Below are 113,459 nucleotides of genomic sequence, written 5' to 3'. Positions count from 1 at the left end.
GATGTTTTCCACATCCTCGCCCACATAACCGGCTTCAGTCAGCGTGGTGGCATCCGCCATGGTGAAAGGCACATCCAGCAGGCGCGCCAGCGTTTCCGCCAGCAGGGTCTTACCGCTACCGGTTGGACCGATCAGCAGAATGTTACTTTTGCCCAGTTCAATCCCGTTGCTGGTGTCACCGTTACGCAGACGTTTGTAGTGGTTGTACACCGCCACCGCCAGCACTTTTTTCGCCTTCTCCTGACCGATAACATAATCGTCAAGGTGATGGCGAATCTCATGCGGCGTCGGGAGCGCGCTGCGCTCGCGGTGCGGGGCCACTTCTTTAATCTCTTCGCGAATGATGTCGTTACACAGATCGACACACTCGTCGCAAATATACACTGACGGCCCGGCAATCAGCTTACGGACTTCATGCTGGCTTTTGCCGCAGAAAGAGCAGTACAGCAACTTACCTGAACCGTCTTTGCGCTTATCTGTCATCAGCTAACCTCTTTTCGTTCTCAGACCTAATTGGTGTACGGCAATGGCCGTACAGCAACGGCCGATATGCATGCAACTCACCTGTCTGCACCCGTTAACTATAGCGTAAGGGGCAGACAGATGTGTCTTATTGGCGATGCGTCAGGATGGAGTCGACCAGGCCATACTCTACCGCTTCACTGGCAGAGAGGAAACGATCGCGCTCGGTGTCGCGTTCAATCTGCTCCAGCGATTTGCCGGTATGTTCCGCCATCAGCTCATTCATACGCTGCTTCACTTTCAGGATTTCACGCGCGTGGATCTCAATGTCCGTCGCCTGGCCCTGATAGCCGCCCAGCGGCTGGTGAATCATCACGCGTGAGTTTGGCAGACAGAAGCGCTTGCCTTTGGTCCCCGCCGTCAGCAGGAATGCGCCCATCGAACAGGCCTGGCCCATACAGATGGTGCTCACGTCCGGCTTGATGAACTTCATTGTGTCATAAATCGACATACCGGCGGTAATCACACCACCTGGCGAGTTAATGTAGAGGTAAATGTCTTTTTCAGGATTCTCAGCTTCCAGAAACAGCATCTGCGCCACAATCAGGTTCGCCATGTGATCCTCAACCTGACCGGTCAGGAAGATCACGCGCTCTTTAAGCAGGCGGGAGTAGATGTCGTAAGAACGCTCGCCGCGCGAGGTTTGTTCGACCACCATTGGCACCAGCGCATTGGTTGGTGCAGTAAATTCACGATCGCCACTGTATGACATTACCGTCTCCTGATAAATTTCATTGGCAACATTCTGTACCGATTTTACGCGAGGCGCGCGGCGAAAACTATGCGCAGCGGTCTCGTTCCGACATAACAGGACGGTTAATCAGCCAGTCTTACTGTTTTCACGCATTCTCCCTGTATCTGGGGATGCAGCCCAGTTGTTTCAAGCATAACAACCTTTTCCCCATTCGCTAACACGGAAAAACAGCTTAGCGAAGAATTTGCCGATTAATTAGTCAAATAGCGCACAAATGTAGTTGGTTTCCGCCAGAAACGAAAAAGCCCGCGACACAGCGGTCGCGGGCTTTAGCACTCAGGGTTAACTCACGAATCAGGCCGCAGAGGTCTGGTTCATCAGCTCCTGGAAGTTAGTGGCTTTGTCAGTCACTTTGGCTTTCGCCAGTACCGCTTCAACCGCCTGCTCTTCCAGCGCAACGTTGCGCATGTTGTTCATCAGCTCGCTGTTTTTGCTGTAGAACTCGATCACTTCCTGCGGATCTTCGTACGCAGAAGCCATCTCTTCAATCAGCGCTTTAACGCGATCTTCATCGGCTTTCAGCTCGTTGATGCGAATTACTTCGCCCAGCAGCAGACCGACCACAACGCGACGTTTTGCCTGCTCTTCGAACAGTTCACGAGGCAGTTCCAGCGCCTGCTTCTCGTTGCCGCCGAAACGCTGTGCAGCCTGACGACGCAGAACGTCGATTTCGCTGTCGATCAGTGCCACTGGCACGTCGATTTCGTTCGCGTTAACCAGACCGTCAATCGCCTGCGTCTTCACGCGGTTACGGATAGCGCCTTTCAGCTCGCGCTCCATGTTCTTACGCACTTCAGCGCGCAGACCTTCGATGGAGCCATCTTCCACGCCGAAACGCTTGATGAATTCAGCGGTCAGCTCCGGCAGTTCGCGGGTTTCCACTTTCTTCAGCACGATGTCGAACTTCGCATCTTTGCCTTTCAGGTTTTCCGCGTGGTAGTCATCCGGGAATTTCACGTCGATGGTGAAGGTGTCGCCGGCTTTCTTGCCAGTGATGCCTTCTTCGAAGCCTGGGATCATACGACCCTGACCCATCGCCAGCACGAAGTCAGACGCTTTGCCGCCTTCGAACTCTTCGCCATCTACAGAGCCGGTGAAATCGATGGTCGCGCGATCTTCTGCTGATGCCGCTGCATCGGTCTCTTTCCAGGTCGCCTGCTGCTTCTGCAGGGTTTCCAGCATGGTGTCGACGTCAGCGTCGGTCACTTCAACCACCGGTTTTTCGACTTCGATTGCATCCAGGCCTTTCAGCTCAACTTCCGGATACACTTCGAACTCAACCGCGTAGGTGAAATCTTCACCTTCTTTATACTCACCCGGCACGTAGTTCGGTGCGCCAGCTGGGTTGATCTTCTCTTTGATGATGGCGTCAACGAAGTTACGCGTCATCAGCTCGCTCAGGACGTCCTGACGAACAGAGGCACCGTAGCGCTGATTAATGATGGTAGCCGGCACTTTGCCTTTACGGAAACCGTCGATACGGACTTTCTTAGCCACTTCCACCAGTTCTTTCTTCACTGCGCTTTCGATGCTGTCCTTAGGAACAGTAATCGAAATGCGACGGCCCAGACCCTGAGTGGTTTCTACTGAAACTGTCATCTTGTTACCTCAAAAAATCACGTGCTCGGTCAACTTCAGACACCACACAATTAATGCGCCGTATCCAACAACCGGGACGGCCTCTGCAGGCAGAACCTAATCCCTGTCACCAGAAGCGTCCCGAAGACATTCCGGAAAAATAGACGCCGCATTATAGCGGCATCCCCGGAATGAGTCGAGGCTGCAAACTCACCACTTTTTAACGGTTTTGCTGCTTTTTTGCGCCGCAGATCGCGTTTGCGCATCATTGAGGTAAGAAAAAACGGCCCGCAGGCCGTTTTGCAGGAAGCTGGAGAGGAAAACTCAGGCCAGCGTACCGGCACCGCGACAGTTCGGTGAGGCGAGTACGGTATCCTGCAGCCCATCCCACTCTTTACGCGTGTAGGTATGCAGCGCCAGCGCATGGACGCTGCCTGCCAGCTCGGTCGCCAGCTCGCCATAAATGGCGCGGTGACGCTGCAGGAAGCGCTGTCCGGTGAAAAGGTCGCTGACGATCACCACTTTGAAGTGACTTTCAGAACCGGCAGGCACGTTATGACGATAGCTTTCGTCATGCACTTCGAGATGTGCAGGCTCAAAAGCGTTACGCAGCTTTTCTTCTATTTGTTCGCGAATCATTGTTAACACTCCTCTACGGCGAGCGCTGTGCCCCATCTGTTTAAATATTAGTAGGTTTTTTACCTTTCCCGCAGTCCGGCAGGAAATAAATCCTGCTGCGCTGCGCATCTTAGCCTGCTCAGACTGCCGGTCAATCGGTTACCGCGTCCGGATGTCCGAAAAAATCCTTTACAATCAATTTCCCCTGGTGCGGGGCTTTTTTCGCCGTGCCGCAATGCTATGATGACCGCAGTTTTGCAAACCAACCCATATGCTAACGAGAATGAGTATGTTGAAAAAACTGTTATTCCCTCTGCTGGCTGCCTTTATTTTGGCCGGCTGCGCCAGCAATAACACCACGCTGAACATCCAGCCAAAAATCCAGCTGCCACAGCAGGATCCGAGCCTGATGGGCGTTACCGTCAGCGTTAACGGTGCCGATCAGCGCAGCGATCAGGCGCTGGCCAAAGTGAACCGCGACGGCCAGCTGATCACCCTGACCCCATCACGTGACCTGCGTTTCCTGCTGCAGGAAGTGCTGGAGAAGCAGATGACCTCGCGCGGCTACATGATTGGCCCGAACGGCGCGGTGGATCTGCAGATCGTGGTTAATGGTCTGTATGCCGATGTCACGCAGGGCAACGTGCGTTACAGCATCACCACCAAAGCGGATATTTCTATTATCGCTACCGCGAAAAACGGCAACAAGCAGGTGAAAAACTACCGTCAGACTTACAGCGTAGAGGGTGCCTTCAGCGCCACTAACGATAAGATCACCAACGCGGTTAACTCGACCCTGAGCGACGTGATTGCCGATATGGCGCAGGACACCAGCGTCAATAACTTCATCAAGCAAAACGCGCGTTAATTTTCCGCAGTAACCTGCCCGGTCCCCGCTGACCGGGCTTCATTTCAGGCTGGCTATGACATCTCACTATCTGCGTATTTTTACCCAACGTAACGCTGCGGTCCTGCTGCTGCTCGGTTTCGCTTCCGGTCTGCCGCTGGCGCTGACCGCCGGTACGCTCCAGGCGTGGATGACGGTAGAGAATGTCGACCTGAAAACCATTGGTTTCTTCTCCCTCGTCGGTCAGGCTTACGTGTTTAAGTTCCTGTGGTCGCCGATGATGGATCGCTATACCCCGCCCTTTCTTGGCCGGCGGCGCGGCTGGTTGCTGGTCACGCAATTAGCGCTGATTGCCGGTATTGTGGCGATGGGCTTTATGCAGCCATCACGTGACCTTACCCTGCTGGCGGCGCTGGCGGTGCTGGTGGCGTTCTGCTCAGCCTCGCAGGATATTGTGTTTGATGCGTGGAAAACCGATGTGCTGCCGCCGGAAGAGCGCGGCAGCGGCGCGGCGATTACCGTGCTCGGTTACCGGCTGGCGATGCTGATTTCCGGCGGCCTGGCGTTGTGGCTGGCGGATCGCTATCTCGGCTGGCAGGCCACCTACTGGCTGATGGCGCTGCTGATGGTGCCCGGACTGATCGCCACGCTGCTGGCGCGTGAACCTGAGGCGCCGGTGCGCGAGCCGCACTCGCTGCGTCAGGCCGTCGCGTTTCCGCTGAAGGATTTCTTTCAGCGCAACAACGCCTGGCTGCTGATCACCTTAATCATTCTCTACAAGCTGGGCGACGCGTTCGCCGCTTCGCTCACCACCACCTTTCTGATTCGCGGCGTGGGCTTCAGCGCCGGTGATGTCGGTCTGGTGAATAAAACGCTTGGCCTGCTGGCGACCATTATTGGTGCGCTGTACGGCGGCGTGCTGATGCAACGCCTGAGCCTGTTCCGCGCGCTGATGATCTTCGGCGTGCTGCAGGCAGTATCTAATTTCGCTTACTGGCTGCTGGCGGTAACGCCACCGCATCTGTGGAGCATGGCCAGCGCGGTATTTATCGAAAACCTGTGCGGCGGCATGGGCACCGCCGCCTTTGTGGCGTTGCTGATGACGTTGTGCAACAAATCGTTCTCGGCCACGCAGTTCGCGCTGCTGTCAGCGCTGTCAGCGGTTGGACGCGTGTATGTCGGTCCGGCGGCTGGCTGGCTGGTCGAACTATGGGGCTGGCCGGTATTTTATGCCTTTACCGTGGTGGCCGCCGTACCGGGCCTGCTGCTGCTGTGGGCGTGTCGCGGCACGCTACAGGCAATGCAGCACAGCGGTGAATTCATGAAGCGCAGCCTGTGGCCACAGGGTTATCGCTGGACGGTACGCCTGTTCGCGGCGGGCTGTACGCTGCTGGCGCTCTGGCTGCTGACGCTGGCACTGCGTGCGGCGGATATCTGGCACAGCGCGACGCTGCCGACCCATCTGTTTGAGGCAGGGATGGCGCTGGCGCTGCTGGCGGTGCTGCTCGGCGTGATGCTGGACTGGCTGGCATTAAGAAAAACAGCGTCAAATCGTGCACATTAACGCTGCGCTATTTGCCAGACGGGGATAAATCGCTTAAAAATAGCCCCCGGCGAATTTTAAGCGATAGCATTTTTTTCAACGCGAAATAGAAACATTAAATTAACAAACCCGCGTAATATTTAAATCCGGTGAGCAATTAATTTGTAGAAATTTCATCGCCAAAATGATGCAGAATTGTTAAATAAATGAGTATTAAAACTCCGGTTTATGCTTTCCCTGTTTTCTCTGCGGTTAATGTCATTGGTTTTTGTTATATTGCCGCCAACTGCTTGTCGCAGTTAATAATTTGTCACCCCGCGCAACATCTGTGACACCCTTAGCAAAAGGTGTCAACAGCCTTCTGACACATCCTTAAGCTGGTTTACACTGCATAAACCTTCCCGTAAAATGCGCGCACACTTAAACGACAATAGAGCCCTTTGTCATTGAGGTCGTTAAATGAGACTCAGGAAATACAATAAAAGTTTGGGGATTTTGTCATTAATTGCAGGCGCTGTATTACTCAGCGGCTGCGATAGTGCGTTGTTAAATCCCAAGGGACAGATTGCACTGGAGCAACGTTCACTGATTCTGACAGCTTTCGGCTTGATGATGATCGTCGTTATTCCGGCAGTCTTAATGGCTGTTGTGTTCGCCTGGAAATATCGGGCAACCAATACCAACGCGAAGTATAGCCCTAACTGGTCACACTCTAACAAAGTGGAAGCCGTGGTCTGGACCATTCCGATCCTGATCATTCTCTTCCTCGGCGTGCTGACCTGGAAATCAACCCACGCGCTGGAGCCGAGCAAACCGCTGGCCTCTGACGTGAAACCGGTTGAGATCGACGTAGTGGCACTGGACTGGAAATGGCTGTTCATCTACCCGGAACAGGGTATTGCAACCGTCAACCAGATTGCCTTCCCGGCAAATACTCCGGTGAACTTCAAGATCACTTCGAACTCCGTCATGAACTCCTTCTTTATTCCTACGCTCGGCAGCCAGATTTACGCCATGGCGGGTATGCAGACCAAACTGCACCTGATCGCCAACGAGCCAGGTACGTTCGACGGTATCTCTGCTAACTTCAGCGGTCGCGGTTTCTCTGGCATGAAGTTCAAAGCCATTGCCACCAAAGACGATGCGGAATTCCAGCAGTGGGTTGCCAAAGTTAAAGCGGCACCTAACACGCTGACCACCATGGATGATTTCGAAAAACTGGCTGCGCCAAGCGAAAATCACCCGGTGGAATATTTCTCAACTGCGAATCCGGAACTGTTCAAGCAGGTTATTGATAAGTTCATGATGAGCCACGGGAAAATGGACATGTCGCACGAAGGCATGGACATGAATCACGCCGCAGCTGCGGGAGCCGAGGAATAATACGATGTTCGGAAAATTAACACTGGATGCAGTGCCCTACCATGAACCCATTATCATGGTTACGGTCGCCGGTATCATCATTGGTGGTCTGGCGCTGATCGCTGCTATTACCTATTTCGGTAAATGGCAGTATCTGTGGTCTGAATGGTTAACCTCCATCGACCACAAAAAACTGGGTATCATGTACATCATCATGGCCTTTGTCATGCTGCTGCGCGGCTTTGCCGATGCGGTAATGATGCGTACCCAACAGGTTATGGCTTCCGCCGGGGAAGCAGGCATACTGCCACCGCACCACTACGACCAGATCTTCACCGCTCACGGCGTGATCATGATCTTCTTCGTGGCGATGCCTTTCGTGGTGGGTCTGATGAACATCGCGGTTCCGCTGCAAATCGGTGCCCGTGACGTTGCCTTCCCGTTCCTGAACAACCTGAGCTTCTGGTTCACCGCTATCGGTGTGATCCTGGTTAACCTGTCACTGGGTGTGGGCGAATTCGCACAGACCGGCTGGCTGGCTTATCCACCGCTCTCGGGGGCAGAATACAGTCCTGGCGTCGGGGTCGATTACTGGATCTGGAGTCTCCAGCTCTCCGGTATTGGTACCACGCTGACCGGTATCAACTTCTTCGTGACCATTCTGAAGATGCGTGCACCGGGCATGGACCTGTTCAAGATGCCGGTATTCACCTGGGCAGCACTGTGTACTAACGTCCTGATTATCGCTGCGTTCCCGGTTCTGACCGTGACGCTGGCACTGTTGACGCTTGATCGTTACCTCGACTTCCATTTCTTTACCAATGATATGGGCGGTAACATGATGATGTACGTCAACCTGATCTGGGTCTGGGGTCACCCGGAGGTGTACATCCTCGTTCTGCCGGTGTTTGGTGTCTTCTCTGAAGTCACGGCTACCTTCTCGAAAAAGCGTCTGTTTGGTTACACCTCGCTGGTGTGGGCAACCATCGCCATTACCGTTCTGTCGTTCATCGTTTGGCTGCACCACTTCTTCACCATGGGTGCCGGTGCGAACGTTAACGCCTTCTTCGGTATCATGACGATGATCATCGCGATTCCGACCGGGGTGAAAATCTTTAACTGGCTGTTCACCATGTATCAGGGTCGTATCGAGTTCAACTCGGCGATGCTGTGGACCATCGGCTTCCTTGTCACCTTCTCCGTTGGTGGGATGACCGGCGTACTGCTGGCGGTGCCAGGCGCAGACTTCGTGCTGCACAACAGCCTGTTCCTGATTGCACACTTCCACAACGTTATCATCGGTGGTGTAGTGTTCGGTTGTATGGCTGGCGTGACCTACTGGTTCCCGAAAGCCTTCGGCTTCACCCTGAACGAAACCTGGGGCAAACGTGCTTTCTGGTTCTGGATCATCGGCTTCTTCGTTGCCTTTATGCCGCTGTACGCGCTGGGCTTCATGGGGATGACCCGTCGTCTGAGCCAGGACATCGATCCGCAGTTCCATTCTCTGCTGGTGGTTGCAGCAGGCGGTGCAGCGCTGATCGCCTGCGGTATCCTGTGCCAGCTTATCCAGTTCTGGGTATCGGTACGTGACCGTGAGCAGAACCGCGATCTGACCGGTGACCCGTGGGGCGGCCGTACGCTGGAGTGGGCAACCTCTTCACCTCCGCCGTTCTACAACTTTGCTGTGATCCCACATATCCACGAGCGTGATGCGTTCTGGGAAATGAAAGAGAAAGGCGAAGCGTACAAGCAGCCAGAAAAATATGAAGAAATTCATATGCCGAAAAACAGCGGCGCGGCCATTGTTATCGCTGCCTTCATGACAGTCTTCGGTTTTGCCCTGATCTGGCACATCTGGTGGCTGGCAGGTCTTACTTTCCTTGGCACCATCGTGACCTGGATTGTGAAGAGCTTCGATGAAGACGTGGATTACTACGTACCGGTTGCTGAAATCGAGCAGATCGAGAAGAAGCACTTTGATGACATCAGCAAAGCAGGTCTGAAATAATGTCAACTGAAACCGTTAAACACCACCACGACGCCCATGCGGAGCATGGGCATCACGATGCGGGAGCCAATAAAGTCTTTGGCTTCTGGATCTACCTGATGAGTGACTGCATTATCTTCGCAACCCTGTTTGCGACCTATGCGGTCATGGTTAACAACACTGCCGGTGGCCCGGCAGGTAAAGATATCTTCGAACTGCCGTTTGTGCTGGTTGAAACCGCGCTGCTGCTGCTGAGCTCCATCACGTATGGTATGGCAGTGATTGCGATGAACAACCAGAACAAAGGTTCGGTCATCAGCTGGCTGGCGTTGACCTTCCTGTTCGGTGCCGGATTTATCGGGATGGAAATCTATGAATTCCATCACCTGATCAAGGAAGGTTTCGGTCCTGACCGCAGCGGCTTCCTGTCTGGCTTCTTTACTCTGGTCGGTACGCACGGTCTGCACGTGACCTCTGGTCTGATCTGGATGGCCGTGCTGATGTTCCAGATCGCTAAACGCGGTCTGAGCGCCACCAACCGCACCCGTATCATGTGTCTGAGCCTGTTCTGGCACTTCCTGGATGTGGTGTGGATCTGCGTATTCACCGTTGTCTATCTGATGGGGGCCATGTAATGAGTCATTCTGTAAACGAACATGGTGCATCTCACGGTAGCGTGAAGTCTTACATGATCGGCTTCATCCTCTCGATCATCCTGACGGCGATCCCGTTCTGGATGGTGATGGATGGCAGTGCTTCTCACGGCACCATTCTGGGTGTGGTTCTGGTGTGTGCAGTGGTTCAGGTGCTGGTGCACCTGGTCTACTTCCTGCATCTGGACAGCAAATCCGAGGGTGGCTGGAACATGGTGGCCATTGTCTTCTCCGCAGTCATTATCCTGATTGTGGTGATTGGCTCACTGTGGATTATGTGGAACCTCAACTACAACATGATGGCCCACTAAAGAGTCACGCGTAATGATTAAGCAATACCTGCAAGTAACAAAACCAGGAATTATTTTCGGCAATTTAATTTCTGTGATCGGTGGATTCCTGCTGGCTTCAAAAGGCAGCATTGATTACCCCCTGTTTCTCGTCGCTTTGGTGGGCGTTTCGCTGGTGGTCGCATCCGGTTGTGTATTCAACAATGTGATTGACCGCGACATCGACATCAAAATGGAGAGAACGCGGAACCGTGTTCTGGTCAAAGGCCTGATCTCGGCGAAAGTAAGCCTGGTTTATGCAACCGCATTGGGTATTGCTGGCTTTGCGTTGCTGTATTTTGGCGCTAACCCGCTGGCCATGTGGCTGGCGGTGATGGGCTTCGTCGTCTATGTCGGCATTTACAGCCTCTACATGAAGCGTCATTCGGTCTATGGCACGCTGATTGGCAGCCTCTCTGGCGCCGCGCCGCCAGTGATTGGCTACTGCGCGGTGACCAACCAGTTTGATGCTGGCGCGTTAATCTTACTGGCTATCTTTAGCCTGTGGCAGATGCCGCACTCCTACGCGATTGCCATCTTCCGCTTCAAAGATTATCAGGCCGCCAATATTCCGGTTCTGCCGGTGGTGAAAGGCATCTCCGTGGCGAAAAATCATATTACGCTGTACATCCTGGCGTTCATGATTGCCACGCTGATGCTGTCGCTGGGCGGTTATGCTGGCTACAAATATCTGGTGGTGGCTGCCGCCGTCAGCGTGTGGTGGCTGGGTATGGCACTGTCAGGTTATAAAACCTCAAACGACAAAGTTTGGGCGCGTAAACTGTTCGTGTTCTCCATTGTCGCCATCACTGCGCTGAGCGTGATGATGTCGGTGGACTTTATGGCCCCGGCCTCTAAGGACCTGCTGACTTACGTCTGGTAAGTCAGACCGTTACTCCGGACAAGGGCGCGAATTTCGCGCCCTTTCTTTTTGTTACCACTGCTTAAAAACAATTGTTTTACCCGCCCTGCCCTGCTTCCTAAAATAAGCGCTGCATGTCCCGGTGAGTCGGGTCGCAGATAAGGGCGCGCAACCTGTGCCGCTGCAACCTGAAGTCCCAGGGGCATAAACTTACAGAGGTTGGAATGAACGATAATAGAATGACACCAGTTGAGCTTCGGGCAACATGGGGTTTAGGCACAGTTTTTTCCCTGCGCATGCTGGGAATGTTTATGGTCCTGCCGGTACTGACCACTTACGGTATGGCTTTACAGGGCGCCAGCGAAACGTTAATCGGTCTGGCAATTGGTATTTATGGTCTGGCGCAGGCCGTGTTTCAGATCCCCTTTGGTCTGCTGTCCGACCGTATTGGCCGCAAGCCACTGATTGTCGGTGGCCTGCTGCTGTTTGTGCTTGGTAGCCTTATTGCCGCCACCAGCACCTCCATCTGGGGCATTATCCTTGGTCGCGCGCTGCAGGGCTCCGGTGCCATTGCCGCGGCGGTGATGGCGCTGCTGTCAGACCTGACCCGTGAACAGAACCGCACCAAAGCGATGGCGTTTATCGGCATCAGCTTCGGCGTTACCTTTGCGATTGCCATGGTGGTCGGCCCGATTGTCACGCACGCGCTGGGTCTGCACGCGCTGTTCTGGATGATTGCCCTGCTCGCCAGCCTGGGTATCGTGATCACCCTGCTGGTAGTGCCCAATGCGCCGGGCCACGTATTGAACCGCGAATCCGGCATGGTCAAAGGCAGCATTCGCGCAGTGCTGGCCAATCCCAAATTGCTGAAGCTGAATATCGGCATTCTCTGTCTGCACATTTTACTGATGTCGAGCTTCGTCGCGCTGCCGGGCCAGTTTGAACAGGCGGGCTTCCCGGCGGCTGAACACTGGAAAGTGTATCTGGTGACCATGCTGGTGGCGTTTGTCGCCGTGGTGCCGTTTATTATCTATGCCGAGGTAAAACGCCGCATGAAGCGGGTGTTTGTCGGCTGCGTGGCGCTGATCATCATCGCGGAAATTGTGCTGTGGGGCGCCGCAGGCCACTTCTGGACGCTGGTGATTGGCGTGCAGCTGTTTTTCCTTGCCTTTAACCTGATGGAAGCGATTCTGCCGTCGCTGATCAGCAAAGAGTCGCCGGCGGGCTACAAAGGCACGGCCATGGGGATTTATTCCACCAGCCAGTTTATTGGCGTCGCGATTGGCGGCAGCCTGGGCGGCTGGATTTTCGGCCACTTCGATGCGCAAACGGTGTTTCTGGTCGGCGCGATAGTGGCTGCTGCATGGCTGTTTGTCGCCATGTCGATGCAGGAGCCGCCGTACGTCAGCAGCCTGCGCCTGGTGCTGAGTGATGCGGTGCTGGCAGTACCGAATCTGGAGAAGCGGCTGCGCGCGCAGCCCGGCGTAGCGTCGGTGTTTATCGTGCCGGAAGAGAAAAGCGCCTACATTAAAATTGACAGCAAAGTGACGAGCCGCGTGGAGCTGGAGGCGCTGCTCGCCAGCAGTTAATGACTTGCCCACAGCGGACCGCGATGATCTGGCTCCACGCGGTCCGCTCAGCGTCACTACAGCGACATATCCACCACAATACGCCCTTCAATTTTGCCGGCGTGCATGCGCGCAAAGATATCGTTGATGTTAGTCAGCGGCTCAACCGCGACATTCGCTTTCACCTTATGGCGACCGGCAAAATCCAGTGCCTCCTGCAGATCTTTACGCGTGCCGACAATTGAGCCGCGCACCGTAATGCCATCCAGCACCATGTCGAAGATCGAGAGATCGAATTTCCCCGGCGGCAGGCCGTTAAGCACCATGGTGCCGCCGCGACGCAGCGTGCCGATCGCCTGTTCAAACGCTTTTGGCGAGACCGCCGTCACCAGCACGCCGTGCGCACCGCCAAAACTTTCCTGGAACACTTTCGCCGGATCGACCTGCTTCGCATTGGCAACCACGCTGGCACCGAGCCGTTTGGCAAACGCCAGCTTATCGTCGTCGATGTCGACCGCCGCCACGTTGAGCCCCATCGCCACCGCATACTGAATAGCCATGTGCCCCAGACCGCCGATGCCGGAAACCACCACCCAGTCACCCGGTTTGGTATCGGTCATCTTCAGGCCTTTGTAGACCGTCACACCGGCACACAGAATCGGTGCCACTTCATTAAACTCAACGTTATCCGGAATGATGCCGACGTAGTTGGCATCCGCCAGGCAGTACTCGGCAAAGCTGCCGTTGACTGAATAGCCGGCATTCTGCTGCGACAGACACAGCGTCTCCCAGCTGTCGAGGCAGTGCTCGCAGTGGCCACACGCCGAGTAGAGCCACGGTACCCCGACGCGATCACCCAGTTTGAGATGCTTCACCCCATCACCAATGGCCACCACCTGCCCGACGCCTTCATGGCCGGGAATAAACGGCGGATTGGGCTTGATCGGCCAGTCGCCTTCGGCGGCGTGCAGGTCGGTGTGGCACACGCCGGTGGCGGCGATTTTCACCAGAATCTGCCCCGGCCCAACGGACGGCACCGGCACCTGCTCAATCACCAGCGGTTCACCAAACGCCTTCACAATCGCGGCTTTCATGGTGGTTTTGATTTGCATATTCATCTTTCACTCTCCATTTGAACGGATGCGGACTCAGAACAGCCCCAGTGGCGCTGTGCCATAGCTGACCAGCAGATTTTTGGTTTGCTGATAGGCGCTGAGCGCCATTTTGTGGGTTTCACGCCCGACGCCCGACTGCTTGTAGCCACCGAATGCCGCATGGGCGGGATAGATGTGATAGCAGTTGGTCCAGACGCGACCGGCTTTGATGCCGCGGCCCATGCGATACGCCAGATTGGTATCGCGCGTCCACACGCCCGCGCCCAGGCCAAACTGGGTTTCATTGGCGATCGCGAGCGCCTCTGCCTCATCGTGGAACGTGGTGACGCCAATCACTGGCCCAAAAATCTCCTCCTGGAAACAGCGCATCTGGTTGCTGCCCTTGATCAGGGTGGGCTGGATGTAGAATCCGTTATCCAGCTCCGCGGCGATATGCGCACGCTCGCCCCCTGTCAGAATCTGCCCACCTTCTTCACGGGCGATGTTGATATAGGACAGGATTTTGTCGAATTGCTGGCGGGAAGCCTGAGCCCCGATCATGGTGTCGGTATCGAGCGGATCGCCACGGCGAATGGTGGCAACCTTGGCCAGCACCCGCTCCATAAAGGGCTGGTAGATCGATTCATGAATTAACGCACGCGATGGACAGGTACAGACTTCGCCCTGATTAAAGAAGCCCAGCACCAGCCCCTCGACCGCTTTCTCGATGAACGCCTCTTCACCCGACATCACATCCGCGAAGTAGATGTTGGGTGATTTGCCGCCCAGCTCGACGGTGCAGGGAATGATGTTCTCCGCCGCACAGGCCATGATATGCCGCCCGACCGGCGTGGATCCGGTAAAGGCAATTTTAGCGATGCGCTTGCTGGTGGCCAGCGCTTCGCCGGCTTCGCGGCCAAAGCCCTGCACCACATTCAGTACGCCCGGTGGGAACAGATCGCCAATCAGCTCCATCAGCAGCGTAATACCAAGCGGCGTCTGCTCAGCCGGTTTCAGCACCACGCAGTTACCGGCGGCCAGCGCCGGTGCCAGCTTCCACGCCGCCATGAGCAGCGGGAAGTTCCACGGGATGATCTGTCCGACTACGCCGAGCGGCTCGTGGAAGTGATAGGCCACCGTGGTTTCGTCGATCTCAGCGGTGCTGCCCTCCTGCGCGCGCAGGCAGCCGGCAAAGTAGCGAAAATGGTCGACCGCCAGCGGCAGATCGGCGTTGAGCGTCTCGCGAATCGGTTTACCGTTATCCCAGCTCTCCGCTACCGCCAGCTTCTCGAGACTGGCTTCCATGCGATCGGCCACCTGCAGCAGCAGGTTGGCGCGCTGCTGTACGCTGGTTTTGCCCCACGCATCGGCGGCCTGATGCGCGGCATCCAGCGCCAGATCAATGTCGCGCGCGTCGGAGCGCGGGAACTGAGCGATATCGCTGCCGTCTACCGGCGAGGTGTTCATAAAGTACTGGCCGCTCAGCGGCTCGGTGAAGTTGCCGGCGATATAGTTGCCGTAGGTCGCCTGGAAAGAGACCAGCGCGCCGGGCGTGCCGGGATGTGCATAACGCATCGCAAACTCCTTATTATCAGGTCAGAGGGTCTGAACAGGCAGCGCAACTGCCTGTGTTGGTGATTGCAGCACGCGTGCCAGTTTTTTCTCATCAGGCGCAAAAGCAATAAATGCATTATTTATCAATCAAATAAAATCATGCCCCGCCAGCAAACCTGTCAGTCCTCCAGGACAAACGCGGTATCTGTGTTGCGTATCGCAACAGTGCGGAAACCCTAACGCTACAATGTTGCAACACTTACACGCCGTTCTGAGGTCACTCATGCAGGGAAATTCAGCCGCGTCTGCCGTGCACGCTAACCCGCTGTTAAGCGACTCCTGGTTCCGCAGCCAGCTGTATGGATTAGAGCGCAGCGCCGACGATTTCCCGCGCGTGCGTCAGGGCGAGCTGGCCGATGTGCTGGCCAGCAACGCCGGGCTGCAGCAGTTTGCGCAGCCGGTCATCCGCCAGCTGGCGCAGCAGATGGCGGAGACGCAGTCGGTGGTGATCCTGTCCGATGCCAGCGGGCTGGTGCTGAACACCTTTGGCGATATGCAGGCGCTGGAGAAAGCCCAGCGCTTTGCCCTGGCACCCGGTAATCTGTGGAGTGAATGCGGACGCGGCACCAATGCGATTGGCACCGCGCTGGCGATTGATGACGGCTGTGAAATTGATGGCCAGCAGCATTTCCTGACGCGCAATCAGGGTCTGTACTGCGCCGCGATGCCGTTGCAGATGCCCAACGGCCAGATAGCCGGCGTGCTGGATATCTCGGGTCCGGCACACTTTCCGCATCCGCATACCCTGAACCGGGTGAAAGCAGCGGCAAAGCAGATCGAGTACCTGTGGGTGAAGCAGAGCCTGCATCCGCAGCAGTGGCTGCTCAGTCTGCATCCTCAGCCGCAGGGCATCGACACCAGTGATGAACTGCTGCTGGTGTTCTCTGACAATGTGCTGACCGCAGCCAACCGGCTGGCGATGCGCGAACTGGCTCTCAGCGCCGACCGCTTTGCCAGCCTGACGTTTCAGCAGCTGTTTCCACAACTGCAGCAGCAGGCCAACAGCGTTCCCGCCGCGGTCGACATTGGCACGCAGCGCTACTGGTTCCGCCTGCGCGCGCCGCAGCGCAGCCACGTCAGCGTGCCGGACAGTCGCACGCATGACTTGCCGCGCGTGCTGGGAGCTGACGGCGCAAAAATGCTGCGGTTGCTGGATGCCGGCGTTTCGCTGTGCATTTATGGTGAAACCGGCAGCGGCAAGGAGTATGTCAGCCGTGCTCTGCACCAGCAAAGCCACTGGCGCACGGGCAAGTTTGTCGCCATCAACTGTGCCGCCATCCCCGAAGCGCTGATTGAATCTGAACTGTTTGGCTACCAGCCCGGCGCATTTACTGGCGCCAGCAAAAATGGCTACATCGGCAAAATTCGCGAAGCGGATGGCGGCGTGCTGTTTCTGGATGAAATCGGTGACATGCCGCTGACGCTGCAGACCCGTTTGCTGCGCGTGCTGCAGGAAAAAGAGGTGGCGCCACTCGGCTCCAGTCGCAGCTGGCCGGTGAATTTTGCCGTAATTTGCGCCACGCATCGCGATCTGGCCCAGCGCGTGGCCGCAGGCGAATTTCGTGAGGATTTGCTCTATCGTCTGCAGGAGTTTGCGCTGACCCTTCCGCCACTGCGCGCCTGGCCGAACGTCGCCAGGTTTATCCGCGATTTATGGCAGGAACTGGGAGCCGCGCAGCGTGGCGTACAGCTGTCTCCGGCGCTGCTGACGGCGCTGGCGCAGCAGCCATGGCCAGGCAATGTGCGCCAGCTACGCAGTCTGCTGCGCGTGCTGCTGGCGCTCGCCGATGAGGGCGAAACGCTGACGGAAAGTCACTTGCCGGCAGAGTATCGCCGCCCGCCGGCACCGCCGCTGCGCGAACGCCACGATGAACAGCTGATCAGTGAAACGCTGCAGCGCTATGACGGCAATATCAGTAAAGCGGCGCAGGCGCTGGGGGTCGCGCGCAGCACGCTGTATCGTCGTGCGGCGCGCGACAGAGGGGATTAATCGCGGAAGTTTTTGAACTGGAACGGCTGACCCAGGTTGCCACCGCGCACCAGCGCCATCGCACCCTGCAGATCGTCGCGGGATTTACCGGTGACGCGCAGCTCTTCACCCTGAATCTGCGTCTGCACTTTCAGTTTGCTGTCTTTGATCAGCTTAACGATTTTCTTCGCGACATCGCTTTCGATGCCTTTTTTCAGCTTCGCTTCAACACTCCAGCTTTTACCGCTGTGGACAATCTCTTCCGGTACTTCAATCGCTGCGCCTTCAATGCCGCGCTTCAGCAGCTTTTCACGCAGAATATCCACCAGCTGCTTCACCTGAAAATCCGATTCGCTGGTGACTTTGATGGTCTCATTCTTTTCGTTGAGCTCAAAGCTGGCGCTCACGTTGCGGAAATCGAAACGGGTTGAGATCTCACGGTTGGCATTCTCCACCGCATTACGCACTTCCGGCAGTTCGACTTCGGAAACGATATCGAAAGATGGCATCTTTTCTTCTCCTGATACTAAAGTGACATGCATAATACGCGTCTTGTCGCGCTAATAAAACACGCGACGCGGAAAGCTATAATTAAGGGTGTGACACCCATTCACCCACCCGCCAGCGGGAGGCATAATGAAAATTACCGTGTTGGGTTGCGGCGCCCTGGGGCAAATCTGGCTCGCGGCCCTTGCACGCCAGGGACATGACGTTCAGGGCTGGCTGCGCGTACCGCAGCCGTACTGTTCGGTCAACGTGGTCGATCCACAGGGCCACGTCAGCAATCACACCTTCATCGCTAACGATCCGCTGTTTCTGGCTGAAAGCCAGCTGCTACTGGTGACCCTGAAAGCGCCACAGGTTTCACCTGCGGTGAAAAACCTGCAAAGCGTGCTGCCGCGCCACGCGCCGATCCTGCTGCTGCACAACGGCATGGGTACGATCGAAGAGCTCAAAGAAGTGCAGCAGCCGCTGCTGCGCGGCATCACCACGCACGCGGCGATGCGCGACGGCACGGTGATCAAGCATGTCGCGCAGGGCATCACCCACATCGGGCCTGCCAGCCGCGAAAGCGCGGCGCTGAGCGATATCGCCGATATTCTGCATCAGGCGCTGCCGGACGTGGCGTGGCACGATAACATCGCGTCTGCCAGCTGGCGCAAGCTGGCAGTTAACTGCGTGATCAACACGCTGACGGTTGAGCACGACTGCCAGAACGGCGCGCTGCGCGCCTGGCCGGAACAGATTAACCGGCTGTGCGAGGAGCTGGCCTGGGTGATGGAGCGCGAGGGCCAGCACATCGCGCTGGATAACCTGCGCGACATTATTTACGACGTCATCGACAGCACCGCCGCCAACGTCTCCTCAATGCTGCAGGATGTGCGTGCGCAGCGTCAGACTGAAATTGATTACATTACCGGCTACCTGCTGCGCCGCGCCCGTGCGCAGGGGATTGCGCTGCCGGAAAATACCCGCCTGTACGACCTGATTAAACGCAAGGAGTCCCAATATGAGCGCGAACGCATCAGTGCTGGTTTGCCTGGCCCATGGCAGTGAAGAGACCGAAGCGGTCACGACTATCGACCTGCTGGTCCGAGCCGGCCTGAAGGTGACCACCGCCAGCGTGGAGAGCGACGGCACGCGCGAGATTGTCTGCTCACGCGGCGTGCGCCTGCTGGCTGACGCACCGCTGGTGGAAGTGGCGGATAACGATTTTGCCGCCATCGTCCTGCCGGGCGGCCTCAAAGGAGCTGAAACCTTCCGCGACAGCCCACTGCTGGTGGAGACGGTACGCCAGTGTCATCTGTCAGGAAAAATTGTCGCGGCGATCTGTGCCGCGCCGGGCACGGTGCTGGTGCCGCATGACCTGTTTCCGGTGGGCAACATGACCGGTTTTCCCGGCCTGAAGCACACCATTCCGGAAGAAAAATGGATGGAGCGCCGCGTGGTGTGGGATCCGCGCGTTAATCTGCTGACCAGCCAGGGGCCGGGCACGGCGATCGATTTTGCCCTGAAGCTGATTGATCTGCTGGTGGATAAAGAGCAAGCGCGTGAAGTCGCGTCACAGCTGGTGCTGGCGGCAGGGATTTATAATTATCAGGAATTTGAAGAGCGCGCGTAAAAAAGGTCGCCATCAATGGCGACCCCACGAGATCAGCGCACAGTTTTATTCGTTGCGGTGATTACAGGGGGCGCATTCCTGCGCACCGGGTTTTGCCCGTACACCCGAAATCAGGCGCGCCAGGCTTAACTCCCGCCGCGGTTACGGACGGTACACCTTCACGTTCTTAAAGCCCTGCTCATGCAGATACAACGCCTGCAACCGGCTCATCACGCCGCGATCGCAGTACAGCAACCAGGTTCTGCTCTGATCGAGATCGCCGAACTGAGTGCTCAGCTTATAGAATGGCAGCGATTTCACTTCCACGCCGGTCAGCGCCAGCGGCTTGTCGTCCTGTTCATCAATCGAACGGATATCCAGCACCACATCGTTGCCGCTGAATGACGCCACGGTTTCCACTTCCACCACTTCTTCTTCCGTCTGCTCCGCGATTTCACGGATATCGACGTTGCTGGCTTCCTGCACCACGCGCTGCAGAATGTCGAAATCGAAGTTCTGCTCTTCGGCTTCGATCTTCGCCTTCACCGCTTTCACCGTGGGGCTTTTCGAAATCACGCCGCAGTACTCCGGCATGGTGCGGGCAAAGTCTTCGGTGCCGATCTGACGCGCAATATTGATGATGTGCTCTTTATCGTGCGAGATCAGCGGGCGCAGAATCAGCGTGTCGGACGCGTTATCAATCAAACGCAGGTTAGTCAGCGTCTGGCTGGAGACCTGGCCCAGCGCCTCACCGGTCACCAGCGCCTGCACGCCGTAACGCTCAGCCACCATTGACGCCGCACGCACCATCATGCGCTTCAGCACCACGCCCATCTGGCCGTCATCAACTTTTTCCAGAATCTCGCCCACCACCGGCTCAAAATTGATGGCGACAAAACGCACGCGATGTGAACGGCCAAAACGCTGCCACAGATAGTGCGCCACCTGACGCACGCCGATTTCATGCGCCGCGCCGCCGAGGTTAAAGAAGCAGTAGTGCACGCGACAGCCGCGGCGCATCAGCATATAGCTGGAGACGCCGGAGTCAAAGCCGCCGGAAATCAGCGACAGCACATCTTCCTGGGTGCCGATCGGGAAGCCGCCCAGGCCTTCATAGCGGCCGGTAATCAGCAGCAGGCGATCGTCTTCAATCTCCAGATTCACCGTCACATCCGGGTGATTCAGCTGCACGCGCGCGCTTTCAATGTGCTGATTGAGACCGCCGCCGACGTAGCGCTCCACATCCTGCGAGCTAAAGCTGTGCTTGCCGCGACGCTTCACGCGCACGCAGAAGCTCTTGCCTTCCAGCCGCTCGCGGTTGAGCGCCAGCGTCTGCTCGAAGATATCGTGCATGTCGGTATAGGCGCGGTCTTCGACCGCCAGCACATGGTGGATACCGGGAATGCGCGTCAGCTCTTCCGTGACGGTGGCACGCAGCGCTTCCTTCTTCGCGCGCACTTCGATGTGATCCCAGTGGCGCACCACGGCGATCTCTTCGTCGAGGGTGCGCAGGGTATTACGGATGTTACCGGTCAGAATTTTGATAAAGCGCAGGCGCACCGACTGACTTTTGATGGTGATTTCAGGGAAGAGCTTGATGATAAACTTCATGGCGACACAGCTTCGTTGGGCAAATAAGTGCTAAAATCATCAACACTTAGCTGGTAAAATCATATAATTGCGGGTTGGCATCAGCCACCGCATCCGAGGCGCGCAAGTATATCACCTTTGTTAGGTGACTGCTGTAAGCAACCTTCGCCGCATTGATTATTTTGCTAATCAATGCCCGTCGGCTACCATGACCGATTGCAACATAATGTCCCAACCTGTGAGTCGACACTGATTATGCCGAAAAAAGCCGAAGCGCCCGTGAGTTTTGAAAACGCACTGCAGCAGCTGGAACAGATTGTCAGCCGTCTGGAGAGTGGCGAACTGCCGCTGGAAGAGGCGCTGAATGAATTCGAGCGCGGCGTACAGCTGGCACGCAGCGGCCAGCAAACCCTGCAGGCGGCGGAACAGCGCGTGCAGATTCTGCTGAGCGACGACAAAGACGCCCCGCTCACCCCTTTCACGCCGGAAAATGAGTAATGGATTTCGTGCAACTGCAGCGCGCCTACCATGAGCGCGTGAACCAGGCGTTGACGCGCTTAATAGATCCACTTCCTTTTCAGAGTTCTCCTCTGGTGAACGCCATGCAATATGGGGCACTATTAGGCGGTAAGCGCCTGCGCCCGTTTCTGGTGTATGCCACTGGCGAGATGCTGCGCGCCGAGGCGGCCAGCCTGGATGCCCCCGCCGCAGCGGTGGAGTGCATTCACGCTTACTCATTGATTCATGATGACCTGCCGGCGATGGACGACGATGCGTTACGTCGCGGGCAGCCAACCTGCCATATCAAATATGGCGAAGACACGGCGATTCTGGCCGGCGATGCCCTGCAAACCCTGGCGTTTACCATTCTTGCGGACCAGCCGATGCCCGGCGTAAGCCCGCAGGATCGCATTGCCATGATTTCCGAACTGGCGCAGGCCAGCGGCGTGGCCGGCATGTGCGGTGGCCAGGCGCTGGATTTAGCCGCCGAAGGCCAATCCGTGGACCTGAACCAGCTGGAGCAGATCCATCGCCATAAAACCGGCGCGCTGATCCGCGCCGCCGTGCGTCTCGGCGCCCTCACTGCGGGTGCCGCGGGCCGCGATGCGCTGCCGCAGCTGGATATCTACGCCAACGCCATCGGACTGGCGTTTCAGGTGCAGGATGACATCCTTGATGTGGTCGGCGATACCGCCGTTCTGGGCAAAACCCAGGGAGCCGATCAGGCGCTGGGGAAAAGTACTTACCCGGCGCTGCTGGGACTGGATAACGCGCGGGCCAAAGCGCAGGATCTCTATCGCGAAGCACTGGGCGCGCTGGAGGTGCTGGCGGCACAGTCGTATGACACGTCCGCTCTGCAGGCGCTGGCCAGCTTTATAATTGAACGCGATAAATAACTTATATAATGAGTCTCTGATGAGTTTTGATATTGCAAAATACCCGACACTGGCGTTAGCAGGCACGGTTCAGGAATTACGTTTACTGCCTAAAGAAAAACTTCCGGACCTGTGCGACGAGCTGCGTCAGTATCTGCTGGACAGCGTGAGCCGCTCGTCCGGCCACTTTGCTTCGGGTCTGGGCGTCGTCGAGCTGACCGTCGCGTTGCATTATGTGTATAACACCCCGTTTGATCATCTGGTGTGGGACGTCGGCCATCAGGCCTATCCGCACAAGATTCTGACCGGCCGCCGCGACCGTATCGGCACTATCCGTCAGAAAAATGGCCTGCACCCGTTCCCGTGGCGCGGCGAAAGCGAATATGACGTGCTGAGCGTGGGCCACTCGTCGACGTCCATCAGCGCCGGTCTCGGCATGGCCGTGGCCGCCGAACGCGAAGGCAAAGGTCGCCGCACCGCCTGTATTATTGGCGACGGCGCGATTACCGCGGGCATGGCGTTTGAAGCCATGAACCACGCCGGTGATATCAAGCCGGACATGCTGGTGATCCTCAACGACAACGAGATGTCGATCTCTGAGAACGTGGGCGCGTTGAACAATCGCCTGGCGCAGATTCTCTCGGGGAAAACCTATTCACGCCTGCGCGAAGGCGGCAAGCGCGTGCTGGGCGGGCTGCCGCCGATCAAAGAGCTGGTGAAGCGCACCGAAGAGCACCTGAAAGGCATGGTGGTGCCGGGCACGCTGTTTGAGGAGCTGGGCTTTAACTATATCGGTCCGGTCGACGGTCACGATGTGCTGACGCTGGTCAGTACGCTGAAGAATATGCGCGATCTGAAAGGGCCGCAGTTCCTGCACATCATGACCAAAAAGGGCAAGGGCTACGCGCCGGCGGAAGAAGATCCGATTACCTGGCACGCGGTGCCAAAATTCGATCCGGCCAGCGGCTCGCTGCCGAAAAGCGCGCCGGGCCTGCCGAGCTACTCGAAAATCTTTGGTAACTGGCTGAGCGAGATGGCCGCCGACGATGCGCGGCTGATGGCCGTGACGCCGGCCATGCGCGAAGGCTCCGGCATGGTGAGCTACTCGCGTGATTATCCGCAGCAGTATTTTGACGTGGCGATCGCCGAGCAGCATGCGGTGACGTTCGCCGCAGGCATGGCCATCGGCGGTTACAAACCGGTGGTGGCGATTTACTCTACCTTCCTGCAGCGCGCCTACGATCAGGTGATTCACGACGTGGCAATTCAGCAATTGCCGGTACTGTTTGCTATCGATCGCGGCGGTATCGTGGGTGCCGACGGCCAGACGCACCAGGGGGCGTTTGATATCGCCTATCTGCGCTGCGTGCCGGGCATGGTGATCATGACGCCAAGCGATGAAAACGAGTGCCGGCAGATGCTTTACACCGGCTACCACTATCAGGATGGCCCGAGCGCGGTGCGCTATCCGCGCGGCACCGGCACCGGCGCCACGCTGGAACCGCTGGCCAGCCTGCCGCTTGGCAAAGGGGTCATCCGGCGTCGCGGCGAGCAGCTGGCCATCCTCAACTTTGGTACTCTGCTGCCGGAAGCGCAGGCCGCCGCCGACGCGCTCAACGCCACGCTGGTCGACATGCGCTTTGTTAAGCCGCTGGATGAAGCCCTGATTAGCGAACTGGCGGCCAGCCACGACGCGCTGATTACGCTGGAAGAAGGCGCGATCAAAGGCGGTGCCGGCAGCGGCGTCAATGAATACGTGATGGCGAAACGCCTGCGCGTGCCGGTGCTTAACCTCGGCCTGCCGGATGAGTTCATTCCGCAGGGGACGCAGGAAGAAGTGCGTCAGGATTATCAGCTGGACGCCGCAGGCATCCAGCAGCAAATCGCCGCCTGGCTGGCGCAGTAACCGCCCTTCCCCGCTCCTGCTGCTATGCTTGAGGGTAAAACCCCACGCATAAGAGCAGGAGCCCTTCATGAAAACCGTTCGTTTAGGCCAGACCGATCTGCAGGTTTCACGTCTCTGTTTAGGCTGTATGACCTATGGCGATCCGCTGCGCGGTAACCACGCCTGGACGCTGCCGGAAGAGAGCAGCCGACCGCTGATTAAGCAGGCGCTGGACGCGGGCATCAACTTCTTCGACACCGCTAACAGCTACTCCGACGGCAGCAGTGAGGAGATCCTCGGCCGCGCGCTCAAAGATTATGCGCAGCGCGATCGGGTGGTGGTGGCGACCAAAGTCTACTTTCCGCTGAGCAACCTGTCGCAGGGGCTGTCGCGCACCAATATTCTGCAGTCGATTGATGACAGCCTGACGCGGCTTGGCATGGAGTATGTCGATCTGCTGCAGATTCATCGCTGGGATTACGCCACGCCGATTGAAGAGACGCTGGAAGCGCTCGATCAGGTAGTGCGGTCAGGCAAAGCGCGTTACATCGGGGCTTCCTCGATGCATGCCACACAGTTTGCGCAGGCGCTGCAGTTACAGCAGCAGCATGGCTGGGCGCGTTTTGTCAGTATGCAGGATCAGTACAATCTGATTCAGCGCGAAGAAGAGAAGGAGATGCATCCGCTGTGCCAGCGCGAAGGCATCGCGGTGCTGCCGTGGAGCCCGCTGGCGCGCGGTAAGCTGACGCGTCCGTGGGGAGAAACCACTGCGCGTTCAGTGTCGGATAACGTGATGGAAAAACTCTATACCGGCACCGAAGAGAATGACGCGGCCATTGCGCAACGGCTGGCAACGGTGGCTGCGGACAAAGGCGTGACGCGCGCGCAGGTGGCGCTGGCGTGGCTGCTGCATAAGCCGGTGGTTACCGCGCCGATTATTGGTGCCTCGCGCGAGCAGCAGTTTGCCGAGCTGGTGAAAGCCGTCGACGTGGAGCTGAGTTCAACCGATATCGCCGAGCTGGAGAGCGTCTACCAACCGCATCCGGTGGTGGGATTCGAGTAACGGTCCAGTCAGGTCGCCTTCAGGGCGACCTGATGTCACAGGCAGCGCATACATGGCGACCTGCCTGTGGTCTACGCATTCCTGGCGATCTGCCTGCGGCAACGCATTCATGGCAACGCTTTCTGTAGGGTGCGCATTCATGCGCACCTGGCGCATTAAAGCACCAGCCCCAGCCCATACAAAATCGCCGCTGAAATGACCCCGGCGATAATGTCATCGACCATAATGCCCATGCCGCCGTGCACGTTACGGTCGAACCAGCGAATCGGCCACGGCTTCCACATGTCAAAAATACGGAAAATCACAAAGCCGGCCAGCACCCATTGCCAGCTCATCGCCGGTATCGCCATCAGCGTAATCCACATGCCGATGAACTCATCCCACACGATGCTGCCATGGTCGTGCACGCCCATATCACGCGCGGTGCGGTGACACAGGTAGACACCCACGCTGATGCCAATCAGCACCAGCAGCGAATACAGCTGCAGCGGCAGCAGCGTCATCAGCCACCAGAAGGGAATGGCGGCAATTGAACCGGCGGTGCCGGGCATAATCGGGCTCAGGCCGCTGCCAAAACCGGTCGCCAGCAGGTGCCACGGATTGGCCATGCGCAGACGGCCTTTGGCCACATCTTTATTTAGCGTCAAAGTGATCAAATCCCTTGTGATGGAAACTGCGCGGCTTGCCGTTCTCCAGCAGCGTCAGCCCTTCTGCTTCCGGCGCGATCTGGCCGATGCAGGTATACGCCACGCCAAGATGGCCCAGCGCCACATCCAGTGCACCACGATTGACTTCCGGCACGGTAAAGCACAGCTCATAATCTTCACCCCCGCTCAGCGCCCAGCGCAGCACCTGTTCCGGCTCGAAGTGATCGCGCAACGCAGCCGACAGCGGCAGCGCATCCAGATTGATGCGGGCACCGACGCGGCTGGCGGTGAGAATATGGCCGAGATCGGAGATCAGGCCATCGGACAGATCGATGGCTGATGTCGCCAGATTGCGCAGCGCCTGGCCCTGCAGCACGCGCGGCATCGGGCGCAGATGGCGCTTGATCAGCACTTCATGCACCGCCGGATCGTTCAGGCGATGATGGTGCTGCAGCAGCGACAGGCCAGCAGCGCTGTCGCCCAGCGTGCCGGTGACAAAAATCCAGTCACCCGGTTTAGCCCCGGCGCGCTTCAGCGCACGGCCGGCCGGCACCAGGCCATGAATGCCCAGCGTCAGGCTGAGCGGCCCGCGCGTGGTATCGCCGCCGATCAGCTGCATATCGTAATAATCCAGCAGCTCAAACAGGCTGTCGCTGAACGCGGCCAGCCAGGGTTCATCTACCTCAGGCAACGTCAACGCCAGCGTTAACCATGCCGGATCGGCGCCCATCGCCGCCAGGTCGCTCAGGTTAACCGCCAGCGCTTTGTAGCCGAGATCGGCCGGATGGATATCACGTAAGAAATGCACGCCCGCCACCAGCGTATCGGTGCTGATGGCCAGCGTCTGTTTTTCCGGCACGTTAAGTAACGCGCAGTCGTCACCAATTCCCTTCTCCACATCGCGGCGGGAGCTGGTGACGCGGTTAAAATAACGTGCGATCAGTTCGAATTCACCACAGGACATAAGTCAGGTCTCAATGAAAAAAGGCCGGTGAGCCGGCCTTTTGCACTTATTTTTTGTTCGGTCGAATTTGCGGAGCGGCTTTATCCAGCACGCCGTTAACAAATTTATGGCTGTCTTCAGCACCAAACACTTTAGCCAGTTCGATACCTTCGTTGATCGCCACTTTGTACGGCACATCGTCACGCTTGCTCAGTTCATAGAGCGAAATGCGCAGGATGGCTTTTTCTACCTGGCCCAGCTCTTCCAGCTGGCGCGACAGGTAAGGCTTCATCAGGCCGTCCAGGAACGCGCTGTTGGTCGCCACACCGGCCAGCAGTTCGCGGAAATAGCTAATATCGACGTCTTTGACGTCTTGTTCCGCCAGAAACTGGTATTCCACATCGGCAATGTCGTTGTTAGACAACTGCCAGGAGTAAAGCGCCTGGACAGCGCACTCACGGGCGCGACGACGAGCAGCAGGTTTCACAAAATTCCCCTTACAAAAATCAGGCTTTGATGGCTTTCAATACGTTAATCATTTCAAGTGCGGTCAGGGCCGCTTCGGCGCCTTTGTTACCCGCTTTGGTGCCGGCGCGTTCAATCGCCTGCTCGATGTTTTCGGTGGTCAGGACGCCGAAGGTCACCGGAATTTCGCTGTTCATCGCTACGTGAGCGATGCCGGAGCTGGCTTCACCCGCCACGTATTCGAAGTGTGCGGTACCGCCACGGATCACCGTGCCCAGTGCAACGATCGCGTCGTGCTTGCCGGTTTTCGCCAGGGCGCGTGCCGCCAGCGGCAGCTCGTAAGCGCCCGGTACCCAGACCACGGTGATGTTTTCCGCTTTGACCTGGCCAATACGCTTCAGCGCGTCAACCGCACCGTCCAGCAGGCTGTCATTGATGAAATTGTTAAAACGCGCGATTACGATGGCAATATTGGCATCAGGCGTGGCAACAGCAGCTTCGATAACTTTCATACATATCCTTTGGGTGTTTGTTTTATGGCCCCGCAGAAGGGGGCGGATTCTATCATACTCTTCGGCAACGCGCTCAGGCTTTTCCGTGCATGCTCAGCGTGGTGTCAGGGTCAGCCGTAAATCGTCGCCAACCTGACGCACGTCGCTAAAATTCAGCGCTGGCGCATCGGCCAGCGTTTCCAGTCCCGGCAGCGCACACAGGCCGCGCGCGGCATTACCCAGCAGTTTCGGCGCCAGATAAACGATCAGTTCATCCACCAGGCCGGCCTGCAGCAGCGCACCGGCCAGACCGGCACCGGCCTCAACCCACACGCTGTTGATCTGACGCTGACCGAGCAGCATCATCATCGCCACCAGATCGAGCTGCTCACCGCGCGGCGGCACCTCAATCTGACTCACGCCCGGCGGCCAGCTTTGTGCATCAGCCTCCGTGCGCATCAGCCAGGTTTCGCCGGGCTGGGCGATCAAACGATGCTGTGGCGTCACGCGCTGCTGGCTGTCGATCACCACCCGCACCGGCTGACGCAGCTGGCTCTCATTCAGCTGCTGGCGCACGGTCTCGCTCAGTTCATCCCAGCGCACCGTCAGCGACGGATTGTCCGCCAGCACGGTGGCGCTGGTGGTAAGAATAGCTGAACTGCGGGCACGTAAACGTTGCACATCGCGCCTTGCCGCTGCGGAAGTGATCCACTGGCTTTCGCCACTGGCCATGGCGGTACGACCATCCAGCGAGGCGCCCAGTTTGAGCTGAATCCACGGAAAACCGGTACGCATGCGTTTGAGAAAACCGCGATTGAGCGCTTCCGCTTCATTCATCATGAGGCCGTGACTCACGTCGATGCCGGCCTGCTGTAAACGATACAAGCCGCGCCCGGCCACCTGCGGATTAGGATCCTGCATCGCCGCGACCACCCGGCTGACGCCGGCGGCAATCAGCGCATCGCAGCACGGCGGCGTCCGGCCGTGATGGCTGCAGGGTTCCAGCGTGACATACGCGGTCGCACCGCGTGCGTGGTCACCCGCCATGCGCAGCGCGTGCACTTCCGCGTGCGGTTCACCGGCGCGCTGATGCCAGCCTTCGCCCACGATCTCACCATCGCGCACGATAACGCATCCGACGTTAGGATTCGGGGTGGTGGTGTATTGTCCGCGCCGCGCCAGTTCCAGCGCGCGCGCCATGTAGTGCGCATCGGTCATGGATTAATCCTGTAAGCGGGCGATCTCTTCGCCAAAATCACGAATATCTTCAAAACTGCGGTACACCGATGCGAAGCGAATATAAGCAACTTTATCCAGCTTCTTCAGCTCTTCCATCACCAGGTTACCAATCAGCTTGCTGGGAATTTCACGTTCGCCGGTGGCGCGCAGCTGGGTTTTGATGTGATTGACCGCGTTGTCGACGGCATCCGCGCTCACCGGGCGCTTCTCCAGCGCCTTCATCATGCCGCTGGCCAGCTTATCTTCGTTAAAGGGTTCGCGCACGTCGTTGCTTTTCACCACGCGTGGCATTACCAGCTCGGCCACTTCAAAGGTGGTAAAACGCTCATGGCATACCAGGCACTGGCGGCGGCGGCGCACTGAGGAGCCCTCACTAACCAGACGTGAATCAATCACTTTGGTGTCCACAGCGGAGCAGAATGGGCAATGCATGACGTTTCCTGTCGCGAGAATTGGGGGCAGATAGTGTAGCGCGTTCCCGGTTGCAACAAAATACAGGGCGCAGAATCGCCACCTGGCTCACAGCGACGCCTGACGGTTACAGCAAACCGTGAAAAGTTACTAAGCTTAGAGAGCCAATCCGGCTTAATGACAGGAGGATGTATGGGTTTATTCAATTTCGTCAAAGAAGCGGGTGAAAAACTGTGGGATGCGGTGTCAGGCGGCGATGACCAGAGCAAAAAGCTGCAGGAGCACATTAATCAACTCGGCCTGCCCGACAGCGATAAAGTGAAAGTCGATGTCCAGGGCGATACCGTGAAGGTCAGCGGTGACGGTATCTCGCAGGAGTTGAAAGAGAAGATTCTGGTGGCGGCGGGTAACGTGGCCGGCATCACCAAAGTGGAAGATAACGTCACCACCAGTGACAGCGCCACGCAGGCCGAATTCTACACGGTGAAAAAAGGCGATACCCTGAGCGCTATCTCGAAGCAGGTGTACGGCACGCCGAACGAATACAACAAGATCTTTGAGGCGAACAAGCCAATGCTGACGCATCCTGATAAGATCTATCCCGGCCAGGTTTTACGTATCCCTAAATAACCGGAAGGACATTGCATGACGTTCAGGATGATTTGGGTGCCGGCAGCGCTTGCTGCGCTGGTGCTCAGTGGTTGCAGCTCCCCCCCCGCTTCACCTCAGGTCAAAGCGCTGCATCAGGAAGTGAGCCAGCTCAACCAGCAGATGCGCAAACTGACCAGTCAGGCCAGCGCGCTGGAGATTCAGGGGCAGCTTAACAGCCAGTCGACGCAGGGCGCATGGTTACTCCCGCAGGCAAATACGCCGGTAGAGCTGCAGACGCAGCTGGGTAAACTGCGCCTGTCGCTGTCGCACGTTGAGGGGGAAGCCAGCGGCAGCCGCGCTAACCTGAATATCCGTTCAACCGATGATAAGCCGGTGCCGGCGCTCAGCGCCCGCGTGGTATGGGGCGAAATGGATCCCGCCAGCGGCAAGCCGCTGAACGCCGACAGCCTGAGCCAGACCATTACCGTGCCCGCCAGTCTGATGCCGCGCAGTTCGGTCAGCGTACCGCTGCGGCTCAGCGGGCTGGCACCGGGTCAGCCCGGCTACGTGCGCGTGCATGATGTGCAGGCGGTGGCGGACGCCAGCACGGTCGTTGCAGGCCAGTAATTCTGGCGTCAGGCATAAAAAAACGGGCTGCACTCAGGCAGCCCGTTTCATTTCTCCGGCACAATTACGGCAGAATCGAAGGCTGATCGGCGCCCTCTTTCTCCACTTTCTGCACCAGCATGTGTTCACGCTTCATGCCCAGCTTCAGCGCCAGCGCGGACGACACGTAGATCGACGAAATGGTACCGATGGTGACACCGATCAGCATGGTCAGCGAGAAGCCTTTCAGCAGCGCGCCACCAAAGATGAACAGGATCAGGATCATCGCCAGCGTGGTGATCGAGGTGATCAACGTACGGCTCAGCGTCTGGGTCAGCGACACGTTAGTGATGTCGTAAGAAGAACCGCGACGGATTTTGCGGAAGTTCTCACGAATACGGTCGGAAACCACGATCTTATCGTTGAGCGAGTAACCAATCACCGACATCAGCGACGCCACAATCGTCAGATCGATCTCGATGTGGAACAGCGACAGAATGCCGCAGGTGATGATTACGTCGTGCGCCAGCGCCAGCACGGTGCCCAGCGCCAGACGCCACTCAAAGCGAAAGCCGATGTAGATCAGAATCGCAATCAGCGCCGACAGCAGCGCCATCGCCCCGGCCTGCGCCAGATCGCTGCCCACGCTCGGGCCCACGAACTCAATTCGCTTCACGGTCGCGTTCTGCTGCGTCGTCTGATTGATCGAGGCAACCACTTTGTTGCCCAGCTCCTGGCCTGCATTGCCGGTGGTCGGTGGCATACGCACCATCACATCACGGCTGCTGCCAAAGTTCTGTACCAGCGGCTCCTCAAAGCCTGCCTTCACCAGCCCGTCACGCAGCGCATCCAGATCCGCCGGCTTCTCGAGGTTGATCTCAATCACCGTCCCGCCGGTGAAATCGAGCCCCCAGTTAAAGCCGCGCACACCGATAATGGCGATGGACGCCACAATCAGCAGGCCGGAGATGATAAAGGCCAGCGTGTCCCAGCGCATAAAGTCGACGACTTTACGCCCATGGTTCAGCTGTTCAATACTATATTCCTGTGCCACAACGCACTCCTCAGATAGACAGCTTATTGATGCGTTTGCCGCCGTACACCAGGTTAACGATGGCACGGGTGCCGACGATAGCGGTGAACATGGAAGTCGCGATACCGATAGCCGTGGTAATCGCAAACCCTTTGATCGAGCCGGTACCGACCGCATAAAGAATGATGACTTTAATCAGCGTGGTGACGTTGGCGTCGACGATACTGGAGAAGGCGCCTTTATAGCCTTCATGAATCGCCTGCTGTACCGAGCGTCCGTTACGCAGTTCTTCTTTAATACGTTCGTTAATCAACACGTTAGCATCCACCGCCACCGCCAGCGTCAGCACGATACCGGCAATGCCCGGCATGGTGAGCGTGGCGCCCGGTAACAGTGACATGATGCCGACAATCAACACCAGGTTGCACAGCAGTGCGCTGGTCGCAATCAGACCAAACTTCTTGTAGAACACCACCATAAAGATGATGGAGGCGATCAGACCCCACAGACAGGCTTCGAGACCCTGCGTGATGTTCTGCTGGCCCATGGTTGGACCGATGGTCCGCTCTTCCACAATCTGGATTGGCGCAATCAGCGCACCGGCACGCAGCAGCAGCGACAGCTGACGCGCTTCGTTCGGGTTGCTGATACCGGTAATACGGAAGCTGTTGCCGAGGCGCGACTGAATGTTCGCCACGTTAATCACTTCTTCCTGCTTCACCAGAATCGCACGACCGTTCGCATCTTTCTTACCGCTGTCCTTGTACTCCACAAACAGGGTCGCCATCGGCTTGCCGATGTTGTCCTTGGTGAAGTTGGACATGATGTTACCGCCGGCGCCATCAAGCGAGATATTCACCTGCGGCTGGTTGTACTCATCCATACTGGACGTCGAGTCGGTAATGTGGTCACCGGTGAGAATCACGCGCTTGTACAGCACCACCGGCTGACCTTCACGCGTCTTTTTCACTTCCGAGTCACCCGGCACGCGGCCGCTGGCGGCTGCGCTCGGATCCACCGAGGTGTTGACCAGGCGGAACTCCAGCGTTGCGGTAGCACCCAGAATCTCTTTAGCACGCGCGGTATCCTGGATACCCGGCAGCTCAACCACGATGCGGTCAGCGCCCTGACGCTGTACCAGCGGCTCAGCTACACCCAGCTGGTTCACACGGTTACGCAGGATGTTGATGTTCTGCTGCACCGCATATTCGCGCGCTTCACTCAGACGCGCATCGGTCATCACCGCACGCAGCGTGTCGCTGCCAGCGCTGGTGATCACCAGGTCGCGATGGCGCGGCGTCAGATAGCTGATGGCCGCATCACGGCTGGCGCCGTCGCGGAAGCGTATTTCGGTGCCATAGTTAGCGATTTTGCTAACGTTGGTGTAAGGGATATTTTTTTCGCGCAGATCGCTGCGCAGGCCATCAGCATTCTGCTCCTGCAGCTTGCCGAGGGCAGTATCCATGTCGACTTCCATCAGGAAGTGCACGCCGCCGCGCAGATCGAGGCCGAGTTTCATCGGTTCAGCGGCCAGCATGGTCAGCCAGCGCGGTGTGGCAGGGGCCAGGTTGAGCGCCACGACGAAATCTTCGCCCAGCGCATTGGTGATGGCTTCACGCGCGCGCAGCTGAATATCCGTGTTAGCGAAACGGGCCAGAATGGCACCATTTTCCAGCGCGAGGGATTTGCTCTGGATATTGTCTTGTTTTAATACGGTCTGGATCTGATCCAACGTTTGCTCACTGGCGGCGCCACCGCGCGCACCAGTGATCTGAACGGCCGGATCCTCACCATAAAGGTTAGGAAGCGCATACAGCAGGCCGACGAGAATCACGACGACCAGCATGATGTACTTCCACAAAGGATAACGGTTTAACACGGCAGTTCCCTTCGGGAAGAATAAATTACAGCGCCTTCATTGTACCTTTCGGCAGAACGGCGGCCACGAAATCACGTTTAATCACTACTTCAGTGGTGTCGTTCAGGGCGATAGCGATGTAGCCGGTTTCAGCCACTTTCGTTACGCGTCCCACCAGGCCACCGTTGGTCAGCACTTCATCACCTTTGGAGATGGAATCCATCAGCTTTTTGTGATCTTTGGCGCGCTTCTGCTGTGGACGCAGGATCATGAAGTAGAAAATCAGACCAAAAACCACCAGCATGATCACCAGAGAATACGGACTTCCCTGAGACGGAGCGCCAGCTGCGGCCACGGCGTCAGAAATGAAAAAGCTCATTAAATTTCCCTCATTGATAGAATTATCAGACGTTTAACGGTGGAACCGCTTTGCCCGTCCGTTGGTAGAACTCGCTAACAAAGTGCTCTAATTTACCCTCTTCGATGGCCTGGCGTAAACCCGCCATCAGACGCTGGTAATAGCGCAGATTGTGGATGGTGTTCAGACGTGCGCCCAGTATTTCGTTACAGCGATCAAGATGATGCAAGTAGGCACGCGTGTAATTGCGACAGGTGTAACAATCACACTCCGCATCCAGCGGCGCGGTGTCATCTTTGTATTTCGCATTGCGGATTTTCACCACGCCATCGGTGACGAACAGATGGCCATTGCGCGCGTTACGCGTTGGCATAACACAGTCAAACATATCGATACCGCGGCGAACGCCTTCCACCAGATCTTCCGGTTTGCCGACGCCCATCAAATAACGCGGTTTGTCTTGCGGAATTTGCGGACAGACGTGTTCCAGGATGCGGTGCATGTCCTCTTTTGGTTCACCCACCGCCAGGCCGCCCACAGCGTACCCATCAAAGCCAATCTCTACCAGACCTTTAACCGAGACATCACGTAAATCTTCGTAAACCCCGCCCTGAATAATGCCAAACAGCGCATTTTTGTTACCGAGCGCGTCAAAGCGGTCGCGGCTGCGCTGCGCCCAGCGCAGTGACATCTCCATCGAGCGTTTAGCGTAATCCCAGTCCGCCGGATACGGCGTACATTCGTCGAAAATCATCACAATATCGGAGCCGAGATCGTACTGAATCTCCATCGATTTTTCCGGGTCGAGGAAAATCGGGTCGCCGTTGATGGGGTTGCGGAAATGCACGCCGGCTTCAGTGATCTTACGGATATCACCGAGGCTGAACACCTGGAAGCCGCCGGAGTCGGTCAGGATCGGTCCCTGCCAGTGCATGAAATCGTGCAGGTCGCCGTGCAGTTTCATGATCTCCTGCCCCGGGCGTAGCCACAGGTGGAAAGTGTTGCCCAGCAGGATCTGCGCGCCGGTCTCTTTCACTTCTTCCGGCGTCATGCCTTTGACCGTGCCGTAGGTGCCGACCGGCATAAACGCCGGGGTTTCCACGACGCCGCGATCAAAGACCAGACGGCCACGGCGCGCGCGCCCGTCGGTGGTATCTAATTCAAATTTCACATTGACCTCTTTCGATAATCAGAGAAACAGTCTGATTACTCAGCCACCAACGATTTCGTCGGGAGCCTGTGGATTACGGGTGATGTACATCGCATCCCCGTAGCTAAAGAAACGGTACTGCTCCGCCACCGCGCTTTGATAAGCCGCCATGGTGTGTTGATAACCGGCAAACGCCGAAACCAGCATAATCAGCGTCGATTCCGGCAGGTGGAAGTTGGTGATTAGCGCATCAATCACCTGATAGTGATAGCCCGGATAGATAAAGATCTGCGTGTCATCGAAAAACGGCGCGATCAGCCCATCCTGGCAGGCCTGCGCTGCGCTCTCCAGCGATCGCACCGAGGTGGTGCCCACCGCCACCACTTTGTTACCGCGCGCTTTGCACGCCAGCACCGCGTCCACCACGTCCTGCGGCACTTCGGCATATTCAGAGTGCATGATGTGATCGTTGATGTTCTCTACGCGCACCGGCTGGAAGGTGCCAGCGCCGACGTGCAGCGTCACAAACGCCATCTCCACGCCTTTCGCCTTCAGCGCCGCCAGTAGTGGCTCATCGAAGTGCAGACCGGCGGTCGGCGCTGCCACCGCGCCGGGGCGCGCGCTGTAGACCGTCTGGTACAGCTCGCGGTCAGCTTCCTCATCCGGACGATCGATATACGGCGGCAGCGGCATATGGCCGACGCTGTTCAGGATATCCAGCACCGCGCGATCGTCCGCAAACTCAATTTCGAACAGCGCATCGTGGCGCGCCAGCATGGTGGCTTTGACGCTTTCGTCGTCGCCCAGCAGTAATTCGGCACCTGGCTTCGGCGCTTTGGAGGCGCGCACGTGCGCCAGCACGCGTTTGTCATCCAGCATGCGCTCAACCAGCATCTCAATTTTGCCGCCGCTGGCTTTACGGCCATAGACGCGCGCCGGAATCACCCGGGTATTATTGAACACCAGCAGATCGCCCGGATTGAGCTTATCCAGCACATCAGTAAACACGCCATGGTTCAGCGCCCCGCTCGGGCCATCCAGCGACAGCAGGCGACATCCGCTGCGCTGCGCCTGCGGATAGTGGGCGATCAAAGATTCCGGTAATTCAAAGGCAAAATCGGCTACACGCATGCATCACTTCTTCAGGACTCAAAAAACAGGCGGCATAGTTTAGCGGAAAAGTGGGCAATTCTGAACAACTGGCTGCGCCGGTGTGATTCTGCCTATAATGCGCCATGAACTTTCTTGCTCACCTTCACCTCGCAACCCTGGCCGACAGCTCACTGCTGGGTAATCTGCTGGCCGACTTCGTGCGCGGCAACGTTGAGGCGCAGTGGCCGCAGCCGGTGGTGGCCGGTATTGCCCTGCACCGGCGCATTGATGTGCTGACCGATAACCTGCCGGAAGTGCGCAGCGCGCGTCAGCTGTTCCGCGCCGAAACGCGCCGCGTGGCGCCAATTACCCTCGACGTGATCTGGGACCACTTCCTGGCGCGCCACTGGGATCAGCTGCATCCGGCGCAGTCGCTGTCCGCCTTTAGCGCTGCCGCCGAGCGCGACATTGTGCCGCAACTGCCCGGCACGCCGGGCGATTTTATCGAGCTCAACGCGGTAATGTGGCGCGAACGCTGGTTTGAACACTATGCTGACCCGGCGCGGCTGGCGCGCGTACTAAGCGGCATGGCGCATCGCCGGCCACGGCTGGCGGCGCTGCGCGACTCCTATCAGGATTTTGTCGACCACTACACCCAGCTCGAACCGCTGTTTTTCCAGTTCTATCCACGCCTGATGGCCGCCGCGCGCGCCCGGCAGCTGTGAAGCACAATTTGCCGCTGCCCCGCATTGCCTCCCCTTGCCAGCCGCAGCCATCTGCGGCTTAATGAAGCCTTGCTTAACTTTTGTTAAGCCAGTCACACAGCCATGGCGCTTTATCCGGCGTGGTTCGCCACGTCGATTGCCAGTGAATGATAAGAGGGAAAAATGTCATCAGCTACGCTAACCGAATTAGATGCCCGTTATCACTATGCCTGTGAGGTGGCGAAAACCGCCGCCAGCCGCGCGCTGGCGTGGTATCAGCAGCGCCATCAGCTGGTGGTGGAGCACAAGAAGGATTTGCAGGATGTGGTCAGTGAGGCGGATCGCAACGTTGAGCTGCTGGTAAAACACCTGATTCATGAGCGTTTTCCTGACGATGCGGTGCTGGGTGAAGAGAGCGGCGGTGACGTCAGCGGCGCGCGCTTTATCTGGGTCATCGATCCGATTGACGGCACCAGCAGCTTTCTTAACGGCCTGCACAACTGGTGCGTCTCGCTGGCGATTGTCTGCGACAATCAGCCGGTGATTGGCGTAGTCAGCGATCCTAATCATCAGGAAACCTTCCACGCCTGCCGCGGCAAAGGTGCCTGGGTGAATGACAAGCGCATTCAGGCACACAGCGCGCAGCGGCTCGACCAGGGGCTGCTGGGCCTTAGCAGCTCGAACAGCCAGCCGATTGAACCGCTGACCACCTTTATCAGCCAGCTGCTGGCGCAGGGCGGCATGTTTATCCGCAACGGTTCCGGTGCGCTGATGAGCGCCTGGGCGGCCGCCGGCCGGCTGATTGGCTATTACGAAGCGCACATGAATCCGTGGGATGGCCTGCCTGGCATTGTGCTGATGCGCGAAGCGGGCGGCGTCACCAACGATTATCTCAGCCACCATGGCCTGCAACAGGGTAATCCGGTGCTGCTGGCCAACGCGGTGCTCTATCCGCAGCTCAAAGCGCTGCTGCCGGCACAGCCAACGTTATGACACGTCTGCTGCTGAGCGCGCTGCTGGCTTTGCTGGCGCTCACCGCGCAGGCGCAGCCGCGCTACCAGCTGGAAAAAGTGGTAGAGATCAGCCGTCACGGCGTGCGTCCTCCCACCGCAGGTAACCGCACGGAAATCGAAGCCGCCACCCAGCGCGCCTGGCCGCGCTGGCGCAGCGCCGACGGCGAACTCACCGCACACGGTTATGCAGCGGTAGTGAATAAAGGTCGCTGGCAGGGTGAACACTATCGCCAGCTCGGCCTGCTGCGCGCCGGCTGTCCCGATGCCGGGCAAATCTACGTGCGTGCCAGTCCGCTGCAGCGCACCCGTGCCACGGCGCAGGCGCTGCTGCAGGGCGCCTTTCCTGGCTGCGATGTGGCAGTTCATCACGTCGCGGGGACGGTCGATCCGCTATTTCAGAGCGAAAAACTGCCGTTCGGCCAAACTGATGCTGCCACGGAGCGGGCAGCGGTCGCGGCGCGCGCCGGCGATCTCGCCGCACTGCAGCAGCGTTTACAGCCCGCCGTGCAGCAGCTCAGGCAGGCGGTATGCGCGGCAGATTGCCCGTTCTTCGATCGCCCCTGGCAGCTGAAGCAGAGTAAAAGCGGCCATACCTACGTGCAGGGTCTCAGCGTGCTGGCCAGCATGGCCGAAACCTTACGGCTCGGCTGGAGCGAAAATCTGCCGTTCAGCCAGCTGGCGTGGGGCAACATCACCCGGGCGCAGCAGATCAGCGCCCTGCTGCCGCTGCTGACCGCCAATTACGATCTGAGTAATGATGTGCCGTATATCGCGCAAAAGCGTGCATCGATTCTGCTCGACGCGGTAGTGCGCAACCTGCAGGACGATGCGGCGACGCCCTCCACCCGCTGGCTGCTGCTGGTGGCACACGATACTAATATCGCCATGCTGCGCACGCTGATCGGCTTCAGCTGGCAACTGCCCGGCTACGCGCGCGGTAATATTCCGCCCGGCAGCAGCCTGGTGTTTGAGCGCTGGCGCGATAACCAGACGCAGACGCTGCTGCTGCGCGTCTATTTTCAGGCACAGAGTCTGGACGCGCTGCGCCAGCTAACGCCGATCGATCGGCAGCACCCGCTGCTGCGCCAGGAGTGGCATCAGCAAAACTGTCGCCAGACGGCAGTGGGCACGCTGTGTCCTTATCAATCGACGCTTGAGCACTGGCGCACCGCCATTGATCAGCGCGCGGTAATCCCCGTGGTCTATCCCTGATGCCAGCCGCCGGGTTAAGCCAGACAGATTACGCCGGCTTATTCCTGCAGCGAAATTACAGCAATAAACTGCAAGCTGATGGGCACGGTTATCTGAGACTTTTCTTTTTTTTCCCTTAAAAGCCTTAGCGCTGTAAAACTGCGATATGCTGCACGGGTCAATCATCCCTTAGTAATACCTTTCTCTTTTTACATTTTTCGGCGACAGGATGCGCCGAGCTATTTTTATCCGCAGCAATAAAATCGTAAATTAACATTGAATAACTGGGATCCTGTTATGTCTGTACCTGTCTCGCTGCGCTATCGTCCGGATATCGATGGTCTGCGCGCTGTCGCCATTATATTGGTTGTGCTGTTCCACTGCGGCGTCAGCGCCGTGTCGGGCGGTTTTATTGGTGTCGATATATTTTTCGTTATTTCCGGCTTTTTAATTGGCGGTATTATCAGTAAAGAAATTACCGCCGGCACCTTCTCGTTTTATCAGTTTTATTTACGCCGCATCCGGCGTATTGCGCCCGCCCTGTTTTTTATGCTGATGGTATTGCTGCTGCTCGGTTATCTGCTGTTATCACCGCTGGAATTAAGCCAGCTGGCAAAATACAGCATGGCGGTGTTTCTCTCGGTGCCCAATATGCTGTTACTGAAGAGCGGCGACTATTTCAGTGCAGATGCCGATCTCAATCCGCTGCTGATGACCTGGTCGCTGGGCATTGAGGAGCAGTTCTATATCGTGCTGCCGTTTATTCTGCTGCTGGCCGTGCGGCTGCGGCGCACAATGACGGGCGTGGTGCTACTGCTCAGCCTGCTGTCGCTGGCCGGCTGCCTGTGGTTAACGCCCCTCTCCAGCACTCAGGCGTTTTATCTGCTGCCAACCCGCGCCTGGGAGCTGGGTGCAGGCGTGCTGCTGGCGCTGTGGCAACCCCGCCCCGTCACCGGCCGGCTGGCCAGCCTCTGTCATCTCGCTGGCTGGCTGCTGATCATCGGTGCCACGCTGTTACTCTGCCGTAGCGATCGCTTTCCCGGCTGGCTGGCACTGCTGCCGGTGCTGGCGGCCTGTCTGATGATCGGTGCGCGCAGCCCGCTCAATCAGCGGCTGCTGGAGAACGCGCCGATGCGCTTCATCGGTAAAATTTCCTACTCGTGGTACTTGTGGCACTGGCCGCTGCTCAGTCTGGCACGCATCTGCAGCGATCGGCCGCTCAGCATCTGGCAGGCGTTGAGCATCTGTGCCGTGGCGCTGGTCATCGCCTGGCTCTCCTGGCGCTTCGTCGAACAGCCATTCCGTCGGGCGCGCAGCGGTACGCGCTGGCTGATCCCCGGCTACTGCGCCTCGTCGCTGCTGGCAGCCGGTGCCATGGTGCTGCTGTGGCAGAGCGGTGGCCTGAAATCGCGCGTCAGTGAAGCGGTGAAGCTCGGCGACGAATGGAAAGTCGCCGCCCAGCGCGATCCCTGCCTGCTGGATTACGGCGCCACACGGCCCGCCCGCGATGCGCAGTGCCAGCCGCAGAGTGACACACCGGCGATAGCGCTGATTGGCGACAGCCATGCCGCCGCGCTGGCGGCCAACGTCGCCGATTACGCCCGGCGGCAGCAGAAACCGCTGTTTCAGCTGACCAAAGCCTCCTGCCCTTTCCTGCTTGACGCCACGCGCGCGATGCCGCAAAAACCGCAGCATGCACAGCAGTGCCTCGATTTTAATCAGCGGGTTTTGCCGATCATCCTGAGCGATAAAATAGACGAAGTGGTGATTAGCGCGTTCTGGGCGGCGGGCCTCAGTGAGCAGCCGGGCAGCGGATTCCGCAGTCTCCGCGATCCGGCGCAGGACAATCTGCAGGCGCTGAAAAGCGGGCTGGATACCGTGGTGGCGCAGCTGCTGGCGGCGGGGGAAAAGATCACCCTTATAGACGATGTGCCGACCATCACGCTCGATCCGCTGCGCTACAGCCATAACCGCAATATACCGCTGCGCCGCAGCCTCAATAGCTGGCTCAGCGCGCAGGATGGCGCGGCGCTGGCGGCGGAACGCACGCAGCAGATGCAGATGCCAAACGCATCGGTAGCAAATCTGTTAAAGGATTATCAGCAGTATGGCGTACGCGTGTTGTCACTACAGGAGACGTTATGTAATGCGCAGGGGTGTCTGGTCACTCATCAGGGCATGCCGCTCTGGTACGACAACAATCACCTGAATCCGTACGGCGGAGAGATGGCGCTGGGGAAAAACTGGTAATGCACCACGGGCGAAGTCTCGCTTCGCCCGTGGTAAAGCTTCTTACGCTTTACGTTTCTTCGCCAGCGGCCACGCCAGCAGCAGCAGAACAATCCAAGCAAACCCGACGTACAGCGAGATACGCGTATCCGGGAAGTAGCCAATCAGCGCGATGATAAAGGCAAGGAACAGCACTCCCACCCACGCCGTAGCGCTGCCGCCCGGCAGAGCAAACTGCAGCTTACCGGCCTGCTCTTTGCCGATTTTGTGGCGGAACGCGATCTGCGACAGCAGAATCATAATCCACACCCACACGGTGGCAAACGTCGCCAGCGAGGCAATCACCAGGAACACTTTTTCCGGCATCAGATAGTTGAGATACACCGCCACCAGCATAGCAAGCATCATCACCAGCACCGTGACCCACGGAATGCCGCGATTCGACACCTTCATGAACATCTTCGGCGCATGACCCTGCTGCGCCATACCGTGCAGCATGCGGCCGACGCCAAACACATCGCTGTTAATCGCCGACAGCGAGGCAGTCAGTACCACAAAGTTCAGAATGGAGGCGGCGGCGGCAATACCGAGGTGCTGGAAAGTCAGCACGAACGGGCTGCCTGCGGTACCGACCTGGTTCCAGGGATAGATCGACATGATCACAAACAGCGTGCCGACATAGAACACCAGAATGCGCAGCGGTACGGAGTTGATGGCGCGCGGGATCGATTTCGCCGGATCTTTAGCTTCGCCGGCGGTGATGCCAATGATCTCAATGCCGCCGTAGGCGAACATCACCATCTGCAGCGACAGCAGCATGCCGACGATACCGTGGGCAAAGAAGCCGCCGTTGGTCCACAGGTTATGGATGCCGGTCGGCTGACCGCCGTTGCCGATGCCCCAGAAAATCATGCCGAAACCGGCCACGATCATGATGATGATGGTGGCAACTTTGAAGAAGGAGAACCAGAACTCCACTTCGCCAAACACCTTCACGCTCATCAGGTTGATGGCGCCGATGATCAGCACCACCGACAGCACCCAAATCCAGTGCGGCACCTCCGGGAACCACACGCCCATGTAGATACCAAAAGCCGTGACGTCGGCGATCGCCACAATCAGGATTTCAAAACAGTACGTCCAGCCGGTGATATAGCCCGCCAGCGGTCCGAGGTAATCCTGCGCGTAGCGTGAAAACGAGCTGGCCTGCGGATTGTTAACCGACATCTCGCCCAGCGCACGCATGATGATATACGCCACGGCGCCGCCGATGATGTAGGCCAGCAGTACGCTGGGGCCTGCCATTTTGATGGCATCTGCCGAGCCGTAAAACAGCCCGGTGCCGATCGCCGATCCCAGCGCCATAAAACGGATGTGGCGCGTGCTCAGTCCGCGTTTGAGCTTATTGGTTTCTTGCATAACAAACAGTACCTGTGGAAATGAAAAAACCACGGGCAAGCCCGTGGTCGGAATTAACAGCGATGTCGCTTACTGGTGAACGGCAACCTGCTCACGCCCTTTCACCCGGTCAACCACCGCAGCAATCACCAGCATCGCCAGCGACGGCGGCAGCCAGGAGAGACCCTGATCGGCCAGCGGCAGATGCTGGCTAAACAGCGGCAGCGCATCTTTAAAGCTGGTGGTTTTGATGGCGTCGACGATACCAAACAGCAGGCTGATCAGCATGGTTGGCGCAATGATGCGCGTGCTGCGATTCCACCAGCTCAGGGTAAAGCTCAGCACCACCAGTACAATGCACGGCGGATAGATAGCCGTCAGCACCGGAATCGAAATCTGAATCAGGTGGCTGAGACCGAGGTTCGACACCAGCATGGCGAACAGGCCGAGAATAAACACCAGCGCTTTATACGACAACGGCAGGTATTGCGCAAAGAATTCTGCGCAGGCGCAGGTCAGGCCCACCGCCGTAACCATACAGGCGACGAAAATCAGCGCGGCGAGGAAGACACTGCCCATACCGCCGAAGGTCTGCTGCACGTAAGCATGCAGAATCGCCGCGCCGTTAGCGTTCTGATCGACAATCGCGCCGCTGCCGGAGCCCAGCTTGAACAGGCTGAGGTACACCAGCGTCAGGCCAACACCGGCGATCACGCCAGCCAGCATGGTATAGCGCGTCAGCAGTTTGCTGTCTTCCACGCCACGCGAACGCGCCGCATTAACGATGACGATACCGAACACCAGCGCGCCGAGCGTATCCATGGTCAGATAGCCGTTCACGAAACCGCTGGAGAAGGCCGCACGCTGGTAGTCGGCGGTGGCCGGCGAAATGCCGCCAGCCGGCCACAGCAGCGCCGCGACGCCCAGAATGGTCAGCGCGACAATTTTCAGCGGCGCGAGGAAGTGGCCGACGGTGTCCAGCAGCTTGCCTGGATAGAGCGAAATGCCGATCACCAGCGCGAAGTACACCAGGCTATAGATAAACAGCGGCAGCGGGCCGTCGCCGGTCAGTGGCGCAATCCCGACTTCAAATGAAACGGTCGCGGTGCGCGGCGTGGCAAACAGCGGGCCGACGGCGAGATAGCACACGGTGGCGAGCAGCAGACCGGCCGCTTTACCAATCGGTGAGCTGAGCGCATCAATACCGCCGCCAACGCGCGCCAGCGCGATCACGGTCATCACCGGTAAACCAACCGCGGTGATCAGGAAGCCGAAGGCGGCAATCCAGACATGTTCACCAGACTGAATACCGACCATAGGCGGGAAAATGATGTTTCCTGCGCCAACGAACAGGGCAAAGGTCATGAAGCCCAGCGCCAGGATGTCCCTGGAGGTTAAACGATGTGTCATAAACTTCTGTACTGCCTGTAGCTGATGTTGCGGTGGAAGTTGGGTTTGTGTTGTCCCCTGGATGCGCGAAAACAATGGCTTAACTGGCTTGACCAGTGCGTTATGCGGGCCGAATCGGTACAGCGCAGGTGATTTAAACTGCTTTTCTTCTGTTCACAGAGGGATGAATCGACAACGGCGCAAATTAAAACGTTTATAGCGAAGAAAGGCAATACAGGATCGGAAAACCAGAAGGATATAACAGGAAAGCGTCAGAACGCAGTGGATAAGCAGGAAATAGTCGGAAAACACCTGAGATGATTTGCTTAAAGTTTCTGCAAAGCGGGCGATCTCCTTGCAGAAACCGCCGCAGGGATGCACAAAAGGCGCGCTTTACGCGCCTGTTTGCACAACTTTACAGCATCACCACATCTGTTGTGCGATGTCGACAACCAGACGAATCTTCTGCCACTGCTGCGCTTCGGTCAGGCTGTTGCCCTCTTCCGTTGACGCAAAGCCACACTGCGGGCTGAGGCAAATCTGGTCGAGGCTGACAAACTGCGCCGCTTCCTGCAGGCGCGCCTTTACCTGTGCAGCGTCTTCCAGCTCGCCGGTTTTGGTGGTAATCAGCCCTAATACCACCTGCTGATGACCGGGTTTGATGAAACGCAGCGGCTCAAAGCCACCGGAGCGCTCATTATCGTACTCGAGGAAAAACGCGTCGATGTTCACGCTGCCAAACAGAATTTCCGCCACCGGCTCGTAGCCGCCTTCCGAGATCCAGGTCGAGCGGAAGTTACCACGACACACGTGCAGACCGACGGTGAGATCCGCCGGTTTATCTTCCAGCGCGCGATTCAGCACCTGCGCATAAATGCGCGCCAGCTGTTGCGGATCTTCACCGCGCTCGCGGATTTGCTGCTGCTGATCGCCTGAACACAGGTACGCCCACACGGTGTCATCCAGCTGCAGATAGCGGCAGCCAGCGTCGTAAAACGCCTTGATCGCCTCTTTGTAAGTCTGTGCCAGATCGGCGAAGTACTGCTCCAGATCCGGATACACCGTGGCATCAATCACTTTACGGCCGCCGCGGAAGTGCAGCACGCTCGGGCTGGGAATGGTCATTTTCGCCACCGCATCGCCGGCCACGCTTTGCAGGAAGCGGAAATGGTCCAGCATCGGATGCTGCGGGTTAAAAGCGACTTTGCCGGTGACCTTCACGCCGTGCGCTTTGGTCTGCACGCCGTTGAACTGAATGCCCTGATCGGCCTCGAACAGCTCAACGCCGTGCAGATGGCCAAAGAAATCAAAGTGCCACCAGGCGCGGCGGAATTCACCGTCGGTCACCACCTGCAGACCGCTGGCGCGCTGCTGCTCCACCACCTGGCGAATCGCATCGTCTTCTACCTGACGCAGCTGGTCGGCGCTGAGGGTGCCACTGGCGAACTGCTCGCGTGCCTGCTTAATGGCAGCGGGACGCAGAAAACTGCCGACGGTATCGGCGCGGAACGGGGCGGTGTTGCGTTGCATATTCACTCCTGCACTGGCGCATAATTGCGTCAGGGTATAATTGCGTACGGTTATTTTTGGCCATCTGGATGGCTATATGTCCATAAGAGTGACATGCCGCCCTGCCGGCGGCAATAGAAGAAAATTCAGGGGACGTGAAAAAAATTCATGATCGGTCAGCGTGAATTAGTTTTGCGCAATCGCCGCGCGCGCCTGCGCGATCTGGCTGTCGGACAGCGGCAGGTAGCCAGCCTCCGTTACGCGGCGCTGGCCCTGCGCAGAGAGCACCTGTTGCAGAAAGGCGGCGACCAGCGGCGGCAGCTGTTTGCCGGGCGCCTTGTTAACGTAGATATACAGCGGGCGCGACCACGGATAGCGGCCGCTGCGGATCGATTCGGCATCCGGCATGACGCTGTCGCCGCTGGCGGTGACGATCGGCAGGGTTTTCACGCCGCTCAGGTGAAAGCCAAAGCTGGCATAGCCGATGCTGTTCGGCGTGCTGGCGACCGCCTGCACCACCGCCGCCGAGCCGGGAAACTCCGCGACGTCAGCGCGGAAATCGCCGCGACACAGCGCCTGCTGCTTGAAGAAGCCCCAGGTGCCGGAAGCGGAGTTACGGCCAAAGCGCTGAATACTGCGCGTTGCCCAGTTCGCCGTATGCAGGCCAACATCGCCCCAGCGCTGCGGCACCTGCTGTGCGCCGCACAGCCGCGTCACGGAGAACAATGCATCCAGCTGCGGCTGACTGATGGACGGCAGCGGATTGTCCTGATTAACCACCACCACCAGCGCATCCATCGCCACCGGCACCGCCAGCGGTGCATAACCATAGCGCGCGATAAACAGCTGACGCTCATCCACCTGCATCGGCCGGCTCATGGCGCCAAGCTGAGCGGCCCCGGCGGCCAGCGCGGTCGGCGCCGTCGACGATCCCGCCGCCTGCACCTGCACGTTGACGCCCGGCGACTGACGGCTGAAATCTTCGCCCCACAGCGTCATCAGATAGCCCAGCGTGTCCGAGCCCACGCTGCTCAGGTTGCCGGTCAGCATGCTTTGCTGAGCCGTCGCCAGCAGCGGGCACAGTAATAAAAGAGAGAGCAGCAGTGATTTCATCACAGAGTCCGGTGGCGTTTACTGCGCCACATTCTCGCGGATTCCGTTCGCCACAATCAAGCGCGGTGGCAGCACGAAGCGGAAGCAGGTTTCCTGATGCGGCACGCTGCTGATCTCCAGCCGCGTGGTGTGGTGGCCGAGCGCATGCTTAACAATGGCCAGCCCCAGCCCGCTACCGCCAGTGGCGCGCGAGCGCGCTTTATCCACGCGGTAGAAACGTTCGGTCAGGCGCGGCAGATGCTCCTCGCTGATGCCGGGCCCGTTGTCGCACACTTTAAATTCGGCGCCCTGTTTGGTGCGCAGCCAGCTGATGTCGATGCGCGTGCCATCCGGCGTGTGGTTCACCGCGTTATATACCAGATTGGAAATCGCGCTGCGCAGCTGTTCATCATTGCCGAACACCTTCAGGTGTGGATCGGTGTGGAAATGGATGTTGTGACGGCCCTGGCTGAGGGTTTCCGCCTCGCGCTGTAACAGCAGCAGCATGGTCGGCACATCCACCGTCTCTTTCAGATCAATGGCGGGGGCCGCTTCGATGCGTGACAGCGTCAGCAGCTGCTTCACCAGGCTGTCCATGCGTCGCGTCTGCTCCTGCATGGTACTGAGCGCCTTGCTGCGGGTGCGCTCGTTCATCCCGGCATCGTCCATCATCTCCAGATAGCCCTGCAGTACCGTCAGCGGCGTGCGCAGCTCATGGCTGACATTGGCGAAGAAGTTGCGTCGCGCCCCTTCCAGCTGATGCATCTGGGTGACGTCACGCGCCACCATCAGCCACTGCCCTTCGCTGTAAGGCATGACGCGGAACTCCATGTGATGCTGATTATTGAGCACCAGCGTCAGCGGCTTGTTAAAGTCGCGCTGGCGGATATAGCGGGAGAATTCAGGGTAGCGCAGCAGGTTGAGGATATTCTGTCCATTATCTTCCGGCCAGCGCAGCCCGAGATGCTGCTGGGCCAGACCGTTACACCAGAAAATGGTGCCCTCTTCGGTGGTGAGCACCACCGCGTCCGGCAGCGACTCGGCCCCGCTGCGAAAGCGTTTGATCAGATTGCCCAGCTCGCGCCGGCGGCGGCGATTGCGCAACTGCATTTGATACAGGCCGTAAAACAGCGGTTCCCAGCTGCCGCGCCCGGTGGGCGGCGTCATTGAACGATCAATCCACAGCCAGTGCGACAGCCGCATCAGATTTTTGAAGTGCCAGAACAGCACGCCGCACACGGCCAGTAACAGCCACCACGGCAGATAGCCAACCAGCAGACCCAGCACCAGCGCAGGCAGACACACCAGCGCCAGCTCGGTCAGTAATCTCTTCCAGGAGAGTCGTTCCAGCACGGTAAAAGACTCCGTTTAGTAGCGGGCAGAGAAACGATACCCTGTTCCGCGAACGGTTTGTACCATGCGATCGTGGCCGGAAACTTCCAGTGCTTTACGTAAACGACGGATATGCACATCCACGGTGCGGTCTTCCACATACACGTTAGTGCCCCACACGTGATTCAGCAGCTGTTCGCGGCTGTATACGCGCTCCGGATGCGTCATAAAGAAGTGCAGCAGTTTGTATTCGGTCGGTCCCATTTCCAGCGGCGTGGTTTCGGACATCACGCGATGCGAGGAGGGATCGAGGCTCAGCCCCTGCATCTCAATCACCTCTTCCACCGCCATCGGTGAGATGCGGCGCATCACGGCTTTAATGCGCGCCATCAGCTCTTTGGGCGAGAACGGCTTGGTGATGTAATCATCGGCGCCCACTTCCAGCCCGCGCACGCGATCTTCTTCTTCACCGCGCGCCGTCAGCATCATCACCGGAATATCACGCGTCATGGCTTCACGCTTTAAATGTTTGATGAACTGAATGCCGCTGCCGCCGGGTAACATCCAGTCCAGCAGAATCAGATCGGGCCAGGGTTCGATCAGCTTGCCAATCGCGCTGTCATAGTCCTCAGCCTCAATCGGCTGATAATCGTTTTGTTCCAGCACGAAACATAACATTTCACGGATGGGAGCTTCGTCTTCCACAACCAAAATGCGCTTAGCCATTATTACTCCTGCGATTGTGACGGCATGTCACGGGGGTTTGCGGCGCCATTATGCGTCAGTTTTGTGACACTTTTATGAAAAACCCACCTCATGATAATCAGATAAAAAGCGCAATTGTGACAACCGGTTTCGCTTTTTTTTCATTGCGTTGTGAAGCGGTTATACTGCCGCTTTGCGATAGCAGGCACGGAGCATTCATGCGCATTATTCACACCGCTGACTGGCATCTCGGTCAGTTCTTTTACAGCAAAAGCCGCGCCGCCGAGCACCAGCAATTCCTCGACTGGCTGCTGGCCGCGATTGTGCAGCATCAGGTGGATGCGCTGATCGTCGCTGGCGACCTGTTTGATACCGGTTCGCCGCCCAGCTACGCACGCGAACTGTTTAACCGTTTCGTGGTGGCGCTGCAGCCCAGCGGCTGCCAGCTGATTGTGCTGGCCGGCAACCATGATTCGGTCGCCACGCTGAATGAATCGCGCGAGCTGCTGGCCTGCCTCAATACCCGCGTCATTACCAGCGCCACGCCCGGCGGCGAGCAACAGGTGCTGACGCTGCAACAGCACGACGGCACGCCGGGGGCGCTGCTGTGCGCCATTCCCTATCTGCGTCCGCGCGATATTCTGCGCAGCCAGGCGGGTCAGTCCGGACGCGATAAGCAGCTGTCGCTGCTGCAGGCGATTGAGCAGCACTATCAGCACTGTTATGCCGCCGCCGTGGCGCAGCGCGAAGCCATGGGCAGTACGCTGCCGATCATCGCCACCGGGCATCTCACTACTGTGGGCGTCAGCAAGAGCGATTCAGTGCGTGATATCTACATCGGCACGCTGGACGCCTTTCCGGCGCAGGCCTTCCCGCCTGCCGACTACATTGCGCTGGGCCACATCCATCGTGCGCAGCGCATCGCCGACAGCGATCACATCCGCTACAGCGGTTCGCCGATTGCGCTCAGTTTTGATGAACTGGGGCGTGAGAAAAGCGTATTCCTGCTGGAATTTAGCACCCGGCTGGAGTCCGTCACACCGCTGGTTATTCCGTCATTCCAGCCGATGCAGATGTTAAAAGGCGCCATGGCGGAGATTGAACAGCAGCTGACCGCGTTTCACACCTATGAAGGCGATCTGCCGGTGTGGCTGGATATCGAAATCACCACTCAGGAGTACCTGAGCGATCTGCAGCGCCGCATCGAACAGCTTACCGACGCGCTGCCGGTTGAGGTGCTGCTGGTGCGCCGCAGTCGCGATCAGCGTCAGCGCAGCCTGGCGCGGCTGGAGAACGAAACCCTGAGCGAACTGAAAGTTGAAGAGGTATTTGCCCGCCGGCTGGCGCTGGAGGAACAGCTGGAGGATGAACAGCGCGCGCAGTTAACGCAGCTGTTTCGCAGCACGCTGGCGACGCTGGAGGATCCGGGCGCATGAAAATTCTGACGCTGCGTTTTAAAAACCTCAACGCGCTGCGCGGCGAGTGGTTTATCGATTTCCGCCGCGAGCCGTTTGCCAGCAACGGGCTGTTCGCCATCACCGGCGCCACCGGCGCGGGTAAAACCACGCTGCTGGATGCCATCTGTCTGGCGCTCTATCACCAGACGCCGCGCCTTGGTGGCCTGTCGCAGAGCGAAAATCAGCTGATGACGCGTGACACCGCTGAGTGCCTCGCCGAAGTGGAGTTTGAGATCAAAGGTGAAGCCTGGCGCGCCTTCTGGAGCCAGAACCGCGCGCGCGGCCTGGCGGAAGGTAAACTGCAGGCGCCGCGCGTCGAACTGGCGCGCGTGGCGGACAACCAGATCGTCGCCGATAAAGTCGGTGACAAGCTCAAAGCCATCGAAACCTTGTCCGGTCTCGATTTTGCCCGCTTCACCCGTTCGATGATGCTGTCGCAGGGGCAGTTTGCTGCCTTCCTCAATGCCAAACCCGGCGAGCGCGCCGAGCTGCTGGAGGAGCTGACCGGCACCGAAATCTACGGCCACATCTCGATGCAGATCTACGAGCGCTGGCGCACGGCGCGCGCGGCACTCGACACGCTGCGCGCCCGCGCCGGTGCGGTGCAGTTGCTCGACGACGCCCGCCGCGCCGAACTGGCGCAGCAGCTGGAGCAGCTGACCCGCACCGAACAGGATCTGAGCGAGCAGCTGGCGCAGGCCCAGCAGCAGCAGCAGTGGCTGACGCAGCAGCAGCAGCTCAACGCGGAGCAACAGCAGGCGCAGCAGGCGTTGCAGGCTGCCGCCACGGCCTGGCAGCAGGCGGAAGGCGATCGTCAGCGGCTGGCGCGTGCTGAACCGGCAGAGAAGCTGCGCGACAAACTGCAGCAGCGCGAACAGCTGCAGCGCGACCAGCAGACACTGAACCAGCAGGCGCAGCAGTTACAGCAGCAACAGCAACAGGCACAAGCGGCGCTGCAGCAGGGTGAAAGCCACTATCAGGCCGCACAGCAGGCACGTGAACGCGCGCTGGCCGAACAGCAACAGCTGGAGACGCTGCTGAGCGAACAGGTGATCCCGCTCGATCAGCAGATCGCCAGCCGTGCACAGCAGCTTGAGCAGCAGCAGGCGCTGCTGAGCGAACAGCAAAAAACCCTGTTACTCAGCCAGCAGGCGCTGGATCAGCATCAGCAGGCAAGTGAACGCTTACAACAGCAACTGGCGCAGCAGCAGGCGTTTCGCCTGAGTGAAGCCGCTGTCGCCCGCTGGGGCGGCGAGCTGGCGCGCTGGCAGGCCGAACACGCCCGGCTTGAAGAGCGTGAGCAAACGCTGACGCAGCTCAGCGCGCAGCAGCAACAACTGCAAAGCCAGCTCGAACAGCAGCAGCAGGCGCTGCAGGCGCGCGAACAGGCGGCACAGCCGCTGCAACAGGCGGAAGCCGCGGCACAGCAGCAGCGCCAGCAGGCGGAGCAGGTGCTTACTTCGCTGGAAGCGGAGATCGCCAGCCCGGCGCTGCGGACGGCGCTGGCGCAGCATCAGCAGCAGCGCGGCGTACGTCAGCAGCTCAGCCTGCTGGCGGCACAGTGGCAAACGCTCCAGCCGCAGCGCCAGCAGCGCCAGCTCAAACTGCAGCAGTTACAGCAGCATGCTGAGCAGGAAGCGCTGGCGTTGCAGCAGCTGCGCGAGGAGTACAAGCGCGAGCATCAGACGCTGCTGGATGTGCGTCGCCTGTGCGAGCTGGAGCGCACGATTATTCAGCTGGCCGACGAGCGGGCGAAGCTGCAGCCGGAACAGCCCTGCCCGCTGTGCGGCTCCTGCCAGCATCCGGCCATCGACCGCTACCAGCAGTTGCAGCCGGACGAAAATCAGCAGCGCCTGGCCGCGCTGGAGAGCCGCGTGATGCAGCTCAGGGAAGCCGGTACCGCGCGGGGCGAGCAGCTCAAACTGTCGCAGCAGCAACAGCAGGCGCTGCAACAGGAAATCGCCGATCTCGACCAGCAGATCGCCGCCACCCGCGAGCGCTGGCAGGCGCTGTGCGGTGAGCTGGCGCTTACCTTCAGCGCTGAACAGCACGCAGAATTCAGCGCCTGGCTGCAGCAGCAGGACGCGCTCGAAGCCCGCCAGCAGCAGCAGTTGCAGGCGCGTGAACAGGCGGCCGTCACGTTGCAGCAGGCCAAAGACGCGCATCTGCAACAGCAGCAGCGCTGGCAGCAACACCAGCAGCAGCAACAGCTGGCACAGCAGCAGCTTGCCAGCGCCCGGCAGCAGCGGGATGAACTCGATCAGCGCGTCAGCGGTGAACGTCAGGCATGGCAGCAGCAATTACAGCAGCTGGAACAGCAGCTGGCTGCCCATCAGCTTAGCCTGCCGGCAGCGCCCGAGCGCGCCGGCTGGCTGCAAACGCTGCAGCAGCGCTGGCAGCAGTGGCAGGAAAGTGAGCGGTTACTTGCTGAGCTACAGCCGCAGCTGGCGAAAAGCGAAACGGAAGGCAGCAGCCTGCAGCACGCTCTGGCGCGTGAACAGCAGCAGGTCGCCAGCCTGCAGCAAGCCCTTAACCACCTGCAACAGCAGCAGCAGGCTCAACAGCAGCAGCGCCAGCAGCTGTTTGGCGAGCGGTGCGTGGCGGACGCGCGTCAGCAGCAGCACGCCACGCTGCAACAGCATGACCAGGCGCTGGCGCAACAGCTGCAGCGCTGGCAGCAGGCGCAAAGCGAGCTGCACGGCCTGAAAGGTCAGTATGAACAGATTGTCAGCCAGCAGCAGACGCTGGCGCAGCGCGCAGCGGACGCCGAAAGCGCCTTCCGGCAGGCATTGCTGCTCAGTGATTTCGCTGACGAAAGCGCCCTGCGCGCCGCGCTGCTGGCGGAAGATGAGGTGCAAACGCTGCGCCAGCGGCTGCAAACGCTGGAGCAGCAGCATCAGCAGCACACCGCGCTGCATGCCAGACTGGCGCAGCGGCTGAGCGATCACCAGCAGCAGCGCCCGGCTGCGCTCAGCGATGCCGATGCTGGCTCCATCGCCATCCGGCTGGAGCAGCTGCGCGTGGCGCTGCGTGACAACGCACGCCAGCAGGGCGAAGCGCAGCAGCAGCTGCACAGCGATACCCGGCAGCGTCAGCAGCAGCAAACGCTGCTGGCGCAGATCGCCGCTGACGAAGCGGAACTGGCACAGCTGAGCCGCCTCAACGATCTGATCGGGTCGGCCAAAGGCGACAAGTTCCGCCGCTTTGCTCAGGGCTTAACCCTCGATCATCTGGTTTGGCTGGCAAACCGCCAGCTCGATCGCCTGCACGGCCGCTATTTATTGCAGCGCCGCGTCAGCGATGAGCTGGAGCTGGAAGTGGTCGATACCTGGCAGGCCGATGCCACACGCGACACGCGTACGCTGTCCGGCGGCGAGAGCTTCCTCGTCAGCCTCGCGCTGGCGCTGGCGCTGTCCGATTTGGTCAGCCATAAAACGCGCATTGAATCGCTGTTTCTCGACGAAGGCTTCGGCACGCTGGATGCCGAAACGCTGGACACCGCGCTGGATGCGCTTGATGCCCTCAACGCCAGCGGGAAAACCATCGGCGTGATCAGTCATGTGGAAGCGATGAAAGAGCGCATCCCGGTGCAAATCCGGGTGCGTAAAATGAACGGGCTCGGCTACAGTAAACTGGAGCTGCCGGGCGAGTGATGCGTGAAGTGGCGCGGCGATCAGCTGATCGCCGCGCCAGGTAGATTAACGCGTTACCGGCGCTTTGTAGCGCGGACCGGCCAGCAGACCACCCTGCTCGTTCTGCGCTAACAGACGTGCGCTGGTGACACCCGCAATGGTGTGCGCTTTGTCGCCCGCGTTGCTGGCAATCTGTTTGATCGCCGCCGACACCAGCATGCCAATGATGCCGCCGTTGTTGTTGTTGCTGTTCTCAGAATCATTAGCGGTGGCCATGCCCTGCCACAGCTCTTTACCGCTGCGCAGATCGACCAGACGGGCAGTGGCCGAGACCGTGGTCACCGAATCAACCACCAGGTAGCTGCTGCCATAATCGGTAATCGAAATGTACAGTGCGCTGTCCGCGTTGAAGATGTCATGCAAGCGCTTCGTGCTCACCGCCTGAATTTCATGCCCGTTGCTCAGGCCGTTCTGCTGGAAGGTCTCTTCCACCACCGCCACCGGGAACACGTAGTAACCCGCTTCCGCCAGCGGCTGGGTCACCAGCGAGGTGAAGCTATGCGACGCGTTGATATCCGGCGCACGGTTATCGGCAGGCAGCACCAGAATAGACGCCGGCTTACTGGCACGGAAGGCGCTGTAGTCATACGGTTTCTTATTCTGGGCACAGCCGGTCAGCAGCAGCGCCGCGAATACGCCGCACACGGCAATCAGTTTTTTCATTGGTTCACTCCTTTTTTCTTCATCAGAAAGTCCATGTACGGGGCCGATTCCGGAAACAGCTGCTTCTCAAGGGCGAACTGGCTGAAAGCTTTATCCGTATTGCCGTTTTTGGCGTACAGCAGGCCCAGCTGGGCGTGCAGACCCGGTGCTACCGGCTTGTTCACCGCTTTGGCCTTTTCGATATCCAGATTCAGCGCATCAATCTGCTTCTGCGGATCGCTGTCTTTCTGGTAATAGCTGTAGACCTGCTGCTGGTAATCACCCCAGTAGTAGATCGGCTCCGGTCCTTTTGGCGCACAGCCGGCCAGCACGCCTGCCGCGATCAGCGCGGCGCTCAGTTGCAGTAATTTCATCGTCAATATCCTTATTTCACCGGGCGCCATGCGCCGTTATTGATGCCATCCACCAGGTGGTCGACCGCTTCACGGATCGCCAGATCCATCACTTTGCCGTTCAGGGTAGAGTCATAGCTGGCGGTACCGCCAAAGCCGATCACCTCACGCGCTGACAGCTGGTATTCACCCGCGCCCTGCACGCTATACACCACTTCTGAAGTGGTCACATCCACCACATTCAGGTTCACTTTGGCGTAAGCGATCTGGCTTTTACCGCGGCCGAGGATGCCCCACAGCTGCTGGTCGCCCACTTCTTTGCGCCCGAACTCGGTGATGTCACCGGTGATGATGTAGTTAGCGCCCTTGATGTTCTGCTGGCTGTGTTTGAAGTCGGCTTCCTGCTGCAGCTCTTTCAGGTTGCTGCGATCCAACACGTTGAAGCGATTGGTCTGCTGCAGATGCGTAATCAGAATGGTTTTGGATTGGTTGCCCAGACGATCAACGCCGTCGGAGAAAATCCCATTCATGTATGACGAACGGTTATCAAACTGTCCCACCGCGATTGGGCTGCGCACGCCCTGATAAACCGGCTGGCTTGCGGCGCGAACCTGAGGTGCGTCGATGGCGCGCGACGACTCGGTGGCACAGCCACTGAGCAGCGCGGCGCTTAACAAGGAGAGTGCCGCAAAGGCATATTTCTTCTGCATTTCTGGTCCATGAATAAAGGAAGGGATAACACCGCCACCAGGCGGCAAATTCTGGTTATGCCGACAGTCAGAGTAATGCCATAGCATTCCCTGCTGCGGTCTGTAGACTGTCGGCAGCAGCGCCAGGAATCTTTAGCGAAAATGCAGGCTTATTAATGAATTTAATTAATCGATTAGCGAGACTATCAGGTGGGTTAGTAATGATGGTGGGGCTCAGCGCCTGCCAGCAGGTGTCCGCGCCAGCCCCCAGCCTGGCCAATCAGTGCCAGCCGCAGGGCGATGCTGACAGCGCCGCCTGCCACTGGAGTGAAGCACTGCAGCAGCAGCTCAATAAGCAGTTTCACGATGCGGCGCGCTATGCCGGACAGCAGTGCTGGGTGCGCCTGGAGTGGCAGAACAGTGGGCGCTACGCGGTGACGCAAACCCAGGGCGACGAAGCGCTGTGTTTGCGCGCGTGGCAGCTTATTGGTCAGTCGCGCGGCTTACCGCCTCCGCCGCAGCGCGACCAGCCAGCGTGGTTTGGCTTTGCGCCACACCGGCCTGACTTACCAGCCCATCCTGGCGCCACTGGCGCGGGCTAATACCGAACCAGCGGCGGAAGGCGCGGGAAAACGCGCTGACCTCGGAATAGCCGAGCAGCAGCGCCATCTCCGAGATGGGCAGCTGTCTTTGCTGCAGATAGTGCGTGGCCATTTCGCAGCGCACCTTATCCACCAGCGCGCTAAAGCTGATGCCCTCTTCGCGCAGGCGTCGCTGCAGCGACCAGCTCGACAACCCCATTTTGCCGGCGATCTCCTCCAGTACCGGTTCGCCCTGAATGAGCGTCAGGCTGACCTGTGAACGCGCCTGTTCGACCACGCTCTGCACGCTGGCGCTGCTGTTGAGGCGGCGAATGGCATCCTGCATCACCATCAGCAGCATCGCATCCTGCTCCGGCATGGCGCGCTGCAGGTCGCGTTTCGCGATCAACAGTGAGTTAAACGGCTGATCGAACCAGACCGGCGCATCAAACACTTTGCAGTGCTCGTGCCACTGCTCCGGACGCGGATGTTCAAAGTGCACCTCGCGCGGCGCCCAGTTTTTGCCCGCCACGTGGCGAATCAGGTTGAGGAACATGCCGAGCGTCAGCTCCGCATCCTGACGGCGTGCCAGGATCGCCCCGTGGCGCACCTGATAATCGAGCCGCCAGCAGTCGCCCTTGTCCACCAGCCGCGTCAGCGTATCGTGCTGGTGCCAGGGAAACGCGTTCACTACATTATGCAGCGCCTGCTCCAGCGTCGGCGAGCACAGTCCGATGTAGCCAATTAACCCTAATGACTGCGGTTTGAACTGCCTGCCGTAATGCAAACCGAAGTTATCAAAGCCGGAGTGGCGCGCCGCTTCTTCCATCACGCGGCAATAGTTCACCAGCCCGAGGCTCAGTGTCGGGCTGGCCAGCAGTTCGGAATCGATACCGCTGATGCCAAAGATGCGATCGACATCGCCGCCTTTATCCGTAATGAAGGCGCTCAGACCGGTCGCCGCCGCGGCCAGAACGCCACGGTTGCTGGCGGGTGTGGCAAACGCGCTGAAGGCATCAGCAGCAGAGATGAGTGATTGCATGGGAACCTCTCAGGGATCGCGCGGATAACAGAATGAAGGGATCCAGCAATTTTCATACCAGCGTCACCCGGCGGCGCGCGGTGCAAGGCAATGCACCGCCTGGCCGCCGCTGGCGCGCTCCCGGCGGCGATCCGCGTCCCTGTCAGCGCGCCTGTGACGGCCGGCGCGCTTAATGCGCAGGCACCAGATTACGCCATCAGCGCACGCCGCTGCCCTCTGCTGGTGCAGGTCACGCGCCTACCGGCAGCTGGCTGCTCTCAAGATAGCGACGGCACAGCCGCACCGAATGGCTGGCCCAGTGCGGCCCGAGGCTGAGCGCCATCTCGGTATCGGCGTGCGTGCCCATCCACGCCGTCATCTGGATACGACGCTGGATCAGCAGCGTCGGCACCAGCGCCATCTCAGCATCGCTGATGTGCGCCACGCGTTCATAGCCGAGGATCCAGTTATCCACCCACTCCGCCGCACGCGGATGGTGCTCGACGAAGCTGATCGCGGCCGCCAGATCGTGCAGATACCAGCCCATGCCGCAGTCGTCGAAGTCGATCACCCGGGTCTCGCCTTTGTGCAGCAGCAGATTGGTCAGACGCAGATCGGCGTGGATCAGGCCGTAGCGATCGCGCTCTTTACCAAATTCCGCCAGCGCCTGCCCGGCGCGCTCTACCGCCGCTGCGATAATGCCGTGATCGGCCGGATCGAGATGCGGCGCATCCTGCCAGCGCCCCCAGTGGCTGTGCTCGCTGACCATGGTGTGATGATCCCAGATAATGCGCTGAAAACCTTCGGGTTTCTGCCAGCTGCGGCTGTGCTGATGCAGGCGCGCGGTGATGGTACCGAGCTGCTGAAAGGCTTTGGGATCGACGTCGGTGGTCGGCATCTCGCCGTCAATCCAGTGGAACAGCACCGCATGACGCGTGCTGCCGTCCGCCAGCGTCAGCGTCAGCACGCTTTCACCGTCGCACGCCGGGATGGCCTGCGGCACCATGATGCCGGTCTCGCGCAGCGCATCGAGCCACATCAGTTCACTGAGAATATCCGCTTTGCTGTGGTAATCCGGCCGGTGCAGGCGCAGCGCGTAGCGTTTGCCGCCGGCACGCAGCAAAAAGGTGGCGTTCTCCGAACGGCACAGTAATTGCAGCTCACCGTGCAGCGCGGCGGGATAGCAGGCCAGCGCACGTTGCGCCAGCAGGGTGATCTCGGCATCGGTCAGGGATTCGGCTTGTTTGGCGCTCATTCATCACTCTCCAGCATCAGTCTCTTTAAACCAGTGTTATCAGCATGGGATGAGGTCGTCCTGACTGCCTGACCGCAGAACAGCAAAAGTTGACCGCAGCGTACAGCCAGCGCTTTTTCTGGCAGCGAGTTGACCGCAGAGGACAAAACTCACTGCGCCGGCGTCAAGTTTTCCCGTCCCGGGCAGCGGCATTATCCCTTCACTGTAGCGCAAACCCACAATAGCGCGGTGCCAACGCCGCACAACAAGCATGACGGGGAGATGAAGATGACAGGCAAACTAAAACCCACGCTGGGCACCCTGCATTTATGGGGTATTGCGGTTGGACTGGTGATTTCCGGTGAGTATTTCGGCTGGAGCTATGGCTGGGGCGTGGCCGGGACGCTGGGATTCCTGATCACCACCGCGCTGATCGCCACGCTTTATACCTGCTTTATTTTTAGCTTTACCGAACTGACCACGGCGATTCCGCACGCTGGCGGGCCGTTCGCTTACAGCCGTCGGGCATTTGGCGAAACCGGTGGTCTGATTGCCGGTCTGGCGACGCTGATTGAATTCGTGTTCGCCCCGCCGGCCATCGCCATGGCGATTGGCGCCTACCTCAACGTGCAGTATCCCGATCTCAACCCCAAAACGGCGGCGGTCGGGGCTTATCTGTTGTTTATGGCACTGAATATTCTCGGCGTGAAGCTGGCCGCGATGTTCGAACTGGTGGTGACGGTGCTGGCAGTGCTGGAGCTGCTGGTGTTCATGGGCGTGGTATCGCCGGGTTTCAGCGTCGCTAACTTCGCCGCCAACGGCTGGGCCGGCAGCGACCATTTTGGCATGCCAGCGCTGTCCGGCATCTTTGCCGCCATCCCGTTCGCTATCTGGTTTTTCCTCGCCATTGAAGGCGCGGCCATGGCGGCCGAAGAAGCCAAAGATCCGAAGCGCACCATCCCAAAAGCCTACATCAGCGGCATTCTTACCCTGGTGGTGCTGGCGATTGGCGTGATGCTACTGGCCGGCGGCGCGGGCGACTGGCGCAAGCTGTCGGACATCAACGATCCGCTGCCGCAGGCGATGAAGATGATCGTCGGGGAGCACTCTAACTGGATGCATATGCTGGTGTGGATCGGCCTGTTTGGCCTGGTCGCCAGTTTCCACGGCATTATCCTTGGCTACTCGCGTCAGTTCTTTGCCCTGGCGCGCGCGGGCTATCTGCCGCCCAGCCTGGCGAAGCTGTCGCGCTTCCAGACGCCGCACCGTGCCATCATCGCCGGCGGTGTCATCGGTATCGCCGCCATTTACAGCGACGGACTGATCAATCTGCAGGGCATGACGCTGACGGCGGCGATGATCACCATGGCAGTGTTCGGCGCGATCGTGATGTACCTGATGAGTATGCTGAGCCTGTTTAAGCTGCGCCGCAGCGCACCGGATCTGGAGCGCAGCTTCCGTGCGCCGGGCTATCCGCTGGTTCCGGGCATCGCACTGGTGCTGTCGCTGGTGTGTCTGGTGGCGATGCTGTGGTTTAACCCGGTAATCGGCGGATTGTTTGTGGCGATCATGGTGCTCGGCTACCTTTACTTCCTCGCCACCAAAGCCCAGCGCGAGCGCGCACCGCAGGACTCCATGCTGGTTGGCGAGTAACAAACGCATTGCCCCTGCCCTTCAGGCAACGGAGACGGGTACACAGAGCTCTTTGAGTACCCGTCTCTTTCTGCCCCACGCGATAAATCCATCCCACCACAGCACCGCTCCGGTCTTGCTGCTGTGATACCTTTTTTGCATGACGAAAATGACAATTCATTACGCGTAATCGGGGTGCAACAATCAAAAAAAACACAAAAGGAGCCACTATGCACACCCGACATTTATCGCAAACCCTGACTGTCAGTTCGATCGGCTATGGTGCCATGGGACTGAGCGAATTTTATGGTCAGACAGACGACACCGCTTCACTGCAGCTGTTACACACGCTTATCGACCTGAATATCACGTTTATCGACACCGCGGATATGTACGGGCGGGGCCATAATGAGCGGCTGATTGGCCACTTTCTTGCCGGTCTGGATAACACCACGCGTGAGCAGTTTAACATTGCTACCAAGTGCGGAATCGATCGCCCCGTGGACCAGGCTTATGCCCGGACGATTAACAACCAACCCGACTACATCACCCGCTGCTGTAATGAATCCCTTAAAAGGCTTGGCGTTGAGCGCATCGATCTGTTCTATCTTCACCGCGTGAGCCAGGCTACGCCGATTGAAGAGAGCATGGAATGCCTGAGCCGCCTCGTTAAAGCGGGTAAGATCAACCACATTGGCCTGTGTGAGGTTTCTGCTTCAACCCTGCGCCGGGCCCATGCCGTCCACCCGATCGCCGCCCTGCAAACCGAATATTCACTGTGGACGCGCGATATCGAAGCTGAGATTCTGCCGGTGGTGAAAGAGCTGGGTATAGGTTTAGTTCCCTACTCTCCGCTGGGCAGAGGGTTTCTGACCGGAAAGTATCGTCATAACAGCGACTTCGCCGAGGGTGATTTCCGCAAAAATAATGCGCGCTTTAGTCAATCCAGCCTCGACCATAACGCCCAGCTTCTTGACGCGGTGCACCCGCTTGCTGAAAAGTACAGCTGCACGCCAGGGCAGATTGCGCTGGCCTGGCTACTGGCGCAATACGACAAGCTGATCCCCATTCCGGGAACGAAACAGACCCGCTATCTGGCGGAAAATGCGCAGGCCGCCGATATCGTGCTGGAGCAGGCAGATATCGCCTTACTGAACGCTATCCACCAGCATATTGAGATCAGGGGCGAGCGCTATTCTCAGGAAGGGATGAAAAGCATTAATGCCTGAAGCCATAACCGGGTAACGCCCGGTTATTTTTTCTGACGTCGCGCCGCCAGCCTGCTGCGCGTCCAGACCGATTAACCCCATATCCTGCTGATCTTTAGCGGGGTAGAATAACGTCTTTGATTACCCGGATGGACTCTATGGCGACGGCAGAGCACCTGATCAGCAACCATCTCCCCAGCGTGAAACAGCTTCAATGCTTTCTTGCGGTTGCGCACGAGCTGAACTTTCGCCGGGCCGCCGAACGGCTCAGAATGACTCAGCCTCCGCTAACCCGACAGATTAAGCGCCTTGAGGCCGTGCTGGAGCAGCCGTTGTTTAGCCGCAGCACCCATGACGTCAGTCTGACGGACGCTGGCCGGGCGCTGGTAATCAAAGCGGAGAAGATCCTTCAGGCGCTGAATGAACTCAAGCCTGGCTCGCTTTCTTCAGAAAAGCGCCTGCGTATCGGCCTCACTCGCACGCTGAATTTTGCACTGATTGCGCCCATTCACCAGCAACTGCTGAAACTGGACGCCGCCGACGATGTGGAAACGCCCGATCTGACGTCTGCGCAGTTGCTGCAGTGTCTGGCAAAAAACCGCCTGGACCTGGTACTGACGGGCGAAAGGGCAACCGGCCACGAAGATACCGTTCAGTACCAGTGGATCGGTCGTGAGCCTTTGCTGGTAGCAATGCCGGCCAGACATCCGGCCAGCCTGAAAGAAAAAGTCTCGCTGGAAGCGATCGGTGATTTACCGCTGTTCTGGTTTGCCAGAAGCGCCAATCCGTCGTTCTACGATAAATGTGAACGCTTGTTTTCACAGCTCCACACCCCGCTTAAAAGAGTTAAAGAGCCCGATGATTCACTGGTTATGCTGACACACATTGCCCGAGGAAAAGGCTTTGCCCTGATGCCGCAGTCGAAATGTACCTTTCATCAGGAAGGGTTGTGTTATCGCGCACTGGCTGACGATGAAGCGCAAAATCTGCATATCGATATTTATGCCGCCATCCGACTGAATGAAAACCGGCCAGCCGTGCTGCATGCGCACGATATCGTGTGTCACGCCGGTCAGTTAAGCCAACACTGACCCGCTTCGGCCCCCTCTTCCGCTGGAAGAGGGGTTAAGCACGCATAAAGCGTCGTTACGCTACCCTTTCACCGGCCACAGCCAGGCGGCACCGCGTACGCCGCTGGAGTCACCGTGCACCGCTTTCAGCACCGGCGTTTCGCACTCGCGGCCGAATACCCACTGTTTCATCAGCGTCGGCACCGTCTGGTACAGCCGATCGTTGTTGCTCATGCCGCCGCCGAGCACAATCACATCCGGATCGAGCAGGTTAACCACCTGCGCCAGCGATTTGGCCAGCCGCGTTTCATAACGGCTCATCGCCAGCTCGGCCACCGGATCCTGCTGCTCGATCAGCCGGATGATCTCCGCGCCCTTCAGCGCCTGTCCGCTGAGACGCTGATAATCAATGGCGAAGCCGGTGCCGGAGACAAACGTCTCAATACAGCCCTGCAGCCCGCAGTAGCACGGCACTTCCGCGCGATAACGCAGTTCGTCTTCATCCATCCACGGCAGCGGATTGTGCCCCCACTCGCCTGCGTTACCGTTACCGCCAATGCGTGATTCACCGTTGATGGCCACGCCTGCGCCGGAACCGGTGCCAATGATCACCGCAAACACCAGCGGCTGGCCTGCGCCTGCGCCATCGACCGCTTCGGAAACCGCCAGGCAATTCGCGTCATTGGCGATGCGCACGTCACGATTCAGCGCACGCGCCAAATCTTTGTCCAGCGGCTGGCCGTTGAGCCACGTCGAGTTAGCATTTTTTACCCGCTGGGTATAAGGAGAAATCGTGCCGGGAATGCCGATGCCGACCGTTCCCTGCTGCCCGGTCTGCGCTTCCGCCAGCAGGACTAAATCGACAATCGCCTGCACCGTGGCGGCGTAGTCGTCACGCGGGGTATTCACGCGGTGGCGGAACAGCTCCTCGCCCTGGTCAGACAGCGCAATCACTTCAATTTTGGTGCCGCCTAAATCAATACCGATACGCACGATTTATTCCTCATTATTCGTTCAGGTGACAGATACAGTAGAAGGCTGAATCGGGAAAGGCAATGAAACCACTCCGATGTTTCGCTATCATGCGCGCTGACTGTTTTAGACTTGTGCGCCCGATCGCACCCACGGTAAGGAATCCTGATGTTGTGGTTTAAAAATATGATGGTTTATCGTCTGAATCGGGACATCCCGCTGTCCGCAGACGATCTGGAAAAACAGCTCGACGCCTTCACCTTCACGCCGTGCGGCAGCCAGGACATGGCCAAAACCGGCTGGGTCTCGCCGATGGGCAACCGCAGCGAAGCGCTGACGCATGTGATTAACGGTCAGATAGTGATCTGCGCCCGCACCGAGCAGAAAATTCTGCCGTCGCCGGTGGTGAAGCAGGCGCTGGAAGCCAAAATTGAGAAGCTGGAAGCGGAACAGAGCCGCAAGCTGAAAAAGACCGAAAAGGATTCGCTGAAAGATGAAGTGCTGCATAGCCTGCTGCCGCGCGCCTTCAGCCGTTTCAGTCAGACCTTTATGTGGATCGACACCGTCAATAATCTGATCATCGTCGACTGCGCCAGCGCGAAGAAAGCGGAAGATACGCTGGCGCTGCTGCGTAAGAGCCTCGGCTCGCTACCGGTGGTGCCACTGACGCTGGAAAATCCGATCGAACTGACGCTGACCGAATGGGTGCGCTCCGGTGAATTGCCGGCGGGTTTCACCCTGATGGACGAGGCTGAGCTGAAGGCGATACTGGAAGATGGCGGCGTGATCCGCTGTAAAAAGCAGGATCTGGTTTCCGACGAGATCGCCACCCACATCGAAGCCGGTAAAGTGGTCACCAAACTGGCGCTCGACTGGCAGGAGCGTATTCAGCTGGTGATCGCCGATGACGCCTCGGTGAAGCGTCTGAAGTTCAGCGACACGCTGCGCGAGCAGAATGACGATATCGATCGCGATGATTTCGCCCAGCGTTTTGATGCCGATTTCATTCTGATGACCAGCGAGCTGGCGGCATTGATCAGCAATCTGGTGGAAGCGTTAGGCGGCGAAGCGCAGCGTTAAGCGGGCATCGCCGGCTGGAAGGATAGTACGGGTGTGTTTAACGGTCGCCATGAATGGCGCCCCTGCAAATATGCTGATTCATACCTGTAGGGTCAGCATTTATGCTGACCGCAGGCCACACCCCATGCTGGCGCATAAAAAAACCGGTAACGCCGCACAGGCATTACCGGTTGATCATGGATGCTGCTTTAACGCTTAAAGATAGCGGCACAGGTAAGACGTTGGCTCCGCCACCTGCAGGTGGAATTCGCTGTGGCCCGGCACGTTAAATACCGATCCGGCTTCGTACCATTTCCACTCGGCTTCGCCCGGCAGCAGCACTTTCAGCGCGCCGCTCACTACCGTCATCTCTTCTGGCTGGCCGGTACCAAAGGTGTATTCGCCTTCCGCCATCACGCCAACGCTGGCCCGGCCAATGGTCACGCTGTCGAAACCAATGGATTTCACTTTTCCGTCGAAATACTCACTTACGTTGAGCATGTTACTTCCTCACAGCACATTAGGGTTACCGGCAGATTACAAGGGAACTCGCTGATCTGTCACGCGAATTAGCGCCGCCCGTCGCAAGTTGTGATCGGCCTCGATCAGACGATCAGTTCAGCCGCCAGTTTCGCCACCAGCACATTCGACAGCAGCACCGGAATGCCCAGCATGTTCTGCAGGAAATCGCGGTGTTTCTGGTGATAACCGATACAGTCGAGCACCACCACATCAGCGCCCTGCTCCTGCAGAGTCAGTCCGGCTTCCATCAGTTCGCTCTGCTGCGCCAGGTATGGGCTGGCGACGGCAAAACAGGGCGAGCTTTGCAGGTTACGCCATTTGCTGGCCTGCTCAGCGATCTGCTCCTCAACCGGCACCACGATGCCGATTTTGTGCGTCTGTACGATGGCGCTGACCAGCGGCGGAATGATGCGATCCGGCTCCAGCAGCAGCGCCGACGTGGTTTTCAGCGTACCGAACTCACCGGTACACAGCAGCAGAATGGTGTCGTAACCCTGCTGCTCCAGCGCGGTAATTTTACGCTGTAGTCCCTGTTCGACGGTGGCCGCCGCCAGCCGTACCTGTTCGCCGCTGCTCATGCGCGAAACCAGCACTTTATCACCCGGCGCAGGCGCGTATAACTGCTCCACTTCGGCCAGCGTCAGGCCATCCAGCAGACCGGCATGCGCGACGGCGTCGGCGGGCAAATGCTCCTGCAGCAGCGGCAAAATATCGCTACGCGGTGACTGGCCAATGGTTAAGGTTACTAGCGACGGTTTCATCATCAGGCTTTCCGGCTGCGCAGGTGACTTAGGCTACCATACAAAGATAGCAGCAGCGCGTACTCCTGCGGGTCATAAAACTGGCAGGTCTCACGGCCAAACTCTTTGGCCACTTCCACCGCAAAGCGCACGGTCGCCGCGATGTCCACTTCATGGCTGGCGCCGGTGCCGCAGCCAGGCACCACGGATTGCGCACAAATCGCGACGCCCACCACTGGCACATCGGTGGCGGTGGACGGTTGCAGGATGCTGTTAAGGTGATACACGCCGTTGCCGTAAGGGGTGATGTCCTGCGTGGTGATCGGGAAGGTCACCGCAGGCTGACCGCTGGTCATCTCCATGATGCGCAGCAGATCTTCCGACACGCGCAGGATGTAGCCCTCTTTCACCGTGGGTGACAGCGCATAGCCCTTATGGTTGAGGATGCGGTTTCCTTTCGTGGTATCGATAGAGAGAATCGCGTCAACGCCCGCAACCACTTCGTTGTCATTCATGGTGATGTCGTCGCACGGCGAATCCATGAAGTCCACCGGCTCGTGCGGCCGGGTCGGCGCATCCGGACAAATATGGGTGGTCACGATCACGTCGCCGGCCAGCACGTCGCCTTTGGTCTGCATCTGTGCCAGCTTCAGCGCGCTGCTCACTGCAGCGACCGCACCGTCGGCGTCGGACACCATGCCGATGCGCGTCGGGCGCGCACCGATGCCGCCGAGACGGCCAATGATCCCCAGCGTCGGCGCGCTGCCGCCCCGGCTTTTGCCCTGGGCGCCAGGAATGTCGATGCGCACAAAATCGGTGCGCCCTTTTGGCCCACTGACGCGCTTAAAGCTGGCTTGCACGCCAGGATAGGCGGCGAACAGATCGACCACCTGCTGGCCATCCACGTAGGCGCTGTCGAGTAACTCAAAAACCTGTAGTGTCTGCTGTAAACTCATCGCTAAATCCCTGGATTATTTCTTACTGCTACTGGCAAAAAGTGAGTGGAAGAAGCTGTACAGCGCGTCGCCCGCAATGAATCCAGCGGCCATCACCTCCATCGGTGAACGTCCACGCTCGCCCCACACGCGCAGGATCAGGACACGTAACGCAATCCCGACCAGCACCGCCCAGCCTGCGGCGGCGTTGTTGATTAACAGACCGGTGGCTAACAGCACGCCGAGCTGGCGCTTAGGCCCGCCGATCAGCTGAATAATCGCTCCCGGAATCGCCCACATCAGCAGGCTACCGGCAATGCCCGGCTCCGCGCCGGCCTGAATGGTTTTGGCGTAAACGCGCGCCACCGGCGGCAGCAGGTTGTCGACAAAGAACAGGTTATGCGCATACCACACTACCGGAATTGCGATGACGAAAGCGATCATCGCGGCGATCAGCTGGATGCGGCGGCCCCACAGCTCCTGCTGCACATCGGCCCCGTTACCGCGCAGAATAAAGCCGGCCTTCAGGTCATAGCCCATATCAGCGAAGGCCGGACCGGTGGCCGCGGTGAAGCCGCACAGCAGGCACAGCGCCAGCGGCGGGAAGCCGAGCAGGATGCCGAGGATCAGGGTGATCAGCGCCACCGCGAAGGCCGGGAACCAGCCCGAGTGCATGGCGGCGATGCCGACAATCAGCTCATGCACAAAGGCGGCAAAGGCCGCGTAGATAATAAACAGCAGCAGCATCGGCAGGCCCATTTCGCTCCACAGCCCGCCACCCAGCGCCAGCAGCGCCGAGATCACGATATAGCCGACAGTTCCCAGGCCGAGCGCGCGTTTAACTTCGCTGTCGCTGCGGCTGACGTTGAGGTTGTCGTGACGGCGACTGCGAATCACCTGTACCACCTGAATCAGCGCCACCAGACCGGCTCCGACCATTACGCCGTGCGGAATGTACAGCGCGTTGATATCGATACCGGCAACCGGTTGCGCATAGGCACGCAGCAGGAAGCCGATGCCGAGCATGGTCAGCGCCCAGATATTGCCAATGAATGCCGTACCAAAAGCGGACATCGGGATTTTCAGCATTGAGCCCGCGACGCCACCCACGATTCCAGCCACCAGCAGCCACGCCTGGCGACCGCCCTTATCACCGGCTTTGATCGCTTCTGCCGCTGCCACGCCTGGTGGCCATGCATTGCTGGCCGGGAATACGCGCGTGTCGAACAGACGATACAGCAGCCACGCATCCAGCAGCATGGCCGCGCTGACGCCGACAAACAGCGGCAGCACCAGCTGCGGCTCACCCAGCGCCCACGGCACGGCAATCGGCATCAACAGACTGTTAGCGGCACCAAAGGTAGCGGAAGAGATGGCGGTCTGCGCCAGGTTCTGCACTTCGACTGAACGGTAGCGGCGAAACCACTGTAGCGGAATACGCGCCAGCAGCATGGCAAATAGCGCGCCGATAATAGAAGTATTGGGCGTTACCCCAATAGTTGTGATCAGCTGTACCCCAATGATGGCCCCTGCAACTGACAGCAGAACCAGCATCAGGCCCACGCCAATATTTTTTATTGGATTATCCAGACGCATATTATCCCCGTATTTTCACCCTGTAGAAAACGCGCAATGACATTGTGCCCGACACGCGGAACCTCAATGTTTTATTCATCGTTCCCTGATTATTGAAATAAGCAGGTCCGAAGACCTGCTATTTCCCCGGTGTGGCGCGAAGTATTACGCCTTGAAATCAAATTAGGGTTGTCCTGTTTTATTCAGGACGCTGCGCCATATTTTTCGGCCATCAGTGCAGCCGTTGCGCGCAATTCGCTGAGCAGCGCTTCCGGATAACCCGGGGCCGCTTCCTGCGAAAGAAATGAGAGACACAATGCGGCACTTTCACCGCGGTGTTTATTGGTTACCGCTACGGCAAGCGAGCTAATGCCAGGCAGCGTTTCATTGCGTGCCAGTGCCCAGCCCTGCTGACGAATCAGCGCCAGCTCTTTGCACAGTGCATCGATGTTCAGCGGTGAATTGATCGACGCGGTTTGCCAGTTATAGCTGAAGCGCGCGCGCACCTCGTCATCGCTCAGCTGCGCTAACAGCACGCGGCCGGTCGACGTGCCGGTAACCGATACCCGTGTACCCGGCGGCGTCACAAGCTGGGTAAAGAAGCGACCGTGGTACATGCGCATCACCAGCACATCGTCACCGTCCAGCACTGAGATATAGCCCATGCAGCCGCTGCTGGCCGCCAGGCGCGCCATCGGCGCCGATGCGCTGTCAATCAGCGGTGTCGAAAGATAGTGCCCGGCAACGGACAACAGCACGCGGCCAATCTGAAAACAGCGGCTGTCGGGATCGCGCTCCAGTAAGCCTTCGCTTTCCATGGTCGCCAGCAGGCGCGACACGGTACTTTTCGGCAGCCCCAGCGCCTCCACCACCTCGGTAAAGGTCAGGCCGGGATGGCCCTGCGCCACGCCAAAGCGCTGAAACAGCTTAAGCACGGCGGCGGCATTTTCGAGTGTGGTCATGGCGCTGGTTTCACTATATGGAACTGAGTTCCTGTATCGATAACCCGAAAGTAAAACGCGACGGTTTATCGGTCAAGCGCAAATTTTGCACCGGACAAAACGCAGGCTATTTAAGGCAGCAGAAAATAAGGGCTAAAGGCAAAATAAAAAGACGTTATCAGGCAGGAGAGCGATTAAACAGAAAAGACGGCAGCTTTTATCGCCATAATTAGCGCATCAGGGAAAATAAAAAATCTATTTAGCGACCGGACGTAATTACGCTAAAGCGGGCATCCCTGCCCGCCGGGATTATTCTTTTTCCACATCTTCATAGCGGTCTTTGGCATCCTGCGCTTCCGCTTCCGATTTATGTTCGCTAATTAAGGTATCCGGACGTGGATGGTCGGCCCGTAATTCATACCAGGTGACGGTATTGCCCGCCTGCCCTTTTTCAACGGCAACAATGCGCGCTTCTCGCGGATAGGGTGGTCTGGTTGGCATCGTTTTCCCTCTTATGTCAGGTTTCCACACAGACAGCGGTGATCCTCTGCCTGCTATTCAGTATAGACAATCGAGGATCGCTGTAAAAAAGAGGGAGAATTCTTAGGCAGTTAGCTGGCGCGGGCGAGAGACAGCGATTGCAGAATATGTTCCACCACCTGCTCCGGTGCCTGCATCGCGTTGACTTCATGGTGCGCGGCCTGACGATAGAGCTGCGCGCGTTCACGCAGGATATCTTCCATCTCTTCCGCGATGGGCCGGCCGGTCAGGGTGGGACGCTGTGCCGCTTCTGGCTGACGCTCCAGCCGATCGGCCAGTACGTCAGAGGGCGCGTTGAGCCAGATGACCTGGCCATGCTCGCGCATGAAGTGGCGATTGACGTCAGCCAGCACCATGCCGCCGCCGGTGGCGATTACGCTGGCAGGCGCGGTAACCGCCCGCAGCGATTCACTTTCACGCGCGCGAAAGCTGTCCCAGCCTTCCGTCGCCACAATCTCAGCCACGCTGCGCTGTGTGGTGAGCTGCAGGTGGTGGTCGGTGTCACGAAAGGCATAGCCCAGCGCTTGCGACAGCGCCTGGCCAATGGTGGTTTTACCGCAACCGCGTGCGCCGATCAGATAGATGGGTAATGACATCCGGGCTCATCCTCCGCCGTAGTCTGCCGCGCGGGCAACGTCATCAGGTCAATAATGCGTCGCATGATACCTGGATTTTATTTTATCAGCCAGCCGCGAAGCACGAATTACGCGTATTTCAGCGATAGCTAATGCCATTGTTTTGATTTTTAACGGGAAAACGATGCGCATTTCGTGCATCAGGCGATTTGTAAGCGCGGGGCAACATTTGCTTACCAGGCCGCTGATTTACTTTCTGTCACGCAGCCCGCATATACGCTTTATAGTTCAGGCAACGGACGTCCTGTTGGTCGCCTGAAGAACAACACGCTATGCCTAACCGGAGGTTCACCATGCAGAGCCAGGAACAACAACTTATTGAAAGCCTGTTCAGCCGTCTGAAACAGGCGGAAAGCCAGAGCGGCCCGCGTGATGCCGGTGCCGAACAGTTAATCAATCAGCATTTACAGAGCCAGCCCGGTGCGCCCTACTACATGGCGCAGGCGATCCTGATTCAGGAAGCGGCGATGAAAAAGCTCAACGCGCAGGTATCGGAGCTGGAGAGCCGTCTGGCGCAGGCGCAGCAGCAGGCCCCGCAGCAAAGCAGCGGCGGTTTCCTGTCGAGCCTGTTTGGCGGCGGTTCACGCCCGGCGCAGCCGCAACAGCCGGCATGGAACAGCGCACCGCAACAGCCACAATATGCCGCACCGCCTCAGCAGCAGTATGCTGCACCGGCGCGCGGTACCGGTTTCCTGGGGGGCGCACTGCAAACGGCTGTCGGCGTGGCCGGCGGTGTGGTGATGGCGGATATGCTCACCAGCCTGTTCCACCATTCGCAGCCGGAAGAGATCGTTAATATCATCAACGAACCGGCGCTGCCGCAGGTGGATGATAATCTGGACACCTTCAACGGCAATGACAGCAACAATGCCTTCCTGAATGACAATTCAGGCTGGGACAACAACAGCTTTGCCGATAACAATGATTTCAACGATTTCGGCAGCGGCGGTGATTTTGACGACGACGACAGCTTCGTCTGATTAACGCTGACGTAACCATTTATCCAGTTCGTTGGCAAACTGCTGGCGGTCTCGTGGGCTTAGTGCCGACGGGCCGCCGCTCTGAATGCCGCTGGCGCGCATCGTTTCCATAAAATCGCGCATGGTCAGACGCTGGCGAATGGTATCGCTGCTGTAGCGCTCCCCGCGCGGATTCAGCGCTGCCGCCCCTTTCTCCAGCACTTCTGCTGCCAGCGGGATATCGCCGGTAATCACCAGCTCGCCCGGCTGCACGCGTTTCACAATCTCGTTATCGGCCACGTCAAAGCCGGCAGCCACCTGCAGCGTTTTCAGAAACGGCGACGGCGGTACGCGCAGCGGCTGGTTAGCGACGAAAGTCACGGTGACTTTGGTGCGCTCAGCGGCGCGATACAACACCTCTTTGATGACATTGGGACACGCATCGGCATCCACCCAAATCGACATGTTTAATCCTTATTAACGGGCAATGCCTGCGATCTTGCCGCGCTGACCGCGAATGGCAAATGTTATTTGTGCGCGACTTGTTATTCACCGCCGCTGACGTAAGCTAACCCACTGAGAAAACCGAACCACGTAAAGGATAAAGCGATGCTGGAGAAGAAAATCGGGTTTGTCGGCTGCGGCAATATGGCGAAAGCCATCATCAGCGGCCTGGTGAACAGCGGGCAGATCGCCCCGGCCAATATCTGGGTGCACGATCGAAAACCCGACACCAACCAGGCGATGGCGCAGCAGTATGGCGTGACGGCGGCAGAAAGCGTCGAGAGTCTGGCACGTGAAGTGGACATTCTGTTTGGCGCGGTGAAACCCAACGTGATTCTCAAAGTGCTCAAGGATCTGGCCGGCCAGCTGAAGAAAGATGCGCTGGTGGTGTCGATTGCCGCAGGTGTGACGCTGGATTCGCTGGCGGCGGTGCTCGGTCACGATCGTAAAATCATCCGCGTAATGCCGAATACGCCGTCGCTGGTCAACGAAGGCATGACCTCTATTACGCCGAACGTGCTGGTAGAACCGCAGGAAGTGGACGAGGTGGTGACCATTTTTGAGAGCTTCGGCAAAGCGGCGGTGGTGAACGAGTATCTGATTCATGCCGTGGTGGGTGTCAGCGGCTCGGCACCGGCTTACGTGTTTATGTTTATCGAAGCGATGGCAGATGCCGCCGTGCTGGGCGGCATGCCGCGGGCGCAGGCTTATCAGTTTGCGGCGCAGGCGGTAAAAGGTTCCGCCCAGATGGTGCTGGAGACCGGCAAACACCCTGGCGAACTGAAAGATATGGTGTGCTCACCGGGCGGCACCACCATTGAAGCGGTGAAGGTGCTGGAAGAAAAAGGCTTCCGCGCTGCGGTGATGGGCGCGATGCAGCAGTGCATGGCGAAGTCCGAGGCGCTGAGTAAGCAGTGATGGTGCGGGTTTCCCCTCACCCTAACCCTCTCCCGCAGGCGGGAGAGGGGACTGTTGGGTGCTCGTTTGTCTCTTCCGCAGGCGGGAGAGGGGACTGTTGGGTGCTGGCTTCAGGATCAGCCCTGATACGCTTCAAACAGCGCCAGGCCTTGTTCCAGCGTCATTGGCTGCTGCATCTCATGCACCAGCGCGGCGGTGAGCGTATACATGCCGGCTGAACACACTGCCGCAATCATGCCCTGCTGGCAGTAAAAAGCGATGAAGCGTTTGTCCTGCAGCGATCCCAGCAGGCGATAATCATCCCACTCCTCTGCATGCCCCAGATACTCATAGCGGGTGCCGTAATGCGCAGTCCAGAAGAACGGCACGCGATCGTACATGATGCGTTTGCCCAGCATATTCAGCGCGGCAATGCGCCCCTGCTGATGCGCCACGCGATAGTGCTCAATGCGCTGCACGCCACGCGGCGTGAGATAGCTGGCAATATCTCCCGCGACCCAGATGTTTTCACTGACCCGCAGCTGACTGTCGGCCAGCAGGCTGCCATCCTTCTGTAAGGGCAGGTCGTGAATAAAATGGGTGGCCGGCACAATGCCGGTGGCAAACAGCACCTGGCTGGCTGGCACGGTTTTGCCACCTTTGAGCCGCACGCCACTCACTGCGCCTTCGCCGGTCAGCGCTTCCGGTTCACCCTCGACAAATTTCACGCCGTTGCTGCGGTGCAGCTCATAAAAATGACGGCCAATCTCTTCGCCGAACTGGCTGGCAAACGGCAGCGGATGACGCGCCACCACCGTGACATCAATGTCGCGGTTACGCAGCGCACCGGCCACTTCCATACCGATAAAACTGTTACCGATAATCACCAGCTGCTGCGCTTCATCCACCTGCGAAATCAGCGTGTCGGCCTGGCGCAGTGAACGCAGCAAATGCACGCCATCCAGATCCTTGCCCGGGATATCAAGCGGCTGCGGCACGCCGCCGGTCGCGATCAGCAACTGGTCAAACTTCACCAGCTGCCCGTCTTTCAGCACCAGCGTCTGCTCCTGCGCCTTCAGCTGCACCACCTCCCCCTGTAGCCACACCACCGGGCCCAGCACATCCTGTTTCAGCAGCTTTGGTACCTCATTGATGGCCATCTTGCCGGAGGGGACAAATTTACTCAGCGTGGTGCGATCGTAAGGTGCGTCGCTTTCACGCTCGATACGCACAATACGACCGCTAAAGCCTTCATCGCGCAGCGTCCAGATCGCAGCACTGCCCGCCGCGCCAGAGCCGAGAATCACGCACACCGGCGCTTCACCCTGGGCCACCGGCGCACTGGCTGGCGACATCGCCTGCGGATTGATCAGCACCTGCCCCTGTTCAATGCGCACCGGATAGCGTTTGAGATTGGCCAGCGCCAGCGGCTCGCACATTTTGCCATCGCGCAGCTCAAACACCGCCTTATGCCACGGACACACCAGTTTGTCGCCGCACACTGCGCCCTGCTCCAGCGGTGCGCCCGCGTGCGGACATTTTGCCTGCAGCGCCTGCACGCGGTCGCCGTCGCGAATCAGCACCATATCCGTTTCGCCGACGGTCACTTTAGTGGGTTTACGCTGCGCCAGCGCCTTGAGTTCCACGACAGATTGATAGCTCACGGTTCGCCTCCTTCGGGGTTATTCGTCTGATACGACAATTCCTTACAAAGAGTAAGTGTGGCAAAGCGTGAGGATTTAGCAGGAGAAACAAAGCGAAACGGCGGTTAACTGACTGTTAAACCGCCGTTTTAAGCGGCACGAAAGGATCAGAAGAAGACGCTGGGCACGATGATCAGCGCGAAAATCGCCACAATCAGTCCATGTTTGACCCAGTAATACAACCGGCGATTGCGTTTCTTCAGGTTTTGACCGGCATCGCGCAGCGCATAAACGTATTTGAAGATGCGGTTGAGGAAGCCGGTACGATCGTTTTCGTCGTTGGGCGATGCCGCTGCTGACATTAACGTCGAGCCCACCCAATGGTTGACCGCCTGCGCCCAGCGCCATTTCATTGGCCGCTCGATATCGCAAAACAGGATGATACGCGTCTGCTCGCTTTCATTCTGCGCCCAGTGCACGTAAGTTTCGTCGAAGATCACCGCCTGACCGTCGCGCCAGCTGTGGCGCTGACGATCCACTTCAATAAAGCAGCGATCGTCGTTCGGCGTTTGCAGCCCGAGGTGATAGCGCACCGAACCGGCATAAGGATCGCGGTGTTTGCCCAGATGGCTGCCCGGCGGCAGTTCAGCAAACATGGCCGCTTTAACGCCGGGAATGTTGCTCACCAGTTCGGTGGTTACCGGACAGAGTTCGCGCGCTGACGGATGTGCATCGCTATACCATTTTAAATAGAAACGCTTCCAGCCACGCTTGAAGAAGGTATTAAATCCGGCATCGTTATGCGTCTGCGCCGCTTTAATGTGATCCTGCAGGCGAATGGCTTCATCGCGAATCACCTGCCAGTTATCGGTCAGCTGACGCAGCTCAGGAAAATCCTCAACCGGAAAATAGGGCTGTTTAGCCGGCAGTCGCGACAGCCCGGTCATAAACATATTGATCGGCGCCATAAAAGTGGAGTGATCAAATAACTGACGGGAAAACTTTTGCTTTTCCACGCCGCGTGAGTGGGCGTAAAGCACACTAATAATAAATACACCAATAATGATCGCAGCGACCATACAACAGGTTCCTTATGTTGCACGTAAAGCCGCTCTGGCCACGGTTAAGCGCCAGAGAGACTGGATGGGGAGAAATGGAATTTTATGTAAGGATTTTGTAAAGTTTTGGCAACGCGTGCCGTTTATGACAGAAAAAATACGTCGCGCATTAACCCTGCGAGTGCGGACACAAAAAAGCGGCCCGCAGGCCGCCAGAGGTTTAAGCACTCTTCTTCAGACAGCTGCTCATAAAGGTTTTACGCGCATCGCCGCTGAGTTTTTTCTCTCCTGCTTCGTTATTACAGCTTTTCATTTTCATCTGCTGCGGCGTCATATTGCCCATTTTGCTGTCTTTCTTCAGGCATTCGCTCATAAAGCTTTTACGCGCATCGCCTTTCAGATTTTGCGCGCCTGCATGCTGATTACACAGCGTCATTTTTTCCTGCTGCGCGGTTTTCTCCGCCGCGCCCGCACCGCCAGCCAGCAGCAGGCCTGCTGCCATTATTGCCACAAGACACGATTTCATTGCCGGTTTCTCCGCGTGATTATTGCCTGTTAAGCATGGCACGGAATAAGCAAAGCGGAAAAAAATCTATGCGCGTACGGCGGGATTATTCACGCGGGTGGTTGAGCAACTTTTCGACGTAATTGCGCAGCATCAGCGCGTCCGGATTTTCCTGCACGGAAGCGGCGGGCGGCATCGCGCGATCAATACCCGCCGCGATGTCGCTAACCTGGGCGGCATCCAGTCTGCGCAGCATGGCGGTGAGCACGATTTCCAGCGCCTCAACCTGGACCACTAATTCTTTAGACTCTTCTTCTTTTTCTGCCAGCTTAAGCAGGAGTTCCGCAATCAGGTTTTTCATGCGATGGACTCAGTCAGAATGGGAAAACAAAAATTAGCATTGGCAGGATTAAAACAACAAGAATTTTTGCCGGCCAGAGGAAAAATAATGGTTAGCCGAAGCGTAAAAAAAGTGGCTGAAATTCAATATATAACGGCGAAACGTTTCACTGACAAAATACGCCGCAGATAAAACGTTTCGCATCGCTGCATTAATTATGCACTGGCGCTAAATTAACGCGGCCCCTGATACCCATGGCCGGGACCGCCACCGCCAGGACCACCCCAACCTCCTCCTCCGCCGCCCGGCGGCGGAAAAAGACAACCGCTTAACGCGGACACCAGCGCCACAACGGCAGCGAGCTTAACGACACGGATCATATTTACCTCAGGTTGCTGAAATTGCGCTGAGTGTATGAAGCGGCGGTTAACACGACAATACAGAATGCTCCGCAACCCGGCGCTATTCATGCCTGCTCACCACGCTTAACGTTTTAGTGGCAAGAAACCGCTAAAAAAGCCTCACAGACCGCGCAATACGCCAGCTTAAGTTACAGCGAACGCTGTGCCGCAAACGTCAGTGCTGCTCGCTGTGCGCGCAGTAACAAAATTGCGCGCTGCGTCTTTACAGCTAACGCTATTTCACGCAATGTGAGCGCAATACAATTAATGAGATCTCACTATGACCTTAGCGGCTGTTTCTCTGAGTGAAGTGCTGGCGCGCCGTGACTGGGAAAACCCGGTTATTACCAACCTGCATCGCCTGGACGCGCATCCACCCTTTGCCAGCTGGCGCGATGAAGTCAGCGCGCGCGATGGCCATTCCTCACCTGCGCAGCAGCGGCTGAATGGTCAGTGGGCCTTCAGCTATTTTACCGCGCCGGAAGCGGTGCCGCACAGCTGGCTGCTACAGGACTTACCGGACGCCGCAACGCTGCCGGTGCCTGCCAACTGGCAGTTGCACGGCTACGACGCGCCCATTTATACCAACGTGCAGTATCCCATTCCGGTCAATCCCCCTTTGGTGCCACGTGAGAACCCCACCGGATGTTACTCGCTCACATTTAAAGTTGATGACGGCTGGTTAAGCCAGGGACAGACGCGCATCATCTTCGATGGTGTCAGCTCGGCCTTTCATTTGTGGTGCAACGGACAGTGGATGGGCTATTCGCAGGATAGCCGCTTACCCGCCGAATTTGATCTCAGCCACGCGCTGCAGCCGGGAAACAACCGTCTGGCGGTCATGGTGCTGCGCTGGAGCGACGGCAGTTATCTGGAAGATCAGGACATGTGGCGCATGAGCGGCATTTTCCGCGACGTGACGCTGCTGCACAAACCGGACACCCGCCTGAGCGATGTGCAGCTCGAAACCGCGCTCAGCCCGGAATATCTGCGCGGCGATTTACGGGTGAGTGTCAAAATCCATGCCGGCACGCGCCCGCTCAGTCAGTGTCGGGTACGCGTCACGCTATGGCGCAACGGCGACTGTATTGCGCAGCACGAACAGCCGCCGGGCAGCGCCATCATTGATGAACGTGGACACTATCCGGAACGTACCCTGCTGGTGTTGCCGGTGCGGCAACCGCTGTTGTGGAGCGCCGAAATGCCTCATCTCTACCGCGCGGTAGTCACGCTGCTTGATGATGCCGGCGAGGTGATCGAAGCCGAAGCTTATGATGTGGGTTTCCGTCGCGTCAGCATTGAGCACGGCCAGCTGTGCCTCAACGGCAAGCCGCTGCTGATACGCGGCGTTAATCGTCATGAGCACCATCCCGAGCGCGGTCAGGTGGTGGATGAAGCCAGCATGCGTCAGGACATTGAACTGATGAAGCGCCACAACTTTAACGCGGTGCGCTGCGCTCACTATCCTAATCATCCGCTGTGGTATCGGCTGTGCGATGAGTACGGCCTGTACGTGGTTGACGAAGCCAATATCGAAACGCACGGCATGCAGCCGATGAACCGCCTCTCCGACGACCCGCGCTGGTTTGCCGCCTATAGCGAACGCGTAACGCGCATGGTGCAACGCGATCGTAACCATGCCTGCATCATCATCTGGTCGCTGGGCAATGAGTCCGGCCACGGCAGCACGCACGATGCGCTGTACCGCTGGGTGAAAAGCAGCGATAGCACGCGCCCGGTACAGTATGAGGGCGGCGGTGCCAACACGGCGGCCACCGATATTCTGTGCCCGATGTATGCGCGCGTCGATCAGGACCAGCCCTTCCCGGCGGTGCCGAAGTGGTCACTGAAAAAATGGATCAGCCTGCCGGATGAAGCGCGTCCGCTTATCCTGTGTGAATACGCCCATGCGATGGGAAACAGCTTTGGTGGCTTTGCCAAATACTGGCAGGCATTTCGCCAGTTTCCGCGGCTGCAGGGTGGCTTCGTCTGGGACTGGGTCGATCAAAGCCTGACGCGCTATGACGAACACGGCCAGCCGTGGCAGGCGTACGGCGGCGATTTCGGTGACACGCCCAACGATCGCCAGTTCTGCATGAACGGGCTGGTGTTTGCCGATCGCACGCCGCATCCGGCGCTGTTTGAAGCACAGCGCGCCCAGCAGTTTTTCCGGTTTACGCGCGATCCCGGCGATGCGTATCGCGTGACCGTCACCAGCGAATATTTATTCCGCCGCAGCGACAACGAACGGCTGCGCTGGTGGATTGAGCAGGACGGTGTAACCCTCGCGCGCGGTGAATGGGTGCTGGATCTCGATGCCGAAGGCAGCCACACCTTTACCGTGCCCGCGCCTGAAACGCTGCAGGGTGAAGCGTGGCTCAACCTCGCGGTGCATCAGATCGCCGCCACGCCCTGGTCTGAGGCGGATCATCGCGTGGCCTGGGATCAGTGGGCGCTGCCGGCCGCACTGCCGGTTACGTTGCCGCCGCTCAGCGCCTGCGCGCCCCAGCTGGAAACCAATCACAATCTGGTGGCGGTGGAGCTGCCCACGCAGCGCTGGCACTTCTGTCGCCGCAGCGGCGCGCTGCTGCAGTGGTGGGTGAACGATCGTGAAACCATGCTGACACCGCTGGAGGAGTGCTTTATTCGCGCACCGATCGATAATGATATCGGCACCAGCGAAGCTGCCAATATCGACCCCAACGCCTGGGTCGAGCGCTGGAAACGCGCGGGCTATGATCGGCTGCAAACAGAGCTGCTGGCGATGCAGGTCGACAGCCTGCAGCACGGCGTGCAGATTGAAACCTGGCATCGCGTACTGGGTGAGGGTCAGCACCTGTTTACCAGCCATAAGCGTTATGGCATTAGCGGCGATGGCGAACTGACTATCAGCGTCGATGTACAACAGGCCGCTGGTCTGCCGCCGCCCGCGCGCATCGGCCTGCGCTGCCAGCTGGCTCAGGTCCCGCACCAGGTGAGCTGGCTGGGACTGGGGCCTCATGAAAACTATCCGGATCGCCAGCTGGCGGCGCAGTTTTCACGCTGGCAGCTGCCGCTGGCGGCGCTCAGCACCGGCTACGTCTTTCCGGGTGAGAATGGCTTGCGCTGCGGCACGCGCCAGCTGGATAGCGGCAGCTGGCAGATCAGCGGCGACTTTGCCTTCTCGCTCAGCCGCCACAGCCTTGAGCAGCTGCGCGCCACCTCACACCGCCATTTGCTGCAGGACGAACCCGGCTGCTGGCTGCATCTCGACGGCTTCCATATGGGCGTCGGCGGCGACGATTCGTGGAGCCCGAGCGTCAGCCCGGAGTTTTTGCTTTCTCAGCAGCGCTGGCACTATGCGCTGACGCTGCGTCAGCCGGCTTAGTGGCGGCCGCCGGGCTAAGGGGTTTCAGCTCGGTTTTTGGCCGGCGATAGAAGCGCTGCAGCAACAGCACGTTGAGCAGGACGACGACTGCGGTAGCGAAGAATACCCAGCGGTAACCGGTGGCGGCAGAGACCGCTGCGCCCAGCAGCGGTCCGGCGACGTTACCGAGGTACATGAAAGACTGGTTATAACCAAAAATACGGCCGGTGACGTTATCGCGTGAATGACGCACCAGCAGGGTTTGCACCGCCGGCATCATCGCGCCATCGGCAAAGCCGAGCAGAAAGCGCAGGACGCCCAGCTGCGTGGCGCTGGTGACAAACGACATGGCAATCAGCAGCAGCAGCGAGGCGATCATGGTCGCCAGCAAAATACGCTGGGTACCGATGCGATCGCCGAGTTTGCCGAGACGCGGTGCGGCGATGAGTGCCGACACGCCGGGCAGCGCGGCAATCACACCACTGAGAAACGCGATATTCTGCGCATCCGGCGCCAGCTCACGCACGAACAGCGTCAGGATAGGATTCACCGAACCGTTACACATCTGAATCACCATGGTGGTGACGAACAGGCAGAACATCAGACGTGGATTATCGAGGCTGCGCATTACTTCGCGTCCGCTCAGTTTGTCCTGCTTGCTCACCGGCGTGTAGCCGGTCTCCTTAATCAGAAACAGCGTCACCAGAAAGCTGACCATCAGCAGTACCGCGGTAACGATAAACACCATGCGCAGGCCCAGCCAGTCGGCCAGCAGACCGCCAATCATCGGCCCGAGGATCACGCCGCCAATTTGTCCGGTCGACACGCAGCTCAGCGCCCAGCCGCTGCGCTCACGCGGCACCTGCGCGGCCACCAGCGCCATGGCGTTGGGAATATAACCGGACGTCAGTCCCATCAGCGCGCGCAGCAGCAACAGCTGCCACGCCTGAGTGACAAACGCCTGCAGCAGAATCACCGCGCCCATGCCAAACGAAGCGCGCAGCAGCATCAGCTTGCGCCCTTTGCGATCGGCAAGGCTGCCCCACAGCGGCGCCACGGCGGCAGAAACAATAAAGGTGACACTGAAGGTCAGGCCTGACCAGATACTGAGCGCGTTGCCGCCACGGATACCCAGCTCTTCCACGTAAAGCGGCAGGAAAGGAATGATCTGACTAATGGCCAGGCCGGTAAAAAAGCAGCCAAACCAGACGGATATCAGATTGATCTTCCAGGATTCGATGGAGCGTAGCATGAGCGCAGATGTCAGAAAAAATGAAACGAGGGTTCAGTCTAACAACCTCGTAACATTACCGGACGGCAAAACATGGCATCAGGATGAAAACGCAGTTTTTCGCTGCCGGGCGTGATTCTGCTCACAGCAAATAGGGCGATGCCTCACTTTTGTAGTGTCTTTATGTGCGGTTACCTGGCATAAGGCCCGATAAGCGCATCGCGAGAGACGGCAAACGTGAAAAAATATGACGATTCGTTACTGACAATATTCCACACCGCATCTATGTTTAAAAAATCACCAGTTATCACTGGCGAGGCGCTGCCCGTCCTGGACAGTCCGCATGCTTAATTCAGGTTTTCAGTTGCTGCCCGTCGTGGGTGGCAGGCTTCGTTGTCTCTGCGGAGGTCGGCTATGAGAACGCACCATGACAGCGCCAGTCGGGCGATTACCGACTATTTCAACAGCCCCGCCTGGCACGCGCCGCACGAGAGCGATTTGCTGGCCGCCATCATGCGCGAGCTGATGGATGATGGCCAGCCCGCCACCAATAAAGCGGTGATTGCCCGCGTGATTACCCGGCTGGAAGTGGAAGGCGATGAACAGCGCCTGCAGAGTTACCGCAACCTGCTGGCGCAGCTGTTAGAAGCAGGACCGCAAAAATAGCGGTCCCGGAGATTATTTCACCACCCGCAGCTGGTCGGCTTCGCTGACCACTGCTTTACCGCTCTGACGCTGATACAGGCACAGTTCCCGCCCCAGCTGATTTTTCATGTGCTTTTGCGGATAGCGGCCTTCGAGCAACAGCGCATCGTAGCCAACGCTGTCGTCGTACATGATCGGCTTGCCCACCACTTTCACCGCTTTCAGACCGCTGGCCTGCACACACGCCTGCTGCAGGTTTTTATCGTGTTGCTGCCATGCCGCCTCGCTTGAGGCCTGCGCCAGCGGGCTGAGCAGCAGCGTCAAACACAGCGTTCGGGTCAGGTATTTCATCGTCACTCCTGTAAGGTCAGTCTGTGATTGCTGCCTGTACGCCAGGCGCCGCAAAACCGCGATTCATCGCGCGCTATGGCGGGGGCAATATGGCGCAGCAGGCAGGTTATAGCGAAAAAAATTCCCGCCGTAGCGGGAAGAAACAAGACGAGCATTGCATATTCGAGAGTGACGAGGAAATCTCCGTAATGCGCAGCTATCCTCGCCCGCCGCCGTGACAGCCCGATGACAATGCCGTGTCCGTTTGGTGTTACCCGCAGTAAACCCGGGAAATTTTCCCGTTCTGATCGCCGAGGAAATTCAGGCGGCGCAGATTGAAGTCCATGGTGGCGGCACCGTTCCACGGAATCGCACGCACCGGTACGGCAAAGCGCTGGGTATCAAGCGCGCTCAGCGGCTGACCGAGGTAGTTCTGATACTGCGAGGCACCGCACTGGTCGGTTTCCGGATCGTGGCTGACGGCGTGACTGCTATCAGTTTTACTGGCTGACTGACAGGCCGTTAAGGCGAGCATCGCCGTCAGCAGCAGCGCTTTTCCATAATGGTTCACAATTTTCTCCTCCTGGATAATGAACAAGCGGTTCCTGAGAGTAACAAAGCGTGCCGCCGATGCGAAAATTTTTCCAGCAGACTGGTCGCATTGCGTGACAAAAGGCGCGATTTCCTGCTCACATTTTCGGATTAATCGCACGCTGTGTCTAAAAATCACCCGGGCAGACGCTACAATTATCTAAGACTTTTCTGAGGAGATAATGATGGAACTGGCTATTTTTATCGGCTTCGCCATCGTGATGACCTTCGTGGCCGTCCGGGTGCGTTAAGCCTCGTTAATTTTCTCTCTGCCGTTGTGCACCAAACGGTGCCAGCGGCATCCTCCGCGCCAGACAGGTCATTAGGTTCCCTCTCCGCCTGCTCGCCAGCGATGAAAGCGCAAGCTGCCATGCCGCGTAACGCCTGTGATGAGGCGGTCGGTTAGCGCCGCGATTGTGGCGTATCTGAACCGGCGAAAATCTCCGCAAACGCACCTCGACAGCACCGATCGCCGTTGCTACTATGCGTCTTCCTCTGCCCGCTGAGTCGCCTATGGACACCCAATCCGACAAAGTTACGTTGACCCTGTTTTACGTGGGTAGCTTTGTGGTTTATTACCTCGTGACCATGCTGATTACGCTGTTTCCCAATTATGGGACGCTGCGCAATAACGGCTTGCTGGTGCCAGTGCTGTGCCTGTTTGAATTTGCCGTGATTTATCCCCTGTACCGTTTCTACTGCCAGCGCCGCAGCGACATTCCTCTGGGCTTTCTGCGTCCCGGCCAGGCACTGCTGTTTATCGGCGCGCTGTTTGTGCTGATGGTGGCGCAGACGCAGTTCCTGCAGCCGGAAGGCTGGCTGATTGAACAGAGCCAGCAGGGACGCAGCTCAATGCTGATTCTGCTGCTCACCGCCGTGCTGCTGGCGCCGGTGTTTGAAGAGGTGCTGTTCCGCGGTTTTCTGCTGCAGGCGTTTTTGCTGTGGGCGCCCAAAAGCCGTTTTGCCTGCATGTTGCTTACTTCGCTGCTGTTCGCCGCGTTGCACACGCAATACGTGCACTGGGAAACCATCGTTGCGCTGACGCTGTTCTCGCTGCTGCTGTGCTACGCGCGTCTGCGCAGCAACAGCCTGGCGCTGCCGATTTTTCTGCATACGCTGAATAACCTGATCGCCATCCTGCCCGCCTGGTTCTACGCCTGATCCCCCTCACTGTTTGCTAACGATGCCATTAATTTCCCTGCATTTTCAGGTACTATCGCTTTTTAGCCTGCAGGAATGATGGTCGAAGCGCTGATGATTACTATGCTGGATGTGGCCCGCAAAGCGGGCGTTTCTAAAGCCACCGTGTCGCGCGTGCTGGCGGGCAACCGCTATGTCAGCAAATCCACGCAGCAGAAAGTGTTTCAGGCGATAGAGGAAACCGGCTACCGCCCGAATCTGCTGGCGCGCAGTCTGGCGACGCAAAAATCGCAGAATATCGGCCTGATCGTCACCCATTCGCTGTTTAACGGCCCCTATTTCAGCGAGCTGCTGTACCAGACGGCCACGCTGACCAACAACTATGGCCGCCAGCTGATCCTCGCCGATGGCAAAACCAGCGCTGACGATGAGCGCGCGGCAATTGAGTTTCTGCTCGATCTGCGCTGCGACGCCATCATTATCTACCCGCGTTTTCTCGACACCGCCGCGCTGGAAGCGATCATCGACCAGCACGATATCCCGATCATGGTGGTTAATCGCCGTCTGACGCAGCACGCGGCGAACTGCGTCTGGGCTTCGCACCAGCAAAATACCCGCGATGCGGTGAACTACCTGATTGCGCGCGGTCACCATGACATCGCGTTTATCACCGGACTGGCGGGATCGCCCACCGCCGACGCGCGCCTGTCTGGCTATCAGCAGGCGCTGGCCGATCATCAGCTGCCGTATGAAGCAGCGCGCGTACTGCCGGGCGCGTGGACGCCGGAGAGTGGTCAGGCAGCGGCACGCCAGCTGCTGAGCGCCGGCGTACCGTTCAGCGCGCTGATGGCAAGCAATGACGATATGGCGATTGGTGCCGCGCTGGCGCTGAATGCGGCGGGCAAACGGCTGCCGCAGGATGTATCGCTGATGGGCTTTGATGATATTCGCATGGCCGAATTTTTCCTGCCGCCGCTCACGACGGTTCACGTGCCGGTGGCGGAGATGATTCAGCACACGCTGGCGCAGCTGGTGGCGATGCTGGAGGGCGAAGCGATTGCGCCCCTGCCGCCCTTCAGCGGACGGCTGATTGAGCGCGCCTCCGTGGCAGATGGACCATTTCGCCGTTCATAACGCCTGATCGCCGTCATCCTGCGTGACCAGCCACTGCTCCAGCTGCTGTAGCGTAGCAGCCTTAACGCTCTCCTGCGGGCGCACCAGGTAATAGGTGTGCCGGCCACAGTCCAGCTGGTAATCCTCCATGGCGATCAGCGTGCCCGCCTTCAGCTCCGCTTCCACCAGCACGCGCTGCGCCAGCGCAATCCCCTGCCCTTCAATGGCGGCCTGATAGGCCAGCGCCGAACTTTCCATCTGCCGCCGGTGCGGCAGCGCTTCCATTTCCACGCCAAATGCTTCGCACCAGCGTTGCCAGTCATCAGGACGTCCGCGCACCAGCAGCAGGGTATGCTGCGCCAGCCCGGCCAGATGCATGCTGGCGCGCCGGTCAGCCGTCGGACGGCACACCGGCACCAGCACGTTTTTCACCAGCGGCGTGGCGTGCTGCTGCGGCCACGTACCGTCACCAAGCCGAATCGCCGCGTCGCAATCCACCGTATCGTCCCATTCCGACGCGGTCGTCAGGCGCACGTCAATCGCCGGATGCGCCAGCTGAAACTGTGCCAGCCGCGGAATCAGCCAGCGGGTGGCGAAGGTGGTGAAGGAGTGCAGCCGGATGACCGTGCGGCCGGCATTGCGCTGCAGCGTGGCGCTCGCCTGGCGAATACCGTCGAGGTGCTGGCTGATTTGCAGAAAATAGGCATTGCCGGGCAGCGTCAGTACCAGCCCGCGCCCCTGACGCTGAAACAGCGCCGTGCCAAAGTACTCTTCCAGCAGACGAATCTGACGACTCACCGCGCCTGGCGTCACCGACAGGCCATCAGCCGCTGCCCGCACGCTGCCGCTACGGGCGACATATTCAAACGCCAGCAAGGCATTCAGGGGTGGCAAATCACGCATCAGTTAACCGTTCAGTTTTTCTCAATGATGGAGCAATTTTAATCGATTGTGGCGAAAAGGCCAGACGCGCATCATTTCTGCACAGCGGCAGCCAGCCCGATAATGCTGACTGCCAGGTTGTCACATTGATTCTGACACTGGAGCACACTGGAATGATTAAAGTCACCAATCCTGCCGACGGCAGCCTCGTCGGCGAAGCACCGTTCATGCGCCACGACGAGGTCACGGCCGCTATCGATCGCACCTGTGCCGCGTTTCCGGCATGGGCGGCAAAAAGCGCAAAACAGCGCAGCGACCTGCTGCGTGGCTGGTACGATCTGGTACGCGCCGATAAGCACCTGTTTGCTGAACTGATGGTCAGGGAGAACGGCAAATGCCTGAGCGAAGCGCTGGGCGAAATCGAGTACGGTCTCGGCTTTATTGAGTGGTATGCGGAAGAGGCCAAACGTGTCAACGGTGATACCCTGCCGTCGCACGATGCTAACGCCTCCGTGCTGGTAGTAAAAGAGCCGGTCGGCCCGACCGCGGCCATCACGCCGTGGAACTTCCCGTTTATGATGATCACCCGCAAAATCGCTACCGCGCTGGCCGCGGGCTGCACCATGATCATCAAACCGGCAGAAGAGACGCCGCTTACCGCGTATAAACTGCTGGAGTATGCACGTCAGGCTGGTATTCCCGCTGGCGTGTTTGAGATGGTGACCGGCGATCCGCAAGCCATCGGCGAAGCTTTTACCAGCGATACGCGCATCCACAAAATCTCCTTCACCGGATCTACCCGCGTCGGCAAACTGCTGGCGCAGCAGTGCGGGGCCACGCTGAAAAAGATGACCATGGAGCTGGGCGGCAACGCGCCGTTTATTGTGTTCGCCGACAGCCCGCTGGAAGAGAGCGTGGCCGGGCTGGTCAGCGCCAAACTGCGTAACTCCGGCCAGGTGTGTATTTCGCCTAACCGCATCTTTGTGCATGATGCGATTTACGATGCCTTTGTGCAGCAACTGGTGAAAACAGTCAGTGAGATCCGTGTCGATCAGGGTATGCAGCAGGAATTTGTGGTTGGCCCGCTGATTAACCGCATGGCGCTCGATAAAGTCACCGCGCTGCTGGATGATGCGGTAGCGCAGGGGGCGACGCTGCACCTTGGCGGCAAGCCACACGCGAAGGGCGGGCTGTTCTATGAACCGACCATCCTGTGCGATCTGGACGCCTCGTTTGCCGTGCACAACACCGAGATTTTCGGACCGGTATTTGCCCTGTACCGTTTCAGTGATGAAGAGCAGGTGATTCGCTGCGCTAACGACACCGAATACGGTCTGGTGGCCTATGCGTGGACGCGTGACGTTGGCCGCGCTTTCCGCCTGTCGAAAAAACTGGAAGCCGGCATGGTGATCCTCAATTCCGGCTCAGTCGGTACGGCGTCAGTGCCGTTTGGCGGTATCAAGCACTCCGGCTACGGCCGCGAGGGCGGCCATTACGGTATTGAAGAGTATGTGCAGGTAAAATATGTGCTGATGGCGGGACAACACCGCTAATCACGCTGCTGGTGCGGCGGCGACCCAGTCGGGATGCCGCCGCACCGCGCGTTAGTATTCCACCTCCGCATCAGGCTGTGCGCCGTTATTGCGGATCAACTGCTGATACCAGAAAAAGCTCTTCTTGCGATAGCGCGTCAGATCGCGCAGATCGTGTTCATCGCGGTTAACGTAGATAAAGCCGTAACGTTTGCTGATGCCCTGATGGGTGCTGACCAGATCGATGGCCGACCACGGACAGTAGCCAAACAGCTCGACGCCATCGGCAATGGCCAGCCGCAGCTGGGCGATATGCTCACGCAGATAGGCGATGCGATAGTCGTCATACACTTTGTTGCCCGCCTCCAGCGTGTCGAACGCACCGAGACCGTTTTCTGTCACAATCAGCGGCAGGCGATAGCGCGCGTAGATCTCGCGCGCGGTAATGCGGAAACCGACCGGATCGATATACCAGCCAAACTGATTCTGCTGCAGATGCGGATTGTTGCAGCCGACGTACACTGATTTGTCGATGCCGGCCATCTGCTGGTCGGCCTGCTGCTTACTGTTCAGCTCACCGCGCGCGACCTCAGGCATGTCAGCACTGACGGTGGCCGATGCATAATAGTTGAAGGCGATAAAGTCCGGCTGGCCGGCGGCGATGGTCGCCATATCCTCCGGCTCAATGTGCGGCAGCCAGCCGCGCTGCTGCAGAAACGTCCACACCACGTTGTTGTAGTGGCCGTGCACCGCCAGGTCGAGGTAAAGCCAGTTGCGGATCGCTGAAAAGTTATCGGCGGCCAGCACATCTTCCGGTCTGGCGCTGGCGGCATAGATACAGGAGATGTTCGGTGCCGGGCCAATTTTGGCCTGCGGCAAGCGCTGGTGACAGGCAATCATCGCTTTGGCCTGCGCCAGCATCATATGGTGGTTCTGCTGATACAGCGTCTTCTGCGCATCCACCGTGCCGGCCGGCAGCGTGCCAATCACCTCGCCTTTGAGGATCATCATGTTCTGTTCATTGATGGTCAGCCAGTATTTCACCCGGTCGCCATAGTGCTCGAAACAGGTGATGGCGAAGCGCTCAAAAGCGGCCACGGTACGCCGGTTTGACCAGCCGCCATCCTGCTGCAGCGCCCACGGCAGGTCGAAGTGATAGAGCGTGACCAGCGGCTCAATGCCGTGGCGGCAAATTTCATCAATCAGCTGCTGATAAAACTGAATGCCCGCCGGATTCAGCTCGCCGTCACCCTGCGGATAGATGCGGCTCCAGGCGATGGAGAATCGATAGGTTTTCAGGCCCAGCTCCGCCAGCAGCGCGATATCTTCCCGGAAGCGATGATAGTGATCGCTGGTGACGGTGAAATCCGTCATCCCCTCAGGAAAATGGCCTTTATCGATCACCGACGGCCCTTTGCCGTCTTCGTTCCAGGCACCCTCGACCTGATACGCCGAGGTTGAAGCGCCCCACAGAAAGCCGTGCGGAAACGCACCGGGGTTAGGATGTTGCATACTGCCTCCTTGTTAGTCCGCAGCCAGCTCGCGCCGCAGCTGGATGATCTCTTCCGCCAGTTCACGGCACAGCATGGCGTTCATCAGATGATCCTGCGCATGCACCATGATCAGATTGACCGGAATTTTGCCGCAGCCTTCGTCGGCACCGATCAATTCGGTCTGGATACGGTGCGCGGCTCTGGCCGCCTCGCTGGCTTCGCTCAGCAACGCATCGGCGCGTGGCCACTCTTTGCGCCGCGCAGCGCGCAGCGCCTCCATCGAGCAGGAGCGCGCTTCTCCCGCCTGAATAATCAGTTCCATGACCGTGCTCTCATCAATTTCCATCATGCCTCCTTAACCGGTTGCGCTGCGGCGGCCTGCTCAAGCTCCTGCTGCAGCAGTTGCCGCTCATAAATTTTGAAAAACGGGTAGTAAATCAGCGTGGCGATGGTTACCAGCACGGCAATCAGCACGATGACGCGCCAGTCCCAGCCGGTCGACCAGGCCGCCCCGATCGGTGCCGGCGTGGTCCAGGGGGCCAGCGACACCACGTGGTTAATCAGGTGGGTTTTGGTGGCTGTCCAGGCGAGCGTGGCGTTGACTAACGGCGCGCAGATAAACGGAATGAACAGAATCGGATTCATCACCACCGGCGAACCGAAGATGACCGGCTCGTTGATGTTGAACATGCTGGGCACAATGCTCAGCTTGCCAATCGAGCGCAGATGCGCCGAGCGGCTGCGCAGGTAGAGCAGCACCAGCCCCATGGTGGAACCGGAGCCGCCAATAACGATGAAAAACTGCCAGAACGGCTCGATAAACACGTGCGTGATCGGCTCACCTGCGTTAAGCGCCTGCTGGTTGAGACCGAGGTTAGTCAGCCAGAACGCCTGCAGAATGCCGCCGACAATCACCGCACCGTGAATGCCGGCGAACCACAGCATGTGGCACAGCAGCACCGCCACCAGCACCGCCGGTAACGAATCCGAGGCGGAGATAATCGGTGCGAACAGCGCCATGATCGCCTGCGGCAGCAGCAGGCCAAACTGCGCCTGCACCCACAGGCTGAGCGGAAACAGCGTGATGAAGATGGCGATGATCGGGATCAGCAGATCGAACGACTGACGAATTTTGGGCGGCACCTGCTCCGGCAGCTTAAAGCCGATGTTGTGCTTTTGCAGGAAGTGCATCAGCTCAGTGGCGAACAGCGCCACCAGAATCGCGGTGAAAATGCCCTCGCCGCCGAGTGAGCCAACCGGCAGCGTGCCGTTGCTCTGTGGCGCGGCCACCACCAGAAACGCCATCAGCGCCAGGCTGGCCGCCATAAAGCCGTTCATCTTGTAGCTGTTCGCCAGGTTATAGGCGATGGCGCTGGCGATATATAGCGCCATGATGCCCATGGTCATGTTATACGGCATCATGATTTGCGCTTCATGCGCGCGCACCATACCGAGCCACCACTGGGCAAACGCCCATGAGCTGTCAGCTGAGAACGGCGGATGGGCAAACAGCAGCATAAACGAGCCCACAATCAGAAACGGCATCGAGGCGATAAATCCATCGCGGATGGCAATCACATGGCGCTGGCTGGAGAGGCGTCCGGCCAGCGGGCTGATGCGGTTTTCAATCACACCAAATAACAATTCGCTTATGCTGCTCATCGGCGAGCTCCTTGCATCAGGCAACAACAGAATAAGCCTGTGCATTGGCGCACAAGCGTAAACAATTATTTTATTTTCGGAACAATCGTCAGGCGTGAATCAGCTTTAGCGAATCATCTAATATTTTCGCGCCATTCATCATGCCGTAATCCATGCTATTAATCACAGTGATAGGCTTATTTAGCTGCTGCGCCAGCGGCTGAAAGTCCGCCAGTTTGTATTTAATCTGCGGCCCGAGCAGGCAACAGTCAAAGTTCGCGATCTGATCGTTAAACTCTTCAATGCCAACGGCTTTTATCTCAACCTCGACGCCCTTCTCTTTGGCGGCCTTCTCCATTTTCTGCACCACCATGCTGGTGGACATCCCGGCGGCGCAGCAGAGTAGAATCTTTGGCATCATTCAATCCTCAGTGTGGGGTTTAATTAACGAATACCCGTGCTAAAGATTTTCTGCAACCGGTTTCAGATTTGCGTTACGGATCTGTGAGAAATATCAAAAAGCGCGCTGCAAATTTAATCGGGATGCAATAATAAACGGAAGAGATTATGTGAAAGTCGGGGAACAGTGGCGCGGCCAGACACAGCGCGCCACCGGGGGCAGAACGTCAGGAGATGGCGGAATCTTTTTGCTTGTCGGCTTCGAAGTGTGCCTTGAACTGCTCGTAGATGGAGATCATATTGGAAGCATCGCCGTGCAGCGGGCTCAGTTTACCGGCGCGCACCAGTTCGATGACCAGTTGCAGGGCGGCCTGTTTTGGGCTGCTGGCCGGATGGGCAATTTCATGAGACATCAGATATCACTCCTTATTGTTGTCAGTGCCGCACAGTTTAGCCCAGATTGTGCTGCTAATGGGCGCGGCGCTGGTTATCATCATCCTGTTCGGACAAAAAAGCCGCTCAGGCTGTTCATTGACGCCTGAGGCGTTTAGCTATACTGGATCAAAAAAAGGAACACACAGCCACGCATTCCGTACCACGGGAATGGTGCAGAAGGAGTCGGTTATGTTGATTGGTTTTGTCTTGTTAGTGAGCGCCTGTGGCCACGATGCCTGTGATGCCCTGCCGGTGTCGGAGCGGATTTACCCCACGAAAGTGGCCTGCGAACAGATGGCCGATCGCATCCATAAAGTCCGGCCGAACGTGGTGCTGCTTTGTGGGGAAGTGCACCGTTAATTCGGTGCCAGTGCGTCATCAATTGCATAAAAAACAGCCAGACGGCATTGCAACCTGGGCCCGCAGCGTTCAAAATATAAGCTGCTTTACACTATTACAGTTGTGAATCCCATGAAAAAAACTCGCCCCCGTCGTCCCAACGGACGCTGGGTTTATTACATTTTGTATGACGGCATTCTCTGGCCCTGTCCGGTGCGCTGGGAGTGGGAGAGCGGCTTCGGCGGCTGGCTGCCGTTTTACTATTCGCCCACCTTTGAATTTGTCGCGGGCGATCCGCGCAAGGCCTACCGCATTGCGCGCAGCAGCGTGCGCAATCTGCGCCAGCATGAGCATGACGGCGAATATGCCTGAGGCGTCAGAACTGCCACGGCAGCCACGAGGCCGTCAGCAGGTAGTGCACCAGTTCCAGCACCAGAATAATCATCACCAGCACCCCGAGCTTGTGGCGGCATACCCAATCCTTTAGCCCCATATCATCGCCGCCCAGCGAATCAGCATCAGCGCGCCGCAGATGCACAGCAACACCACAATCATCTTCCAGTGTTTTGTCGCAGCCAGTTTTTTTGCCACGTTTCCTCCAGACAGCAGAAAGCAACGATGCGCCCGCAGGCGCATCGCATAGTCTACCGCTGGTCACCCGTGAGGGCGATTAATTATTCAGCGTATAGTCGAGGGTGATTTCGGCATTCAGCACCTGAGACACCGGGCAGCCTGCTTTGGCTTTCTGAATGATTTCATCAAATTTGGCATCATCGATGCCCGGCAGCGCAATGGTGCTGTTGAGGGCAATTTTGGTGATGGCGAAGCCGTCGCCCTTTTTGTCCAGTGAAACATCGGCGGTGGTGTCGATGCTTTTCGGTGGATGACCGGCCTGGCCCAGCATCAGCGACAGCGCCATGGAGAAGCAGGCGGCGTGTGCCGCGCCAATCAGCTCTTCCGGATTGGTGCCCTTCTCGCCTTCAAAACGGGTGTTAAAACCGTATGGCTGGTTGCTGAGCACGCCGCTTTCAGTGCTAACCGTGCCTTTGCCTTTGATGTCGCCTTCCCAATGGGCCGATCCTTTCTTATGAATGGTCATGTCATTCCTCCTGTTAGTCAGACAGCTATTCAGTATAGACAAGAGCCGGCGCTTTGCCTGGCTTAGCGCACCGCGTGCGGGCGCGCCGGGCTGAGTCCGGCTTCGCTCAGCAATGCATTCGCCTGCACCAGCGAATCCTGGGTAATGTCCGCAATGGTTTTCGCGCCGGTCAGCGTCATCGCCACCCTCATCTCTTTCTCAACCAGACTTAGCAGATTCTCCACGCCGCGCTGGCCGTGCGTCGCCAGCGCATAGATAAACGCGCGTCCCAGCAACACGCTGTCAGCCCCCAGCGCGATCATGCGCACCACATCCAGCCCGTTACGAATGCCGCTGTCGGCCAGAATGGTGATGTCGCCCTTCACCGCGTCGGCGATGGCCGGCAGCGCGCGCGCCGACGACAGCACGCCATCCAGCTGACGTCCGCCGTGGTTGGAGACCACGATGCCATCGGCGCCAAAACGCACCGCATCGCGCGCATCTTCCGGGTCGAGAATGCCTTTGATCACCATCGGCCCTTCCCAGAATTCGCGAATCCACTCCAGATCCTGCCACGAGATCGACGGGTCGAAATTTTTCGCCAGCCAGCCGATATAATCTTCCAGTCCGGTAGGGTTACCGAGGTACGTGGAGATATTGCCGAGATCGTGCGGACGCCCGTGCAGCCCGACGTCCCACGCCCACTGCGGATGGGTGACCGCCTGCCAGTAACGGCGCAGCGCGGCATGCGGGCCGCTCATGCCAGAGTGCGCATCGCGGTAGCGCGCGCCCGGCGTCGGCATATCGACGGTGAACACCAGCGTCGAACAGCCTGCCGCTTTGGCCCGCTCCAGCGCGTTGCGCATAAAGCCGCGATCGCGCAGCACATACAGCTGAAACCACATCGGACGGTTAATCGCCGGTGCCACCTCTTCTATCGGGCACAGCGACACGGTCGACAGGGTAAACGGAATGCCGCGATTCGCTGCCGCACGCGCCGCCTGCACTTCACCGCGTCGCGCGTACATGCCGCACAGGCCGACCGGCGCCAGTGCCACCGGCATCGACAGCGTTTCATTGAACAGCCGCGTTTCCAGACTCAGCTCAGCCATGTTTTTCAGCACGCGCTGACGCAGCGCCACGTCAGAGAGATCGGCCACGTTGCGCTTCAGGGTATGTTCTGCGTAGGCCCCGCCGTCCAGATAGTGAAACAGGAATGGCGGCAGGATACGTTGCGCCGCGGCGCGATAGTCACTGGCAGCAGAAATAATCATCAGTTGTCTTCCTTACGGGTAACCTGCGTGGCGCCCGGTAGCCGCGTGATGCGGGCCTGGCGCGCTTCGTCTTCATGCAGCGTTTTCATGGTGGTGTGAACAAAGCCGAGGTGATCCATCGCCGCCTGGCGCGCCGCGTCGGCGTCGCCCGCCATCACCGCATCGAACATCGCCTGATGCTGGGCGTTGAGCTGGTTGAAAATCACCGGCTGGGTGTACATACGCTGGCGGCTGTGCAGCACGGAGGATTGCAACAGATCGAAAAATCCGCGCATGGTCTGCAGCAGCACCAGATTATGCGAGGCTTCGGCAATGGCGAGGTGGAAGCGCAGATCCGCCTGCGCGGCCAGTTCGGGATCGTCGCAGTCGTTCATTTGTATCAGCGCGTCAAAGGCATAGCGCAGCCGCTCTTTATCCGCCTCGGTGGCGCGCTGCGCGGCGTGCCAGGCGGTGCTGGCCTCAATCGCGTGGCGCGCCTCAAGAATATCCCAGCGGTAGTCAGGATCGGCGGCCAGCAGCTGGCGAATCGGCTCGACGATGCGCTGTTCTGACCACGGCTCCTGCGGCTCGCACAGCCAGGTGCCGCCGCCGCGTTTACTGATCAGCACGCCACTGCTGATCAGCTGCTGGATGGCCTCACGCACCGACGAGCGCGACACGCCGAAGCGGGCGGCCAGCGCACGCTCCGAAGGTAAACGCATGCCGGGTTTCAGCTGATGCTCTTCAATCCAGGCGCTAAGACGCGCGCGCAGCGTATCCGCCAGCCGCGGTGTGGGTTCAGTCATGGAATCATCCAGGTAAAGACATACGCCTGCAGCGTGGTGATCACGCCGACCATACAGGTAAAAATCAGGCTGTGTTTAACGGTAAACCGGAACAGATCGGACTCGCGCCCCACCAGCCCCACGGCGGCGCAGGCGATGGCGATCGACTGCGGCGAAATCATTTTACCGGTGACGCCACCGGTGGTATTGGCGGCCACCAGCAGCACATCCGACACACCAATCTGCTGCGCGGTGGTCGCCTGCAGCGCGGCGAACAGCGCGTTGGAAGAGGTATCGGAGCCGGTCAGAAAGACGCCCAGCCAGCCGAGGAACGGCGAGAAGAAGGTGAAGGCCTGGCCGGTGTGCGCCAGCGCCAGGGCCAGCGTGGCCGACAGCCCGGAGTAGTTTGAGATGAACGCAAAGGCCAGCACCATGCCGATGGAATAGATCGGCAGCGCCAGCTCCTTCAGGGTTTCGCCAAAGGTGCGCAGCGCCGCCGCCGGCTTCATACGCAGGAAAATCACCGAAATCACCGCCGCCAGCAGAATCGCAGTGCCGGTGGCGGAGACCACGTCAAATTTGAACAGCGCTGCATACGGCGTTGCTGCGCTCACTACCGGCGGCATGCGTGCCACCAGCTCGTGCAGCAGCGGCACCGGCACGCTAAACACCCAGTCATACAGCGCGCCGCCTTTGGCGAACAGCGCTTTAAACGGCGGAATACTCCACAGCGTAACGGTCGCGGTCAGGAACAGGAACGGCATCCAGGCACGCACAATCTGCGCCAGCGTGTAGCGTTGTGTCCCTGAGGGCGCAACCTCTGGCGCGGGCTCTTTAAAGCGGAAGATGCGTACCGGCTGCCAGCGGCGCAGAAACAGCGTCAGGCAGATCAGCGAAGCCAGCGACGAAATGATATCCGGCAGCTCCGGGCCAAGGAAGTTAGAGCTGAGGTACTGGGCGATGGCAAACGAGCCGCCGGCCACCATCACCGCCGGCCAGGTCTCTTTGATGCCGCGCCAGCCATCCATGATCGCCATGATCCAGAACAGCACGATGAGGGTGAGAAACGGCAGCTGGCGTCCCGCCATCTGGCCAATCTGGAAGCTGTCCAGCCCGGTGACCTGACCGGCGACGATGATCGGAATCCCCATCGCGCCGAACGCCACCGGCGCGGTATTGACGATCAGGCACAGGCCGGCGGCATAGAGCGGATTAAAGCCCAGCCCGACCAGCAGTGCGGCGGTGATCGCCACCGGTGCCCCAAAGCCTGCCGCGCCCTCTAAAAACGCGCCAAACGAGAAGCCGACGATCAGCATCTGCAAACGCTGGTCTGGCGTGATGGAGAGAATCGAGGCGCGAATGATATCGAACTGGCCGGTTTTCACCGAGATCTTGTAGACAAATACCGCCGCCACGATGATCCAGGCAATCGGCCACAGGCCGTATAAAAAACCATACGCCACCGACGCCAGCGCCTGAGGCACCGGCATGCCGTACAGCAACAGCGCCACCAGCAGCGCCAGCACCACGGTGATCGTACCGGCCTGATAGCCCTTCAGCTTGAGCTTAATCAGCGCGAAGAAGAAAAAAACAATCGGGATCACCGCCACCAGGCTGGATAGCCACAAATTGTTGAGCGGATCGTAGTTTTGTTGCCACACCTGCATGCCGTTTCTCCAGAGGTCACCAGAGGGATGCGGCGCATCGGCAAAAGCAGGCGTGCGCCGCAGATTGTTGCCCGGTTCCGCACCACAATTGGTAGGACCACATTGCGGCTGACGGGCTTTCTGGCTCCAGATAGTTAATGCATTGTTAACCCAAAGCAACGCGACAGGCGTGATTTTTCGTGTTATGTGACCATGTGGCTACATTTTTATAACATTGGTAGGACCAATCAGCGCGCAGCCGCACCAAAGGCGCGCGCATAGCTGCGCGGATGAAAACGCAGATTGAGTCCGATCAGCCCCAGCGTCACGACGCCCTGCATCAGCCATACGCTGGCAAAACTGTGGGTGAGCACCTGCAACTGACCGGCAATAAACGGCATGCAGCCGGCGATGATGAATCCTGCGCCCTGCATGAAGGCCACCAGCCGCGCGCCTGCCTGCGGCTGCGGCAGATGATCGAGCGCCAGCACCATCGCCAGCGGGAACGCGGCACCGAGACCGAAGCCGGCGATGGCGGCCCACAGCCACGGCGCCAGCAGCGGCGCAAAAAGAAACCCGCTCATCCCGGCCAGCTGACACAGCAGACTGACAATCAGTTGCGGACGGCGATCGGCACCGCGCGCCAGCAGCGGCATCAGCAGCGCGCCGGCAACCTGGCTCAGAATCATCACGCCCAGCAGCGAGCCGCCGGCCTGCGCCGACCAGCCCAGCCGGTGATACGCATCCGGCAGCCAGGCAACACAGGTGGCATAGCCGCCGTTGACCAGGCCAAAGCTCAGCGCCAGCGACCAGGCGCGCGGCTTACGCCACAGCGGCGGCAGCGTTACCTGCGCGGCATCCGGCGCGGCAGGCACGCGCACCAGTAGCCACAGCAGGATAGCCAGCAGCACCGGCAGCGCCCAGCCGCTGAGCGCCAGCGGTACGCCAAGCTGCGCGCTGAGCCACGGCGACAGCGCCGCGCCCAGTCCGCCGCCGCCCATCAGCGCGCCCGCCCACAGCCCGGTGACCGCCGCGCTGCGCCGGCTAAAACGCTGTCGAATCAGTCCCGGCATCGCCATCTGCACCACGCCGACGCCGATGCCGGCAAACAACGCGCTGAGCACCAGCCCGCTGCCGCTGTCGATCACGCCGCGCGCCGCCAGCGCCAGCAGCAATAGCGTCAGCCCGGCCAGCAGTAAGGGCTTTAAGGCCACGCGCTGCATCAGCGTGGCGCTGAACAGCGCCACCGCGCCCATCATCACCATCGGCACCGCCGGCAGCAGCGAGGCGGCCAGCCCTGACAGATGCAGGCTGTGGCGCAGCTGGCCCAGCAGTGGACTGATCGAGGTCAGCAGCGGGCGCATGTTCAGCCCGGCCAGTACCAGTGCAGCCAGCGTTAACGTATTGGCATGTCGGTTCATAACCCATCCTGCAGTGAAAAGGTTGTCAGCATCGCAGCAGACAGTACTATTTGGAAATGAAATAACACCATGATGGGCAGTGGATAAATGAATCGTCAGCCAATGTTTACGCCGCAGCAGCTATTGAGCTTTGTGGCGGTGTGCGAGACCGCCAGCTTTACCCGCGCCGCCGAGCGTGTGCACCTGTCGCAGTCGACGGTCAGTCAGCAGGTGCGGCGGCTGGAAGAGATGCTGGGTAAAGCGCTGTTACAGCGCACCTCACATCAGGTGGCGCTGACCGAAGAGGGAGAAAAATTGCTCGGCTACGCGCGGCGCATCATCGCCCTTAACGGCGAAGCGCACGATGTGCTGAGCGATAAGTGGCGCGACGGCATTGTGCGCATTGGCGTGCCGGAGGATTTTGCCGCCCCGACCGCCAGCCTGCTGGCCGGATTCAGCCGACAGCATCCGCAGCTGCGTCTTGAAGTGATGAGCGGCATGTACGTCGATTTGCATCGCGCATGGCAGCGCGAAGAGCTGGATCTGATGCTGATCAAGCAGCCGGGCGGCGATCGCCCGCTGGCCGCCCGGCCCGAGCCGCTGCTGTGGCTGGACAGTGCCGAACATCCCTGCTTTGACCAGACGCCGCTGCCGCTGGTGGTGTTTCCGCAGCAGGGGCTGTATCGCGAAGAGATGTGTCAGACACTGGATGCGCTCGGCCGCAGCTGGCGTATCAGCTACAGCAGCGCCAGCCTGGTGGCCCTCGCCAGCGCCAGCGCCGCCGGTCTCGGCCTGACGCTGCTGCCCGCCAGCTGCCGCCTGCCCGGTCACCGCGTGCTGGGCAGCGCTGAGGGTTTACCAGTAATCAGCCATTTCGAGCTGGCGCTGTTCTGCCGTAAGCCGCAGGATGCGCTGCAACAGGCACTGGCCGCTGCGCTGGTGCAATTCTGCCAGCTACAGTGGCAGTGATTTTTCCACTGCCAGGCAGTGGGAAATATCGCAGCGCGGCGGCGTCGGTTTTGCCAGATTAGGTTTTTTCCTTTTGCCTGGAGTTTCCGATGCCTCTGACCGCTTCCAGCCGACGTGATTTCCTCAGCCACGGCGTGCGCCTTACTGCCGCAGGCAGCCTGATGATGGCTGGCATGAGCAGCGCCGCCCGTCCCGACACAGCACCGGTCTCGTCCACCCCGCCGCCTGCCGTGGCGCACTATCAGCTGCTGAATGTGCGCCTCGAAGAGGGATTTGAGCGCGACGGCGTGGAGATTGTCGCCACCCGCACCGCGCTGTACGACATCACCATTAAAGAAGGCAAGTTCAGCGCCATTAGCGCCGCCGGCCAGGCGCGCCAGCCTGCCCTGCCGCAGTGGGATACCGGCGGTGCGCTGCTGTTACCGCGCACGCGGGACATGCACATCCATCTGGATAAAACCTTCTACGGCGGACCATGGCAGGCACCGCGCCCGCGGCAGGGCAAGACCATCATGGATATGATTGCGCGCGAGCAGGTGCTGATTCCCCAGCTGTTGCCAACCTCGCAGGCGCGCGCCGAAGCGCTGATTGGCCTGCTGCAAAGCAAAGGCAGCACCGAAGCGCGCAGCCACTGCAACATCGATCCAGTCAGTGGCCTGAAAAGTCTCGAACATCTGCAGCTGGCGCTGGCCAACCATCCGGCGTTTCGCTGTGAGATCGTCGCCTTTCCGCAGCATGGTTTGCTGCATTCGCAGGTCGATGGTCTGATGCGTGAGGCGATGCAGCTCGGCGTGCAGTATGTCGGTGGGCTGGATCCCACCAACGTGGATGGTGCCATGCAGGCTTCGCTTGATGCGATGTTCCACATCGCGCTCGATTACGATCGCGGCGTGGACATTCATCTGCATGAGACCAGCGCCGCCGGCGTGGCAGCCATTCAGTACATGATCGCCACCATCGCCCGTAATCCGCAGCTGAAAGGCAAAGTGACACTGAGCCACGGTTTCGCGCTCGCCACGCTGGAAGGTAAGGCGCTGGATGAGATTATCGCCGGCATGGCCGAACAGCAGATGAGCGTGGCGTCAACGATTCCGATTGGCAAGCTGACGATGCCACTGCCGCAGCTGCAGGCGGCGGGCGTGACGGTGATGACCGGCACCGACAGCGTGATTGATCACTGGTCGCCGTTCGGTACCGGCAGCATGCTGGAGAAAGCCAATCTGTATGCCCAGCTGTATCGCGGATCGGATGAGTTTGGCCTGAGCCGCGCGCTGCATATCGCCACCGGCGGCATTCTGCCGCTCGCCAATAGCGGTGAGCGCCAGTGGCCGCAGCTCCAGGATGAAGCCAGTATGATGCTGGTCGACGCCAGCTGCTCGGCGGAAGCCGTGGCGCGCATTGCGCCGGTGCGCGCTACGTTCCAGCGCGGCACGCCGGTATTCAGCGCCTGAAGGCGCATCGCAGCCAGCACCAGCACGCCAGACCCGGCCAGAAAAAAGCCTCCCGCAGGAGGCTTTGGAAGGTGACACCGGCGCGGCAAGCCCGATGATAATGCTGGATTTAAGACAACATCTGAATCGCCAGCGCATACAGGCGCTGGTGCTCATCGTCATTAACAGGCTCTTCTTCCGCATAACAGGCAATCATGGAGCTGACTTTATCGGAGGATAACGTCTCTCCATGCAGATGCAGCGTTAGCACGGCGCGGCCGACGATTTTCAGAACGTCTTCGTTTTGTCCCTGGACATAGTGACTCAATGAGGTGACCTCTGAAGTAATTATTAATTGCCAAATGGCGCGCTAAATATAAAGCAAAGCGGTTAGGATTTTTACTCAGATTTTCCGCGTAACAGGTAACATATAAGCGAAATCTTACTGAAAATAGCCGTAACATGCGGCGATATTGCCGCTTACCTGCCGCTAATATCATTTTTTCCCTCGAAAAAGCGTTTTTACCGTTCGTGCTGCCTGGTGTGAAATTCGGAACATTCATTAAAACTTTGCGATAGTTGCACCTCATCATTGACCTGACAAAGCGCAACGACTGACTAATTTCACAACGTGATTATTACCGCAATTGCCGTTGCCGATAGGCCGCCTTTCTGCCAGACTGGCCGCCGCTATTCCTGCTACTACCTGAGATGCTCCTGTGACTGCTTTTTCTACCCTGACGCAACTGCCTGCCAGCCAGCTCGACAACCTGCGCGAGATGGGCTTCGACGCCATGACGCCGATTCAGGCCGCTTCCCTGCCGGCCATCCTTAGCGGACGCGATGTGCGGGCGCAGGCGCAAACCGGCAGCGGTAAAACCGCCGCCTTCGGTATTGGCGTGCTGAACCGCATCGACAGCGGGCGTTTTCATACCCAGGCGCTGGTGCTGTGCCCGACGCGTGAACTGGCCGACCAGGTCAGCAACGTGCTGCGTCAGCTGGCGCGCTTCACCCGCAACATCAAGATCCTGACGCTGTGCGGCGGCCAGCCAATGAGCGCGCAGCGCGATTCGCTGGTGCATGCGCCGCATATTGTGGTCGGCACGCCGGGGCGCATCCTCGATCATCTCAAGCGTGACAATCTCGATTTAAGTCAGTTGCAGAGCCTGGTGCTGGACGAAGCCGATCGCATGCTGGAGATGGGTTTCCGCGACGATATGGAAGCCATCATTGGCTTTACGCCGGATTCGCGTCAGACGCTGCTGTTCTCCGCCACCTGGCCCGATACCATTGCCAGCCTGAGTCAGCGCTTTCAGCGCGATGCGCTGGCAGTAGCGACCGAAGCGCAGTCGGAACTGCCAGCGATTGAGCAGCAGTTTATTGAAACCAGCGTCAGCGAGCGTATCAATCTGCTCAGCGCTCTGCTCAGCCAGCAGCAACCGGCTTCCTGCGTGGTGTTCTGTAACACCAAACGGGAATGTGATGAGATTGCGGCCGCGCTCAACGATCGCCAGATCAGCGCGCTGGCGCTGCACGGCGATCTGGAACAGCGCGATCGCGAACGCGTGCTGATTCGCTTTGCCAACGGCAGCATCCGCGTGCTGATCGCCACCGACGTCGCCGCGCGCGGCCTCGACATTAAATCGCTGGCGCTGGTGGTTAACTTCCAGCTGGCGTGGGATCCGGAAGTGCACATCCACCGTATTGGCCGTACCGGCCGCGCCGGCGAACAGGGGCTGGCGGTCAGCTTTGTGGCGGCTGACGAAATGGTGCGCGCCCATGCGCTGGAAGATTACCTGCAGCAGAAGCTCAACTGGCAGCCGGCCAGCACGCTGAAAGGCAAAGGCGCACAGCCGCTGCCGGCGGCAATGATGACGCTGTGCATTGACGGTGGGCGTAAAGCCAAGATGCGTCCCGGCGATATTCTGGGCGCCCTGACCGGTGAAGCCGGTTTCAGCGGCGATCAGATCGGTAAAATCGATCTCACCCCGACCCATGCGTATGTCGCCATCGACGCCGCACAGGCGAAGAAAGCACTGATCAAGCTGAAAGAGGGCAAGATCAAAGGCAAAAGCGTGCGCGCGATTCTGCTGAAGTAACTGTCGTGAGCGTGAGGGCGATCGCCCTTACGCTAAATTTTCATCGCCCTTCCCTTCATTTTTTTCCTCCGCTGCCGATAAGTTAATCATGGCGCTATTGCCCTGCCCTTTACTCCGCCCAGATTCTGCCCCGAGGCCACAATGGATAATTTTCAGAAAGAGATCGATGAACGCGCCAACCTTGCGCTTTCTAACAAATTCGAACTGCTGCTGTTCCGGCTGGGTTCCGATCGGCTGAAAGGCAAGTCTGAGCTGTACGGCATCAACGTATTTAAACTGCGTGAAATTGTGCCGATGCCGACGATTACCCGCGCCGCCGGCATGAATTCACCGCTGCTCGGCATGGCCAGCATTCGCGGCCAGTTTATTCCGGTGATCGACCTGCCGGCCGTAACCGGCTGCAAACCGGAAACCGGCCTCAACCTGCTGCTGGTGACCGAATACGCGCGCAGCACCCAGGCATTTGCCGTGGAATCGGTGGAGAACATTGTGCGTCTCGACTGGAATCAGGTGCACACGGCGGAAGCGGGCATCGGCAGCCGTAACATCACCAGCATCGCCTGTCTGGACACCGACGGTCAGAGCAACAATCTGGCGCTGGTGCTCGACGTCGAGCAGATTCTGTATGACATCATTCCGTCGGTGCGTGGTGTTGAGCCGAGCGAAGAGACGGCGAAGAATTTCAACCTTAAACCCGGCCAGGTAGCGATTGTTGCTGAAGACTCCAAAGTGGCGCGTCAGCTGCTGGAACAGGGGCTGAAAAGCATGGGCATTCCGGCCATCATGCACAATACCGGGCTTGAAGCGTGGATTAAAATCAGCGAGATGCAGAAAGAAGCGCAGGCTAACGGCGAGTCGATTCACGACAAAATCGCGCTGGTGCTGACCGACCTCGAAATGCCGGAGATGGACGGCTTTACCCTGACGCGCAACATCAAGCGCGACGACGCGCTGCGGCAGATTCCGGTGGTGATTCATTCCTCGCTGTCAGGTAGCGCCAACGAAGATCACGTGCGCAAAGTGGGCGCTGACGGTTACGTCGCTAAGTTTGAAATCAACGAGCTTTCCAGTGTGATTTATCGCGTGCTGGAGAAGAAGCGCTAAGCGCTTGCCCCGATTTTCCCCTCAGGCGCGATATTCGCGCCTTTTTTGTGCCCGCTCGCCAGCCTTCAGCAGCGTTACCGTAACGGCGTATTTATCCTGTCTTACTGATCTATTAATCGTCTGAGGTCACCATGAATGGTGACCCTACAGGGCCTCTGCGTGTTTTTTGCAGGGTGCAGTTTATTGCGCATTCCGCCATGGTGCGGGAAATGAAATGCGCGATGAATCGCGCCGCTACGGTTTGTGCGACGGGATAATGCAGATATCCCATCCGCAATGAATCATGATGGCGCGGCTTGTCGCGCAGATATTCTTCTTATAGGACGCCGCTGATACCCGCACGGGTAACTGATATTCCTTTCATGTGATGCCGCTGATAACCGCACGGGTGGTAGCGGCGCAATTTATTGCGCATTCCGCCACGGTGCGGGAAATGAAATGCGCGATGAATCGCGCCGCTACGGTTTGTGCGACGGGATAATGCAGATATCGCATCCGCAATGAATCATGATGGCGCAACGTATCATGCAGATATTCCTTTCATAAGGTGCCGCTGATAACCGCACGGGTGACTGATGTTCCTTCCATGTGATGCCGCTGATAACCGCACGGGTGACTGATATTCCTTCCATGTGATGCCGCTGATAACCGCACGGGTGGTAGCGGCGCAATTTATTGCGCATTCCGCCGCGGTGCGGGAAATGAAATGCGCGATGAATCGCGCCGCTACGGTTTGTGCGACGGGATAATGCAGATATCGCATCCGCCTCTGCGCGTTTTTGTCGGGTGCGCAATTTTGCGCACCGGCACAGGCCATGACGCCAGCTAATTACGACCAGTGATTAATCAACCTTAAGCCCTCTTAACCGTTTTGTGACAAATCCCTAAAAAATTAAAGTTAAAACATTAGCAACCGATAACTTTAGCGCCTGCGCAGGTGGCGCCAGACCCGTCTTGCCGCAACGGCAAAAAATCTTTCCTTTACACATCATCGACATATTGCAGGCCCATCGTCTGCGTTTTCGTTTTAACACAACAGCATTCTGGCATTGCGGGGAGATCCAATGTTGAGCTTAAAGAATATGAAGGTCGGCGTCCGCCTGGGCATCGCCTTTGGTTTAGTGGTGGCACTACTGGTGGTGATTGGTATCACCTCAATTATGAAGATCAACAACATCAAGAGCGGCATTACCTCGATTGTGGAAGATCGCTATGTAAAAGTGCGGCTCGGCTTTGACGTGCGCGATGGCGTCAACGATCAGATCAAATACCTGCGCGGCATCGTCATCGATACCACCCGACCGCAGTTCAACGTGCAGCGCTTTCAGCAGCTGGCAGACGCCACCGCCCGTACCAACGCGGCGATGAAGAAGATCGAAGCGATTCAGATTACCGCCGTAGGCAAGAAGAAAATTGCCAGCCTGCTGGCTGCCAGTCAGCAGTTTGAACAGCAGAAAAATGAGGTGCTGGATCTGGTGCGGGCCGGTAAAGCCGATGACGCCAGCTACTACGTGCTGAAAAAAATTACCGCCGTGCAGAATGCCTACCTCGACCTGGCGGTGGCGTTTGCTGATTCCCAGTCCTCGCAGCTCCAGCAGGAAGGTGCCGGCATTATCGACGATGGCACCACGGCGATTGAAGTCACGCTGGTGTTCTCCGCGCTCGCCATTCTCGCTGCCGTGGTGATGGGCTGGCTGCTGACCCGTTCGATTGTGCATCCACTGAATGAAGCGGTGACCATCGCCAGCAAAGTGGCTGCCGGCGATCTCAGCTCGCGCATTGAAATACGCAGCAAAGATGAAACGGGCGCGCTGATGCAGGCTCTGCAGGCGATGAACGATAACCTGCTGACCATTGTTTCCGACGTACGCGCCGGATCCGACACCATCGCCGTGGCGTCCAACCAGATCTCCAGCGGCAACATCGATCTCTCTTCACGCACTGAACAGCAGGCCAGCTCGCTGGAAGAGACGGCCTCCGCGATGGAGCAGATGACCGCTACCGTGAAGCACAACGCCGACAATGCGCGCGAAGCCAACTCGCTGGTGGCGAAAACCTCCGGCGTCGCCAAAGAAGGCGGTGAAGTGATGGAGCAGGTGATTGTGAAGATGGAGGCGATTGCCCTCTCCTCGAAGAAGATTGTCGACATCATCAGCGTGATCGACTCTATCGCCTTCCAGACCAACATCCTGTCGCTCAACGCGGCGGTCGAAGCGGCGCGCGCCGGTGAACAGGGTCGCGGATTTGCCGTCGTCGCCACCGAAGTGCGTAACCTGGCGCAGCGTTCTGCCTCCGCGGCGAAAGAGATCAAAGTGCTGATTGAAGACTCAGTGGCGAAGGTGGATGAAGGCAGCCGTCTGGTGACGCACGCCGGTTCGACCATTGGTGAGGTCGTCAATAGCGTAAGCAGCGTGGCGGAGATCATGAGCGAAATCACCATCGCCAGCAGCGAACAGAGCAGCGGCATCAGTGAAATCAATCAGGCCATTACGCAGATGGAAGCGGTGACGCAGCAGAACGCCGCGCTGGTGCAGGAAGCGTCCGCTGCGTCTCAGGCGCTGCAGGAGCAGGCCGATCGTCTGGCGCAGTCGATGAGCGTGTTTAAAACCGCTGCGGTTTAAAACAAACAGCCCCGATCTGCATGCGTCAGACGGGGCCGTTCAGTGTCGCAGGCGTTGTCTTGGCGGTGCGCATCGGGTCCGGCGCACCGCGTCCTGCTGTTAATTCATCAGCGAATAAGCGATGGATGAAATCGCCAGAATCCCCACCAGCACCACAAACAGGTTACTGATTTTGCCGCTGTACTGGCGCATCGCCGGGACTTTATGAATAGCGTACATCGGCATCAGGAACAGAATCATCGCAATCACCGGCCCGCCCAGCGTCTCAATCATGCCGAGAATGCTCGGGTTCAGAGTGGCAACCAGCCAGGTGGTCAGCAGCATAAACAGCGTGGTCAGGCGATTCATTTTCTGCGGCGTGATGGTTTTACCGCGGCTGCGCAGCGACTTCGCTACCATGCCGTTAAAGCCTTCACGCGCGCCCAGATAGTGGCCGAGGAACGATTTGGTGATCGCCACGATGGCGACAATCGGCCCCATCCAGGCAATCATCGGCACGTTAAAGTGGTTCGCCAGATAGGACAGAATGGTGATGTTCTGCGCCTTTGCTGCCTGTAAATCGGCGGGCGACAGGCTCAGCACGCAGCTGAACACAAAGAACATCACGGTCACCACCATCATCAGATGGGCGCTGGCCAGAATGCGTGAACACTTTTTCTCCGCGCCGGCGCCGTACTCGGCGCGTTTCGCCACGGCAAAAGACGAGATAATCGGCGAATGGTTGAAGGAGAACACCATCACCGGAATCGCCAGCCACAGCGTCATCCAGATACTGCTGTCGCTGCCGCTTTGCGCAAACGATAAGGTCTCCAGCGCCGCGCCGTGCCAGTGCGGCACCAGATACGCAGCCAGCAGCATCAGCACCGCCACAAACGGAAACACCAGCACGCTCATCGCTTTGACAATCATCTGCTCGCCGAAGCGCACCACCGTCATCATGCCAGCAATCAAAATCAGCGACAGCAGCGCACGCGGCGGCGATACCAGCCCGAGCTGGTGCACAATAAAGCTGTCCACGGTATTGGTGATTGCCACGCTATACATCAGCAGGATCGGGTAGATGGCAAAGAAGTAGAGCAGCGTGATGATCTTACCGGCGCCGACACCGAAATGCTCTTCCACTACGTCCGTGATATCCGCACCGGGATTTTTGCCGGAGAGCACAAAGCGCGTCAGCGCACGGTGCGCAAAGAAGGTCATCGGGAAGGCGAGAATCGCCATGATGAGTAACGGAATCAGCCCACCCGCGCCGGCGTTAATCGGCAGAAACAGCACCCCTGCGCCAATCGCGGTGCCGTACAGGCCCAGCATCCACACCGTATCACTCTTGCGCCAGCCGGTTGCTGCCGCCTCCACCGTACCGAGGGTACCGGTTTGTGAGTTATCCATCTGTCTCTCCAAAATTGTCTCAAATGCAGCCGGAACGACGGCTAAAAATTCGCGGCGGCCTGCAGCGTGCGGTCGCTTCACAAAACGCGCCTATGCTACCCGTTTTTGCCCGGCGTGGATTGCAGCAACGCAAGACATGCATCACAAAGGCGGTAAAAATGCGCGAGATGGCGATAAAAGCAACAATAACGCACGAAACACGCACGCAATCGATTGCCTGGGGCGCTATTTGACCTGAGAAGCGTCAGGAGTGCAAGACACAGCGCGAAGTGGACGTGAGCGGGAGAATGAAGTGCGGGGATGTTGCCAGCAGCAGAGCGCTCAGGAGGAAACTCCCCCGGCAGCTAGCCTCGGGCAATGCTGTACTTCGCCAGAGGATAACGCCGGGAGAATTGAAAATCAGAATGCCCGCATTCTGTAGAGGGCATAAAGGAAATAGTACGCTGTGATAGTATTCAAATTCATAATCATGTACTTCAGTTTTTCATTTTTATTCAGCAGCGTAAAAATACCTTTAGAATATTTTCCGCGCTTGATTTGATTAATTTCCTGCGCAATATCGGCAGGTGAAAACGAGGCGTGATACATAGCGGTGACAATCTGCATATCCAGTGCCAGCACGCGTTTCGAGATTGCTTTTAAAAAATGGTCGAGATTACCCGACGCGTACTTTTCCACAATCGAATCGTACAAATCGGTAAGCGACTGTTTACGCACTTTCAGTTCGCTGTACTGCACTTTACGTTTCGACAGCGATCCCGCCACATCCTCATAATGATAAGCCGCGCCTGGGGTAATGAGAAAATTACTGACGCAGCTGAAAAACTTCAGGTTAAACAGCAGGTCCTCACTCATCGAGACGCCTTCCATGAAGCGCAGATGAAGATCGTCAATAATCTGGCGGCGATAACATTTATTATGCAGATAGCCAATGTTGTCACTCATCTCCAGCTCGCCCAGCACGTAAGGAATATCCTGCTGGCTGAAGAATCCCGCCTGCGAGACTTTGCCGATACGGTTGTCGTTGAGATTGCCAACCATTAAGTCCACCGATTCGGCCGGCCAGGCATTGAGATTGAGTTTGAAACTCATCAGGAAGTTATCGTCAACCCAGTCATCCGCATCGAGAAACAGGACATATTCCCCGCTGGCCTGCTGCAGCCCGCTATTGCGTGCCGCACTGACGCCTGCGTTAATTTGATTAAGCACCGTAACCTGCGGATAGTGAGCAAACTCCTGCAAAATCCGGGCACTGTTATCGCGACTGCCATCGTTGACAACAATTATTTCATAGCTACTGAAGGTTTGATTTAATACGCTTTGCAGCGTACGCCGGATAGTGTTTTGCGCGTTATAAACGGGAATGATAATACTAAATAGCGTTTTTTCATTCATGATAAACTCTCTTTACTGTCTGAGGTTTTGATAGTGCTAAAGAGCTGCCATAGTTTCCTGGGGTTGAAAAAGATCAGATGAATACGCATGACCGGCTGTGCCGGGAAAAAGTAATTCAGCAGGGAGAAGGATAAAAACTCGGTTAATACCACGCTCATGGCGGCACCGGTTAAACCGAAATGTGGCACCAGCAGCAGCGACGACAGCACGCAAATCACTAATACCGCGAAGGTTTTTTTCACCAGATAGCGATAGCCGTTATATTTAATGATGAAACGATCCATGACGCTGCTCAGCACCGCGCACATCGCACCGAGGCTGAGTAATAACGTCGGCGCGACCGCATCAAGATATTGCTCACCGTAGAAGTCACGAATAAACCAGCCCGACAGCAGCCAGATCGCCACAATTACCGCAGCGGAAACGCCAATCACCAGCAGATGCAGTTTCTGCGCTTTGACGATCGCCTGCTGGTCATTCCGCTCGGCAAAAAATGCCGGATAAAACGACGCCAGCAGCGCGCTGGGTAAAAATACCCAGGCGGTCGACAACGTCAGCGCCACGGAAAAAATGCCCGCCTCTTTCACGCCGAGAAAATAAGAGACGCTGATTTGATTCACGCGGGTATAGAGCGCAACGGCAATCGCAGAGAAGATCAGCGACATGCCGGAAACCAGCATGTAGCGCGAATACTTTTTCACGTGGCGCAGCGCCGGAAGCGGTGCACGCCGCTCATACAGCAGAAACAGCGTTAACTTGATGGTGAAAGGAATAAAGGTGGCGAGCACAATCGGAATCGCCAGCCAGGCCGGTTCCAGCTGGTAATAGGAGATCAGAAAGCGCACCGTCAGGCTGATCGCCAGGCCAATGACGTTGGCAATCACATTGAGACGCGCGTTGAGCCTCGCTTCGTTGTAAATATTGACCAGGTCAATGGATGAGAACAGGCAGGCAATGGCTGCCGCGCAGATAAAGACCAGCGCGTCGGCGCTCCATTCCTCTTCCATAATCGCCATGCCGACAATCGACAGCACGCAATACAGCACCAGTACCAGCAGGAAGGTCGCCATCATCAGGCGCAGGCCGGAGTGATGATTCTGCGCGATGCGTTTTAGCAAAATCACATCGCTGCCCATCAGTGCGATGGTCTGAATAAACTGAAATACCAGCATGGCGATGGAGATAATGCCGAAGGTGGTGGGCCCGACGTATTTCGCCACGTAGGAGGTGACAAAGATCAGGCCGAATACCGCAATCAGCTTTTCGGCAATCATCCACATGGAGTTTTTTAATTTGTCTTTCACAACGCCTCCGGTGCGATTATTTCTCTGCCAGCCGGCGCAGCCGTGAAACCAGGCGCGGGCTAATGAAAAACAGCGCAAAATACAGGCTCCACGGATTAAATAGCGGTCCGGCGGTGCACCAGCTGCGGAAACTGCGGCGATAGAGCGTGATGTATTCATCAATAAAGGCGCGGCTCAGGCTGTCGCTGTGCAGCCCTTTGTGGATGTAAGACGCCGTGACTTTTAAATAGAGGTGGTAATAACAGCGATAATGCTGGTTCGATAAAAATGCTTTCATGCCGCTGAACGAGCGGGCAAAAGAGAAATGTTTTTCCCGCAGCGCCGAACGCGTGGCGGAGTGCGTGGATTTGACGTAGTGATAAACCACCCGCTGCGTCATCACTACCTGGCGATCCTGCTGCAGATGCAGGTAGTTCATGACAAACAGCAGGTCTTCGAAATTGGCGATCTCTTCGTTGAACCGCAGCCGGTGCTGACGAATGACATCGCCGCGAAACACCTTGTCGCAGATACCGTGGCGCGGATGGTAATAGAGCAGATCGTTAATCGCCGCCGATACCGACAGCGTGTGCGCCTGTTCACGGTTGGCGGGAAAATCCAGCGGGGCACCGTCCGGGTTGAAGTGTTGTGACTCACCCACCACCATCGCCGTTTCATCACTCATCAGCCGCACATACGTCGAGAAGGCCTGGGGCGGCAGAAAGTCATCGGCGTCTAAAAAACACAGCAGCCGGCCGCGCGAGGCGCGAATGCCCCGGTTGCGCGCCGCCGAGACACCCGCGTTGGCCTGGCTGATAAGGTGGAACTGCGGATAACCGGCGTAACGCTGCAGGATCGCCAGCGAGTCATCGCTGGAGCCGTCATTAATAAAAATGGCCTCAAAGCGAATCTCATCCTGCTGCAGCAGGCTGTCGATGCATCTTTCCAGATAAGCTGCGGCGTTATACACCGGCACAATGACGCTAATCAGCACGTCGTTAACGGGAGTTTGCATATGACCTCAAAACATAATTTATCGCGGGTTAAACCCGCCGTGACAAAATAAAAATCGATACTGAACCGTTAATACTTAACGTTTAACGGCCCATGCTTTCATCCGGCTTAACATTAATACGGCGCTGTTTTCAGAGTTTCCTCAGCAAAATATGACCGCCGGAACACGTCTATTTTTTGCTGGAACCAGATAAGAATTTCGCTATATATTCAGGTCAGGTTCACCTGGCGATTTAAAGGGTAAAAACCGCAGGCTACCGCCCCTGGCTTACAGCGACCAGCGTGCTGGAATTCTCTTTGGTGTATTTTCAGGCGTAAAGAAGGGGCGCTGCACTCCGCAGAGTTCAGTGATTTATCAGCCAGTTAGCCCCAACGCTTCCTGCACAGCAACGTATTTATTGCGTTGCTGCCGGGTAAAACATTTATCAGATAGAGGTTTATTCGTTATCCTGATCGGCGCTACCTCTCCAGCTATTTTTTGCCGCATCAGGAAAACGGGAACTGCCGACCGCGGTTGAAAAGGTGCATCTTTCGACGGGCCTTCGCAACGAGCGTTACGACATTAACGATATTTGCTGTATGCCCTGCACTTTTATTACGCCGTGATGTATGTTGCGCGGCGCGAGGTGCAAGTGGCGTTAATTCAGTCCGGCTATCGCAGCCGGACTGCAAATGGCACAAGGCCAAAAATTGCGATCTGATTCAAAACTTTTACCGCATTCTTACCAGGCGCAGTTATAAGGTCAATGCCTTCCAGACCAAAACGGAATTTACTCACCCGCCCCGCCACAATATTTCGCGCTGAATGATTAGCATGGATAAAGCGCAACCGCGGCGATTGATAAGGGCGGCGCGCGCTGCTGACCAGGAATAAGAGCAGGGAAACCGGCGGATAAGTCCAGTAGCGTCCTAAGCGGTTGTTATCGCAATGGGTTACGCCCTCGCCGTCCCGCTTAAGCAGTAATAATCTTTATTCATTGTGCTGACCTGCTATTTTTAGTAGTCGTCAAGCCCAGCCTCTATAAATTAGCGCCGTGCGAAAAAATACAGATCCTTACCGCAGCACAAACTCAACTTAGCGAGATTTCATGCTGCTTATTTTAACAATCAGCGCTTCGCTGACGTGACTTAGGCCAAATATTTTTTTAAAGAAAGCCGGTAAATGCCGATAACGCTATCAGTGTATTTATCAGTGAGCCCGGAAATGATCAGCCTGCAAACCAATCTGTCTGCCCTCAACGCCAGCAAGCAATCTGCCAGAAGTGGCGCGGCGCTGGGCGATGCGATCCGCCATTTATCGTCGGGTATGCGCATCACCAGCGCGCGTGACGATGCGGCAGGTCAGGCGATTGGTAACCGTTTTAGCAGCCAGCAGAACGGCCTGGCGGTGGCGCAGCGTAATACCGGTGACGGCCTGTCACTGGTCGAAACCGCGGAAAGCGCGCTGGATGAGATCAATAACCGCCTGCAGCGGATTCGCCAGCTGGCGGTTCAGGGATTAAACAGCACCAATTCGCAGAGCGACTCAGACGCCATTCAGGCGGAGATTAACCTCAATCTGAAAGAGATTGACCGGCTCAACACCAGCAGCAGCTTTAACGGCATCAGGCTGCTGGATGGCAGCGCCGGTAAGCTGGGATTCCAGGTGGGCGCTAATGACAACGAGAAAATCAGTCTCGACCTGTCGGCGCCCGGCTTCAGCGTGGAGGCACTGGGACTTAAGGATTTGGTGATCAGCGGCATCAGCGGCAAAGTGACCAATGTCACCACCCTCACCGGCCTCGCCACCAATATGGCGTTCAGCAACCCGGCGATTACCGTAAACTATGTGCCCGCCAGCGGCTCACCGCAGCTGGTGCGCAGCAGTGGTGATAACCGCCAGTACGTGCAGAGCAGCGACGCCGACGGCAAGCCGGTCTATTATCTGGCCGCCGTCAGTGCGCGCTGGGACACCGCCACGGCTGCCGGTAACGTCTCGATTAGCCGCAGCAATCCGGCGCCGCTGTACAGCAACGTCAGCAGCATTGCGTCGCGCACCATCCCGGCGGTTAATTTTCAGGACAGCAGCGGCAGCGCGCTGAGCACCACGCCCGCAGCCACGTTAACGCAGGATAATGGCCAGTATTATATTGAGCAGAACAACAGCTGGTATCCGGCCACGCTCAGCTTTGGCAGCAGCGGCGCGGTAACGGCACGCATGACCGGCGGTGCCGCCAAAACCGACAGTGATTTCGCGACCCTGCCGACCACGGTGACCGACACGCCGGCGATCGACACCAGCACCGCCAGCCTTAGCTTCAGCGATGCCAG

109 protein-coding genes (2 of these 109 running past the window's edge) are annotated in these 113,459 nt (G+C 58.3%); 46 read left to right on the top strand and 63 right to left on the bottom strand.

The genetic code is table 11. The features are described from left to right. The 4 genes from clpX to bolA form a co-directional block, all read right to left on the bottom strand. Nucleotides 1-483, bottom strand: partial view of an ATP-dependent protease ATP-binding subunit ClpX gene (clpX, locus tag C1Y42_RS00825; RefSeq protein WP_021507186.1) — the 5' end (the start) only. It extends 789 nt beyond the left edge of the window; 483 of the gene's 1,272 nt are visible here — the first part of the coding sequence; the start codon lies at nt 481-483; the stop codon falls past the left edge of the window. Between the two features lie 127 nt (nt 484-610). Then, the gene (gene clpP, locus C1Y42_RS00820) at nt 611-1,234 is read right to left on the bottom strand and encodes an ATP-dependent Clp endopeptidase proteolytic subunit ClpP (RefSeq protein ID WP_010616837.1); all 624 of its coding nucleotides are present in this window, start codon (nt 1,232-1,234) and stop codon (nt 611-613) included. A 336-nt stretch (nt 1,235-1,570) separates the two neighbouring features. Beyond that, nucleotides 1,571-2,875 carry a trigger factor gene (gene tig / locus C1Y42_RS00815; protein ID WP_021507185.1) on the bottom strand — a complete coding sequence of 435 codons (1,305 nt, stop codon included), beginning with the start codon at nt 2,873-2,875 and terminating at the stop codon, nt 1,571-1,573. Between the two features lie 303 nt (nt 2,876-3,178). After that, nucleotides 3,179-3,493 (bottom strand): transcriptional regulator BolA, encoded by a 315-nt coding sequence (gene bolA, locus C1Y42_RS00805; protein ID WP_058757958.1) that lies wholly within the window; start codon nt 3,491-3,493, stop codon nt 3,179-3,181. Between the two features lie 268 nt (nt 3,494-3,761). Here bolA and C1Y42_RS00800 point away from each other — a divergent pair, with 268 nt between their 5' ends. The 8 genes from C1Y42_RS00800 to C1Y42_RS00765 all read left to right on the top strand — a co-directional run bounded on the left by C1Y42_RS00800 (nt 3,762) and on the right by C1Y42_RS00765 (nt 12,644). Next, entirely contained in the window at nt 3,762-4,340 is a 579-nt protein-coding gene (locus tag C1Y42_RS00800; RefSeq protein WP_021507183.1) for a lipoprotein, read from the top strand. Nucleotides 4,341-4,395: 55 nt separating this feature from the next. Continuing rightward, on the top strand, nt 4,396-5,883 hold the full coding sequence (gene ampG, locus C1Y42_RS00795) for a muropeptide MFS transporter AmpG (protein WP_104092650.1): 1,488 nt from the start codon (nt 4,396-4,398) through the stop codon (nt 5,881-5,883). A 438-nt stretch (nt 5,884-6,321) separates the two neighbouring features. Further along, a complete protein-coding gene (cyoA, locus tag C1Y42_RS00790) occupies nt 6,322-7,245 on the top strand; it encodes a cytochrome o ubiquinol oxidase subunit II (protein WP_031279652.1) in 924 nt (307 codons plus the stop codon). Between the two features lie 4 nt (nt 7,246-7,249). After that, nucleotides 7,250-9,232, top strand: a complete 1,983-nt coding sequence (gene cyoB / locus C1Y42_RS00785; protein WP_021507180.1) for a cytochrome o ubiquinol oxidase subunit I — start codon at nt 7,250-7,252, stop codon at nt 9,230-9,232. Further along, nucleotides 9,232-9,846: a cytochrome o ubiquinol oxidase subunit III gene (locus tag C1Y42_RS00780; protein WP_021507179.1), complete on the top strand. Its 615-nt coding sequence runs from the start codon at nt 9,232-9,234 to the stop codon at nt 9,844-9,846. The genes cyoB and C1Y42_RS00780 overlap by 1 nt, the downstream gene beginning before the upstream one ends. After that, nucleotides 9,846-10,175 (top strand): cytochrome o ubiquinol oxidase subunit IV, encoded by a 330-nt coding sequence (locus tag C1Y42_RS00775; RefSeq protein ID WP_022549333.1) that lies wholly within the window; start codon nt 9,846-9,848, stop codon nt 10,173-10,175. The genes C1Y42_RS00780 and C1Y42_RS00775 overlap by 1 nt, the downstream gene beginning before the upstream one ends. A 13-nt stretch (nt 10,176-10,188) precedes the next feature. Further along, nucleotides 10,189-11,076: a heme o synthase gene (gene cyoE, locus C1Y42_RS00770; RefSeq protein ID WP_021507178.1), complete on the top strand. Its 888-nt coding sequence runs from the start codon at nt 10,189-10,191 to the stop codon at nt 11,074-11,076. Nucleotides 11,077-11,279: 203 nt separating this feature from the next. Then, the gene (locus C1Y42_RS00765) at nt 11,280-12,644 is read left to right on the top strand and encodes an MFS transporter (RefSeq protein WP_031279651.1); all 1,365 of its coding nucleotides are present in this window, start codon (nt 11,280-11,282) and stop codon (nt 12,642-12,644) included. Nucleotides 12,645-12,700: 56 nt separating this feature from the next. Here the strand turns inward: C1Y42_RS00765 and adhP are convergent, their stop codons facing one another. After that, nucleotides 12,701-13,741, bottom strand: a complete 1,041-nt coding sequence (gene adhP, locus C1Y42_RS00760; RefSeq protein WP_104092649.1) for an alcohol dehydrogenase AdhP — start codon at nt 13,739-13,741, stop codon at nt 12,701-12,703. A 30-nt stretch (nt 13,742-13,771) separates the two neighbouring features. Further along, on the bottom strand, nt 13,772-15,292 hold the full coding sequence (locus C1Y42_RS00755; protein ID WP_021507175.1) for an aldehyde dehydrogenase family protein: 1,521 nt from the start codon (nt 15,290-15,292) through the stop codon (nt 13,772-13,774). Nucleotides 15,293-15,554: 262 nt separating this feature from the next. Between C1Y42_RS00755 and C1Y42_RS00750 the strand changes: the two genes are divergently transcribed. Continuing rightward, nucleotides 15,555-17,321: a sigma-54-dependent Fis family transcriptional regulator gene (locus tag C1Y42_RS00750; protein WP_104092648.1), complete on the top strand. Its 1,767-nt coding sequence runs from the start codon at nt 15,555-15,557 to the stop codon at nt 17,319-17,321. Here C1Y42_RS00750 and C1Y42_RS00745 read toward each other — a convergent pair. Next, complete coding sequence (locus tag C1Y42_RS00745; RefSeq protein WP_021507173.1) at nt 17,318-17,809, bottom strand: YajQ family cyclic di-GMP-binding protein; 492 nt, start codon at nt 17,807-17,809, stop codon at nt 17,318-17,320. The two genes, C1Y42_RS00750 and C1Y42_RS00745, sit on opposite strands and share 4 nt — an antisense overlap. Before the next feature lie 127 nt (nt 17,810-17,936). Between C1Y42_RS00745 and panE the strand changes: the two genes are divergently transcribed. Both panE and yajL read left to right on the top strand, forming a co-directional pair. Then, nucleotides 17,937-18,857 (top strand): 2-dehydropantoate 2-reductase, encoded by a 921-nt coding sequence (gene panE / locus C1Y42_RS00740; protein ID WP_058757963.1) that lies wholly within the window; start codon nt 17,937-17,939, stop codon nt 18,855-18,857. Continuing rightward, nucleotides 18,811-19,422: a protein deglycase YajL gene (gene yajL, locus C1Y42_RS00735; protein ID WP_058781215.1), complete on the top strand. Its 612-nt coding sequence runs from the start codon at nt 18,811-18,813 to the stop codon at nt 19,420-19,422. Before panE ends, yajL begins: the two co-directional genes overlap by 47 nt. A gap of 141 nt (nt 19,423-19,563) precedes the next feature. Here yajL and thiI read toward each other — a convergent pair whose 3' ends face one another. Continuing rightward, nucleotides 19,564-21,012 carry a tRNA uracil 4-sulfurtransferase ThiI gene (gene thiI / locus C1Y42_RS00730; RefSeq protein ID WP_021507170.1) on the bottom strand — a complete coding sequence of 483 codons (1,449 nt, stop codon included), beginning with the start codon at nt 21,010-21,012 and terminating at the stop codon, nt 19,564-19,566. Nucleotides 21,013-21,246: 234 nt separating this feature from the next. Here thiI and xseB point away from each other — a divergent pair, with 234 nt between their 5' ends. The 4 genes from xseB (at nt 21,247) to C1Y42_RS00710 (ending at nt 25,315) form a co-directional block, all read left to right on the top strand. Further along, nucleotides 21,247-21,489: an exodeoxyribonuclease VII small subunit gene (gene xseB / locus C1Y42_RS00725; protein ID WP_021507169.1), complete on the top strand. Its 243-nt coding sequence runs from the start codon at nt 21,247-21,249 to the stop codon at nt 21,487-21,489. After that, nucleotides 21,489-22,388, top strand: a complete 900-nt coding sequence (gene ispA, locus C1Y42_RS00720) for a (2E,6E)-farnesyl diphosphate synthase (RefSeq protein WP_021507168.1) — start codon at nt 21,489-21,491, stop codon at nt 22,386-22,388. Before xseB ends, ispA begins: the two co-directional genes overlap by 1 nt. A gap of 19 nt (nt 22,389-22,407) precedes the next feature. Continuing rightward, complete coding sequence (dxs, locus tag C1Y42_RS00715; protein ID WP_021507167.1) at nt 22,408-24,273, top strand: 1-deoxy-D-xylulose-5-phosphate synthase; 1,866 nt, start codon at nt 22,408-22,410, stop codon at nt 24,271-24,273. Nucleotides 24,274-24,340: 67 nt separating this feature from the next. After that, complete coding sequence (locus C1Y42_RS00710) at nt 24,341-25,315, top strand: aldo/keto reductase (RefSeq protein WP_021507166.1); 975 nt, start codon at nt 24,341-24,343, stop codon at nt 25,313-25,315. A 155-nt stretch (nt 25,316-25,470) separates the two neighbouring features. Here the strand turns inward: C1Y42_RS00710 and pgpA are convergent, their stop codons facing one another. The 6 genes from pgpA to nrdR all read right to left on the bottom strand — a co-directional run bounded on the left by pgpA (nt 25,471) and on the right by nrdR (nt 29,532). After that, nucleotides 25,471-25,962, bottom strand: a complete 492-nt coding sequence (gene pgpA, locus C1Y42_RS00705; RefSeq protein ID WP_104092647.1) for a phosphatidylglycerophosphatase A — start codon at nt 25,960-25,962, stop codon at nt 25,471-25,473. After that, nucleotides 25,949-26,926, bottom strand: a complete 978-nt coding sequence (gene thiL, locus C1Y42_RS00700) for a thiamine-phosphate kinase (RefSeq protein ID WP_021507164.1) — start codon at nt 26,924-26,926, stop codon at nt 25,949-25,951. Before thiL ends, pgpA begins: the two co-directional genes overlap by 14 nt. Nucleotides 26,927-26,972: 46 nt before the next feature. Continuing rightward, nucleotides 26,973-27,392: a transcription antitermination factor NusB gene (nusB, locus tag C1Y42_RS00695; RefSeq protein ID WP_031279648.1), complete on the bottom strand. Its 420-nt coding sequence runs from the start codon at nt 27,390-27,392 to the stop codon at nt 26,973-26,975. A 19-nt stretch (nt 27,393-27,411) separates the two neighbouring features. After that, a complete protein-coding gene (ribE, locus tag C1Y42_RS00690) occupies nt 27,412-27,882 on the bottom strand; it encodes a 6,7-dimethyl-8-ribityllumazine synthase (RefSeq protein WP_021507162.1) in 471 nt (156 codons plus the stop codon). Nucleotides 27,883-27,975: 93 nt separating this feature from the next. Next, nucleotides 27,976-29,079, bottom strand: coding sequence for a bifunctional diaminohydroxyphosphoribosylaminopyrimidine deaminase/5-amino-6-(5-phosphoribosylamino)uracil reductase RibD (gene ribD, locus C1Y42_RS00685; RefSeq protein WP_104092646.1), 1,104 nt, complete (start codon nt 29,077-29,079; stop codon nt 27,976-27,978). A 3-nt stretch (nt 29,080-29,082) separates the two neighbouring features. Next, nucleotides 29,083-29,532, bottom strand: a complete 450-nt coding sequence (gene nrdR / locus C1Y42_RS00680) for a transcriptional regulator NrdR (protein ID WP_031279647.1) — start codon at nt 29,530-29,532, stop codon at nt 29,083-29,085. A 171-nt stretch (nt 29,533-29,703) separates the two neighbouring features. On the opposite strand from nrdR, the gene lysM reads away from it, so the two are divergent. Continuing rightward, a complete protein-coding gene (lysM, locus tag C1Y42_RS00675) occupies nt 29,704-30,141 on the top strand; it encodes a peptidoglycan-binding protein LysM (RefSeq protein WP_021507159.1) in 438 nt (145 codons plus the stop codon). 15 nt (nt 30,142-30,156) lie between these two features. Then, entirely contained in the window at nt 30,157-30,729 is a 573-nt protein-coding gene (locus C1Y42_RS00670) for a DUF3251 domain-containing protein (RefSeq protein ID WP_104092645.1), read from the top strand. 64 nt (nt 30,730-30,793) lie between these two features. Here the strand turns inward: C1Y42_RS00670 and secF are convergent, their stop codons facing one another. The 5 genes from secF to queA are packed head-to-tail and all read right to left on the bottom strand — an operon-like array spanning nt 30,794 to nt 36,238. Beyond that, entirely contained in the window at nt 30,794-31,762 is a 969-nt protein-coding gene (gene secF / locus C1Y42_RS00665) for a protein translocase subunit SecF (protein WP_058769379.1), read from the bottom strand. Between the two features lie 10 nt (nt 31,763-31,772). Then, nucleotides 31,773-33,620, bottom strand: coding sequence for a protein translocase subunit SecD (secD, locus tag C1Y42_RS00660; RefSeq protein ID WP_071813591.1), 1,848 nt, complete (start codon nt 33,618-33,620; stop codon nt 31,773-31,775). A 25-nt stretch (nt 33,621-33,645) separates the two neighbouring features. Then, the gene (gene yajC, locus C1Y42_RS00655) at nt 33,646-33,978 is read right to left on the bottom strand and encodes a preprotein translocase subunit YajC (protein ID WP_021507155.1); all 333 of its coding nucleotides are present in this window, start codon (nt 33,976-33,978) and stop codon (nt 33,646-33,648) included. Between the two features lie 25 nt (nt 33,979-34,003). Continuing rightward, nucleotides 34,004-35,128, bottom strand: a complete 1,125-nt coding sequence (gene tgt, locus C1Y42_RS00650) for a tRNA guanosine(34) transglycosylase Tgt (protein WP_021507154.1) — start codon at nt 35,126-35,128, stop codon at nt 34,004-34,006. A gap of 39 nt (nt 35,129-35,167) precedes the next feature. Further along, nucleotides 35,168-36,238: a tRNA preQ1(34) S-adenosylmethionine ribosyltransferase-isomerase QueA gene (queA, locus tag C1Y42_RS00645; protein ID WP_021507153.1), complete on the bottom strand. Its 1,071-nt coding sequence runs from the start codon at nt 36,236-36,238 to the stop codon at nt 35,168-35,170. A gap of 104 nt (nt 36,239-36,342) precedes the next feature. Here queA and C1Y42_RS00640 point away from each other — a divergent pair, with 104 nt between their 5' ends. The 4 genes from C1Y42_RS00640 to C1Y42_RS00625 all read left to right on the top strand — a co-directional run bounded on the left by C1Y42_RS00640 (nt 36,343) and on the right by C1Y42_RS00625 (nt 41,357). After that, on the top strand, nt 36,343-36,924 hold the full coding sequence (locus C1Y42_RS00640) for an ACP phosphodiesterase (protein WP_058781210.1): 582 nt from the start codon (nt 36,343-36,345) through the stop codon (nt 36,922-36,924). 162 nt (nt 36,925-37,086) lie between these two features. Continuing rightward, complete coding sequence (locus C1Y42_RS00635; RefSeq protein ID WP_058757972.1) at nt 37,087-37,896, top strand: inositol monophosphatase; 810 nt, start codon at nt 37,087-37,089, stop codon at nt 37,894-37,896. Further along, the gene (locus C1Y42_RS00630) at nt 37,893-39,128 is read left to right on the top strand and encodes a histidine-type phosphatase (protein ID WP_104092644.1); all 1,236 of its coding nucleotides are present in this window, start codon (nt 37,893-37,895) and stop codon (nt 39,126-39,128) included. Before C1Y42_RS00635 ends, C1Y42_RS00630 begins: the two co-directional genes overlap by 4 nt. Nucleotides 39,129-39,404: 276 nt before the next feature. Continuing rightward, entirely contained in the window at nt 39,405-41,357 is a 1,953-nt protein-coding gene (locus C1Y42_RS00625) for an acyltransferase family protein (RefSeq protein WP_104092643.1), read from the top strand. A 42-nt stretch (nt 41,358-41,399) separates the two neighbouring features. Here C1Y42_RS00625 and proY read toward each other — a convergent pair whose 3' ends face one another. The 6 genes from proY to phoB all read right to left on the bottom strand — a co-directional run bounded on the left by proY (nt 41,400) and on the right by phoB (nt 48,782). Beyond that, the gene (gene proY / locus C1Y42_RS00620) at nt 41,400-42,755 is read right to left on the bottom strand and encodes a proline-specific permease ProY (RefSeq protein ID WP_058775216.1); all 1,356 of its coding nucleotides are present in this window, start codon (nt 42,753-42,755) and stop codon (nt 41,400-41,402) included. Between the two features lie 69 nt (nt 42,756-42,824). Then, nucleotides 42,825-44,144 (bottom strand): branched-chain amino acid transporter carrier protein BrnQ, encoded by a 1,320-nt coding sequence (gene brnQ / locus C1Y42_RS00615; protein ID WP_021507147.1) that lies wholly within the window; start codon nt 44,142-44,144, stop codon nt 42,825-42,827. Between the two features lie 402 nt (nt 44,145-44,546). Next, nucleotides 44,547-45,653 (bottom strand): cobalamin-independent methionine synthase II family protein, encoded by a 1,107-nt coding sequence (locus tag C1Y42_RS00610; RefSeq protein WP_104092642.1) that lies wholly within the window; start codon nt 45,651-45,653, stop codon nt 44,547-44,549. A gap of 165 nt (nt 45,654-45,818) precedes the next feature. Next, a complete protein-coding gene (locus C1Y42_RS00605; RefSeq protein ID WP_059010572.1) occupies nt 45,819-46,745 on the bottom strand; it encodes a PstS family phosphate ABC transporter substrate-binding protein in 927 nt (308 codons plus the stop codon). Between the two features lie 18 nt (nt 46,746-46,763). Then, nucleotides 46,764-48,077 (bottom strand): phosphate regulon sensor histidine kinase PhoR, encoded by a 1,314-nt coding sequence (phoR, locus tag C1Y42_RS00600; protein ID WP_104092641.1) that lies wholly within the window; start codon nt 48,075-48,077, stop codon nt 46,764-46,766. Between the two features lie 15 nt (nt 48,078-48,092). Next, the gene (gene phoB, locus C1Y42_RS00595; RefSeq protein ID WP_021507143.1) at nt 48,093-48,782 is read right to left on the bottom strand and encodes a phosphate response regulator transcription factor PhoB; all 690 of its coding nucleotides are present in this window, start codon (nt 48,780-48,782) and stop codon (nt 48,093-48,095) included. A gap of 197 nt (nt 48,783-48,979) precedes the next feature. Here phoB and sbcD point away from each other — a divergent pair, with 197 nt between their 5' ends. Together sbcD and C1Y42_RS00585 are read left to right on the top strand one after the other, a co-directional pair. Beyond that, entirely contained in the window at nt 48,980-50,197 is a 1,218-nt protein-coding gene (gene sbcD, locus C1Y42_RS00590) for an exonuclease subunit SbcD (RefSeq protein WP_104092640.1), read from the top strand. Further along, the gene (locus tag C1Y42_RS00585) at nt 50,194-53,871 is read left to right on the top strand and encodes an AAA family ATPase (RefSeq protein ID WP_104092639.1); all 3,678 of its coding nucleotides are present in this window, start codon (nt 50,194-50,196) and stop codon (nt 53,869-53,871) included. Before sbcD ends, C1Y42_RS00585 begins: the two co-directional genes overlap by 4 nt. Before the next feature lie 45 nt (nt 53,872-53,916). Here the strand turns inward: C1Y42_RS00585 and C1Y42_RS00580 are convergent, their stop codons facing one another. Genes C1Y42_RS00580 through C1Y42_RS00570 form a run of 3 tightly spaced genes read right to left on the bottom strand, consistent with a single transcriptional unit; the run spans nt 53,917 to nt 55,615 of the window. Next, nucleotides 53,917-54,573 (bottom strand): DUF799 domain-containing protein, encoded by a 657-nt coding sequence (locus C1Y42_RS00580; RefSeq protein WP_058781202.1) that lies wholly within the window; start codon nt 54,571-54,573, stop codon nt 53,917-53,919. Next, nucleotides 54,570-54,926 carry a DUF4810 domain-containing protein gene (locus C1Y42_RS00575; protein WP_021507139.1) on the bottom strand — a complete coding sequence of 119 codons (357 nt, stop codon included), beginning with the start codon at nt 54,924-54,926 and terminating at the stop codon, nt 54,570-54,572. The genes C1Y42_RS00580 and C1Y42_RS00575 overlap by 4 nt, the downstream gene beginning before the upstream one ends. Nucleotides 54,927-54,937: 11 nt before the next feature. Further along, on the bottom strand, nt 54,938-55,615 hold the full coding sequence (locus C1Y42_RS00570; RefSeq protein ID WP_104092638.1) for a CsgG/HfaB family protein: 678 nt from the start codon (nt 55,613-55,615) through the stop codon (nt 54,938-54,940). Nucleotides 55,616-55,815: 200 nt separating this feature from the next. Here C1Y42_RS00570 and C1Y42_RS00565 point away from each other — a divergent pair, with 200 nt between their 5' ends. Then, nucleotides 55,816-56,196 carry a cell envelope integrity TolA C-terminal domain-containing protein gene (locus C1Y42_RS00565; protein ID WP_233210676.1) on the top strand — a complete coding sequence of 127 codons (381 nt, stop codon included), beginning with the start codon at nt 55,816-55,818 and terminating at the stop codon, nt 56,194-56,196. Here the strand turns inward: C1Y42_RS00565 and C1Y42_RS00560 are convergent. Together C1Y42_RS00560 and C1Y42_RS00555 are read right to left on the bottom strand one after the other, a co-directional pair. Then, nucleotides 56,078-57,217: an AraC family transcriptional regulator gene (locus C1Y42_RS00560; RefSeq protein ID WP_021507136.1), complete on the bottom strand. Its 1,140-nt coding sequence runs from the start codon at nt 57,215-57,217 to the stop codon at nt 56,078-56,080. The genes C1Y42_RS00565 and C1Y42_RS00560 overlap by 119 nt on opposite strands. Before the next feature lie 229 nt (nt 57,218-57,446). Then, a complete protein-coding gene (locus C1Y42_RS00555; protein WP_021507134.1) occupies nt 57,447-58,451 on the bottom strand; it encodes a phosphotransferase enzyme family protein in 1,005 nt (334 codons plus the stop codon). 267 nt (nt 58,452-58,718) lie between these two features. On the opposite strand from C1Y42_RS00555, the gene eat reads away from it, so the two are divergent. The 3 genes from eat to C1Y42_RS00540 all read left to right on the top strand — a co-directional run bounded on the left by eat (nt 58,719) and on the right by C1Y42_RS00540 (nt 62,361). Then, nucleotides 58,719-60,083, top strand: a complete 1,365-nt coding sequence (gene eat / locus C1Y42_RS00550; protein ID WP_058758051.1) for an ethanolamine permease — start codon at nt 58,719-58,721, stop codon at nt 60,081-60,083. Nucleotides 60,084-60,292: 209 nt separating this feature from the next. After that, the gene (locus C1Y42_RS00545) at nt 60,293-61,291 is read left to right on the top strand and encodes an aldo/keto reductase (protein ID WP_104092637.1); all 999 of its coding nucleotides are present in this window, start codon (nt 60,293-60,295) and stop codon (nt 61,289-61,291) included. Between the two features lie 137 nt (nt 61,292-61,428). Beyond that, the gene (locus C1Y42_RS00540; protein WP_104092636.1) at nt 61,429-62,361 is read left to right on the top strand and encodes a LysR family transcriptional regulator; all 933 of its coding nucleotides are present in this window, start codon (nt 61,429-61,431) and stop codon (nt 62,359-62,361) included. 60 nt (nt 62,362-62,421) lie between these two features. Here C1Y42_RS00540 and mak read toward each other — a convergent pair whose 3' ends face one another. Beyond that, nucleotides 62,422-63,333 carry a fructokinase gene (gene mak, locus C1Y42_RS00535; RefSeq protein WP_021507130.1) on the bottom strand — a complete coding sequence of 304 codons (912 nt, stop codon included), beginning with the start codon at nt 63,331-63,333 and terminating at the stop codon, nt 62,422-62,424. Between the two features lie 147 nt (nt 63,334-63,480). On the opposite strand from mak, the gene rdgC reads away from it, so the two are divergent. Next, entirely contained in the window at nt 63,481-64,392 is a 912-nt protein-coding gene (rdgC, locus tag C1Y42_RS00530; protein ID WP_021507129.1) for a recombination-associated protein RdgC, read from the top strand. Between the two features lie 195 nt (nt 64,393-64,587). Here the strand turns inward: rdgC and ppnP are convergent, their stop codons facing one another. The 5 genes from ppnP to C1Y42_RS00505 all read right to left on the bottom strand — a co-directional run bounded on the left by ppnP (nt 64,588) and on the right by C1Y42_RS00505 (nt 69,105). Further along, the gene (gene ppnP, locus C1Y42_RS00525; protein WP_010616577.1) at nt 64,588-64,872 is read right to left on the bottom strand and encodes a pyrimidine/purine nucleoside phosphorylase; all 285 of its coding nucleotides are present in this window, start codon (nt 64,870-64,872) and stop codon (nt 64,588-64,590) included. A 104-nt stretch (nt 64,873-64,976) separates the two neighbouring features. After that, on the bottom strand, nt 64,977-65,654 hold the full coding sequence (locus tag C1Y42_RS00520; RefSeq protein ID WP_104093002.1) for an AroM family protein: 678 nt from the start codon (nt 65,652-65,654) through the stop codon (nt 64,977-64,979). Nucleotides 65,655-65,656: 2 nt separating this feature from the next. Further along, nucleotides 65,657-66,589, bottom strand: a complete 933-nt coding sequence (locus tag C1Y42_RS00515; protein ID WP_021507226.1) for a DUF1177 domain-containing protein — start codon at nt 66,587-66,589, stop codon at nt 65,657-65,659. 15 nt (nt 66,590-66,604) lie between these two features. Further along, nucleotides 66,605-68,164 (bottom strand): OPT/YSL family transporter, encoded by a 1,560-nt coding sequence (locus tag C1Y42_RS00510; RefSeq protein ID WP_104092635.1) that lies wholly within the window; start codon nt 68,162-68,164, stop codon nt 66,605-66,607. Between the two features lie 182 nt (nt 68,165-68,346). Further along, nucleotides 68,347-69,105, bottom strand: coding sequence for an IclR family transcriptional regulator (locus C1Y42_RS00505; RefSeq protein ID WP_104092634.1), 759 nt, complete (start codon nt 69,103-69,105; stop codon nt 68,347-68,349). 17 nt (nt 69,106-69,122) lie between these two features. Here C1Y42_RS00505 and C1Y42_RS23340 point away from each other — a divergent pair, with 17 nt between their 5' ends. Beyond that, nucleotides 69,123-69,317 carry a hypothetical protein gene (locus C1Y42_RS23340; RefSeq protein ID WP_146068775.1) on the top strand — a complete coding sequence of 65 codons (195 nt, stop codon included), beginning with the start codon at nt 69,123-69,125 and terminating at the stop codon, nt 69,315-69,317. A gap of 76 nt (nt 69,318-69,393) precedes the next feature. Here the strand turns inward: C1Y42_RS23340 and C1Y42_RS00500 are convergent, their stop codons facing one another. Both C1Y42_RS00500 and aroL read right to left on the bottom strand, forming a co-directional pair. Next, nucleotides 69,394-69,585, bottom strand: a complete 192-nt coding sequence (locus tag C1Y42_RS00500) for a YaiA family protein (RefSeq protein WP_021507229.1) — start codon at nt 69,583-69,585, stop codon at nt 69,394-69,396. Nucleotides 69,586-69,695: 110 nt separating this feature from the next. Continuing rightward, a complete protein-coding gene (gene aroL, locus C1Y42_RS00495; RefSeq protein ID WP_058781195.1) occupies nt 69,696-70,220 on the bottom strand; it encodes a shikimate kinase AroL in 525 nt (174 codons plus the stop codon). A gap of 332 nt (nt 70,221-70,552) precedes the next feature. On the opposite strand from aroL, the gene C1Y42_RS00490 reads away from it, so the two are divergent. Continuing rightward, nucleotides 70,553-71,239 (top strand): DUF2076 domain-containing protein, encoded by a 687-nt coding sequence (locus tag C1Y42_RS00490; protein ID WP_058775202.1) that lies wholly within the window; start codon nt 70,553-70,555, stop codon nt 71,237-71,239. On the opposite strand, the gene C1Y42_RS00485 is transcribed toward C1Y42_RS00490, so the two are convergent. Beyond that, nucleotides 71,240-71,683 carry a YaiI/YqxD family protein gene (locus tag C1Y42_RS00485; RefSeq protein WP_010616571.1) on the bottom strand — a complete coding sequence of 148 codons (444 nt, stop codon included), beginning with the start codon at nt 71,681-71,683 and terminating at the stop codon, nt 71,240-71,242. A gap of 144 nt (nt 71,684-71,827) precedes the next feature. Here C1Y42_RS00485 and proC point away from each other — a divergent pair, with 144 nt between their 5' ends. Next, nucleotides 71,828-72,640, top strand: coding sequence for a pyrroline-5-carboxylate reductase (proC, locus tag C1Y42_RS00480; RefSeq protein ID WP_021507232.1), 813 nt, complete (start codon nt 71,828-71,830; stop codon nt 72,638-72,640). 116 nt (nt 72,641-72,756) lie between these two features. Here the strand turns inward: proC and C1Y42_RS00475 are convergent, their stop codons facing one another. The 4 genes from C1Y42_RS00475 to iraP all read right to left on the bottom strand — a co-directional run bounded on the left by C1Y42_RS00475 (nt 72,757) and on the right by iraP (nt 76,186). Further along, nucleotides 72,757-74,283, bottom strand: coding sequence for an FAD-dependent oxidoreductase (locus tag C1Y42_RS00475; RefSeq protein WP_104092633.1), 1,527 nt, complete (start codon nt 74,281-74,283; stop codon nt 72,757-72,759). Between the two features lie 146 nt (nt 74,284-74,429). Continuing rightward, nucleotides 74,430-75,341, bottom strand: a complete 912-nt coding sequence (gene lpxO / locus C1Y42_RS00470; RefSeq protein ID WP_021507234.1) for a lipid A hydroxylase LpxO — start codon at nt 75,339-75,341, stop codon at nt 74,430-74,432. A 199-nt stretch (nt 75,342-75,540) separates the two neighbouring features. Continuing rightward, entirely contained in the window at nt 75,541-75,846 is a 306-nt protein-coding gene (locus tag C1Y42_RS00465; protein ID WP_058775199.1) for a PsiF family protein, read from the bottom strand. 85 nt (nt 75,847-75,931) lie between these two features. Then, complete coding sequence (iraP, locus tag C1Y42_RS00460) at nt 75,932-76,186, bottom strand: anti-adapter protein IraP (protein ID WP_021507236.1); 255 nt, start codon at nt 76,184-76,186, stop codon at nt 75,932-75,934. 18 nt (nt 76,187-76,204) lie between these two features. On the opposite strand from iraP, the gene C1Y42_RS23540 reads away from it, so the two are divergent. Next, entirely contained in the window at nt 76,205-76,357 is a 153-nt protein-coding gene (locus tag C1Y42_RS23540) for a hypothetical protein (RefSeq protein WP_155519908.1), read from the top strand. A 489-nt stretch (nt 76,358-76,846) separates the two neighbouring features. Next, the gene (locus tag C1Y42_RS00455) at nt 76,847-79,933 is read left to right on the top strand and encodes a beta-galactosidase (protein ID WP_104092632.1); all 3,087 of its coding nucleotides are present in this window, start codon (nt 76,847-76,849) and stop codon (nt 79,931-79,933) included. On the opposite strand, the gene C1Y42_RS00450 is transcribed toward C1Y42_RS00455, so the two are convergent. After that, nucleotides 79,866-81,164: a multidrug efflux MFS transporter gene (locus C1Y42_RS00450; RefSeq protein WP_058775196.1), complete on the bottom strand. Its 1,299-nt coding sequence runs from the start codon at nt 81,162-81,164 to the stop codon at nt 79,866-79,868. The genes C1Y42_RS00455 and C1Y42_RS00450 overlap by 68 nt on opposite strands. Before the next feature lie 393 nt (nt 81,165-81,557). Between C1Y42_RS00450 and C1Y42_RS00445 the strand changes: the two genes are divergently transcribed. Next, nucleotides 81,558-81,809: a biofilm development regulator YmgB/AriR family protein gene (locus C1Y42_RS00445; protein WP_021313231.1), complete on the top strand. Its 252-nt coding sequence runs from the start codon at nt 81,558-81,560 to the stop codon at nt 81,807-81,809. Nucleotides 81,810-81,821: 12 nt separating this feature from the next. On the opposite strand, the gene C1Y42_RS00440 is transcribed toward C1Y42_RS00445, so the two are convergent. Both C1Y42_RS00440 and C1Y42_RS00435 read right to left on the bottom strand, forming a co-directional pair. Then, complete coding sequence (locus C1Y42_RS00440) at nt 81,822-82,139, bottom strand: hypothetical protein (RefSeq protein ID WP_021507239.1); 318 nt, start codon at nt 82,137-82,139, stop codon at nt 81,822-81,824. Nucleotides 82,140-82,389: 250 nt separating this feature from the next. Then, nucleotides 82,390-82,689 (bottom strand): I78 family peptidase inhibitor, encoded by a 300-nt coding sequence (locus C1Y42_RS00435; RefSeq protein WP_058758053.1) that lies wholly within the window; start codon nt 82,687-82,689, stop codon nt 82,390-82,392. 533 nt (nt 82,690-83,222) lie between these two features. Here C1Y42_RS00435 and C1Y42_RS00430 point away from each other — a divergent pair. Further along, on the top strand, nt 83,223-83,870 hold the full coding sequence (locus tag C1Y42_RS00430; RefSeq protein ID WP_021507241.1) for a CPBP family intramembrane glutamic endopeptidase: 648 nt from the start codon (nt 83,223-83,225) through the stop codon (nt 83,868-83,870). Between the two features lie 93 nt (nt 83,871-83,963). Beyond that, nucleotides 83,964-84,983 carry a LacI family DNA-binding transcriptional regulator gene (locus C1Y42_RS00425; RefSeq protein ID WP_146068784.1) on the top strand — a complete coding sequence of 340 codons (1,020 nt, stop codon included), beginning with the start codon at nt 83,964-83,966 and terminating at the stop codon, nt 84,981-84,983. Here C1Y42_RS00425 and C1Y42_RS00420 read toward each other — a convergent pair. Next, nucleotides 84,978-85,865 (bottom strand): LysR substrate-binding domain-containing protein, encoded by an 888-nt coding sequence (locus tag C1Y42_RS00420; protein ID WP_104092630.1) that lies wholly within the window; start codon nt 85,863-85,865, stop codon nt 84,978-84,980. The genes C1Y42_RS00425 and C1Y42_RS00420 overlap by 6 nt on opposite strands. A 152-nt stretch (nt 85,866-86,017) precedes the next feature. Here C1Y42_RS00420 and C1Y42_RS00415 point away from each other — a divergent pair, with 152 nt between their 5' ends. After that, nucleotides 86,018-87,397 (top strand): NAD-dependent succinate-semialdehyde dehydrogenase, encoded by a 1,380-nt coding sequence (locus tag C1Y42_RS00415; protein ID WP_104092629.1) that lies wholly within the window; start codon nt 86,018-86,020, stop codon nt 87,395-87,397. Nucleotides 87,398-87,448: 51 nt separating this feature from the next. Here the strand turns inward: C1Y42_RS00415 and C1Y42_RS00410 are convergent, their stop codons facing one another. From C1Y42_RS00410 to C1Y42_RS00390, 5 genes are all read right to left on the bottom strand, one after another. Further along, on the bottom strand, nt 87,449-88,888 hold the full coding sequence (locus C1Y42_RS00410) for a glycoside hydrolase family 1 protein (protein ID WP_104092628.1): 1,440 nt from the start codon (nt 88,886-88,888) through the stop codon (nt 87,449-87,451). A 12-nt stretch (nt 88,889-88,900) separates the two neighbouring features. Beyond that, complete coding sequence (locus C1Y42_RS00405) at nt 88,901-89,215, bottom strand: PTS lactose/cellobiose transporter subunit IIA (RefSeq protein ID WP_010618140.1); 315 nt, start codon at nt 89,213-89,215, stop codon at nt 88,901-88,903. Beyond that, nucleotides 89,215-90,531, bottom strand: a complete 1,317-nt coding sequence (locus tag C1Y42_RS00400; protein ID WP_104092627.1) for a PTS sugar transporter subunit IIC — start codon at nt 90,529-90,531, stop codon at nt 89,215-89,217. The genes C1Y42_RS00405 and C1Y42_RS00400 overlap by 1 nt, the downstream gene beginning before the upstream one ends. A gap of 88 nt (nt 90,532-90,619) precedes the next feature. Further along, nucleotides 90,620-90,928: a PTS sugar transporter subunit IIB gene (locus C1Y42_RS00395; protein WP_031279665.1), complete on the bottom strand. Its 309-nt coding sequence runs from the start codon at nt 90,926-90,928 to the stop codon at nt 90,620-90,622. Nucleotides 90,929-91,136: 208 nt separating this feature from the next. Then, nucleotides 91,137-91,322, bottom strand: coding sequence for a hypothetical protein (locus C1Y42_RS00390; protein WP_021507248.1), 186 nt, complete (start codon nt 91,320-91,322; stop codon nt 91,137-91,139). A 58-nt stretch (nt 91,323-91,380) separates the two neighbouring features. On the opposite strand from C1Y42_RS00390, the gene C1Y42_RS23330 reads away from it, so the two are divergent. Then, nucleotides 91,381-91,704, top strand: coding sequence for a hypothetical protein (locus C1Y42_RS23330; protein ID WP_125310664.1), 324 nt, complete (start codon nt 91,381-91,383; stop codon nt 91,702-91,704). Between the two features lie 111 nt (nt 91,705-91,815). After that, nucleotides 91,816-92,055 (top strand): hypothetical protein, encoded by a 240-nt coding sequence (locus tag C1Y42_RS00385; protein WP_021507249.1) that lies wholly within the window; start codon nt 91,816-91,818, stop codon nt 92,053-92,055. Nucleotides 92,056-92,166: 111 nt separating this feature from the next. On the opposite strand, the gene yniD is transcribed toward C1Y42_RS00385, so the two are convergent. From yniD to C1Y42_RS00360, 6 genes are all read right to left on the bottom strand, one after another. Next, nucleotides 92,167-92,274 carry a small membrane protein YniD gene (yniD, locus tag C1Y42_RS23805; protein WP_021507251.1) on the bottom strand — a complete coding sequence of 36 codons (108 nt, stop codon included), beginning with the start codon at nt 92,272-92,274 and terminating at the stop codon, nt 92,167-92,169. A gap of 79 nt (nt 92,275-92,353) precedes the next feature. After that, complete coding sequence (locus C1Y42_RS00380; RefSeq protein WP_021313986.1) at nt 92,354-92,782, bottom strand: OsmC family protein; 429 nt, start codon at nt 92,780-92,782, stop codon at nt 92,354-92,356. 62 nt (nt 92,783-92,844) lie between these two features. Continuing rightward, on the bottom strand, nt 92,845-94,035 hold the full coding sequence (gene lldD, locus C1Y42_RS00375; protein WP_088516211.1) for an FMN-dependent L-lactate dehydrogenase LldD: 1,191 nt from the start codon (nt 94,033-94,035) through the stop codon (nt 92,845-92,847). Continuing rightward, complete coding sequence (gene lldR / locus C1Y42_RS00370) at nt 94,035-94,820, bottom strand: transcriptional regulator LldR (protein ID WP_059011939.1); 786 nt, start codon at nt 94,818-94,820, stop codon at nt 94,035-94,037. The genes lldD and lldR overlap by 1 nt, the downstream gene beginning before the upstream one ends. Beyond that, complete coding sequence (gene lldP / locus C1Y42_RS00365; RefSeq protein ID WP_058769354.1) at nt 94,817-96,466, bottom strand: L-lactate permease; 1,650 nt, start codon at nt 96,464-96,466, stop codon at nt 94,817-94,819. The genes lldR and lldP overlap by 4 nt, the downstream gene beginning before the upstream one ends. Nucleotides 96,467-96,693: 227 nt before the next feature. After that, nucleotides 96,694-97,866 (bottom strand): cyanate transporter, encoded by a 1,173-nt coding sequence (locus C1Y42_RS00360; RefSeq protein ID WP_104092626.1) that lies wholly within the window; start codon nt 97,864-97,866, stop codon nt 96,694-96,696. An 87-nt stretch (nt 97,867-97,953) separates the two neighbouring features. On the opposite strand from C1Y42_RS00360, the gene C1Y42_RS00355 reads away from it, so the two are divergent. Next, the gene (locus C1Y42_RS00355; protein WP_104092625.1) at nt 97,954-98,814 is read left to right on the top strand and encodes a LysR family transcriptional regulator; all 861 of its coding nucleotides are present in this window, start codon (nt 97,954-97,956) and stop codon (nt 98,812-98,814) included. Between the two features lie 89 nt (nt 98,815-98,903). Continuing rightward, on the top strand, nt 98,904-100,265 hold the full coding sequence (locus tag C1Y42_RS00350) for an amidohydrolase family protein (RefSeq protein ID WP_104092624.1): 1,362 nt from the start codon (nt 98,904-98,906) through the stop codon (nt 100,263-100,265). A gap of 109 nt (nt 100,266-100,374) precedes the next feature. Here C1Y42_RS00350 and C1Y42_RS00345 read toward each other — a convergent pair whose 3' ends face one another. Further along, complete coding sequence (locus C1Y42_RS00345; protein WP_010618157.1) at nt 100,375-100,572, bottom strand: hypothetical protein; 198 nt, start codon at nt 100,570-100,572, stop codon at nt 100,375-100,377. 391 nt (nt 100,573-100,963) lie between these two features. On the opposite strand from C1Y42_RS00345, the gene dbpA reads away from it, so the two are divergent. The 3 genes from dbpA (at nt 100,964) to C1Y42_RS00330 (ending at nt 106,068) form a co-directional block, all read left to right on the top strand. After that, nucleotides 100,964-102,343: an ATP-dependent RNA helicase DbpA gene (gene dbpA / locus C1Y42_RS00340; RefSeq protein WP_104092623.1), complete on the top strand. Its 1,380-nt coding sequence runs from the start codon at nt 100,964-100,966 to the stop codon at nt 102,341-102,343. 141 nt (nt 102,344-102,484) lie between these two features. Further along, on the top strand, nt 102,485-103,447 hold the full coding sequence (locus C1Y42_RS00335; RefSeq protein ID WP_021507259.1) for a chemotaxis protein: 963 nt from the start codon (nt 102,485-102,487) through the stop codon (nt 103,445-103,447). A 1,064-nt stretch (nt 103,448-104,511) separates the two neighbouring features. Beyond that, a complete protein-coding gene (locus C1Y42_RS00330; RefSeq protein WP_058758001.1) occupies nt 104,512-106,068 on the top strand; it encodes a methyl-accepting chemotaxis protein in 1,557 nt (518 codons plus the stop codon). A 99-nt stretch (nt 106,069-106,167) separates the two neighbouring features. Here C1Y42_RS00330 and C1Y42_RS00325 read toward each other — a convergent pair whose 3' ends face one another. After that, on the bottom strand, nt 106,168-107,457 hold the full coding sequence (locus tag C1Y42_RS00325; RefSeq protein ID WP_021507261.1) for an HAAAP family serine/threonine permease: 1,290 nt from the start codon (nt 107,455-107,457) through the stop codon (nt 106,168-106,170). Here C1Y42_RS00325 and C1Y42_RS23325 point away from each other — a divergent pair. After that, on the top strand, nt 107,445-107,690 hold the full coding sequence (locus C1Y42_RS23325) for a hypothetical protein (RefSeq protein WP_146068670.1): 246 nt from the start codon (nt 107,445-107,447) through the stop codon (nt 107,688-107,690). The two genes, C1Y42_RS00325 and C1Y42_RS23325, sit on opposite strands and share 13 nt — an antisense overlap. Before the next feature lie 166 nt (nt 107,691-107,856). Here the strand turns inward: C1Y42_RS23325 and C1Y42_RS00320 are convergent, their stop codons facing one another. Genes C1Y42_RS00320 through C1Y42_RS00310 form a run of 3 tightly spaced genes read right to left on the bottom strand, consistent with a single transcriptional unit; the run spans nt 107,857 to nt 111,150 of the window. Beyond that, nucleotides 107,857-108,852, bottom strand: a complete 996-nt coding sequence (locus C1Y42_RS00320) for a glycosyltransferase family A protein (RefSeq protein ID WP_021507262.1) — start codon at nt 108,850-108,852, stop codon at nt 107,857-107,859. Next, nucleotides 108,849-110,156 carry an oligosaccharide flippase family protein gene (locus tag C1Y42_RS00315; protein ID WP_058775186.1) on the bottom strand — a complete coding sequence of 436 codons (1,308 nt, stop codon included), beginning with the start codon at nt 110,154-110,156 and terminating at the stop codon, nt 108,849-108,851. Before C1Y42_RS00315 ends, C1Y42_RS00320 begins: the two co-directional genes overlap by 4 nt. 16 nt (nt 110,157-110,172) lie before the next feature. Further along, nucleotides 110,173-111,150 carry a glycosyltransferase family 2 protein gene (locus tag C1Y42_RS00310; RefSeq protein ID WP_104092622.1) on the bottom strand — a complete coding sequence of 326 codons (978 nt, stop codon included), beginning with the start codon at nt 111,148-111,150 and terminating at the stop codon, nt 110,173-110,175. Nucleotides 111,151-112,353: 1,203 nt separating this feature from the next. On the opposite strand from C1Y42_RS00310, the gene C1Y42_RS00305 reads away from it, so the two are divergent. Further along, nucleotides 112,354-113,459, top strand: partial view of a flagellin gene (locus C1Y42_RS00305; protein ID WP_158251389.1) — the 5' portion only. The gene runs 793 nt beyond the window's last position; 1,106 of the gene's 1,899 nt are visible here — the first part of the coding sequence; its start codon is at nt 112,354-112,356; its stop codon lies beyond the right edge, outside the window.

The sequence above is a fragment of the Pantoea sp. ICBG 985 genome (assembly GCF_002928365.1).
GTDB lineage: Bacteria > Pseudomonadota > Gammaproteobacteria > Enterobacterales > Enterobacteriaceae > Pantoea > Pantoea dispersa.
This window is presented reverse-complemented; position numbering and strand designations above follow the sequence as displayed.

What these genes read in the sequence shown, in the direction of transcription:
- C1Y42_RS00360 (WP_104092626.1), bottom strand. Translation starts at nt 97,866, where the DNA reads ATGAACCGACATGCCAATACGTTAACGCTGGCTGCACTGGTACTGGCC.
- C1Y42_RS00355 (WP_104092625.1), top strand. Translation starts at nt 97,954, where the DNA reads ATGAATCGTCAGCCAATGTTTACGCCGCAGCAGCTATTGAGCTTTGTG.
- C1Y42_RS00540 (WP_104092636.1), top strand. Translation starts at nt 61,429, where the DNA reads ATGGCGACGGCAGAGCACCTGATCAGCAACCATCTCCCCAGCGTGAAA.
- thiL (WP_021507164.1), bottom strand. Translation starts at nt 26,926, where the DNA reads ATGTCCTGTGGTGAATTCGAACTGATCGCACGTTATTTTAACCGCGTC.
- iraP (WP_021507236.1), bottom strand. Translation starts at nt 76,186, where the DNA reads ATGAAAAACCTGATTGCGGAACTCCTGCTTAAGCTGGCAGAAAAAGAA.
- C1Y42_RS00430 (WP_021507241.1), top strand. Translation starts at nt 83,223, where the DNA reads ATGGACACCCAATCCGACAAAGTTACGTTGACCCTGTTTTACGTGGGT.
- C1Y42_RS00320 (WP_021507262.1), bottom strand. Translation starts at nt 108,852, where the DNA reads ATGAATGAAAAAACGCTATTTAGTATTATCATTCCCGTTTATAACGCG.
- C1Y42_RS00610 (WP_104092642.1), bottom strand. Translation starts at nt 45,653, where the DNA reads ATGCAACGCAACACCGCCCCGTTCCGCGCCGATACCGTCGGCAGTTTT.
- C1Y42_RS00445 (WP_021313231.1), top strand. Translation starts at nt 81,558, where the DNA reads ATGAGAACGCACCATGACAGCGCCAGTCGGGCGATTACCGACTATTTC.
- C1Y42_RS00490 (WP_058775202.1), top strand. Translation starts at nt 70,553, where the DNA reads ATGCAGAGCCAGGAACAACAACTTATTGAAAGCCTGTTCAGCCGTCTG.
- ampG (WP_104092650.1), top strand. Translation starts at nt 4,396, where the DNA reads ATGACATCTCACTATCTGCGTATTTTTACCCAACGTAACGCTGCGGTC.
- C1Y42_RS00410 (WP_104092628.1), bottom strand. Translation starts at nt 88,888, where the DNA reads ATGCAACATCCTAACCCCGGTGCGTTTCCGCACGGCTTTCTGTGGGGC.
- C1Y42_RS00510 (WP_104092635.1), bottom strand. Translation starts at nt 68,164, where the DNA reads ATGCGTCTGGATAATCCAATAAAAAATATTGGCGTGGGCCTGATGCTG.
- C1Y42_RS00520 (WP_104093002.1), bottom strand. Translation starts at nt 65,654, where the DNA reads ATGAAACCGTCGCTAGTAACCTTAACCATTGGCCAGTCACCGCGTAGC.
- proC (WP_021507232.1), top strand. Translation starts at nt 71,828, where the DNA reads ATGCTGGAGAAGAAAATCGGGTTTGTCGGCTGCGGCAATATGGCGAAA.
- phoB (WP_021507143.1), bottom strand. Translation starts at nt 48,782, where the DNA reads ATGGCTAAGCGCATTTTGGTTGTGGAAGACGAAGCTCCCATCCGTGAA.
- C1Y42_RS00640 (WP_058781210.1), top strand. Translation starts at nt 36,343, where the DNA reads ATGAACTTTCTTGCTCACCTTCACCTCGCAACCCTGGCCGACAGCTCA.
- C1Y42_RS00505 (WP_104092634.1), bottom strand. Translation starts at nt 69,105, where the DNA reads ATGACCACACTCGAAAATGCCGCCGCCGTGCTTAAGCTGTTTCAGCGC.
- brnQ (WP_021507147.1), bottom strand. Translation starts at nt 44,144, where the DNA reads ATGACACATCGTTTAACCTCCAGGGACATCCTGGCGCTGGGCTTCATG.
- cyoE (WP_021507178.1), top strand. Translation starts at nt 10,189, where the DNA reads ATGATTAAGCAATACCTGCAAGTAACAAAACCAGGAATTATTTTCGGC.
- C1Y42_RS00755 (WP_021507175.1), bottom strand. Translation starts at nt 15,292, where the DNA reads ATGCGTTATGCACATCCCGGCACGCCCGGCGCGCTGGTCTCTTTCCAG.
- queA (WP_021507153.1), bottom strand. Translation starts at nt 36,238, where the DNA reads ATGCGTGTAGCCGATTTTGCCTTTGAATTACCGGAATCTTTGATCGCC.
- C1Y42_RS00745 (WP_021507173.1), bottom strand. Translation starts at nt 17,809, where the DNA reads ATGCCATCTTTCGATATCGTTTCCGAAGTCGAACTGCCGGAAGTGCGT.
- C1Y42_RS23540 (WP_155519908.1), top strand. Translation starts at nt 76,205, where the DNA reads ATGGGAAAACAAAAATTAGCATTGGCAGGATTAAAACAACAAGAATTT.
- lldP (WP_058769354.1), bottom strand. Translation starts at nt 96,466, where the DNA reads ATGCAGGTGTGGCAACAAAACTACGATCCGCTCAACAATTTGTGGCTA.
- C1Y42_RS00350 (WP_104092624.1), top strand. Translation starts at nt 98,904, where the DNA reads ATGCCTCTGACCGCTTCCAGCCGACGTGATTTCCTCAGCCACGGCGTG.
- nrdR (WP_031279647.1), bottom strand. Translation starts at nt 29,532, where the DNA reads ATGCATTGCCCATTCTGCTCCGCTGTGGACACCAAAGTGATTGATTCA.
- C1Y42_RS00425 (WP_146068784.1), top strand. Translation starts at nt 83,964, where the DNA reads ATGATTACTATGCTGGATGTGGCCCGCAAAGCGGGCGTTTCTAAAGCC.
- C1Y42_RS00420 (WP_104092630.1), bottom strand. Translation starts at nt 85,865, where the DNA reads ATGCGTGATTTGCCACCCCTGAATGCCTTGCTGGCGTTTGAATATGTC.
- C1Y42_RS00385 (WP_021507249.1), top strand. Translation starts at nt 91,816, where the DNA reads ATGAAAAAAACTCGCCCCCGTCGTCCCAACGGACGCTGGGTTTATTAC.
- tig (WP_021507185.1), bottom strand. Translation starts at nt 2,875, where the DNA reads ATGACAGTTTCAGTAGAAACCACTCAGGGTCTGGGCCGTCGCATTTCG.
- C1Y42_RS00625 (WP_104092643.1), top strand. Translation starts at nt 39,405, where the DNA reads ATGTCTGTACCTGTCTCGCTGCGCTATCGTCCGGATATCGATGGTCTG.
- yajL (WP_058781215.1), top strand. Translation starts at nt 18,811, where the DNA reads ATGAGCGCGAACGCATCAGTGCTGGTTTGCCTGGCCCATGGCAGTGAA.
- C1Y42_RS00565 (WP_233210676.1), top strand. Translation starts at nt 55,816, where the DNA reads ATGATGGTGGGGCTCAGCGCCTGCCAGCAGGTGTCCGCGCCAGCCCCC.
- C1Y42_RS00575 (WP_021507139.1), bottom strand. Translation starts at nt 54,926, where the DNA reads ATGAAATTACTGCAACTGAGCGCCGCGCTGATCGCGGCAGGCGTGCTG.
- ribD (WP_104092646.1), bottom strand. Translation starts at nt 29,079, where the DNA reads ATGACCGATGCGCACTACATGGCGCGCGCGCTGGAACTGGCGCGGCGC.
- C1Y42_RS00390 (WP_021507248.1), bottom strand. Translation starts at nt 91,322, where the DNA reads ATGTCTCATGAAATTGCCCATCCGGCCAGCAGCCCAAAACAGGCCGCC.
- C1Y42_RS00440 (WP_021507239.1), bottom strand. Translation starts at nt 82,139, where the DNA reads ATGAAATACCTGACCCGAACGCTGTGTTTGACGCTGCTGCTCAGCCCG.
- xseB (WP_021507169.1), top strand. Translation starts at nt 21,247, where the DNA reads ATGCCGAAAAAAGCCGAAGCGCCCGTGAGTTTTGAAAACGCACTGCAG.
- C1Y42_RS00330 (WP_058758001.1), top strand. Translation starts at nt 104,512, where the DNA reads ATGTTGAGCTTAAAGAATATGAAGGTCGGCGTCCGCCTGGGCATCGCC.
- C1Y42_RS23340 (WP_146068775.1), top strand. Translation starts at nt 69,123, where the DNA reads ATGGAACTGAGTTCCTGTATCGATAACCCGAAAGTAAAACGCGACGGT.
- dxs (WP_021507167.1), top strand. Translation starts at nt 22,408, where the DNA reads ATGAGTTTTGATATTGCAAAATACCCGACACTGGCGTTAGCAGGCACG.
- C1Y42_RS00485 (WP_010616571.1), bottom strand. Translation starts at nt 71,683, where the DNA reads ATGTCGATTTGGGTGGATGCCGATGCGTGTCCCAATGTCATCAAAGAG.
- proY (WP_058775216.1), bottom strand. Translation starts at nt 42,755, where the DNA reads ATGCAAGAAACCAATAAGCTCAAACGCGGACTGAGCACGCGCCACATC.
- C1Y42_RS00545 (WP_104092637.1), top strand. Translation starts at nt 60,293, where the DNA reads ATGCACACCCGACATTTATCGCAAACCCTGACTGTCAGTTCGATCGGC.
- C1Y42_RS00750 (WP_104092648.1), top strand. Translation starts at nt 15,555, where the DNA reads ATGCAGGGAAATTCAGCCGCGTCTGCCGTGCACGCTAACCCGCTGTTA.
- C1Y42_RS00765 (WP_031279651.1), top strand. Translation starts at nt 11,280, where the DNA reads ATGAACGATAATAGAATGACACCAGTTGAGCTTCGGGCAACATGGGGT.
- ribE (WP_021507162.1), bottom strand. Translation starts at nt 27,882, where the DNA reads ATGAAAGTTATCGAAGCTGCTGTTGCCACGCCTGATGCCAATATTGCC.
- C1Y42_RS00405 (WP_010618140.1), bottom strand. Translation starts at nt 89,215, where the DNA reads ATGGAAATTGATGAGAGCACGGTCATGGAACTGATTATTCAGGCGGGA.
- bolA (WP_058757958.1), bottom strand. Translation starts at nt 3,493, where the DNA reads ATGATTCGCGAACAAATAGAAGAAAAGCTGCGTAACGCTTTTGAGCCT.
- C1Y42_RS00380 (WP_021313986.1), bottom strand. Translation starts at nt 92,782, where the DNA reads ATGACCATTCATAAGAAAGGATCGGCCCATTGGGAAGGCGACATCAAA.
- C1Y42_RS00415 (WP_104092629.1), top strand. Translation starts at nt 86,018, where the DNA reads ATGATTAAAGTCACCAATCCTGCCGACGGCAGCCTCGTCGGCGAAGCA.
- C1Y42_RS00800 (WP_021507183.1), top strand. Translation starts at nt 3,762, where the DNA reads ATGTTGAAAAAACTGTTATTCCCTCTGCTGGCTGCCTTTATTTTGGCC.
- aroL (WP_058781195.1), bottom strand. Translation starts at nt 70,220, where the DNA reads ATGTCATTACCCATCTATCTGATCGGCGCACGCGGTTGCGGTAAAACC.
- C1Y42_RS23330 (WP_125310664.1), top strand. Translation starts at nt 91,381, where the DNA reads ATGGGCGCGGCGCTGGTTATCATCATCCTGTTCGGACAAAAAAGCCGC.
- C1Y42_RS00775 (WP_022549333.1), top strand. Translation starts at nt 9,846, where the DNA reads ATGAGTCATTCTGTAAACGAACATGGTGCATCTCACGGTAGCGTGAAG.
- lpxO (WP_021507234.1), bottom strand. Translation starts at nt 75,341, where the DNA reads ATGGTCGCTGCGATCATTATTGGTGTATTTATTATTAGTGTGCTTTAC.
- eat (WP_058758051.1), top strand. Translation starts at nt 58,719, where the DNA reads ATGACAGGCAAACTAAAACCCACGCTGGGCACCCTGCATTTATGGGGT.
- C1Y42_RS00335 (WP_021507259.1), top strand. Translation starts at nt 102,485, where the DNA reads ATGGATAATTTTCAGAAAGAGATCGATGAACGCGCCAACCTTGCGCTT.
- sbcD (WP_104092640.1), top strand. Translation starts at nt 48,980, where the DNA reads ATGCGCATTATTCACACCGCTGACTGGCATCTCGGTCAGTTCTTTTAC.
- C1Y42_RS00560 (WP_021507136.1), bottom strand. Translation starts at nt 57,217, where the DNA reads ATGCAATCACTCATCTCTGCTGCTGATGCCTTCAGCGCGTTTGCCACA.
- C1Y42_RS00670 (WP_104092645.1), top strand. Translation starts at nt 30,157, where the DNA reads ATGACGTTCAGGATGATTTGGGTGCCGGCAGCGCTTGCTGCGCTGGTG.
- C1Y42_RS00580 (WP_058781202.1), bottom strand. Translation starts at nt 54,573, where the DNA reads ATGAAAAAACTGATTGCCGTGTGCGGCGTATTCGCGGCGCTGCTGCTG.
- C1Y42_RS00515 (WP_021507226.1), bottom strand. Translation starts at nt 66,589, where the DNA reads ATGAGTTTACAGCAGACACTACAGGTTTTTGAGTTACTCGACAGCGCC.
- C1Y42_RS00310 (WP_104092622.1), bottom strand. Translation starts at nt 111,150, where the DNA reads ATGCAAACTCCCGTTAACGACGTGCTGATTAGCGTCATTGTGCCGGTG.
- ispA (WP_021507168.1), top strand. Translation starts at nt 21,489, where the DNA reads ATGGATTTCGTGCAACTGCAGCGCGCCTACCATGAGCGCGTGAACCAG.
- C1Y42_RS00630 (WP_104092644.1), top strand. Translation starts at nt 37,893, where the DNA reads ATGACACGTCTGCTGCTGAGCGCGCTGCTGGCTTTGCTGGCGCTCACC.
- C1Y42_RS00710 (WP_021507166.1), top strand. Translation starts at nt 24,341, where the DNA reads ATGAAAACCGTTCGTTTAGGCCAGACCGATCTGCAGGTTTCACGTCTC.
- C1Y42_RS00465 (WP_058775199.1), bottom strand. Translation starts at nt 75,846, where the DNA reads ATGAAATCGTGTCTTGTGGCAATAATGGCAGCAGGCCTGCTGCTGGCT.
- lysM (WP_021507159.1), top strand. Translation starts at nt 29,704, where the DNA reads ATGGGTTTATTCAATTTCGTCAAAGAAGCGGGTGAAAAACTGTGGGAT.
- lldR (WP_059011939.1), bottom strand. Translation starts at nt 94,820, where the DNA reads ATGACTGAACCCACACCGCGGCTGGCGGATACGCTGCGCGCGCGTCTT.
- cyoB (WP_021507180.1), top strand. Translation starts at nt 7,250, where the DNA reads ATGTTCGGAAAATTAACACTGGATGCAGTGCCCTACCATGAACCCATT.
- lldD (WP_088516211.1), bottom strand. Translation starts at nt 94,035, where the DNA reads ATGATTATTTCTGCTGCCAGTGACTATCGCGCCGCGGCGCAACGTATC.
- adhP (WP_104092649.1), bottom strand. Translation starts at nt 13,741, where the DNA reads ATGAATATGCAAATCAAAACCACCATGAAAGCCGCGATTGTGAAGGCG.
- C1Y42_RS00500 (WP_021507229.1), bottom strand. Translation starts at nt 69,585, where the DNA reads ATGCCAACCAGACCACCCTATCCGCGAGAAGCGCGCATTGTTGCCGTT.
- C1Y42_RS00395 (WP_031279665.1), bottom strand. Translation starts at nt 90,928, where the DNA reads ATGCCAAAGATTCTACTCTGCTGCGCCGCCGGGATGTCCACCAGCATG.
- yajC (WP_021507155.1), bottom strand. Translation starts at nt 33,978, where the DNA reads ATGAGCTTTTTCATTTCTGACGCCGTGGCCGCAGCTGGCGCTCCGTCT.
- ppnP (WP_010616577.1), bottom strand. Translation starts at nt 64,872, where the DNA reads ATGCTCAACGTAAGTGAGTATTTCGACGGAAAAGTGAAATCCATTGGT.
- C1Y42_RS00570 (WP_104092638.1), bottom strand. Translation starts at nt 55,615, where the DNA reads ATGCAGAAGAAATATGCCTTTGCGGCACTCTCCTTGTTAAGCGCCGCG.
- C1Y42_RS00325 (WP_021507261.1), bottom strand. Translation starts at nt 107,457, where the DNA reads ATGGATAACTCACAAACCGGTACCCTCGGTACGGTGGAGGCGGCAGCA.
- panE (WP_058757963.1), top strand. Translation starts at nt 17,937, where the DNA reads ATGAAAATTACCGTGTTGGGTTGCGGCGCCCTGGGGCAAATCTGGCTC.
- C1Y42_RS00400 (WP_104092627.1), bottom strand. Translation starts at nt 90,531, where the DNA reads ATGAGCAGCATAAGCGAATTGTTATTTGGTGTGATTGAAAACCGCATC.
- C1Y42_RS00605 (WP_059010572.1), bottom strand. Translation starts at nt 46,745, where the DNA reads ATGAAATCACTGCTGCTCTCTCTTTTATTACTGTGCCCGCTGCTGGCG.
- cyoA (WP_031279652.1), top strand. Translation starts at nt 6,322, where the DNA reads ATGAGACTCAGGAAATACAATAAAAGTTTGGGGATTTTGTCATTAATT.
- C1Y42_RS00555 (WP_021507134.1), bottom strand. Translation starts at nt 58,451, where the DNA reads ATGAGCGCCAAACAAGCCGAATCCCTGACCGATGCCGAGATCACCCTG.
- C1Y42_RS00450 (WP_058775196.1), bottom strand. Translation starts at nt 81,164, where the DNA reads ATGCTACGCTCCATCGAATCCTGGAAGATCAATCTGATATCCGTCTGG.
- clpP (WP_010616837.1), bottom strand. Translation starts at nt 1,234, where the DNA reads ATGTCATACAGTGGCGATCGTGAATTTACTGCACCAACCAATGCGCTG.
- C1Y42_RS00455 (WP_104092632.1), top strand. Translation starts at nt 76,847, where the DNA reads ATGACCTTAGCGGCTGTTTCTCTGAGTGAAGTGCTGGCGCGCCGTGAC.
- C1Y42_RS00635 (WP_058757972.1), top strand. Translation starts at nt 37,087, where the DNA reads ATGTCATCAGCTACGCTAACCGAATTAGATGCCCGTTATCACTATGCC.
- thiI (WP_021507170.1), bottom strand. Translation starts at nt 21,012, where the DNA reads ATGAAGTTTATCATCAAGCTCTTCCCTGAAATCACCATCAAAAGTCAG.
- rdgC (WP_021507129.1), top strand. Translation starts at nt 63,481, where the DNA reads ATGTTGTGGTTTAAAAATATGATGGTTTATCGTCTGAATCGGGACATC.
- C1Y42_RS00585 (WP_104092639.1), top strand. Translation starts at nt 50,194, where the DNA reads ATGAAAATTCTGACGCTGCGTTTTAAAAACCTCAACGCGCTGCGCGGC.
- C1Y42_RS00780 (WP_021507179.1), top strand. Translation starts at nt 9,232, where the DNA reads ATGTCAACTGAAACCGTTAAACACCACCACGACGCCCATGCGGAGCAT.